The 115,343-nt window shown below is 71.8% G+C and carries 93 protein-coding genes, 2 tRNA genes, 1 other RNA gene and 2 pseudogenes (2 of these 98 running past the window's edge); 41 read left to right on the top strand and 57 right to left on the bottom strand.

The window, feature by feature from the left end:
• Positions 1-430: the start of an ATP-binding cassette domain-containing protein gene (locus tag CXR04_RS19855; protein WP_101423700.1), read on the bottom strand. Its footprint begins 569 nt before the window's first position; the window shows 430 of its 999 coding nt (coding positions 1-430); the start codon lies at positions 428-430; the stop codon falls past the left edge of the window.
• Positions 431-852: 422 nt separating this feature from the next.
• Here CXR04_RS19855 and CXR04_RS19850 point away from each other — a divergent pair, with 422 nt between their 5' ends.
• Entirely contained in the window at positions 853-1,527 is a 675-nt protein-coding gene (locus tag CXR04_RS19850) for a Crp/Fnr family transcriptional regulator (protein WP_018835840.1), read from the top strand.
• A 180-nt stretch (positions 1,528-1,707) separates the two neighbouring features.
• Here CXR04_RS19850 and CXR04_RS19845 read toward each other — a convergent pair whose 3' ends face one another.
• The 4 genes from CXR04_RS19845 to CXR04_RS34905 form a co-directional block, all read right to left on the bottom strand.
• Positions 1,708-2,541: an MBL fold metallo-hydrolase gene (locus tag CXR04_RS19845; RefSeq protein ID WP_101423699.1), complete on the bottom strand. Its 834-nt coding sequence runs from the start codon at positions 2,539-2,541 to the stop codon at positions 1,708-1,710.
• A 34-nt stretch (positions 2,542-2,575) separates the two neighbouring features.
• Positions 2,576-3,457, bottom strand: coding sequence for an NUDIX hydrolase (locus CXR04_RS19840; RefSeq protein ID WP_101423698.1), 882 nt, complete (start codon positions 3,455-3,457; stop codon positions 2,576-2,578).
• Between the two features lie 169 nt (positions 3,458-3,626).
• Entirely contained in the window at positions 3,627-4,094 is a 468-nt protein-coding gene (locus tag CXR04_RS19835; RefSeq protein ID WP_101423697.1) for a RidA family protein, read from the bottom strand.
• A complete protein-coding gene (locus CXR04_RS34905) occupies positions 4,094-4,249 on the bottom strand; it encodes a DUF4177 domain-containing protein (protein ID WP_123060262.1) in 156 nt (51 codons plus the stop codon). The genes CXR04_RS19835 and CXR04_RS34905 overlap by 1 nt, the downstream gene beginning before the upstream one ends.
• 96 nt (positions 4,250-4,345) lie before the next feature.
• On the opposite strand from CXR04_RS34905, the gene CXR04_RS19830 reads away from it, so the two are divergent.
• Together CXR04_RS19830 and CXR04_RS19825 are read left to right on the top strand one after the other, a co-directional pair.
• Complete coding sequence (locus tag CXR04_RS19830) at positions 4,346-5,329, top strand: ArsA-related P-loop ATPase (RefSeq protein WP_101423696.1); 984 nt, start codon at positions 4,346-4,348, stop codon at positions 5,327-5,329.
• Positions 5,326-6,549 carry an ArsA family ATPase gene (locus tag CXR04_RS19825; RefSeq protein WP_101423695.1) on the top strand — a complete coding sequence of 408 codons (1,224 nt, stop codon included), beginning with the start codon at positions 5,326-5,328 and terminating at the stop codon, positions 6,547-6,549. Before CXR04_RS19830 ends, CXR04_RS19825 begins: the two co-directional genes overlap by 4 nt.
• 184 nt (positions 6,550-6,733) lie before the next feature.
• Here CXR04_RS19825 and CXR04_RS19820 read toward each other — a convergent pair whose 3' ends face one another.
• Positions 6,734-7,090: a WhiB family transcriptional regulator gene (locus tag CXR04_RS19820; RefSeq protein ID WP_018841321.1), complete on the bottom strand. Its 357-nt coding sequence runs from the start codon at positions 7,088-7,090 to the stop codon at positions 6,734-6,736.
• Between the two features lie 386 nt (positions 7,091-7,476).
• Here CXR04_RS19820 and CXR04_RS19810 point away from each other — a divergent pair, with 386 nt between their 5' ends.
• Positions 7,477-9,750, top strand: coding sequence for a transglycosylase domain-containing protein (locus CXR04_RS19810; protein WP_101423694.1), 2,274 nt, complete (start codon positions 7,477-7,479; stop codon positions 9,748-9,750).
• Positions 9,751-9,819: 69 nt separating this feature from the next.
• Here the strand turns inward: CXR04_RS19810 and CXR04_RS19805 are convergent, their stop codons facing one another.
• Positions 9,820-10,287 (bottom strand): GatB/YqeY domain-containing protein, encoded by a 468-nt coding sequence (locus CXR04_RS19805; RefSeq protein ID WP_101423693.1) that lies wholly within the window; start codon positions 10,285-10,287, stop codon positions 9,820-9,822.
• A gap of 94 nt (positions 10,288-10,381) precedes the next feature.
• Between CXR04_RS19805 and CXR04_RS19800 the strand changes: the two genes are divergently transcribed.
• Positions 10,382-11,353 (top strand): metallophosphoesterase, encoded by a 972-nt coding sequence (locus tag CXR04_RS19800; RefSeq protein ID WP_101423692.1) that lies wholly within the window; start codon positions 10,382-10,384, stop codon positions 11,351-11,353.
• Positions 11,354-11,365: 12 nt separating this feature from the next.
• A tRNA-Pro gene (locus tag CXR04_RS19795) sits at positions 11,366-11,439 on the top strand.
• Positions 11,440-11,927: 488 nt separating this feature from the next.
• On the opposite strand, the pseudogene CXR04_RS36925 reads toward CXR04_RS19795, so the two are convergent.
• Positions 11,928-14,517: pseudogene (locus tag CXR04_RS36925) on the bottom strand (GmrSD restriction endonuclease domain-containing protein).
• A 411-nt stretch (positions 14,518-14,928) separates the two neighbouring features.
• On the opposite strand from CXR04_RS36925, the gene CXR04_RS19785 reads away from it, so the two are divergent.
• The 6 genes from CXR04_RS19785 (at position 14,929) to CXR04_RS19760 (ending at position 24,960) form a co-directional block, all read left to right on the top strand.
• Positions 14,929-18,300, top strand: coding sequence for an AAA domain-containing protein (locus CXR04_RS19785; protein WP_159072355.1), 3,372 nt, complete (start codon positions 14,929-14,931; stop codon positions 18,298-18,300).
• 446 nt (positions 18,301-18,746) lie between these two features.
• Positions 18,747-19,145 carry a hypothetical protein gene (locus CXR04_RS34900; protein ID WP_159072354.1) on the top strand — a complete coding sequence of 133 codons (399 nt, stop codon included), beginning with the start codon at positions 18,747-18,749 and terminating at the stop codon, positions 19,143-19,145.
• A 143-nt stretch (positions 19,146-19,288) separates the two neighbouring features.
• A complete protein-coding gene (locus CXR04_RS19775) occupies positions 19,289-20,128 on the top strand; it encodes a vWA domain-containing protein (protein ID WP_101423689.1) in 840 nt (279 codons plus the stop codon).
• A gap of 32 nt (positions 20,129-20,160) precedes the next feature.
• Positions 20,161-20,952, top strand: coding sequence for a hypothetical protein (locus CXR04_RS19770; protein ID WP_234380340.1), 792 nt, complete (start codon positions 20,161-20,163; stop codon positions 20,950-20,952).
• A 69-nt stretch (positions 20,953-21,021) separates the two neighbouring features.
• On the top strand, positions 21,022-23,145 hold the full coding sequence (locus CXR04_RS19765) for an AarF/UbiB family protein (RefSeq protein WP_101423687.1): 2,124 nt from the start codon (positions 21,022-21,024) through the stop codon (positions 23,143-23,145).
• A 156-nt stretch (positions 23,146-23,301) separates the two neighbouring features.
• Entirely contained in the window at positions 23,302-24,960 is a 1,659-nt protein-coding gene (locus tag CXR04_RS19760; RefSeq protein ID WP_101423686.1) for an N-6 DNA methylase, read from the top strand.
• Here CXR04_RS19760 and CXR04_RS19755 read toward each other — a convergent pair.
• The 5 genes from CXR04_RS19755 to CXR04_RS19735 all read right to left on the bottom strand — a co-directional run bounded on the left by CXR04_RS19755 (position 24,920) and on the right by CXR04_RS19735 (position 32,077).
• Complete coding sequence (locus tag CXR04_RS19755; protein ID WP_101423685.1) at positions 24,920-26,188, bottom strand: McrC family protein; 1,269 nt, start codon at positions 26,186-26,188, stop codon at positions 24,920-24,922. The two genes, CXR04_RS19760 and CXR04_RS19755, sit on opposite strands and share 41 nt — an antisense overlap.
• Complete coding sequence (locus CXR04_RS19750; RefSeq protein ID WP_101423684.1) at positions 26,185-28,053, bottom strand: DUF4357 domain-containing protein; 1,869 nt, start codon at positions 28,051-28,053, stop codon at positions 26,185-26,187. Before CXR04_RS19750 ends, CXR04_RS19755 begins: the two co-directional genes overlap by 4 nt.
• A gap of 157 nt (positions 28,054-28,210) precedes the next feature.
• Positions 28,211-28,738, bottom strand: a complete 528-nt coding sequence (locus tag CXR04_RS19745) for a hypothetical protein (RefSeq protein ID WP_101423683.1) — start codon at positions 28,736-28,738, stop codon at positions 28,211-28,213.
• On the bottom strand, positions 28,735-31,179 hold the full coding sequence (locus tag CXR04_RS19740; protein WP_101423682.1) for an ATP-binding protein: 2,445 nt from the start codon (positions 31,177-31,179) through the stop codon (positions 28,735-28,737). Before CXR04_RS19740 ends, CXR04_RS19745 begins: the two co-directional genes overlap by 4 nt.
• Positions 31,180-31,384: 205 nt before the next feature.
• Positions 31,385-32,077 (bottom strand): ATP-binding protein, encoded by a 693-nt coding sequence (locus tag CXR04_RS19735; protein ID WP_234380339.1) that lies wholly within the window; start codon positions 32,075-32,077, stop codon positions 31,385-31,387.
• A 338-nt stretch (positions 32,078-32,415) separates the two neighbouring features.
• Here CXR04_RS19735 and CXR04_RS19730 point away from each other — a divergent pair, with 338 nt between their 5' ends.
• Together CXR04_RS19730 and CXR04_RS19725 are read left to right on the top strand one after the other, a co-directional pair.
• The gene (locus tag CXR04_RS19730; RefSeq protein WP_101423680.1) at positions 32,416-33,267 is read left to right on the top strand and encodes a helix-turn-helix domain-containing protein; all 852 of its coding nucleotides are present in this window, start codon (positions 32,416-32,418) and stop codon (positions 33,265-33,267) included.
• Positions 33,268-33,277: 10 nt separating this feature from the next.
• Positions 33,278-33,469, top strand: coding sequence for a hypothetical protein (locus tag CXR04_RS19725; RefSeq protein ID WP_101423679.1), 192 nt, complete (start codon positions 33,278-33,280; stop codon positions 33,467-33,469).
• A 50-nt stretch (positions 33,470-33,519) separates the two neighbouring features.
• Here the strand turns inward: CXR04_RS19725 and CXR04_RS19720 are convergent, their stop codons facing one another.
• From CXR04_RS19720 to CXR04_RS19710, 3 genes are all read right to left on the bottom strand, one after another.
• Positions 33,520-37,707: an Eco57I restriction-modification methylase domain-containing protein gene (locus CXR04_RS19720; protein WP_101423678.1), complete on the bottom strand. Its 4,188-nt coding sequence runs from the start codon at positions 37,705-37,707 to the stop codon at positions 33,520-33,522.
• Entirely contained in the window at positions 37,707-40,628 is a 2,922-nt protein-coding gene (locus CXR04_RS19715) for a DEAD/DEAH box helicase (protein WP_101423677.1), read from the bottom strand. The genes CXR04_RS19720 and CXR04_RS19715 overlap by 1 nt, the downstream gene beginning before the upstream one ends.
• Positions 40,629-40,695: 67 nt before the next feature.
• Complete coding sequence (locus tag CXR04_RS19710; protein WP_101423676.1) at positions 40,696-47,019, bottom strand: protein kinase domain-containing protein; 6,324 nt, start codon at positions 47,017-47,019, stop codon at positions 40,696-40,698.
• 538 nt (positions 47,020-47,557) lie between these two features.
• Between CXR04_RS19710 and CXR04_RS19705 the strand changes: the two genes are divergently transcribed.
• From CXR04_RS19705 to CXR04_RS19695, 3 genes are all read left to right on the top strand, one after another.
• Positions 47,558-48,544, top strand: coding sequence for a phosphotransferase family protein (locus tag CXR04_RS19705; RefSeq protein ID WP_101423675.1), 987 nt, complete (start codon positions 47,558-47,560; stop codon positions 48,542-48,544).
• A 94-nt stretch (positions 48,545-48,638) separates the two neighbouring features.
• The gene (locus CXR04_RS19700; RefSeq protein WP_101423674.1) at positions 48,639-50,057 is read left to right on the top strand and encodes a TIR domain-containing protein; all 1,419 of its coding nucleotides are present in this window, start codon (positions 48,639-48,641) and stop codon (positions 50,055-50,057) included.
• Positions 50,054-51,994, top strand: coding sequence for an SPFH domain-containing protein (locus CXR04_RS19695; protein WP_234380337.1), 1,941 nt, complete (start codon positions 50,054-50,056; stop codon positions 51,992-51,994). Before CXR04_RS19700 ends, CXR04_RS19695 begins: the two co-directional genes overlap by 4 nt.
• Here the strand turns inward: CXR04_RS19695 and CXR04_RS19690 are convergent.
• A complete protein-coding gene (locus CXR04_RS19690; RefSeq protein ID WP_101423673.1) occupies positions 51,980-52,543 on the bottom strand; it encodes a toll/interleukin-1 receptor domain-containing protein in 564 nt (187 codons plus the stop codon). The two genes, CXR04_RS19695 and CXR04_RS19690, sit on opposite strands and share 15 nt — an antisense overlap.
• 93 nt (positions 52,544-52,636) lie before the next feature.
• Here CXR04_RS19690 and CXR04_RS19685 point away from each other — a divergent pair, with 93 nt between their 5' ends.
• Positions 52,637-54,409, top strand: a complete 1,773-nt coding sequence (locus tag CXR04_RS19685) for a hypothetical protein (protein WP_234380336.1) — start codon at positions 52,637-52,639, stop codon at positions 54,407-54,409.
• On the opposite strand, the gene CXR04_RS19680 is transcribed toward CXR04_RS19685, so the two are convergent.
• From CXR04_RS19680 to CXR04_RS19660, 5 genes are all read right to left on the bottom strand, one after another.
• Positions 54,399-56,531, bottom strand: coding sequence for a tetratricopeptide repeat protein (locus tag CXR04_RS19680; RefSeq protein ID WP_101423671.1), 2,133 nt, complete (start codon positions 56,529-56,531; stop codon positions 54,399-54,401). The genes CXR04_RS19685 and CXR04_RS19680 overlap by 11 nt on opposite strands.
• 165 nt (positions 56,532-56,696) lie before the next feature.
• The gene (locus CXR04_RS19675; RefSeq protein WP_101423670.1) at positions 56,697-57,443 is read right to left on the bottom strand and encodes a L,D-transpeptidase family protein; all 747 of its coding nucleotides are present in this window, start codon (positions 57,441-57,443) and stop codon (positions 56,697-56,699) included.
• Positions 57,443-58,240 carry a hypothetical protein gene (locus CXR04_RS19670; RefSeq protein ID WP_101423669.1) on the bottom strand — a complete coding sequence of 266 codons (798 nt, stop codon included), beginning with the start codon at positions 58,238-58,240 and terminating at the stop codon, positions 57,443-57,445. The genes CXR04_RS19675 and CXR04_RS19670 overlap by 1 nt, the downstream gene beginning before the upstream one ends.
• Positions 58,221-58,760 (bottom strand): SigE family RNA polymerase sigma factor, encoded by a 540-nt coding sequence (locus CXR04_RS19665; protein WP_101423668.1) that lies wholly within the window; start codon positions 58,758-58,760, stop codon positions 58,221-58,223. Before CXR04_RS19665 ends, CXR04_RS19670 begins: the two co-directional genes overlap by 20 nt.
• 108 nt (positions 58,761-58,868) lie before the next feature.
• Entirely contained in the window at positions 58,869-59,432 is a 564-nt protein-coding gene (locus tag CXR04_RS19660; protein ID WP_101423667.1) for a DinB family protein, read from the bottom strand.
• Between the two features lie 90 nt (positions 59,433-59,522).
• On the opposite strand from CXR04_RS19660, the gene CXR04_RS34895 reads away from it, so the two are divergent.
• Positions 59,523-59,687: a hypothetical protein gene (locus CXR04_RS34895; RefSeq protein ID WP_159072352.1), complete on the top strand. Its 165-nt coding sequence runs from the start codon at positions 59,523-59,525 to the stop codon at positions 59,685-59,687.
• Between the two features lie 40 nt (positions 59,688-59,727).
• Here CXR04_RS34895 and CXR04_RS19655 read toward each other — a convergent pair whose 3' ends face one another.
• Positions 59,728-60,375, bottom strand: a complete 648-nt coding sequence (locus tag CXR04_RS19655; protein ID WP_101423666.1) for a class I SAM-dependent methyltransferase — start codon at positions 60,373-60,375, stop codon at positions 59,728-59,730.
• A gap of 89 nt (positions 60,376-60,464) precedes the next feature.
• On the opposite strand from CXR04_RS19655, the gene CXR04_RS19650 reads away from it, so the two are divergent.
• Complete coding sequence (locus CXR04_RS19650) at positions 60,465-60,755, top strand: hypothetical protein (protein WP_234380335.1); 291 nt, start codon at positions 60,465-60,467, stop codon at positions 60,753-60,755.
• Between the two features lie 181 nt (positions 60,756-60,936).
• Complete coding sequence (locus CXR04_RS19645) at positions 60,937-62,448, top strand: phosphoesterase (protein WP_101423665.1); 1,512 nt, start codon at positions 60,937-60,939, stop codon at positions 62,446-62,448.
• 52 nt (positions 62,449-62,500) lie between these two features.
• Here the strand turns inward: CXR04_RS19645 and CXR04_RS19640 are convergent, their stop codons facing one another.
• The 3 genes from CXR04_RS19640 to CXR04_RS36485 all read right to left on the bottom strand — a co-directional run bounded on the left by CXR04_RS19640 (position 62,501) and on the right by CXR04_RS36485 (position 65,584).
• Positions 62,501-63,778: an MFS transporter gene (locus CXR04_RS19640; protein ID WP_101426481.1), complete on the bottom strand. Its 1,278-nt coding sequence runs from the start codon at positions 63,776-63,778 to the stop codon at positions 62,501-62,503.
• Positions 63,775-64,911: a PLP-dependent cysteine synthase family protein gene (locus tag CXR04_RS19635; protein ID WP_101423664.1), complete on the bottom strand. Its 1,137-nt coding sequence runs from the start codon at positions 64,909-64,911 to the stop codon at positions 63,775-63,777. Before CXR04_RS19635 ends, CXR04_RS19640 begins: the two co-directional genes overlap by 4 nt.
• Positions 64,912-65,002: 91 nt before the next feature.
• On the bottom strand, positions 65,003-65,584 hold the full coding sequence (locus CXR04_RS36485) for a hypothetical protein (protein ID WP_101423663.1): 582 nt from the start codon (positions 65,582-65,584) through the stop codon (positions 65,003-65,005).
• A gap of 533 nt (positions 65,585-66,117) precedes the next feature.
• Between CXR04_RS36485 and CXR04_RS19620 the strand changes: the two genes are divergently transcribed.
• A complete protein-coding gene (locus CXR04_RS19620) occupies positions 66,118-66,459 on the top strand; it encodes a VOC family protein (RefSeq protein ID WP_101426480.1) in 342 nt (113 codons plus the stop codon).
• Positions 66,460-66,592: 133 nt separating this feature from the next.
• Here the strand turns inward: CXR04_RS19620 and CXR04_RS19615 are convergent, their stop codons facing one another.
• Positions 66,593-67,138: a hypothetical protein gene (locus CXR04_RS19615; RefSeq protein WP_234380334.1), complete on the bottom strand. Its 546-nt coding sequence runs from the start codon at positions 67,136-67,138 to the stop codon at positions 66,593-66,595.
• Positions 67,139-67,244: 106 nt separating this feature from the next.
• A complete protein-coding gene (locus CXR04_RS19610) occupies positions 67,245-69,809 on the bottom strand; it encodes a polysaccharide lyase family 8 super-sandwich domain-containing protein (RefSeq protein ID WP_101423661.1) in 2,565 nt (854 codons plus the stop codon).
• A 306-nt stretch (positions 69,810-70,115) separates the two neighbouring features.
• On the opposite strand from CXR04_RS19610, the gene CXR04_RS19605 reads away from it, so the two are divergent.
• The 3 genes from CXR04_RS19605 (at position 70,116) to CXR04_RS19595 (ending at position 74,438) form a co-directional block, all read left to right on the top strand.
• Entirely contained in the window at positions 70,116-70,721 is a 606-nt protein-coding gene (locus tag CXR04_RS19605; RefSeq protein WP_101423660.1) for a superoxide dismutase, read from the top strand.
• A gap of 218 nt (positions 70,722-70,939) precedes the next feature.
• Positions 70,940-72,220: a DNA methyltransferase gene (locus CXR04_RS19600; protein WP_101423659.1), complete on the top strand. Its 1,281-nt coding sequence runs from the start codon at positions 70,940-70,942 to the stop codon at positions 72,218-72,220.
• A gap of 148 nt (positions 72,221-72,368) precedes the next feature.
• The gene (locus CXR04_RS19595) at positions 72,369-74,438 is read left to right on the top strand and encodes a S9 family peptidase (RefSeq protein ID WP_101423658.1); all 2,070 of its coding nucleotides are present in this window, start codon (positions 72,369-72,371) and stop codon (positions 74,436-74,438) included.
• A gap of 85 nt (positions 74,439-74,523) precedes the next feature.
• Here CXR04_RS19595 and CXR04_RS19590 read toward each other — a convergent pair.
• The 9 genes and pseudogenes from CXR04_RS19590 to ffs form a co-directional block, all read right to left on the bottom strand.
• Positions 74,524-75,231, bottom strand: a pseudogene (locus CXR04_RS19590) (SURF1 family protein); the annotation flags it as partial.
• 60 nt (positions 75,232-75,291) lie between these two features.
• Positions 75,292-76,692 (bottom strand): hypothetical protein, encoded by a 1,401-nt coding sequence (locus CXR04_RS19585; protein WP_234380332.1) that lies wholly within the window; start codon positions 76,690-76,692, stop codon positions 75,292-75,294.
• A 122-nt stretch (positions 76,693-76,814) separates the two neighbouring features.
• Positions 76,815-77,378 carry a SigE family RNA polymerase sigma factor gene (locus CXR04_RS19580; RefSeq protein ID WP_101423656.1) on the bottom strand — a complete coding sequence of 188 codons (564 nt, stop codon included), beginning with the start codon at positions 77,376-77,378 and terminating at the stop codon, positions 76,815-76,817.
• A 321-nt stretch (positions 77,379-77,699) separates the two neighbouring features.
• Entirely contained in the window at positions 77,700-78,971 is a 1,272-nt protein-coding gene (locus tag CXR04_RS19575; RefSeq protein WP_101423655.1) for an aspartate kinase, read from the bottom strand.
• Between the two features lie 303 nt (positions 78,972-79,274).
• Positions 79,275-79,937: a DUF5063 domain-containing protein gene (locus tag CXR04_RS19570; RefSeq protein ID WP_101423654.1), complete on the bottom strand. Its 663-nt coding sequence runs from the start codon at positions 79,935-79,937 to the stop codon at positions 79,275-79,277.
• A 110-nt stretch (positions 79,938-80,047) separates the two neighbouring features.
• Complete coding sequence (gene recR / locus CXR04_RS19565) at positions 80,048-80,647, bottom strand: recombination mediator RecR (protein ID WP_101423653.1); 600 nt, start codon at positions 80,645-80,647, stop codon at positions 80,048-80,050.
• Between the two features lie 146 nt (positions 80,648-80,793).
• Positions 80,794-81,129 carry a YbaB/EbfC family nucleoid-associated protein gene (locus tag CXR04_RS19560; protein WP_101423652.1) on the bottom strand — a complete coding sequence of 112 codons (336 nt, stop codon included), beginning with the start codon at positions 81,127-81,129 and terminating at the stop codon, positions 80,794-80,796.
• A gap of 257 nt (positions 81,130-81,386) precedes the next feature.
• Positions 81,387-83,666 carry a DNA polymerase III subunit gamma and tau gene (locus CXR04_RS19555; protein WP_101423651.1) on the bottom strand — a complete coding sequence of 760 codons (2,280 nt, stop codon included), beginning with the start codon at positions 83,664-83,666 and terminating at the stop codon, positions 81,387-81,389.
• A 79-nt stretch (positions 83,667-83,745) separates the two neighbouring features.
• An RNA gene (ffs, locus tag CXR04_RS19550) (signal recognition particle sRNA small type) lies at positions 83,746-83,840 on the bottom strand.
• A gap of 72 nt (positions 83,841-83,912) precedes the next feature.
• On the opposite strand from ffs, the gene CXR04_RS19545 reads away from it, so the two are divergent.
• From CXR04_RS19545 to CXR04_RS36025, 4 genes are all read left to right on the top strand, one after another.
• Positions 83,913-83,997 (top strand) — tRNA-Ser (locus CXR04_RS19545).
• Between the two features lie 253 nt (positions 83,998-84,250).
• Positions 84,251-86,677, top strand: coding sequence for a helicase C-terminal domain-containing protein (locus CXR04_RS19540; protein ID WP_101423650.1), 2,427 nt, complete (start codon positions 84,251-84,253; stop codon positions 86,675-86,677).
• 706 nt (positions 86,678-87,383) lie between these two features.
• Positions 87,384-88,202 (top strand): hypothetical protein, encoded by an 819-nt coding sequence (locus tag CXR04_RS19535; protein ID WP_101423649.1) that lies wholly within the window; start codon positions 87,384-87,386, stop codon positions 88,200-88,202.
• A 139-nt stretch (positions 88,203-88,341) separates the two neighbouring features.
• The gene (locus tag CXR04_RS36025; protein ID WP_159072351.1) at positions 88,342-88,908 is read left to right on the top strand and encodes a M56 family metallopeptidase; all 567 of its coding nucleotides are present in this window, start codon (positions 88,342-88,344) and stop codon (positions 88,906-88,908) included.
• Positions 88,909-88,912: 4 nt separating this feature from the next.
• Here the strand turns inward: CXR04_RS36025 and CXR04_RS19525 are convergent, their stop codons facing one another.
• From CXR04_RS19525 to CXR04_RS19495, 7 genes are all read right to left on the bottom strand, one after another.
• Positions 88,913-89,557, bottom strand: coding sequence for a TetR/AcrR family transcriptional regulator (locus CXR04_RS19525; protein ID WP_101423647.1), 645 nt, complete (start codon positions 89,555-89,557; stop codon positions 88,913-88,915).
• Entirely contained in the window at positions 89,547-90,275 is a 729-nt protein-coding gene (locus CXR04_RS19520; protein ID WP_101423646.1) for an ABC transporter permease subunit, read from the bottom strand. The genes CXR04_RS19525 and CXR04_RS19520 overlap by 11 nt, the downstream gene beginning before the upstream one ends.
• 14 nt (positions 90,276-90,289) lie before the next feature.
• The gene (locus CXR04_RS19515; protein ID WP_101423645.1) at positions 90,290-91,219 is read right to left on the bottom strand and encodes an ABC transporter ATP-binding protein; all 930 of its coding nucleotides are present in this window, start codon (positions 91,217-91,219) and stop codon (positions 90,290-90,292) included.
• 111 nt (positions 91,220-91,330) lie between these two features.
• Positions 91,331-91,513 carry an MMPL family transporter gene (locus CXR04_RS19510; protein ID WP_101423644.1) on the bottom strand — a complete coding sequence of 61 codons (183 nt, stop codon included), beginning with the start codon at positions 91,511-91,513 and terminating at the stop codon, positions 91,331-91,333.
• A gap of 195 nt (positions 91,514-91,708) precedes the next feature.
• Positions 91,709-92,182, bottom strand: coding sequence for an SRPBCC family protein (locus CXR04_RS19505; RefSeq protein WP_101423643.1), 474 nt, complete (start codon positions 92,180-92,182; stop codon positions 91,709-91,711).
• Positions 92,179-92,523 (bottom strand): ArsR/SmtB family transcription factor, encoded by a 345-nt coding sequence (locus tag CXR04_RS19500; RefSeq protein WP_234380331.1) that lies wholly within the window; start codon positions 92,521-92,523, stop codon positions 92,179-92,181. Before CXR04_RS19500 ends, CXR04_RS19505 begins: the two co-directional genes overlap by 4 nt.
• A gap of 279 nt (positions 92,524-92,802) precedes the next feature.
• Positions 92,803-93,900: an MFS transporter gene (locus tag CXR04_RS19495; RefSeq protein ID WP_442802466.1), complete on the bottom strand. Its 1,098-nt coding sequence runs from the start codon at positions 93,898-93,900 to the stop codon at positions 92,803-92,805.
• A gap of 358 nt (positions 93,901-94,258) precedes the next feature.
• Here CXR04_RS19495 and CXR04_RS19490 point away from each other — a divergent pair, with 358 nt between their 5' ends.
• The 7 genes from CXR04_RS19490 (at position 94,259) to CXR04_RS19460 (ending at position 100,541) form a co-directional block, all read left to right on the top strand.
• Positions 94,259-95,704, top strand: coding sequence for a short-chain fatty acyl-CoA regulator family protein (locus CXR04_RS19490; RefSeq protein WP_101423640.1), 1,446 nt, complete (start codon positions 94,259-94,261; stop codon positions 95,702-95,704).
• Positions 95,705-95,735: 31 nt separating this feature from the next.
• Entirely contained in the window at positions 95,736-96,374 is a 639-nt protein-coding gene (locus CXR04_RS19485; protein WP_234380329.1) for a class I SAM-dependent methyltransferase, read from the top strand.
• A 319-nt stretch (positions 96,375-96,693) separates the two neighbouring features.
• A complete protein-coding gene (locus CXR04_RS19480; RefSeq protein WP_101423639.1) occupies positions 96,694-97,122 on the top strand; it encodes a cupin domain-containing protein in 429 nt (142 codons plus the stop codon).
• Position 97,123: 1 nt separating this feature from the next.
• A complete protein-coding gene (locus tag CXR04_RS19475) occupies positions 97,124-98,410 on the top strand; it encodes a beta-ketoacyl-[acyl-carrier-protein] synthase family protein (protein ID WP_159072350.1) in 1,287 nt (428 codons plus the stop codon).
• The gene (locus tag CXR04_RS19470; RefSeq protein ID WP_442802389.1) at positions 98,407-99,759 is read left to right on the top strand and encodes a beta-ketoacyl synthase N-terminal-like domain-containing protein; all 1,353 of its coding nucleotides are present in this window, start codon (positions 98,407-98,409) and stop codon (positions 99,757-99,759) included. The genes CXR04_RS19475 and CXR04_RS19470 overlap by 4 nt, the downstream gene beginning before the upstream one ends.
• A gap of 52 nt (positions 99,760-99,811) precedes the next feature.
• A complete protein-coding gene (locus CXR04_RS19465; RefSeq protein WP_234380328.1) occupies positions 99,812-100,063 on the top strand; it encodes an acyl carrier protein in 252 nt (83 codons plus the stop codon).
• Between the two features lies 1 nt (position 100,064).
• Positions 100,065-100,541, top strand: a complete 477-nt coding sequence (locus CXR04_RS19460) for an SRPBCC family protein (RefSeq protein ID WP_101423638.1) — start codon at positions 100,065-100,067, stop codon at positions 100,539-100,541.
• Between the two features lie 23 nt (positions 100,542-100,564).
• On the opposite strand, the gene CXR04_RS19455 is transcribed toward CXR04_RS19460, so the two are convergent.
• From CXR04_RS19455 to CXR04_RS19445, 3 genes are read right to left on the bottom strand one after another with little or no spacing between them, the layout of a single operon-like run.
• Positions 100,565-101,248, bottom strand: coding sequence for a CE1759 family FMN reductase (locus CXR04_RS19455; RefSeq protein WP_101423637.1), 684 nt, complete (start codon positions 101,246-101,248; stop codon positions 100,565-100,567).
• Positions 101,245-101,727, bottom strand: coding sequence for a MarR family winged helix-turn-helix transcriptional regulator (locus CXR04_RS19450; RefSeq protein WP_234380327.1), 483 nt, complete (start codon positions 101,725-101,727; stop codon positions 101,245-101,247). Before CXR04_RS19450 ends, CXR04_RS19455 begins: the two co-directional genes overlap by 4 nt.
• Entirely contained in the window at positions 101,727-102,914 is a 1,188-nt protein-coding gene (locus tag CXR04_RS19445) for a CE1758 family FMN-dependent luciferase-like monooxygenase (RefSeq protein WP_101423635.1), read from the bottom strand. Before CXR04_RS19445 ends, CXR04_RS19450 begins: the two co-directional genes overlap by 1 nt.
• Before the next feature lie 323 nt (positions 102,915-103,237).
• Here CXR04_RS19445 and CXR04_RS19440 point away from each other — a divergent pair, with 323 nt between their 5' ends.
• Positions 103,238-103,459 carry a hypothetical protein gene (locus tag CXR04_RS19440; RefSeq protein WP_101423634.1) on the top strand — a complete coding sequence of 74 codons (222 nt, stop codon included), beginning with the start codon at positions 103,238-103,240 and terminating at the stop codon, positions 103,457-103,459.
• Positions 103,460-103,573: 114 nt separating this feature from the next.
• On the opposite strand, the gene CXR04_RS19435 is transcribed toward CXR04_RS19440, so the two are convergent.
• The 3 genes from CXR04_RS19435 to CXR04_RS19425 form a co-directional block, all read right to left on the bottom strand.
• Complete coding sequence (locus CXR04_RS19435; protein ID WP_047016605.1) at positions 103,574-103,777, bottom strand: cold-shock protein; 204 nt, start codon at positions 103,775-103,777, stop codon at positions 103,574-103,576.
• A 208-nt stretch (positions 103,778-103,985) separates the two neighbouring features.
• Positions 103,986-105,176: an ATP-binding protein gene (locus CXR04_RS19430; RefSeq protein ID WP_101423633.1), complete on the bottom strand. Its 1,191-nt coding sequence runs from the start codon at positions 105,174-105,176 to the stop codon at positions 103,986-103,988.
• Positions 105,167-105,829 carry a response regulator transcription factor gene (locus CXR04_RS19425; protein WP_101423632.1) on the bottom strand — a complete coding sequence of 221 codons (663 nt, stop codon included), beginning with the start codon at positions 105,827-105,829 and terminating at the stop codon, positions 105,167-105,169. The genes CXR04_RS19430 and CXR04_RS19425 overlap by 10 nt, the downstream gene beginning before the upstream one ends.
• Before the next feature lie 577 nt (positions 105,830-106,406).
• Between CXR04_RS19425 and CXR04_RS36020 the strand changes: the two genes are divergently transcribed.
• Both CXR04_RS36020 and CXR04_RS19410 read left to right on the top strand, forming a co-directional pair.
• Positions 106,407-107,243 carry an FtsX-like permease family protein gene (locus tag CXR04_RS36020; RefSeq protein WP_234380326.1) on the top strand — a complete coding sequence of 279 codons (837 nt, stop codon included), beginning with the start codon at positions 106,407-106,409 and terminating at the stop codon, positions 107,241-107,243.
• Positions 107,244-107,249: 6 nt separating this feature from the next.
• On the top strand, positions 107,250-107,969 hold the full coding sequence (locus CXR04_RS19410) for an ABC transporter ATP-binding protein (RefSeq protein WP_101423629.1): 720 nt from the start codon (positions 107,250-107,252) through the stop codon (positions 107,967-107,969).
• A 13-nt stretch (positions 107,970-107,982) separates the two neighbouring features.
• Here the strand turns inward: CXR04_RS19410 and CXR04_RS19405 are convergent, their stop codons facing one another.
• From CXR04_RS19405 to CXR04_RS19380, 6 genes are all read right to left on the bottom strand, one after another.
• A complete protein-coding gene (locus tag CXR04_RS19405; RefSeq protein ID WP_101423628.1) occupies positions 107,983-108,939 on the bottom strand; it encodes a hypothetical protein in 957 nt (318 codons plus the stop codon).
• The gene (locus tag CXR04_RS19400) at positions 108,936-110,036 is read right to left on the bottom strand and encodes a protein phosphatase 2C domain-containing protein (RefSeq protein ID WP_101423627.1); all 1,101 of its coding nucleotides are present in this window, start codon (positions 110,034-110,036) and stop codon (positions 108,936-108,938) included. The genes CXR04_RS19405 and CXR04_RS19400 overlap by 4 nt, the downstream gene beginning before the upstream one ends.
• A 25-nt stretch (positions 110,037-110,061) precedes the next feature.
• Positions 110,062-110,727: a vWA domain-containing protein gene (locus tag CXR04_RS19395; protein WP_101423626.1), complete on the bottom strand. Its 666-nt coding sequence runs from the start codon at positions 110,725-110,727 to the stop codon at positions 110,062-110,064.
• A 39-nt stretch (positions 110,728-110,766) separates the two neighbouring features.
• Positions 110,767-111,261 (bottom strand): hypothetical protein, encoded by a 495-nt coding sequence (locus CXR04_RS19390; protein WP_101423625.1) that lies wholly within the window; start codon positions 111,259-111,261, stop codon positions 110,767-110,769.
• Positions 111,258-112,544, bottom strand: coding sequence for a methyl-accepting chemotaxis protein (locus CXR04_RS19385; RefSeq protein WP_234380325.1), 1,287 nt, complete (start codon positions 112,542-112,544; stop codon positions 111,258-111,260). The genes CXR04_RS19390 and CXR04_RS19385 overlap by 4 nt, the downstream gene beginning before the upstream one ends.
• Before the next feature lie 190 nt (positions 112,545-112,734).
• Positions 112,735-113,010, bottom strand: a complete 276-nt coding sequence (locus CXR04_RS19380; RefSeq protein ID WP_234380324.1) for a hypothetical protein — start codon at positions 113,008-113,010, stop codon at positions 112,735-112,737.
• A gap of 139 nt (positions 113,011-113,149) precedes the next feature.
• On the opposite strand from CXR04_RS19380, the gene CXR04_RS19375 reads away from it, so the two are divergent.
• A complete protein-coding gene (locus CXR04_RS19375) occupies positions 113,150-114,193 on the top strand; it encodes a DUF5685 family protein (RefSeq protein ID WP_101423624.1) in 1,044 nt (347 codons plus the stop codon).
• A 23-nt stretch (positions 114,194-114,216) separates the two neighbouring features.
• Positions 114,217-114,702: a hypothetical protein gene (locus tag CXR04_RS19370; RefSeq protein WP_101423623.1), complete on the top strand. Its 486-nt coding sequence runs from the start codon at positions 114,217-114,219 to the stop codon at positions 114,700-114,702.
• Between the two features lie 36 nt (positions 114,703-114,738).
• Here CXR04_RS19370 and CXR04_RS19365 read toward each other — a convergent pair whose 3' ends face one another.
• A protein-coding gene (locus CXR04_RS19365) for a DUF305 domain-containing protein (protein WP_101423622.1) crosses the window boundary here: on the bottom strand, positions 114,739-115,343 show its 3' portion. The gene runs 19 nt beyond the window's last position; 605 of the gene's 624 nt are visible here — the last part of the coding sequence; its start codon lies off the right edge, out of view; it ends in the stop codon at positions 114,739-114,741.

The raw sequence follows: 115,343 nt of genomic DNA, 5'->3' as shown, positions 1-115,343 counted from the left end.
GGCGGCGGCGCATGCCGCCGGAGTACGTCCGCACGGGGCGGCCGGCGGCCCCGGCCAGCTCGAAGTGCGCCAGCAGCTCGCGGGCGCGGGCCCGGGCGGCGGCGGTGCGCATGTCGAGGAGCCGCCCGATGAGCACGAGGTTCTCGGTGCCGGTCAGGTCCTCGTCCACGGAGGCGTACTGGCCGGTCAGCCCGATGAGCCGGCGCACCTCGCCGGCGTCGCGGACGACGTCGAGGCCGCCGACGGCCGCCGTGCCCTCGTCGGGGCGGAGGAGGGTGGCAAGGATGCGTACGGCGGTGGTCTTGCCGGCGCCGTTGGGGCCGAGGACGCCGAGGACGGTGCCCTGCCGGGCCGCCAGGTCGATGCCGGCCAGCGCGGTGGTCGCGCCGAACCGTTTGACCAGGCCCTCGGCCCTGAATGCGTAGGTCATGCGGGTGTCTCCTTCTCGGTCTGCGGGAAGGAGCGTGCCGAGGACCGCTGGCACGGCGCGCACAGGACACTGTCATGGCGGCGCTATGTCCGGTTTATCGGATTGCAGGAGGTGCGTTCGCTGAGAGCGGAATAGGGCCGTACGGGTCAACCCACGCGTCACGCACGACGGCGCCCCGACCGGCTCGTTGAGCGCCCGCCCGGGCCTCCGCACGCAACCACGCGCCCCCGCGCAACCCCCCGAGCGCCCGCTTCTGAGCACCGGAAAAGTGCCGCCAATCGGACCCCTGGGCTACGGTTCACGCTGCGGTACGTCAAACTTGTGACTGATCGCACTGTTTTACTGTCCGGCATCATGGAAAGCGACGGGCCGACCGAGCAACGGCCCGCGGTCGCCCGGGCACCCCGACAAGGAGAGAACTCGTGGACGACGTTCTGCGGCGCGCGCCCCTCTTCGCCGCGCTCGACGACGAGCAGGCTGCGGAGCTGCGTGCCTCCATGACCGAGGCGACGCTGTCGCGCGGTGACGCGCTCTTCCACGAGGGCGAGCCCGGCGACCGGCTGTACGTCGTCACCGAGGGCAAGGTGAAGCTCCACCGCACCTCCCCCGACGGTCGCGAGAACATGCTGGCCGTGCTCGGCCCCGGCGAGCTGATCGGCGAGCTGTCCCTGTTCGACCCGGGTCCGCGCACGGCCACCGCCTCCGCGCTGACCGAGGTCAAGCTGCTCGGCCTCGGCCACGGCGATCTCCAGCCCTGGCTGAACGCCCGCCCCGAGGTCGCCTCCGCGCTGCTGCGGGCGGTCGCCCGCCGGCTGCGGCGCACCAACGACCAGATGTCCGACCTGGTCTTCTCCGACGTCCCTGGCCGCGTCGCCCGCGCCCTGCTGGACCTCTCGCGGCGCTTCGGCGTACCGGGGGACGAGGGCATCCACGTCGTGCACGACCTGACGCAGGAGGAGCTGGCCCAGCTCGTCGGCGCCTCCCGGGAGACGGTCAACAAGGCGCTGGCGGACTTCGCCAGCCGCGGCTGGCTGCGCCTGGAGGCGCGGGCCGTGATCCTGCTGGACGTGGAGCGCCTGGCGAAGCGCTCGCGCTGACCCCGAACCGGCGCCGCTTCACGGACCTCGCCGCGCCCCGGAAGGGCGGCACGGACCTGGCCACAGCACGGCCGCCGCCCTCCCCACGGTCGCCACCACGGCACGGCCGCCACGGCTTCACGGCGCCGCCACGGCACCGACGTGACTTCGCCACGCACATGACCGGGCCGGTGGGCCCGGCTACGTGATCAGGCCGTGCTCCTTCAGATACTCGAGCTGGGCCCGCACCGACAGCTCCGCCGCGGGCCACAGCGTCCGGTCCACGTCCGCGTACACGTGCGCCACCACGTCCGCCGCCGTGCGGTGCCCGTTCTCGACCGCCGTCTCGACCTGCGCCAGCCGCGTCGCGCGGTGGGCCAGGTAGTACTCCACCGCGCCCTGGGCGTCCTCCAGCACCGGCCCGTGGCCCGGCAGCACCGTCGAGACGCCGTCGTCCACGGTCAGGGACTGCAGCCGGCGCAGCGAGTCGAGATAGTCGCCGAGCCGGCCGTCCGGATGGGCGACCATCGTCGTGCCGCGGCCGAGGATCGTGTCGCCGGTGAGCACGGCGTCGTCGGCCGGCAGGTGGAAGCAGAGCGAGTCCGCCGTGTGCCCCGGCGTGGGCACGACCCGCAGCTCCAGCCCGCCGACGGATATCACGTTCCCCGCCGCCAGCCCCTCGTCGCCGAGGCGCAGCGCCGGGTCCAGGGCCCGCACCCTTGTCCCGGTCAGCTCCGCGAAGCGGGCCGCGCCCGCGGCGTGGTCCGCGTGCCCATGGGTGAGCAGCGTGAGCGCCACCCGCAGGCCCGCCCGGTCCGCGGTGTCCACGACGGCCGCCAGATGGTCCTCGTCCAGCGGCCCGGGGTCGATCACCACGGCCCGCGCGGAGTCCGGCTCGGCGACGATCCACGTGTTCGTACCGTCGAGGGTCATGGGCGAGGCGTTGGGCGCCAGCACGCACGTCGCACGGGCGGTGGCCGGCCCGCTGAGCACCCCGCCCCGCGGCTGCCCCGGCAGCGCCCCCGCGTCCGTCACACGACCACCCCCGCCGTCCCCGGCGCCGCCGCCCTCATGACGGCAGCCTCCGCGTGAACTCTTCGTGCCCCGGGGCGCTCAGCACGACGTCGTCCCCCTCCATCCGGGCCTTCACCAGCACCGCCGACAGATCCCGCTCCCCGGCCGCGCCCAGCGCCTCGGCCGCCGACCCGTACTCCCGCAGCCCGCGCAGCATCGAGATCGTCGGCGGCAGCATCACCAGCTCGCCCCGCTCGTACCCCTCGGCCGCCTCGGCGGGCCTGACCCACTCCGCGCGGTCGGCCTCCGTCGAGGCGTTCCGTGTGCGCTGGCCCTCCGGGAGGGCGGCGACGAAGAACCACGTGTCATACCGCCGGGTCTCGAACTCGGGGGTTATCCAGCGCGCCCAGGCGCCGAGCAGATCGGTCCGTACGACCAGTCCGCGGCGGGCCAGGAAGTCGGCGAAGCCCAGCTCGCGGGCGACCAGCGCCGCGCGGTCCGCCTCCCAGTCCGCCCCCGTGGTGTCCGCCACGACCTCCGCCGCCGAGGCCCCGGCCAGCAGCACCCCGGCCTCCTCGAACGTCTCCCGCACCGCCGCGCAGACCACCGCCTGCGCCTCCGGCTCGGCCACCCCCAGCCGGGCCGCCCACTGCGCCGGAGACGGCCCGGCCCAGGCCGCCGCGTCCAGCGGGCGCTCGTCGCGCGGATCGACGCCGCCGCCCGGATAGGCGTACGCACCCGCGGCGAAGGGCATGGAGGTCTTTCTCCGCAGCATGTACACCCACGGGCCTTCGGGGGCCGTACCGCGGAGCAGCAGCACCGTCGCGGCGCGGCGCGGCGTGACGGGCGTCAGCTCGCCGCGGGCGAGCGCGCGGATGCGCTCGGCGGGCGGTATCCACCGGGGCTGCGCTCCGGTCGCGGCGTTCGCGGCGTTCATTTCGGACATGACCGGGAGCCTACGGGCTGCCGCGGCCATGTTCGAGTGGGCAACCCCAGCCTGTGGACAACTGCCGGTATGTGGATAACTCCGGCCCGCCGGCCCCCGTACCCGCCCGGAAGAGCGCCCCGGAAGAGCGCCCCGGACGAGCGCCCGGGGCGACAGCCCCCTACCCGGCCAGCTCCGCCTGGAACTCGATCTCCACCGGTGCGTCCAGCGGCAGCACCGCCACCCCCACCGCGCTCCGCGCGTGCACTCCGGCCTCGCCCAGCACCTCGCCCAGCAGTTCGCTCGCCCCGTTGATCACACCCGGCTGCGCCGTGAAGTCCGGCGCCGACGCGACGAAGCCGACGACCTTCACCACCCGTACGACCCGGTCGAGGTCACCGGCGACCGACTTGATCGCCGCGAGCCCGTTCAGCGCACACCGCGCGGCCAGCTCCCTGGCCTCCTCCGGCGTGACCTCGGCCCCGACCTTCCCGGTCAGCGGCAGCGTGCCGTCGACCATCGGGAGCTGCCCGGCCGTGAACACGTACGGCCCGCTGCGCACCGCGGGCACGTACGACGCCAGCGGCGGCACCACCTCGGGCAGGCTGAGCCCCAGCTCCGCGAGCTTCCCCTCGACCCGCCCCGCCATCAGCTCTTTTCCCGCTTCAGATACGCCACGAGCTGCTCGGAGTTCGGCCCGGGCACGACCTGGACCAGCTCCCAGCCGTCCTCGCCCCACTGGTCCAGGATCTGCTTGGTGGCGTGTACGAGCAGCGGCACGGTCGCGTATTCCCACTTCGTCATGGGCCAGACTTTAGCCCGCCCCGACTGGCCCCCGCTTGGGGCCGTCGGGCGGAGGCGGTCTGCTGAGTCGCGCGCCGAGGAATTAGGCTCGCGGACATGAGCGGGCTCCAGAGGCTGCACGTGGTGACCGGCAAGGGCGGGACCGGCAAGACGACCGTGGCCGCCGCCCTGGCGCTGGCACTGGCCGCCGACGGCAGGCGCACCCTGCTCGTCGAGGTGGAGGGGCGGCAGGGCATCGCCCAGCTCTTCGAGACCGAGCCGCTGCCGTACGGCGAGCGGCGCATCGCCTCGGCGCCGGGCGGCGGCGACGTGTACGCGCTCGCCATCGACGCCGAGCAGGCCCTGCTGGACTACCTGCAGATGTTCTACCGGATGGGCAGCGCGGGACGGGCGCTCCGCCGGCTCGGCGCCATCGACTTCGTCACCACCATCGCCCCGGGCCTGCGCGACGTCCTGCTCACCGGCAAGGCGTGCGAGGCGGCCCGCCGGCAGGACAAGGACGGCCGGCACGTGTACGACGCGGTGGTCATGGACGCCCCGCCGACCGGCCGCATCACGCGCTTCCTGGGCGTCAACGCCGAGGTCGCCGGGCTGGCGAAGGCCGGGCCCATCTACAACCACGCCCGGTCCGTGATGCGGGTCCTGACCTCGGCCCGTACCGCCGTGCACCTGGTCACCCTCCTTGAGGACATGCCCGTGCAGGAGACCGTCGACGGCGTCGCCGAGCTGCGCGAGGCGGGGCTCCAGGTCGGCGCCGCGGTGATCAACATGGTGCGCCCCGCGCTCATGGACGACGCGGACCTGGAACGGGCCGCCGCCGACCCCGCCGCCCTCGCCGCTGCGCTGTCCGCCGCCGGGCTGGGCGGTGCGAGCCGGGGCGCGCGGGCGGAGCGCCTGGTCGCGCCGCTGCTGGGGCAGGCGCGCGAGCACACGGAGCGACTGGCCCTGGAACGTACGCAACGGGCCGCGCTGGCGCGGCTGGAGCTGCCGCAGTACGAACTGCCGCTGCTCACCGAGGGAGTGGATCTGGCCGGCCTCTACCGGCTGTCCGGCGAGCTGGGAAAGCAGTGGCCCCTATGAGCCTCGACACCGCGCCCCGGCTGGACGCCGACGCGCTCCTCGACGACCCGCAGACCCGCATCGTCGTCTGCTGCGGCGCCGGCGGCGTCGGCAAGACGACGACGGCCGCCGCCCTCGGCGTACGGGCCGCGGAGCGCGGCCGCCGCGTCGTGGTGCTCACCATCGACCCGGCGAAGCGGCTGGCGCAGTCCATGGGCATCGACGCCCTGGACAACAGCCCGCGGCGGGTCGACGGCGTGGAGGGACCCGGCGAGCTGTACGCCATGATGCTCGACATGAAGCGCACCTTCGACGAGATCGTCGAGGCGCACGCGGACGGGGACCGGGCCCGCGCCATCCTGGAGAACCCCTTCTACCAGTCGTTGTCGGCCGGCTTCGCCGGCACGCAGGAGTACATGGCGATGGAGAAGCTGGGCCAGTTGCGGGCCCGGGACTCCTGGGACCTGATCATCGTGGACACCCCGCCGAGCCGCTCCGCGCTGGACTTCCTGGACGCGCCGAAGCGGCTGGGCTCGTTCCTCGACGGGCGCTTCATCAGACTGCTGACCGCGCCGGCGAAGGCGGGCGGCCGGGCGGGGATGAAGTTCCTCAACGTCGGGATGTCGATGATGACGGGGACGCTCGGCAAGCTGCTGGGCGCCTCCCTGCTGCGCGACGTGCAGACGTTCGTCGCGGCGATGGACACCCTCTTCGGCGGCTTCCGCACGCGCGCGGAGGCGACGTACCGGCTGCTGCAGGCGCCGGGCACGGCCTTCCTGGTGGTGGCGACGCCGGAGCGGGACGCGCTGCGGGAGGCGGCCTATTTTGTCGAACGCCTCGAAGCGGACCGGATGCCGCTGGCCGGGCTGGTGCTCAACAGGGTGCACGAGAGCGGCGCGGCGCAACTGAGCGCGGAGCGGGCGCTGGCGGCGGCCGAGGCGCTGGACGAGCGGGGCGTGGACGACGCGGGCTCCGGCGCGAAGGGCGCGGGGACGGCGGACACAAGCGACGATGCCGGCACGGGCACAGAGGGCGCGGCGGATGCCGCGGCGCTGCTGCGGCTGCATGCCGAGCGGATGCAGGTGCTGGCGCACGAGCGCCGTACGCGGGACCGGTTCGCGGCGCTGCACCCGGAGGTTCCGGTGACTCAGGTCACCGCGCTGCCGGGGGACGTGCACGACCTTGCGGGGCTACGGGACGTGGCGGAGCTGCTGACGGCGCAGGAGGCGCCGGGCACGTAGGCCGGAGCACGCGTGGGGGGGGCGTAGCGGGGCGTACGGCGTGCGGGCCGCGCCCGGCCCGTAGCAACGGGCACAAGAACAACGGGCGCAAAGGCTCAGGACGGGCTCACAGCGGGGCTTGCGGCGGACTCACGACGGGGCACACAGCAGGCTCACCGCGGGGCTGGGAGCCCCGGAGCCCGGGTCAGCCCGCGGCGACCGGCAGCTCCTCCGCGGCGCGCAGCGCGTCCTCGTGTAGGGCGCCTTCGTGCAGCGGCGTGCCCGCGCTCTCGTACTCCTCACGTGCCGTCTCCAGCAGTCTGCGCCACGACGTGACCGTCGGCCGGCGGCGCAGCAGCGCCCGCCGCTCGCGCTCCGTCATGCCGCCCCATACGCCGAACTCGACGCGGTTGTCGAGCGCGTCGGCGAGGCACTCCGTGCGCACCGGGCATCCGGTGCAGACCGCCTTGGCTCTGTTCTGTGCCGCGCCTTGCACGAACAGTTCGTCCGGATCGGCAGTGCGGCAGGCTGCCTGTGCGCTCCAGTCCGTAACCCAGCTCATGCTGGCGCCGTCCTCTCCCGAATTGAGGCTCCCCCACGGCGGCAAACGGCATATGCACCGTTGCCAGTTGAGGACGTTACGGAAGGAGTGCGGCAACGCAACACCCCCGTCCGGCCCAAAGTTGAATGGCCCGAACGGACTATGCGTACGCGGCAGATCACCCACCGGAGTGAGCCCTCCGGCCAAGGGCGATCCGGGCAAAGCGGGCAGTTCGCCGACTTGCAATCGGATCCAGGGCGTCACATGTCGTCAATTCGGTCAAGCCTCATCACCCACAGGAGTGATACCAATGAGCGAGGTAGACCGTGGCCGGTGGTGATGGCCGAAAACAGAGTAGGCGAACAGACGGGCGGCTGTCCGGGGAATCAGAAGTTAGGGTGGGCCCCATGGCCTACAAGCGCCCGGGTGGCGGACTCACCGCCGCGCAGCAAGCCGCGAAGTTCCTCGGCGTCAGCGTCCTCGCGGGCTCCGTGCTCGCGGGCCTCGCGCTGCCCGCCGCCGGTCTGCTGGGCCTGACGGCCAAGGGCACGGTCGCGGAGTTCGACGACATCCCCGCGGACCTCAAGCGCCCGCCGCTCAGCCAGAAGACCACCATCCTCGACCGCGAGGGCGGCCACCTGGCCGACGTCTATTCGCGCAACCGCACGGTGGTCAAGTTCGACGACATCGCGCCGGTGATGCGGCAGGCGATCGTCGCGATCGAGGACGAGCGGTTCTACGAGCACGGGGCCGTCGACCTCCAGGGCATCCTGCGCGCACTGAACAGCAACGCGCAGTCCGGCACGGTCTCCGAAGGCGCCTCCACGCTCACCCAGCAGTACGTGAAGAACCTCTTCGTCGAAGAAGCGGGCAACGACGCCCGGAAGGTCGCCGAGGCCACCCGGCAGACGGTGGGGCGCAAGATCCAGGAGCTGAAGTACGCGATCCAGGTCGAGAAGGAGCTGACCAAGGACGAGATCCTGGAGAACTACCTGAACATCGCCTTCTTCGGCCAGCAGGCGTACGGCATCGAGGCCGCCGCCGAGCGCTACTTCAGCAAGTCCGCCGACAAGCTGACCCTCGCCGAGTCCGCGATGCTCGCCGGCATCGTGCAGTCCCCGAGCCGGTGGGACCCGATCAACGACCCGGAGGCGGCCGAGAAGCGCCGCAACGCCGTGCTGCGGCGCATGGTCAGCAACGACAACGTCACCCGGGCCGAGGCCGACAAGGCCATGAAGGAACCGCTGGGCCTCAAGATCAGCGAGCCGCGCAACGGGTGCATCACCGCGGTCAGCGGCGCCGCGTTCTTCTGCGACTACGTACGCGAAGTGCTGCTCGACGACAAGAGCTTCGGGAAGACGCCCGAGCAGCGGTCCAAGCGCTGGAACCGCGGCGGTCTGACCATCCGCACCACGCTCGACCCGGTGGCGCAGAAGTCCGCCAGCGAGTCGATCAAGAGCCACGTCTACCAGGACGACGCCGTCGCCACCGCCGTGACCATGGTGGAGCCCGGCACGGGCAAGATCCGCGCGATGGGGCAGTCCAGGCCGTACGGCTCGCGCAAGAACGAGTTGATGATCAACCTGTCCGTGGAGAAGTCCATGAACGGGTCCAACTTCGGCTTCCAGGTCGGCTCCACCTTCAAGCCGTTCACGGCCGCGGCGGCGCTGGAGAAGGGCGTGCCGAACACGAAGGTGTACCCGTCGCCGAACGAGATGCCGTATCCGAGCCCGGTGGACACCTGCGAGTCCGGCGCGCCGTACGTCAACTCCAGCGGCGAGGACGTCGCGAACGAGACGGAGGAGGAGGTCGGCCCGTACAGCATGCGCGAGGCGACCGCCAAGTCCATCAACACCTACTTCGTCGACCTCATCTCGGACATCGGCATCTGCCCGGTCAAGGAGCTGGCGCAGAGCATGGGCGTCCACCGGGGCGACGGCAAGGAGCTGGAGGAGTCCCCCTCGCTCACGCTCGGCGGCCAGACCATCGCGCCGCTGGCGATGGCCAACGCGTACGCGACCTTCGCCAACCGCGGCGAGTACTGCAGCCCGGTCGCCATCGAGTCGATCAAGGACGCGAAGGGCAGGAAGGTCCCGGTGCCGAAGACGCAGTGCAAGCGCGTCATGTCGGAGAAGACGGCCGGGACGATAAACACCCTGCTGTCGGGCGTCGTCGAGGACGGCACCGGCCAGGAGGCGGGGCTGACCGGGCGGGACAACGCGGGCAAGACCGGTACGACGGACGAGCGAAAGGCCGCCTGGTTCGTCGGCTACACCTCGGACCTCGCCGGCGCGGTGTGGGTCGGCGGGCCCCTGGATGACGTCTCCATGGAGAACATCCAGATCGGCCCCACGTACCACGACCGCGTCTTCGGTGGCGCGGTCCCCGGCCCGATCTGGCGCGACGCCATGGACGGCGCCCTGGCGGGCAAGACATCACCCGAGCTGTACAAGGTCCCGGTGCCGGTGGACCGCCCCGACAAGGGCAAGGGCGACGATGACGACGAGGACGACGACGACAAGCCGGACGACCCGCTGGGCGGCCTCCTCGGAGGCAACAACGGCAACGGCGGCGGGAACGGCGGCAATGGCGGTGGCAACGGGGGCGGCACGCTCGACGGGGGCGCGCTGGACGGCGGCTGGTCGGACGGCGGGAACGGCGGCTGGCCGGACGGCAGGTGACGGGGGACCCCGGCCGCGACGGCCGGAGAGCCCCCGTACCCCGGCCTCACCTTGAGTGGCCGGAGACGGTCACCCCTGACCGAGAGAGCGCTTGACCGCGGCGGCCACGCGCCCGCCCTCGGCCCGCCCGGCCACCTTGGGGTTCACGATCTTCATCACCGCGCCCATGGCCCGCGGGCCCTCGGCCCCGCCGGCCTTCGCCTCGGCGACGGCCTCGTCGACCAGCGCGGCCAGCTCCTCGTCACCGAGCTGCTTCGGCAGGTAGTCCGCGAGCACCTCGCCCTCGGCGCGCTCCCGCTCGGCGGACTCCGTACGGCCGCCATGCGCGAAGGCATCCGCGGCCTCACGCCGCTTCTTGGCCTCGCGGGTGATCACCTTCAGCACCTCGTCGTCGGAGAGCACGCGCGCCTCCTTGCCCGCGACCTCCTCCTTCGTGATCGCGCTGAGCGTCATACGGAGGGTGGCGGCGCGCAGCTCGTCCCGGCCCTTGATGGCGGCCGTGAGGTCGTCCTGCAGCTTCGACTTGAGCGTGGTCATGCCCGGAGTCTCCCATGCCGCGCCGACAGCGCGCCGACGCCGCGGGATCCGGCCCCTGGCCACCTCCACCCCGCGCCTCTGCGACGATAGGAGAATGCGCGCGCGATACGGAGTGCCCCTGGGTCTGGCCGCTCTCTCGGCCGGCAGCGTCGCCTACGCGGCCGTGGTCGAACCCCGCGCCTTCCGGGTCCGCCGGATCACCGTCCCCGTGCTGCCGGCAGGCATGCACCCGCTGCGCATCCTGCAGATCTCGGACATCCACATGGTCTCGGGCCAGCAGGCGAAGCGCCGCTGGCTGCAGTCGCTGGCGGGCCTGCGGCCCGACCTGGTGGTGAACACGGGCGACAACCTGTCGGACCCCGACGCGGTGCCGGAGCTGCTGGACGCGCTGGGCCCGCTGATGGAATTCCCGGGGACGTACGTCTTCGGCTCGAACGACTACTACGCGCCGACCTTCCGGAACCCCGGCCGCTACCTGATCGAGAAGGCCCGCGGCATACACGGCCTCAACGGCCGCCACCGCCTCCGCCACAACGTCCCCCGCAACCCCTGGGAGGGCATGCGCGACGCCTTCGACGCGGCGGGCTGGGTCGGCCTGGACAACAGCCGCGGCCGGCTGAAGCTGGACAGCGGCGCGGTGCTGGGCCTGACGGGCCTGGACGACCCGCACATCAAGCACGACCGCTACACGGCGGTCGCCGGCGGCCCCGACCCGGACGCGGACTTCTCCCTGGCCCTGGTCCACGCCCCGTACCTACGCGTCCTCGACGCCTTCACCGCCGACGGCTACCCCCTGATCCTCGCCGGCCACACCCACGGCGGCCAGCTCTGCATCCCCTTCTACGGCGCCCTGGTGACCAACTGCGACCTCGACACCAACCGCGTCAAGGGCCTCTCCACCCACACCGCCGGCTCCCGCCGCTCCGCCCTCCACGTCTCCGCCGGCTGCGGCGCCAACCGCTACACCCCCTTCCGCTTCGCCTGCCCCCCGGAAGCCACCCTCCTCACCCTGACCCCCACCCCCGGAAACGAATTTCACCCGACCCGCTCGGGTGGGCTACAGTAGTGCTCGCAGTCACGGGGTGTGGCGCAGCTTGGCAGCGCGCTTCGTTCGGGACGAAGAGGTCGTGGGTTCAAATCCCGCCACCCCGACAGGTGAACATGCAGGTGAGGGGTGGTCTTCCGACGCGGAAGACCACCCCTCACCGCGTTCCGCGGAACCCTTGGGAGAAGATCTTGGTCCAGGGCGCTTGTCTGCCACTCCCTCACCTGGTCTTTCGCCTCCTTTCAGAAGCGCGTCAAGCGCCGTGACGGGCGAGCTGCGGCTCATCTCGCGGCGGGCTTCGAGTGCCTCCACCCACTGCTCCGTGAGCGCATCCATGAGCCGGTCGCGTCAAGCGGGGGTGACGTGGCGGTCGAGAACGGCATGGCGGCAGCGCTCTCCTGTACCGCGGTAATCACAGTCGACGCCGACATCCGCAACGTCCTCGCGAAGGTGACTTCCGTTGCGCATTTGATGGCTCGGTAGGCCAAGCCCTTTCCTGGCACCGTTCACCGGATAGAACGAGTGACCGCGGGTGTGCCGCGGCACGGGGGGACCTGGAGAAGCCGCCTGCCGCGCGTGCCCATAGAGATAAGGGTCAGAGGGAATCCGTGTCGTCCCCGGCCATGTGACGGCCGCCAGCCCGAGCGACCATATGCGCGAACCACTCCAGCACCGCGCAGAGTTCATCGCTGTGTTCGGCGAAGACCTCCAGCGGGAAGGACGGGCGCAAGTCCAGTTTGGCTTCGGCCAGGCCGATACCGTCGACGGCGTTGAGGCGGTTGAGCAGCTCGCGCCGCAGCGGTTCGTCGTCGAATGGCGGTCGGCGCTTCAGGTATTGGAAGACGACCTCGACGGTTCCGGACACCGGGTAGATCCCCAACGGCCACGTCGCGCGAATGCCCGGGATCCCAGCGAGTCGCGCTGTGAGAAAGCAACTCGTCTCGCTGGCACGGCCGTAGGCGACATGGCCACCCTGCCGCTCCCAGCGGCGAAGGGCCCGCAGGACTCCGTTGACAGTCTGCTCGGTCTGGTTGCCGCGCAGTTGTGCCTCGAACCGGGCGGCCGCCGACGCCTGGCCGGTGTCGTCGGCCGAGGCGAGCGGCGCGGTCTCCTCATCAAGGTCCCGTCCCAGCAGAGCCGCCAGGTCGGACATCGTCAACCGGTGAGAGCGTCGGGCTCGGCCGGCTTCGTCGAAGGGAACGCCCTCTGCTTCCAGGCGGCTCTGCGCGTCTCCGGAGTCCTCACCGTCCGGCCATCGGAAGCCCGCCGAGACACGACCGTCCGCCGTCAGCACCCGGTAAGCCCCGTGCAGCCCCACCTTAGTGGCCAGGTGCTGGCCGACCGGGACGGCGTGGGTACCGATGAGGGACGCGACATCGCCGTACGTCGTCCACGTGCCGGCCGGCATGACGAGGAGCGCCGCACGCAACTCCTTCCAGCCGGACCACTCGTCGTCTGCCGGAATCGTCCCGGCAATCGGACCCGGCCACAGCCGCACCGCCCGCCCGGCGAGCTCATCGGCGCGGGCCAGCACCTCGGCTCGGCCCCACCGTTCCTGTCCGGCAATGGCCTGGTTCATGCGCAAGGCGCTGGAGTCGAGGATCTCCTGCTTGCGGCGGAAGGGATGGTTGGACAACTTCGCGTTGTCCGCCGACAGCGTCAGGTTGCCCAGTGTGTGAACGAGTGAGGCGTGGAGATCCTCGGGCGTCTGCCCGTCCTCGGTTTCCTCGGCGAGCAGGTCCAGCCACTGATCCGCGGGGTTCTGCGGGAGGACGTGCTCCACCGTGAGGTGGGCCTTGGCGTAGTCGACGGGCTCGCTGCTCTCGTAGCTCTCTTCCAGCCTGCGCAGCACGTGGAAGCGCTGGTTCCCGCGGCCCGCCTTGTAGAAGGGCCGGGTGCGGATGGCGTCGCGGACGGCGCCGTCGTCGGGCCAGACACGAGCGCCTACCTGGTTCTTGGACAAGAAACGGCGCACCGCCTCCGCGGGGTCTTCTTCCTTCTCCAACTCTTTGGGGATCTCCATGAACACGCGGTTGCTACCCATGGTGGAGTACCCGGTCAGCAGCCGTCGCACCATGTAGCTCTCGGCATAGGCAAGCGCTTGGGCTGCCCGGCGGCCCGTGACTTGGCCGGCATCCACCCGATCGAGGAGCATCAGCGCCAACGGATAGTGCGTCTGGCCTCCCCAACGGGACATCCGCTCCAGGACTTCCCGGAGGTCGGGGTCCGACTCCCGCTCCGGCTGCAGGATGCGCACAAGGCGTTCGGCACGCCGCGCGAGAGCCGCGATCTCGTCCTCCCTCCAGCGCGGCCTCGTCGGTGCTGATCGCTTCCAGGCGCCGCTTCTGATCACGGTAGATCTCGCTTTGCTTGGCTCTGTTATTGCCGGCCACGACCAGGTCGAGCCACACCAGGAGTTCGAGGTTCGCGGGGCCGAGAAGCTCCTGCATCGGCAGCCAGTGGGTACGGTAGACCTGCTCCCCCCGGTTCGGCAGGCACATGAAGAGGAAGTTGCGCAGCAGGTCGCTCTGGCTCAGGCCGACACCGGTGTTGTTGATCGACTCGAAGATCCGATAGACGTTGTCGCCCTCGGCCGCGGTGATCTCGACGATCGACAACAGACCGCTCAAGACGGACTCCACCGTGTCCGTCCACGCCTCTCCCCCGATCTCCTCTCCCTCGGTCAGCACCGACAGGAAGAACCGGTAGGCGGCACCCACGTTGCCGGAGCCTCCCGCTTTGGGCGATGTCTCGATGCAGGCGGTGAACGCGTCACGGTCTGCCTGCGTCGGCAGCAGCCGATAGTGGTCGTCACCGCTGTGGTACTTGTTGACGAGCACCAGGTCGTGGATACGGTCGGCCTTCTGCTCCGCTCCCCGTGCACGATGACGGTCGCGCAGCGCGCTGAAGGCGAGCATCAGAGTGGTCAGGCGCTGCTGCCCGTCGACAACGAGCCAGCGCTGCATGCCGCCTGCGGTGACCCTGCCCGGTGCCAGCACGACGGAACCGAGGAAGTGCGCCGCAGGTGACCGGCCCTCCGCCTGCTCCTCTACCAACTCCACGACGTCGCCCCAGAGTTGTTGCAGCTGCTCACGCTCCCAGCTGTATGTGCGCTGGTAAAGGGGCACCTGGAACTGCTTCTCGCCCTGAACGAGGTTCTTGAACGTGGTCTCCTGAGCGTGCACGCGCGCCTCTCCCTGAGGTATGTCGATCGGTGCCCATCGTTCCACTGTCAGCCGGCGGCACGGAACCCGATCGAGTCACCTGACCCAGGAGACGAGGTCATCCCTGGGCCTTTGATCGTCCGCACGCGCCGGCGGTCCTTCTCCACGACCTCACCGATCCGGAACTCCAAGGGCCCGGGCAGCTTGAACGTCAGCCGGTACGCCTCAGGATTACCTCCGGTGTCAGCATCCACTCGGCCCCGTCGGCTTCCCCCTGCGTCGGAACCGTCTTTCTCGTCGAGAGACACACCGCACCTGGAAGCATCACTTTGTTATGCGAGGCGGCACACACCCGGACCACCGTTGTCACATTGAGTATCCGCACGACCGCGATATCGTTGCCTACAGGTGTCGACCATGTTAGGGAGCTTCATGCCGCGCTGGCTCGACGAGATGACAGAGGCCGTCTCCCGGCTCGTACGACCTGGAGCAACGCAGGGACGTGGTCGCCAGGCCGCCCTGGGAGCAGTCGCCTATATCGAGCCGGGGTGGTACGCCCTGCCGACGACCAATCGAACCGTGGACCCGGACAACCTGACAGATCTGCGGCTCGCCGCGTCGCCTGACGAAGCCGCCAACGGCACCGCGTACCAGGTGATCGACTGTGTCGCCGAGGCGGAGCGCCTGCGCATACGGGTCGGTGCGCACGCGCCGCGCAGCGGACTGAGCCTGTTCGCGACGCAGCGCCCCGCCGGGTACCTGGACCAAAGCCTTCTCGACGCGTTGCGCACACTGGGAGAACCCGGTCTGGCCTCCCGGTTCATCGAGAACCGCTTGCACCCCGTCGACACGACCGGCGCCGACCAGGGTCCCTTCCAAGGCGCGCAGGCGGACGCGTTCCGCGCCTGTACACGGCCGGGTACCGCACTTGTCTGGGGTCCCCCAGGCACCGGTAAGACCACGGTGCTGGCTCGTGTCATCGACCATCACGTGACCCGCGGCGCGCGTGTGCTGCTCGTCTCGGGCACCAACGTGGCGGTCGACAACGCCTTGCAGGGAGCAGTCTCTCTGCGGAATCCACCCCCCGGAGAACTGCTGCGCGTGGGCACACCGCACTTGGCGTCCGTCGCCAACAACCCCCGGGTCTCGCTGTCACTACTAGTAAGAGCGAAGCTGGAGGATGCGGTCCAGGAGCGCGAGGAGACGGAGACCGATCTCCTCGAACTGATAGCCCACCCGGTGCTGCGAGGTCTCGCAGAGTTGGAGGAGCGCCTCAGCGGATTCGACGAGGCGGCCTACCAGCAGGCCCTGGAACGCCTGGCCAACGAGACGGCCGTCCGGCAGGCCGATGACCGGATCGCGGAGTGGCAGGAGCGGAACCGCCGTGGCACAGCCGCCCTTACCGCTGCGGAGCGTGCACTGGATCAGGCACTGACAGACCACAAGAGGGTCGCCGCACAGCGCGAAGCGCTGCATGCCGCGGCCGCTCTCGCCGCGGAACTCGATGACCTCGATCTCGTGATACAGCGGGCTCGTGCCCAGCAGCACGGCCTGGAAGATCGCCTCTCCGCTGCCGCGGCCGAACGGGACGCCCTGCGGAACGATTCGGGCCGCATACGCCGGCGCGACAAGAAGGAGTACGCGCGCCTCGACGATCGCGTCACCGCACTCGAACACGCATTGAACGCTGAACTCCGCCGACGGCAAGACCTCGAGAGCGACCGGAATGCCTTCGCAGCCAGCGCGAAGCCCCGAATCGCCGGCCTTCGGCAAACCGCGTACCCCGTCGACGACGCCGAGCTACAGCGCTTGGACCATGAGGTCGCCCTACGCCGGACCCAGGCGGAGGACGCGGACCGGCATCTGGGTTCGGTCCGGGCCGCGGAAGAAGGTGCCGTGAGCCGGCGCGCGGCCGCTGTGGCACTGCCCGGCCCGACGGAAGAAGAACGTACGCTCGTTGCCTCCGCCGAACGACACCAGCTGCCCCGGATTTCGCGTCAGATGAAAGCACTGCGCACCGAAGCGGAACCGCTGGTCAAGCAGCGCGAGGAACTGGAGAATCGACACGAAGCTCTCCTGAAACGCCTGGCGCGCCTCCAGTCCGAAGCCGAGCCGGAACTGATCCGCGGGGCGAAACTCGTCGCCACCACGCTGGCCCGACTGCGACTGAACAAGTCCGTCGCTGAGGGCAGCTACGACGTGGTGCTCATCGACGAGGCAGCCGCCGCTCGCCTTCCCGAGCTGGTCGTGGCCCTGTCCAAAGCCAGGGAGACGGCGGTACTGCTGGGGGACTTCTGCCAGCTCGGCCCCATCCCACCTCTGGACGGACCAGGGCAGGGGCACCTCCGGCGCTGGCTTACGACCGACTGCTTCGCGCAGGTCGGCATCCAGACACCGGACAGCGCCCTGGCGCACCCTGCCTGCGCCGCGCTCCTGACCACGCATCGCTTCGGCCCGCACATCGTGGAGTTGGTGAACCGCATCGCATATGGCGGCCATCTGCGAATCTCTCCTGGTCGGGTGCACAGTGGGGACGCCGAGATCGTCCTGGTGACCACCGACGAGCTGGCCGACGACGACGGGCTAGGGCTGGTCCGCAAGCCGAAGTCCGGTAGCGGCCGTTGGTGGACGGGAGGAAGCGTCGTCTCCGCCGCGCTCGCCGAACACCACCGCGGGCAGGGGGAGAGCGTGGGCGTCATCACGCCGTATCGCGCGCAGGTGGACGCCACCCGGGACTACCTCGACGACCAGGACAGCACCCGTCACCCGGCCTCTGTCGACGTCGGCACCGCACACAGGTTCCAGGGCCGCGAGTTCGACATCGTGATCATGGACCTGGTGGAGGACGGCATCCAGCCCGGATGGGCTATGAGCGGCAAACTGGACAGCGACAAACCGTTCGCCCGAGACGGCGCCCGCTTGCTGAACGTCGGGGTGAGCCGTGCCCGGCGCCGCGTCTACGTCGTCACCAGTTGGCGATCACTGCGGCAGGCCAAGCCCGGGACGGTGCTCACCGCCCTGCACGACCTCGCCGTCGAAGGCCGCGACCCGCTGGTCAAGGGCCTGCGTGCGGCCCAGTACCTCGGTCTCGAACCCGATGAACTGCCACCGGATACGAGGGAATTGCATCAAGAGGTCTGGGAGGCTTTTCAGGGCCATCTCAAGTGGGAGGCCGTCTACGACGAGCACTCGTACTTCCCCGCGGCCCTCCAGGCGATCGCCGAAGCCCGCCATTCCATCTGGCTGTGGTCGCCCTGGTACGGGAAACGACAGAGAACGTTGCTTCCCTATCTTCGCGATGCGACATCCAGAGGCGTCCGGACAACGGTGTTCGTGGTCGGCAACCGGGACTCGCTCGTTCGCAATAGCCTCAACCACAAGGACCCGCAGAAGGCAGCCGACTTCGCCATGATACTGCCGGCGCTCAAGGCAGCGGTGCAGCAGGTCGTCCACGTCCACGACATGCATCAGAAGATCATGATCGTTGACGAGCGAACCGTCTTCCTGGGAAGTCTGAACACTCTCTCGCACCAGACCCGCCGCGAGATCATGACCCGTCACAGCAGCGCGCGCTACGCCCGAAGCCTACTGGAACACGAGAACGCCGAAGTCTTCAGCCGCCCACCTGTATGCGGCACGTGCGCGATTCCGACAGAGCTACGGCGTTCGCTTTCCGACAAAAAGGACCACTACTGGTACTGGGCATGCCCGACGAAGGGATGCACCACCCGAAAGGCCGTCTTCGCCGAGCAGGCACGCCACATCGCAGGCCGCGGCGCCGCTCGGTTGCGCCGGACCAGATGACGCACCGCCCAGTCCGGGAACGGCACCTGTCGAGAACGGCACCTCCCGGCGCCATGCGGACGTCGGATCGCTGGTTCCGCTCCTGCGACCCGGCGGCGTTGCCGTATGGCGGGCGAGGCATCGACACAACGCCGGTCGAGAGACCAGCACGACGACGCGCACCCAGTCCTCCGGCCTCGGAGGACACGCCAGCTCGCCGATGTCCATATACCTATTGAGGCAAGTCTGTTGGCACCGTCACCGGCCACTCGCGGAAGCCGTGGCTGAGGAGACCAGGCGCAGAGGTCCCGTCTGCATCAAGTCAAGCGTGGTCACCGTGTTGAGGCGAGACACCAAGCCGACTGACCACTGCGAGTCATCACTTGCTCCCCAGGGGCGAGAGAGCGCACGTTATGCTCCGATTGACGCCTTGTGCAGGGGAATTGGCAGCTATACTATTCTCGATCATGGTGAAGAAAATCCTTCCCTACTGGGGCCTGATCGCGTTAGTCCTGGCGATTACCGGCTGGTTGACCTCCGATTTCGGCCCTGGTGGAATTGCAGCCCTCTCGGCACTCAGCCTGCTGTGGTTTCTCTTTCAGGCCCCCAACCCATGCGGTGCCGCGATTCGTGCCGGAGGCAGGCCCTGCCGCAACAATGCAAGAGGCGTCATGCGCGGCTGCCACCTACAGCAGCACAAGTGGCAGCGCACACGGACGTTCTTCGTGCACCCCAGGCTTCGAAGCTGCATGGCGCAGCTCTTCGCCAGCCCAGTGACCGGCCTTGCCAGCCTCGGCGGCATCGTCATGCTGATCTCCACACTGGTCAGTACGACCCTTGCCCTGACCGGGAAGGGTGGATCGTGAGCTCGGCCGCGTCCGCGGAGGAACCCTTCTCCACGGATGCGAAACGTGCCCCCGCCGAGGTGTCCAGCCGTCTCCCGGTGCCAGTCGATCGTCGTTCCCCCTCGCCGCCCGTGACCACGTCACGCAGTCCACGGAGCTCTGCCATGCCCTACACCGCCGAAATCAGTCGCGCCAACCCCACTGCGATCGTCTTCCTCGTGGACCAGTCCACCTCCATGACCGACCCGATCGGTGATGGGAGTGCCACCCACCGCAAGGCCGACGTCGTGGCCGACGCCATCAACCGACTGCTGACCGAGCTATCCGTGAAGTGCGCGAAGGAAGAGGGCGTGCGGGACTACTTCCATGTGGCCGTGATCGGGTACGGCTCCACGGTCGGCTCCGCTTTCGTAGGCGAACTCGCGGGCCGCGACCTGGTACCGCTCAGCCAGGTTGCGGACTACCCGGCCCGCATGGAGGAGCGGATCAAGAAAGTACCGGACGGTGCCGGAGGGCTCGTGGAGACCCACGTGAAGTTTCCCGTCTGGATGGATCCGGTGGCGCACGGCGGGACTCCCATGAACCGCGCTCTGCGCTATACGGCGCAGTTGGTACGAGACTGGGTACACCGCTACCCGGGCTGCTTCCCTCCCATCGTCCTCAACCTCACGGACGGCGAGGCCAACGACGGTGACCCCACCGAGGGTTCTGACGAAGTCACCTCCCACGCCACCGCTGACGGCGGTGTCCTCCTCTTCAACCTGCATGTGTCCGACTCCGGAGGCGAGCCGACGGCCTTCCCCGACTCTGAGGCAGGACTGCCCGACGCCTACGCGCGCCAGCTCTTCGCGATGTCCAGCACGCTGCCGAGCCATATGCGCTCCTACGCGGCATCGCAAGGACACGCGGTCAGCGAGTACACGCGAGGATTTGTGTACAACGCCGACATCACTTCGGTCGTGCAGTTCCTGGACATCGGCACCCGTGCCACCGAACTGCGGTGAGCCGCAAAGGTCTGTACGTCACTCGTTTCGTCATGCCCAAAGCCGGGATCACCCGCGAGGAGTGTGAGGACGCCGTCTCCGTCCTTCCTCACGAGCCGTACGACACCTTGCTCGAAGGATGCGTCACAGCAGCAGTATGCGATGGTGCGACCGAGAGCCTGCTGTCCGGTGAATGGGCGCGGATTCTGGCCGGCCAGGCAGTCCACTCAGCCGCTCGACCGGACGGCCTGTTCGCCTCGTCGGCACGGTTCGAAGCCTTCGCTGCTGACGTGGTGGAGGAGTGGGCCGGATGGCTGAAGGAGTACACCGACCGGCGATCGGACCGCGGACATCCGATGCAGTGGTACGAGGAGGCGAAGCTGAGTGCCGGTGCCCACGCGACGCTCCTGATCGCCGCCTTCACTCCTACTCCGGATACGGCGCAGTGGTCATGGCAGGCCGCTGCGCTGGGCGACTCCTGCCTGTTCCATGTCCGCGACGGATGCCTCCTCACCGCGCATCCCGTGGCTACCGCCGCCGACTTCGGAAACCGGCCGGAGCTGTTCGGGAGCAACAACCGCGACACCGGACTCCTCGCCGACCGAACCCGGCTCCTGGACGGAACCTGCATCAGCGGCGACATTCTGCTGTTGGCGACAGACGCGTTGGCCGCCTGGATCCTCACTCAGCCCCAGCCGGGTAAGGCGGTTGACGTGCTCACTCAGCACGCACGCAACCCCGGTCAGGGGGAGGAGTTCGAGGGATGGGTACAAGATCAGAGAGACAGAGGTGCCCTGCGGAACGACGACGTGGCGATGGTTCACATCGAGGCCGAGGGACGGTGATGCTCGGTGCCCACGCCTCCGCCCGGCGCCATCCGGAAATTCCCCACCGGCTCCGAATACGCAGCAGCCTTGCAGAACACCTCCCTCTGTTTCCGGGATCCGGACCTGCACGGCGCCGCGCCGGAACTCACCCGTCTCGGCCTTCCCAAGGCGATCTCAGGTAATTTCGCAAGCGTCTTCTCTCTCACGGCATCCGGTAGTGGCGACCGTTACGCCGTCAAGTGCTTCACACGGTATGTGTCCGACCAGAACGACCGTTACCAGACGATCAGCCGCCATCTGACGGGTCTTCCGGCGGCACGCCTGTCACAACCCTGGAACATGGGGTTCGACTACCTCGCCGACGAGATCCTGGTGGGCGGCGAACGCTACCCGGTCCTCAAGATGGAGTGGATCCAGGGCCAGAGCCTGGCCTCCTGGCTCGACCTCCACCACCGTGAAAGCGCTCAAGTAGGAAAGCTCGCTGGGCGCTTCGAAGCACTGATCGAAGATCTGCACACCCACGGCATCGCCCACGGCGACCTTCAACACGGCAACCTCCTCGTCGCCCCGGATCTCACCTTCCACCTCGTGGATTACGACGGCATGTACGTCCCCGCACTGGCCGGATTACCGGGCACGGAAGACGGACACCGCAACTACCAGTCACCTCTTCGCGGCGCTGGAGATTTCGGCCCGGACATGGACCGCTTCTCCGGCTGGGTCATCTCCGCCGCGCTTAGGGCTGTCGCGGCAGACCCGGGTCTCTGGGCCGACCTTCATGAGCCCTCCGGCGAATACCTCCTGCTGTCCGAGGACGACTACAAGGCCCCCGCGGTATCGCCTCGCTTCGCCCGGCTCCTCAGCCACCCGGACTCCGATGTCGCTCAGTCAGCCCGCCAGATCGCGGACCTCAGCGCCGCACCGATGAGCGCCATCCCTCGTTTCTCGACCCGCGCGAACGCCAAAAGCGCGGGGCCACAGCCGACGATGGCGGGGGCCACGCGCGGGGCCGGTCTGCCGGACTGGCTGCGCGATCGCGTTCCGGCGCCAGAGTCCTCCCCCGCCACCTCTGCTCACCGCCTGGACCAGGGATTTCACCATCGGCGCAGGGTCCGCGACCTCCTGCTCCTGCCAGTCTTGTCTGCTTCCTTGGCTGTCCCCCTGCTGGCTGTCCTGGGAATCCTCTCCGTCGGCATCGTCGCGGCTGGCGCATCGGTCGCGACGGGGACGGTCTTCCTCTACGGCACACGACGCTCCCGGGTGGAATACCAAGAGGTGAGGCAACTGGTGCGTGAGCTGAAAGAACAGAAGTGGGCGGCAGAGCACCCGGCCGCCGCAGACGAGCGGCTCGCGCGGGAGCGCGACTCCTTCGAGGTGGCCGAACATAAACGGGCGGCACAAGCCGACCAGGAGGGCCAGCGGATCACCCGCGAACACCAGCGTAGGCTGGCCAAAGTCGAGAGCGACAGGCAGAAGCAGGAGCAGACCCTGCGTACCCGGATGACCCGCCTTGACGGCGAACTCGCCGCCGATCTCGACAAGCGCCTTCAACGCCATCAGCAGCAGTATGTCGAAGACCACTTGCGACGCTCGCTCATCGAGAAGGCCAAGATTCCCGGGATCGGTCGGGCGCTGAAGGACGCATTGGCCGCAGTCGGCGTACGCACCGCCGCGGACTTCCACGGCATCACGCTCATCCGCACAGGAGGCAGGTACAACAACGTCACCGCCTACGTGGATCTGGCTTACGGCGGGCGGGTCGATGTCAAAGGCATCGGTCCTGCGAAGGCCGACGCCCTGGAGAAGTGGCGAAACCAGCAGATCGCGGCTGCTCGATCCCGCTGCCCTGCGGCGCTACCCGCGACGGAGCAACGGGCAGCCCAGGTGCAGTTCCAACAACGCAAGGCAGACCTACAGGCCCGCATTCGCGACATCGGCTCCGAGGCAACAAGGGCGAGGCAGCGAGCCGAGCAGGACCTGCAGCAAGCCCGCGAACGCCTCCACGCGGAGGCTGATCGTGCGCGAAACACGGCGTGCGCTCGGCGCGAGGCGTTCGCTCGGCGGGCGCTGCAGATCCAGCAGACAGCCACCGAGATCCCCGGGCTGGAGGCTGCCCTCGGCACGGCCCTCCAGAGTCGTCGCCGACTGTCGGCCTTCGCCTACCTGAGGTTCCTCGTGAGCGGCCGGCCTGGTTCATCCTCTCGTTCTTGAACCTGTTCTGCAGTCTCCGGCAGCAGTCACGGCCCTCGCGTGTCCGAAGCGGGCATACCGCCGCCATAGTGATGAGGCGCAGTCGCCTTCGAGTTTGTTGACAATGCCAACGTGCGTGCCATCGCACTCAAACTCACCTTCGTGTACGGTGGAGCAATGAAGGAATCGACTCCCGCTGCTTCCGAGTCTCTGCTCACCGGGGCAGAAATCGCCAGGCTGGCGGGGGTGACGCGGGCCGCTGTGTCCAATTGGCGGCGGCGGTACAGCGACTTTCCCGCTCCCGCAGACGGCGGCGCGAACACGCCCCTGTTCGCGCTCACAGAGGTCCGTTCCTGGCTGGCCAAACAGCAGAAGGGCATCGACCTTTCGGATGACGTGCGGCTGTGGCAGGCACTTCGGAGCGCCTTCGGTGACGACATCGTCGCGGGGATCGCGGGCGTCGCCCTTTTCCTGGCTCACGACGACGCCTCGACGCTGGACGAGGACCTGGCCGAGCTGGCCACCCGCGTGGCCGCGAAAGAGTCGGCGGCCCGTGTCGTCGATCAGCTTGTCGAGCGCTTCCTGGACTCCTCCCGTCGCACCGGCTCCGACCAGATCACCTCGCCACGCCTCGTCAGGGCTGTGAGCCATTTCGCCGGACCGATGTCCGCTGGCTCTCTCATCCTCGATCCGGCGTGCGGAATCGGATCACTGCTCCTCTCCGTCGGGCCTGCGAACGGGCCGGAACGTCGAGGCCAGGAGATCAATCCGGCAGCCGCAGAGCTGACGCAGGCGCGAGCAGATCTCGCCGGAAACCGGGATACCGCCGTCGAAGCCGGAGACTCTCTCCGCCAGGACCGCTGGCCCGAGCTGCGTGCCGACCTCGTCCTGTGTGACCCCCCGGCCGCCGGGCCCGACTGGGGCCGGGAGGAACTGCTCCTCGACGCCCGCTGGGAGCTGGGCGTTCCTTCCAAGGCGGAAGGCGATCTCGCCTGGCTCCAGCACTGCTACTCCCACACCGCACCCGGCGGCCGGGTAGTCGCCGTCATGCCGGCTTCCGTGGCCTACCGCAAGGCAGGCAGACGCATCCGGGCCGAGGTCGTCCGCAGAGGCATCCTCACGGATATGGTTGCGCTGCCTCCGGGCATGGTGGCTTCGCACGCTCAGCCCGTGCATCTGTGGATACTGCGCCGCCCCGTCGGCACGTCCGCCAGTTCCTCTTCGGTCCGGATGGTGGATCTCACCACCAACGACCCCGACGCCCCCATGGAACCGGCAGCCAAGCAGGCCGTCGACGTACCACTGGTCGATCTCCTCAACGACTCCGTCGACCTCACCCCGAGCACCTACGTGGACGCCTCGCGCGGGGACCTTCCCACCGAATACCGCGCCCTCCAGGGGGACATCGAGGAGCGACTCAGGCGGCTGACCGCCCTGTTGCCCACCCTCTCCGCGGGCGAAGGACCGGGAATGCTGGACGGTGCGACCATCAGCCTGGCCGACCTCTCCCGCGCCGGACTCGTCGACATCACCGATGCCGAGCCCCACTCCACAAGCGACCAACTGGACACCGAATACCTCCGGGGCTTCCTGCGGAGCGTGCCCAACAGGCGTCGCTCGACGAGCAGCAGCGGCACCTACCGCCTCGATGTCAAAGGGGCGCGCATCCCGCAGATGGCGGTGGAGGAGCAACGCCGCTACGGCGCCGCCTTCCGTGCTCTCCGGGAGTTCGAAGAGCACGTCGGAGAGATGGCCCGACTTGCGGAGCAGGTGAGCGCTCTCGCCCGTGAAGGTCTCACCAACGGAGCCCTCCTGCCCCCCGAAGATGCTGCCTGACGGATAGCTCGCTCGCCTCTGCCGTGGCCGTGTCCGCCACCATCGAACGGGCGATGGTGCCGATCGCGTCCAGCAGTTCGCCCGGTGGGCGGTCCACGGCCAGGGCGTGCTGGTTGATGCGGATTCCGGCGTGCCGCACCCGGTGGGTCACGCTCGGCTCGTAGCCCCTCGCGTACACGAGGTGTCCGGCCGGCAGGCCGAGCGCCGTGCAGTAGGCGAGCATCTGGTAGAGGTCGGCGTCCGGGAAGCCTTCGGGTTTCTCCGCTTTGTACTTCGCGTCCGCGACGGCTCGAGGGTTGCCGCCGTCTCCATACCAGACAAGATCCGGGCGCATGCGCACGCTCTCGTCCTCATCCAGGTGCACGCCACGGGCCTGGAGCGCACTGCGTCCGCCGTGTTCCGCCAGCGCCTCGCGCAGCGCGACGCAGACGAAGTCCTCGAAGACCTTGTGCGTGTGGATGAGGTATCCGTCAATGGAGATCCGGCCCGCTCCGTGTTCCACCGAAGATCCGCGCAGAATCGTCTCGGCAAGCCGTAGCGCGGGCTGGTAGCGCAGGTTGAGCCGACTGGCCCGCCAAGGCGGCAGTTCACGCACCCCCCGTGTCAAGGGCTCGGCGTCAAGCAGCCGGCCACGGTGATGGCGCAGCCCACGCCGTACACCGTCGGGCACCCGCGGCAGGCTGAGCAGCCGCTCCGTGGCGGCGCGCAGAATGCGGTTCTCCGCAATGTCGGTCCCGTAGTCGTCGTACGCCACCTCGACCGGGAAGGCCCGCCCATAGTGCCGTTTGACCTGATCCGCCTCCCTGATACGGCCGCGGATGACGAGCGCGGTCTCCTCCGTGTGCCGGTAGTCCTGGAGAACGCCTTGCCGCAGGGCCCGTTCGAGAGACCTCTCGAACCCCTCAGCCAGCGCTGGAAGCACCTCGTCGTGTTCGGCCACCCCCACCTCGCCATCCCGGTAAATGCGAGGATCGGCGGCGTAGCCGATGAGGAAGAACAGCCGTGCCACCGGCACCTTGGGAGCTATCCGGAGGGTGACGGCATCGTGTCCGGGGACCTTCAGGGACACCGCTCCGACCTTGCCGCCGGCGCGCAGCCGCCAGGCACCGGGAAGGTACAGGTCAGGTGTGGCCTCGACGATTCCGGAGGCGCTGAGCGCACGGCCCGCCTCGGCGGGGAGCGGGACAGTGACGGCCGCGCCGTACTCGTCCAGCTCGACGGTCGTCACGAAGCCGCCGCGTCCGGTCCGCTGTCCCCGAGGGAGCGGGAGAGAGCGTCGAGTCCGTAGCGCTTCTCGATGTCGAAGGACTCCCCGTAGTGGTGTTCCTCCAGCAACGGGAGAATCCTCGTTCGCCAGGTCCGCTCCAGTCCGCCCTTCCGGTGCGCGCTCGGCTTCATCAGGTAGGAAGGGCCGATGTGGAAGTCAGTTTCCTCGATACGCGAGTTGAGGGCTTCCAGAAGGTCCGCCGCCCGGCTGCCGAATCCTTCGCGGTCGAGCCAGCGCCGCAGCAGGCCGCTGGTGGGCTCGGTACGGGGGGACAGCTCGACGAAGGCGAAGCGCCTGCGCATCGCCGCGTCGACCAGCGCGATCGACCGGTCGGCGGTGTTCATCGTGCCGATGACGAAGAGGTTGGGCGGGAGGGCGAAGTCGTCACCGGAGTAGGTGAGCCGCACGGACTTGTTGCGGTATTCCAGGAGGAAGTACAGCTCGCCGAAGACCTTCGCCAGATTGGCCCGGTTGATCTCGTCGATGACCAGGAAATGGGGGACGTGGCGATTTCCCTCGCGAGACGCCAGGTCGGCGAGCCCGCGGAGCGGGCCCGCGGTGAGGCGGAAGGCGACGTCCCCCGTGTCCGGGTCCTCGCGGGGGCGGAACCCCTCGAAGAAGTCCTCGTAGGCGTAAGAGGGGTGGAACTGCACCAGCTTCACCCTCTCGGCTCCACCCGCCAGGTACTCGGCAAGCTTGAGGGCGGTATACGTCTTTCCGGTTCCCGGCGGCCCGTAGAGGATGATCTGCCGCTCGTCCCACAGCAGATCGCGGATTCCGTGCAGCCAGTCCAGCTCGTGCACGAGCAGGGCGTCGGCGAGGGACTGCTCCGGTACGGGCAGTTCCAGCTCTCGACGGGCGGCGAGCGCAGGCGTCGTGCCGCCGGGGTCGCGCTCTGCCACCACGGCCTCGTCGACCAGTTCCTCGTCGGACAGGCCGAGTCCGTCGATGTGCGCCTGGACCGCGGTGAGGTCCATCACGTCGTACTGGGCGTTGAGGCGCTGCTGGATCTCCTCGGGGAGCACGTCATACGGATGGCCGGTGCTCTGCCACTCGACGGGCCGCCGCAGGTTGGACAGGCCGCTGTCGGAGGCGGTCTGCTCGGCCGCGCCGGAGATCTGACCGACGTAGAACCGCCCGCCGGAGAGGGTGCACACCGTGTCTCCGGGCTTCATGCGGGACAAGAACGCGTGCAGTTCCTCCACGAGTTCGAGTTTCTGGTTGTACGTGGCGGTGGTGCCCCAGTCCTCCTCGACGACCGTACGCAGACGCTCCTTGCTGACTCCCTGACCGATCCCCTGCCGCATGCGCGGGGCGGCGAGAGAGACGCGACCCTCGGGAAGCCACATCCTCTGGACGAGATCCGTTCCGGACACGTTGTTGCCGCGTACGAGCCAGGCCCTCGCGGGGCCGGCCCAGACGCCCTCCATGAAGTCGGAGAGCGGCACGCCGGCTTCGGTCTTCCAGTCAGTCCATCCGTTGCGTGATGATCCGACCAGTAGAGAGGCCGCTTGGGACGGCGAGTCGCATTCGAGGTCGTCCGTCGTCTCCAGCCATCCCGGCCAGCGGGTGGACGGACGCAGCACACCCACCTCCTTCGCCATCGCACGCACGGCGGCGGGGCGGGGCTGGTGCTGGGAGAAGGCGGGCGTTTCGGCGTCCCGGGCGGGCGAGCCGGCCAGGATGCGGAACTTCCGGCTTCCGTTGGTCCCGACCTTGTCCATCAGTACACCGCGGGCCCGGTCGACCTCACCCCCGTTGGGCAGGCGCAGCAGGAACTCGGGCATCTCGTCGGGGCTGCGGGGCCCGTCCCCGGTCTCGCTCATGCCTGCTCTCCGTGTGGTCAAAGCCGTGATCCCCGGCCGGGGGAAGCACGGCGTGGCGCCCTCTCGGTGGAGGGACGTGGTCTCACGACCGTCATGGATCAGTTCATTCTGCGACGGGACGGCACGGTGCCGAAGGGATACGGGCGACTCGGTACGTTCACGGGCCGCCGGCGCCCGGCGGGGTGGGCCGCGGAACGGGGCTGCGCCCCTGCCGGGCCCCCGGCAGGGGCGTGGGAGTGCCAGGGGGAGCAACCGGCCGGCCGCTTCCGGGCCCAGGAGGCGGAACAGCCTCGGCGGCAGTGGTCGCGGAGCCCGTGCCTCCGCGGAGCGCGTCCAGCAGGCCGTCGACCTCCAGGAGGCGGCCCTGGATCTCCACGGGGCTGGGCGGCAGTTCGTGTGCACGGTGGTGACAGGCCGTGCTGAGCGCGTTCCAGGTGAGATACCAGCGCCGGGCGGTCCCCCGGTCGGTGTACGCCTCCAGGCACAGGATGCGGTGCTTGCCGTTGCGCGTCATGCCGGGGGCGACACCGCACCAGAAGTCGTCCAGGCTCCGGTCGAGAGCAAGGCGCAGCAGCATGGCGGCGGCTCGCGCCCGGACCCCGGGCCCGAGTGCTTCCGCCGTGCCCGCCGGCGGGCGCAGCAGGGTCTGGGCGGCGGACACGAGTGCGCGCGCGTCGCCGGTCATCGGGCACCGCCCTGCGCCGCCGTGGTCGCCGTCCCCCGCCGGATCGCGTCGGCCAGCCGCTCCGTACGCCTCACGAGCTGCTTCCGGGAGTCCACGGTCGGCAGCCCGGGATGCGCGCCCGCGTTGAGGTCGTTGATCAGCCCCCATCCTCCGGTGGGCAGGCTCTCCACCGCCGTCTGCGCGGGCGCCGAGGCGTCACCGCAGACGGCGAGGGCCACGTACTCCTTCGTCCGCACCAGCCCGGAGACCCGCTTCTCGAACTCCGTCAGCCCCAGGAAGTGTCCGTGTTCGTCCCGCAGGGTGCGGCGGGCGGCTTCCACACACGCGGCCTCCAGGGCGGCGCGGCACATCGTCGGGACGACCCGGTCGGCCACGGACTGCGGCAGCGACGGATCGAGGGAGACCGCCCTGGCCTCGTCGAGTGCCTGCGCGACGGGATCGCTCCGCTCCTCGATGGTCACCTGCGAGTTCTCCTCGCGGGAGATGTGGCGGATCGTCGCCTCAATGCCGAGGTGCGTGAGGGCCTGTTCCAGCCGGGCGTCGTGGGTGAAGACGACCACCTGGCGGTGGCGGGCGCACTCGCTCAGGACGGCGGCCAGCCCTTCCACCTTCCGCGTGTCCATCGACTGCACCGGGTCGTCGATGACGAGGAAGCCGAACGGGCTGCCCTCGTGGGTGGCGCGCGGGATGAACAACGACAGTGCCAGCGAGTGCAGTTCTCCCTGGCTCATCACGCTGTACGCGGGCGCCTCCTGGTCATCGACGGAGACGTCGAGCTGCACGCTTCCCCGCTGGGCCGTGCCCTTCAGGTCGACGCGGCCGAGCGACACGCTGCTGCTCTCGCAGAGCTTCGTCCAGACACCCTGAGCGTGGTCGCCGAAGCGGCTCATCCGCTCGTTCCGCAGCTCGTCCGTCAGCTTCCTGAACCACGTCCGGGCCGCGTGGGCCACCTTGCGCCGGCCGGTCGCCTCCTGCGCCTCCTCCGCCGCCGTCACCCACTCCGCGAGCCGCACGGCCGCGGGCCGCCAGGTGGCGTCGCGGTCGGCGAGCCTGCGAGCGGCTTCGGCTCCGACCTGCCGGCAAGCTGCGCTCAGCGTCGGCGCGAGGTGCCCGACGCGGTCCGCCAGTTCGGCGGGGTCGGTGAGGCTCCGGCAGAGCGCCCACTCGCGCCACAGCCTCGCCAGGTCCGATTCCTCGGAGCGGAGCAGTTCGGGCACCGGCTGGACCAGGTCGTGGACAGCGCGCCGCGCACCGATGAGGACCCGGCGTGCGTCTTCGGCCCCGGCCGCCTCCCCCTGGAGCCGCTCGATCTCGTCCCGCGTCGCCTCGGCCCACTCCTCGTCCAGGCGGCCCGCGGTGCCGCAGACCGGGCAGTCGGCGCCCTGGCTTTCGGAACGACGGCGGTGTTCGAGCGCGCTCTCCAGCAGTGCGGCCAGCCGGCGCGCGTCCTCGGCGTCGGAGTGCCGTACGTCCTCGACAGCGGCAGCCGCCTCCCGCAGCCGGGCCAGGGCCCCCCGGACCTCCGCTTCGTCGGGACCGGACAGGGCGGCGAGGACCCGGAGGCGCTCGTTCTCACCCTTGTCCGGAACCGCGTCCCGGTCGAGCAGGTCCCGTACGGCGGCGACATCCGGGCTACGCCCGTCGAGCGCCCGCCTGGCCGCGTCGGCACGCGGGTCGTCGAGACCCGTCAGCGCCTCGACGGCCGCGGTCCGCAGCGGACCGGGCAGCGCCTCGGCGTCCTTGTGCTCCTTGAGCAGGGCCGCGAGCCGGGCGTCCATCTCACCGAGCCGGCCGAGCCCGATGAACGCGGAGATCTTCCGGTGGAGCTCGCTCAGCGGCATGTCCACCATCGAGCCCAGTTCGCTGTACGGCAGGAACGGGCGGTAGAGGTCGAGCATCGAGGGTGCGAAGCACTCCTCAAGCTTCATCTCCGTGCCGTCCGCCCGCACCACCGTCGTGCGCGCGTCCTTCACCTCCTCCCCGTACCAGGTCCGGTGGACCGTGACCGGGGCGGGAGTGCCGCCCAGGGTGACGGTCACGGAGACCCGCGGAGCCGCGGACTCGTGCAGGTTGCGCCACCCCTGCCGCCACACCACCGGGCGGGCCTTGCCGCCGTGAGGGCCGTCCCAACGGGCGTTGCGGCCCGTGAGCGCCATCTCGGCGGCCTCCGCGAAGCTCGACTTCCCGGTGCCGTTACGCCCCGCGATCACCGTCAGCCCGGGGCCGGGCGGGAGGTCGAGCGTGACCTCGGCGCCCACACCCCGCCAGCCGGCCGCGGTGACGGAGCGCAGGTACACGGGCCCTGCGTGCCCGGCCTGCTCCGGAACGGGCTCCGGAAGCACGTCACGCAGCAGCGCGGCGGCATCCGGGGGCAGTCCGGACCCTTCGGCGGCATTGATGCGCGCAGCGATCAGGCTGCGCAGCGGAGTCTCTTCGGTCATGGCGTGGTCCTCGCAAAGGGCGGGCCGGGGGCGCGGCAGAAGGCCGAGCCGTTCACAACGACATCATGACGCAAGTATGTTGGCGACGTCAACAGACTTCCTGAAGCTGCCAATCCAACCGTGTGTACTAATCTCCGCCTATCGTTCGACACGGCGCCGCGCCCCCACCCGGGCGTCAACTGACCAGAGTTCGCCTCGCGTCCGGTCAGGCGACCTCGCCATGCGCGGCGCCCGCCGCGCCCGACGCACCCGACGCGTCCTGTACGCCGTGCGCGATCGTCGCCCAGGTGCACACGCCCGCGGCGGGCGGATGCGAGGCGGCGAACCCCCACTCCCCGCCGCCGGCTTCCGTGAGTTCACGAACGGTGGCGAGAGAGACCCGGCGGCGTTCCGCGCACTGACCGGCAAGGCGGGAGTTGAGGTGCGGGGTGTGCGTGTCGTACGCCACCACCTGGAGCGCACCCCCGTCGGAGCGGCGGAGTACGAGGTGCACCATCTCCCCGGCACCGGTGAAGCGGCAGGCGTGCACGGCGAGTTCGTGGACGAGGCTGAGCGCCGGGTCGATCAATTCGTCCTCGACACCGTGCACGTCGAGAACGGCCCCCGCCGAGTCGTGTGCGATCACCGGTGTCCCGGTGGCCGAGGGAAGCGTCAGCCCGTAGGCGAAGTGGGAGGCGGAGGGCCCCCCGAGGTCCGGGGGAGGCGGCGGGCAGCGAGTGATCGCCGGCGCCGACTGGAGCGCGTACGGCGAGCCGAGGGTGTACACGGGCAGCCTGGACCGCACCCCGTTCGCGGCCAGTTGGCGACCAGGACGACCTGCGGGAGCGCGGCGGGGGGTCGGTGCTGCGGTGGGGGCGGGTTCGGGCGTTGCGGGGATCAGCGGTGCGTTTTCGGGCATGACGACTCCGTTCGGCGGCGTGAACACTGGGAGTAGGCCGTGCCGTTGACAGCACGGGGTGAGTTGTCGGGGCAGGGCCGGGTGTGGCGCGAGACCTGCTCGGCGACGCGGCAAGGCAGTGGCTTGTCTCCCTGGCGCGGGCACGCCCCTCCCAGGGCAGGAGGATGCGGGCAGGCTCGCGCGATGCTCTTCTCATGCACCTTGCGTGAGTGTCGCGTGACTTACAGTAGGGGGATCGGGGGTGCACGTGCCACCCTTTGGACAGAACTTAACCCCCAATGGATTAGGTTGACCGCACCCGGCAGACTGGTTCACGCCCCTGAAGAGGAAGGCGACCGATGGCGCCACGCACCACACCTACGCAGCGACAACGCAGACTTGGCGCGGAGATCAAGAAGATGCGCACGGAGGCGGGCCTCACCGCCGAGTACGTCGCGGGACTACTGGGTGTCGACCGGGGCAAGATCTCGAACATCGAGTCGGGCATCCGCAACATCAGTCCGGACCGTCTGCGCACGCTGGCGACGCACTGCGCATGTGCAGACGAGCGGTACCTGTCCGCACTCACGGACATGATCCAGCCTTCCCCGGACCGCTGGTGGGACGAGTACAGGGGAAGGATCTCGCCCGGCCTTCTGGACATCGTCGAGCTGGAGTGGCACGCAGCCCGTATCCAAACGATCCAGACCGTCCACGTGCCTGGATTGCTCCAGACTGAGGACTACGCGCGGAGTGTCTTCGCGGCAGTCCTCCCCGCCCTGTCACGCCTCGAAGTTGAGTTGCGCGTCGCTCATCGCACGGACCGACAGCGCGTTCTGGACCGCGACGAACCGGTGCCCTACGTGGGGTATGTGCATGAGGCCGCACTGCGCATGCTGTTCGGAGGACGGGACACAAGCAGGGGCCAGCTCAACGCGCTGCTCGAATGGAGCGAACGACGAAACGTCGTCGTGCGTGTCGTTCCCGTTGAGCTGGGGAGTTTCCCCGGAGCCGGACACGCCCTGCTGTACGCGGAGGGGCCGGTACCGCAACTCGACACGGCACAACTCGACTCAGCCCACAGCCCCGAGTTCATGCATGCGGACCTGCAACTCTCGAAGTACCGGGCCCACTTGGAATGGATGGACCAGATGAGCCTTCCGGCCGATACGTCGCGAGACTTCATCCACGCCATCCTCAACGACCTGTAAGGACTCGACCGTGACAGACATCACGTGGGAAGCTCCCTTCTGCGGAGAGGGAAACAACTGCTTCCGCATCGGGACCGACTCTGACGGCAACGCCTACATAGCCGTAGCGGGCCGCGAGGAAACCTACCTCACAGACACCCACGAAGCACTGCGCACGCTCATCCAGGACATCAAAGCAGGCAAGGCCGACCACCTGCTGTAGTCCCCCAGGGACAGGCTCGTGTATCGCGTGCCTGCCCTGAATCATCTCCCTCAGGAAGTCTCCGGTTCGGCGGGGTGGCGCGGGCCGTGGCCGGGAGGCGGGTAGAGCGAGGAGGTGTACTTCTCGCCGTCTACGAGGGGGGTGGTGAGGCTTACGCCGGCGGCGGCCATGCGGTCGTACTCGGCGAGGACGAGGGTCTTGGTGCGGTAGTGACCGTACTTGGCGATCTCGTTGTTCTTTAGACCGCCCGTCTCGGTCTGGAACGACTCCAGGATGTAGTCCGCGCCGTCGTGGCTGATTCCGTAGAGGTGGAAGAAGTAGGCGTCGAGTTCGGCACGGATCTGGGCACGGCGGATCTCGTCCCAGCAGAAGGGTGTGCCGATTTCACCGAGATCGCAGGCGAGAGAAGCCATGTCGAAGGCGGTGTACACAAGCTCCAGAATCCGCGGAGTAATGAAGAGCGCATGCGGTTCCATGAGACGCGGAGTGGGCACAGGAAGCTGTTTCCACACAAACAGCTTCAGATGAGAGTTACTGGTCTTTTGGCGACTCACATAGTCGAAGACGAGGGAACTCTGCGCGGCGATCAGAGTACCAACAAGAATTGGTTCCACCCGCGGCAGCATCAGAGGGTAAGTTTCCACAACGGCGGTTCGCGGAATAAACGCTGGGACGGCGGTGCGCTCGTTGGTGGATGCTGTTACATCACACCATCCACACAGCCAGGATCGCTCCCAGTTCAACTCTCGAAGACGCAAGGAAACGCCGGGGATATCAACATCACGCCCCCTCCTTCGCGTTGCAATAAATCCATCTTCGGAAATCCAATTGAGCGGCACTGCAAGACGTCGACCATCCCTCAACTCCCCTTCAGAGAGATATCTCGGCTGGTTCTGTCGACTCACCGCTGTAACACTCTTTACCACATCGGCGGCGCGATGATTGAAGAAATCCACCATCTTCGCCTCATACAATGGAAGCATGCGTTTCCCGTCCTTCAGGAAAACGTTTCCATACAACTTCCACCCTTCTTTTTCTAGGGTCTCCTGATTCCTGAATAGGTCAGAATCATCGGTAGTATGGAAGAACGTCGCTTTGAAGTCCATCTTCCACGGATTACCATCCACCCGCGCTTCGTTCAGAAGGACCGGGATGCGTCGATATATCGCGAGCGTAAGATCCGCGTCTCGCCGCGTTCGGAAGATCGGTAGCGTTCCCGTGTTCGGGTTGATACGGGCGATTTCCTCCGGACTCAGTGCGAACACGCGCTCTGCGTCATCCAGATTCGCCGGGTCTTCCAAGAAGAAGGCGAATCGAGCCGCAGGCTCCCTCAGCTCTCGGCCAGCCAGTGACAGCAGGCAGAATTTGTAGCTGGCGTGCACCCCCACGAAGAGCGGCTTCCGGTTCTCGAAGTCGTACAGCGCCGCCACCGCACCGCGCTGCGTGAAGTCGTTGAACAGGTGCTGCGCACCCGCGCCAGTGGCAATGGCCGTCGGAATAATGCACCCGAAGCGGCTCCTGGGCGCGGCGATCGCCGCGAACCTCTCCGCGAAGAGCTGGTCGTATTGGAGCATGGTGACGCCCTTGACAGTCAATCCCTTCGCGCACAGTGGGAACACCCCCGAACCGCTCGCGAATAGAAACGTCGACTTCACCATCCGTCGCGCCTGCCGGTACCGCTTCCCCGCCTCCGGGTTCCCGGCCCTCTCGTTCTCGGCCTCCCACTCCGCGATCCGCGTCCGCCGGGCCGTGCCCGCGATCGCCGCGATCGACGGTTCGACCACGCTGAAGTACTTCTTGTCCTCGAAGTCGACCTTGTCCCACGGCGGGTTGCCCACCACACACGAGAACCCGCCCGACCACCCCGTAGCCGGGTCCACCCCCGCACCAGCCCCAGCACCCGTCCCCGCGCCCTCCGGGACCGTGAACACCTCCGGGAACTCCAGTTGCCAGTGGAAGAACCGGTACAGGTCCCGCAGCCGGTCGATCTCCTCGTGCGTCGCAGCCGAGGCCGAGTTGCCCTCCGGGTCACCAAGCGCCCGGAACACCTCGTGGGTCACCGGCGGCGGGGCGTCCTTCGCCTTCCGCCACATGAACGCGGCGCACCAGGCGTCCGCAAGGTGCCGGGCGTGGACGTACTCCGTCTGCTGCCGCCAGTCCTCGTACGCCGCCTGCTGAGCGTGTACCTCACGCAGCTTCTCGGACGGGGCCTCGGTGATCCGGCGCAGGCCCGACCCGAAGACGGTGTTCGAGACCTTCGGCTCCGCGACCACCTCGAACAGCACACTCTGGCCCCGGCGTTCGCCGTCGTTCTGCTTTTCCAGGGCCTTCGCGTGCTTCGCGTCGTCGCCCTCGACCGCCTTGAACGCCTTGTTCGGGATGCCATCCAGCATCAACGCCGGCGTCGCGCCGACCAGCCCGTTCCCGTGCTTGATGTGCGCGTCCAGGAAGCCCAGCGCCTTGCCCGGCTCCAGCGCCTCCAGCCACAGCGAGACCTTCGCCAGTTCCACCGCCATCGGGTTGAGGTCCACCCCGTACACGCACCGGGCGACGACCTCGTGCAGCGCACTGCGTACGGCGACCGGCGTCGGCTCGGGGTTGCTCTCCCGGACCGCCGCCACACGCTTGGCGATCCGGCGGGCTGCCGCCACCAGGAAGTGGCCCGAGCCGCAGGCCGGGTCGCAGACCGTCAGCGACAGCAGCTCACCGACGACCGCCTCCGACGCGTCGGGGTCTCCCGCCGCCGCGGCGGCCTGCTCGCCGCGCTTCTGGGCGTCGTCGATGACCGGGTCGAGGGTGGAGTCGAGCAGGGTCTCGATGAGGGAGGCCGGGGTGTAGTAGGAGCCGGTCTTCTTGCGGTCGTTCCCCAGCCGGTTGACGAGTTCAAAAGTGCGCTCGGTGGCGCTGTGCTTGGGGACGAGTTCGAGCAGGGACTCGTAGATGGAGCCGAGTTCCTCCGAGCCCATGTTGCGGTAGTCCACCGGCCGCCAGCGCGCCGTCTTCTCGTCCCGTACGCGCGAGAGGTGGCGCACCGCCTCCAGCAGGGAGGCGTTGGACAGCGCGCAGTCGCGTAAGGGGGCGTCGGCGGCGGTGTCGTCGAAGAGGCCGCCGAGGCCGGGCAGGCCCAGCTCGGGCCGGCCGTCCTCGCGGCCCAGGGCGTCAAGGACGATGCGCAGCGCGGCGTACTGGTCGGCGTGTGCGGTGCCCTGACGTCGCAGGGCGAGGCGGCGCAGCCGGCCGGAGCTGAAGTAGGTGGCGTACCGCTTGCGGGTCTCCTCGCTCGCGCCGGGGTCGAGCAGAGCGTCGCGGTCCTCGGCGACGAAGAGGAAGATCATCCGGTAGGCGAGGCGCAGCAAAGCCGCGTGGAAGCGGTCGACGTCGAGGTTCTCGCGGAGTGCCGTGTTACCGGGGTGGCGCAGGAAGCCGGTGCCGAGGGTGGTGAGGGCCCGCTGGACGCCGTCGCGGTGGTGGTCGAGCGCCCGGGTGCCGGAGGCGATCGCCTCCGTACGCCACTTCTCCAGCCAGCACGCGGACCGCGCCCCCGCCTCTCCGGTCTCGAAGCGGGAGACGTGCAGCAGCCGGTAGAGCAGGACGAACTCGCTGAAGAGTTCGCCGTCGAAGATCGCTTCGAGGTCGAACTCGACGTAGGAGGCGGTGGCCAGGGCGTTGGAGTCGCGCAGCAGGCGCAACTGCCGGCCGTTGGTGAGCACGCCCCACAGGTGGGCTTCGCGCCGGTTCAGGCACTCCTGGACGAGGGAGTGCGGGGGTACGGTGCCGACGCCGCCGGGCCGCTTGTCGAGCACCGCGTTCCAGGCGGCCATGTGGACGGGCACGTGGTGCCAGCGGTGGCTGAGGGGGAAGACGCGGTCGGGGTCGCCGTCGGCCCGGTACTCGCCCGGCGCGACCGTCGTGAGGCGGCCGAAGCCTAATTCGTTGAAGAGCGGTTCGAGCCACTGGCCGATCGCGTGTCCGGTCGGGTCCGCGGGCAGGTCGGCCTCGGCGCTGACGGGCAGCTTCTCGCGGAGTTCGCGCCAGACCCCCTTGAGGTAGTCCCAGTGGCGCTCGGCCTCGTCCCGTACGGAACGGCGTGGGCCGATGACGTGGTAGTCAGCAGGACCGGTGCCCGGGACGTCCTTGCCCTCCTTGCTCTCCGAGATACGGACGAGCATGTCCGCGGGGAGCAGGCCGCCGACGGTGTGGACGGCGGAGAAGACCTGGTTGCGTGTGGTGACGGACATCAGGCGGTCCCTCCGTTCTCGGAGATCGGGGGCAGGTAGACGTAGACGCCGAGGACGTCGGCGGGCTGCTGGGCGGTCACCTTCAGGCCCTGCACGATCTCGTCGGACGCGCGCCGGACCCGGCGGTGCGACTCGTGGAGTTCTCCGGCGAGCAGGTCGCCGTAGTCCGCCATGTGGTTCTGGACGGCGCCCAATTGCCCGAGTGTGCGGCTCATGGTCCGGGTCTGGAAGTAGTCGTCGGTGCTTTCGGCGGCCTCCGCGGTCAGGAGGGCGAGCGCGCTGGCCTCGGGGAGCCAGACAGGGTTCTTCACCGATCCCTCCCAGGCGAGGAGGCGGGCGTCCTCGGCGACGATCCTGCGCGTGCCCTGCCGTGAGGGGAGCGTGAGGTGGAAGCGGTAACGGACCAGGAGGAGGGTGGTGCGGACGGACACGGCGGCCGTGGAGACCACGCCGCAGCGGCGGGCCGGGCGGCGGCCGGGCGCTTCCGTGTCCAGGGCCGTGTTGAGGACGTGGGCCGCGAGGGCGCCGACCACGGGGTCCGTACGGACCAGGGCGGCTTCGCCGCGGGCCACGGCCGCTGTCGTACGGAACGGGATGGGGCGCCCGGACTCGACGGCTGCGGCGCCCGCCACGGGGGCGAGGGCGTCGCGAAGTCCGGCGGGGACGCCGCTGACCTCGGCGGTGAAGTCTCCCGTACCGTCGCCCGCCTCGACGACGTGTGCTTCGAGCGCCGCCAGCGCATGGCGCACGAAGCCGTCGACCTCGTCCGCGCGGCCCAGCGTGTCGCGGATGGCGGCGACTTCGCGGGCGACTTCCTCGGGGTGGATGGCGCGCTGGGCGAAGCGGGAACGGGAGGCCGTTTCGCGTTCGGCGGCCGAGTTCCACCGGCTCTCCAGCTCGGCGGCCCTCGCGTCCACGGTCCTCAGCGCCTCGGCGCCGAACAGGCCCTCCTGCTCGGGTTCGCGGCCGCGCATGAGGAGCCATTCGACGATCGCGTCGGTGACGCCGGAGGACGCCTCGTCGGGGACGGAGACGGAGATGCCGAGGTCCTTGCGGATCTGGCGGTGTTTGGCGATGAGGACTTCGAGGACTTTGCCGTCGATGCCGTTGTCGATGCCGTAGAGCGTGATGACGCGGACCTTGTCGCGCTTCTGCCCGTACCGGTCCACGCGGCCCTCGCGCTGGTCGTGGCGGGTCGGGTTCCAGGCCAGGTCGTAGTGGACGACGGCGTCGAAGTGGTGCTGGAGGTTCACGCCCTCGGAGAGGCAGTCGGTGGCGACGAGGACCCGGCGGGCGGCGGGGTCCTCTCCGGCGAGCGCGGCCAGTTCCTCGATACGGCCAAGACGCTGCTGCGGGGAGAGGGTGCCGGTGACGGACTTGACCACCGTCCTGGAACCGAGCTTCTTCTCCAGGTGCGCGGCCACGTACTCGGCGGTCGGGATGTACCGGCAGAAGACGATCGGGTGGTAGCCGTCCTTGAGGAGCGCCTTGAGGTGCCGGAGGAGGGCGGCGAGCTTGAGGTCCGTCTCCGGACCCTCCAGGGCGGCGGCCCGTTCGGCGAGGTCGGCCAGCCGGGCTCCGGCGTCTTCTGTCTCAGCGCCGGGCGCGGCGTCGAGCCCCTCCAGGGCGTCGCTGTCGGCGGAGTCGCGGGTCATCGGGGCGGCGAGCCGGTCGGCTTCCTCGGCGCTGGCGGCGACGGCCGCGGCCGACCGGGTCGAGAGGGTCTGGGCGGCGGCCCGGGGCGAGGAGACCAGGGAGCGCAGGAGGGCGATCGCGGACCACCAGGCGATACGGGCCTCGCGCCGGCTCTGCTCACCGGCCGCCTGGACGCGCTCGCTGGCGTACGCGATGGCGTCGTCGAGCAGTGCCCGGTAGCCGGGTGACAGCTTGTACTTCTCGTCCTTGGACTCGCGGTCGGAGGGGAATGCGGTCTTCTCGGCGAGGTTGTCGTCAGCCAGCCCGCTCTCTTTGGTCAGGTACTGGCGTACGTCGGCGCGCTTGCGCTGCACGAAGTGCCGGGCGAGGAGCCGCCGGCCACGGTCCGTCTCCAGATCGACGTCGGCGAGTTCGGGCAGGACCAGACCGAGGAGGTTGCGGAAACCGGACTCCTTGCCGCTGTGCGGGGTCGCGGTGACCAGCAGCAGGTGCCGCTGCGTGTCCTCCGCGATGCGCCGCAGCAGCTCGTAGCGGAGCTGGTTCTGCGTGGAGACGCTGTCGTCGGCGGCCACGCAGGTGTGAGCCTCGTCGACGATGACGAAGTCGGGACAGCGGCGTACGAAGTCGTCGCGGTGCCGGGTGGACTTGATGTAGTCGGTGGAGACGATGACGTGCGGGTACCGGTCGAAGAGGGACTGGCCGAGGTCCAGGCCGCGTTCCAGGCGCGACACCGTGGAGGCGAGGACGAGTTCGGCGTCGATGCCGAACTTGGTGCGCAGCTCCTCCTGCCACTGCTCGGCCAGCGCGGGCGAACAGAGCACGGCCAGCCCTCTGGCCTCGCCCTGGGACAGGAACTCCTTCGCGATCAGGCCCGCCTCGACGGTCTTGCCGATGCCGACGTCGTCGGAGATCAGCATGCGTACGGTCTGCTGGCGCAACGCCATCAGCAGGGGCACCAGTTGGTACGCGCGCGGTTCGACCGCGATGCCCGCGAGGGAGCGGAAGGGGCCGGCGCCGGAGCGGAAGCCGATCCGCAGGGCGGAGCGCAGCAGTCCGGCCGCCCGCTGATCGCCCAGGTCGGCGGGCGACGGGGGTGCGAACTGGGCGTCCCGCACGTGCTCGAACGCGGGAAAGACGGCGGAGATGTCGTCGTCGGAACCGCCCAGGGGACGCAGCACGAGCAGGTCGGGCTCGCTGTCGGGGAGAACGACCCACTCCCGGCCGCGGGCCGTGACCAGGGAGCCGGGGGTGTAGGTGCGCGTCATCGGGACTTCCTCGTAGCCGTGTCGGCCGGTTCGGTGACCGGGCGGGGTAAGCGGTACGGGCGGGCCGTCATCGGGACGGGCCGAGGCCGAAGTAGTGGGCGTGTTCGGCGGCGATGGCTTCCCAGTCGCCGCCCCTGGGGAAGCGGATGACGTCCCAGCCGGCGACGTCCAGCCGGTCCTCGGCGTCCTCGTCCCGCCCCGGCCCGTCCTCGCCGCCTACGAAGACCGCGAGGTTGACGCCCGGCATCCGGTAGACGAAGTCGGGGCGGGCATCGGCCCCGGAGACAGTGATCCCCGCCTCATCGGGCAGGCGGAGGCCATGATCCCTGAGCCAGTCAAGGAACTCCGCCTCGGTCGGTGCGGCGGCTTCGGCCGGACCGCTTTCGGCGGCCGGGGCTGAAGCGGTGGCGGTGGCCGTGGCAGTCATGAGCCTGAGGTGCTGTTCCGTGCTGGTCTCACCGCGCTTCTCACTCGTGGCCACAGCCGACGCGAGCCGCAGCAACAGGTCGGTGACGTCGTGACGGTTGATCGCGCCGTGGTGGAGCTGGTTGCCGTACGTGAGCAGGCAGTCGTAACAGCCACGGGCGCAGGGGCGGTCGGACTGCGGCCCCGCGTCGTCCTCGCCGTGCTCGTCGAAGTGGCAGACGGCCAGCGCCTGCCGGGCGGCCCTGGCGAGGGCTCCCGGTTCTGCCTGGATGCGGCGCAGGACGCCCGCGCCCCCCTCCGCGGCCTCGGTGAACAGCAGCCGGTCGCACGGTCCGTCGGCCGGTGGCAGCAACTCGCTGGTCAGCTCGGAGTCCTCCAGCTCGAATGCGGTCTCGATGCCGCGCTCCAAGGCGTACATGAGCGTCAGGGCGACCGGTTCCGGCAGTGGCTCGTCGAGAGTGACGACGAGGATGTTGCGGCGGTCCTCGACGAACGGGATGACCCGCTTCTTACGGCGCTTCTCCTTGCCGTCCGCGTCGACGACGGGCATCTCGCTGGAGTCGCCGGAAGCGTCGGAGGCATCCCGCTCGTTCATCCAGCGCCCGTCGGCCGGATCGAGCCAGTAGCCGGGCGGCTCGTTGTCCTTGGCACGCAGTCTGCCGACGTTGGTGATACGGACCGTGGCGGAGTCTCCGTAGGTGAGCGTGGCGAGGGCGCCGGCGGAGTCCGCGAGGCGGGCGTCCTGGCGTCCGCGGCGCGTGCCGTGGTACCGGAAGCGGTACGACGTCTCCAACCGGTAGCCGGCCCTGCGGCGCTCTTCCTCGTCGGAGGAGATGCGCTCACGGTGCCGCGTGTAGACGGTGTGCAGGTGCAGGAGGCCGTAGGTGGGCGCGCCCAGCGGCTTCTGGCACATCTCGCACGTGTCCCGGCGCTGCTCGGGTTCGTCGAGGTACCCGCAGTGGGCGCAGCGCCGGGCCTCGCCGGTGGAGATGTCGCCGGTGGAGTCCGGTGGAAGCTGAATGCGGGTGACCTGGTAGCGGGCGCCCTCGTGGTAGATGAGCGCGCCGGGCCCGAACTCGCGGATGGCGAGGAAGCGGGGCCGCTGGAGGTAGTCGCCGTCGCCCTGACGGCCGCCGCGAGTGGGGATGTAGGCGGCAAGCGGCAGCCGGGGGAAGGAGTAGCCGGGCAGGAAGCCCTCGGACGCCAGGTAGCGGTACGGATTGAAGTCGGAGAGGACGGACCGGTTGTCCGCGCTCTCGTTCTTGAGCAGGTTGAGCTGGGTCTCCGCCTGCGTACGGCGGCGGAAGGCGTCACGCCGGCTCTTCTCGGTCAGCGTGTGGTCGAGGACTCTCTTGTTCTGCACGTACTGATCGACCAGGGCCGTGCGGTAGAGGTCGCGCCAGCGGTCGAAGGCCCGGTCGAAGTCGCGCGGGGCCCTGCCCACCGCATCCTCGATCCACCTCTCGTCCCACCAGGTCGTTTCTCCGAACCGGGGCAGCAGTGGGCCCAGGACGCGCCGGGCGGCGGCGACTGTGCGAGCCTGCGCGCCTGGGTCGTGGGAGGCGGTCCGGATGTCGTCGAGGAGGTCGAGTCCGGGGGCTGGGCGGCCCGACGACTCGTGGTGGGCGATGTCGAGGACCTGAGGTATTGCTCGGCCCAGCGCGAGCCCGGCCTCGGCGAGCCAGATGGCCTGGAGGTGGGAGCGGACCAGGTCCTCGTTGGCCAGGTCCAGGCGGGGCGGGGCGACGGCGCCGGCGACCATCCGGTGCGAACGGCGGAAGTAGTACTGGTCGTGGCTGTTGCCGGTGGCGCAGTACGTGGTGACGAGCGCGGGCTGGCCGCTTCGCCCCGCACGGCCGCTGCGCTGGGCGTAGTTGGCCGGGGTGGGAGGGACGTTGCGCATCATGACGGCGTTGAGCGAGGAAATGTCGACGCCCAGCTCCATCGTCGGGGAACAGTAGAGCAGCTTGAGATCTGCCTTGCCGAAGTCCTCCTCCCGCTGCTGCCGGTCGGCGGGGGCGACCTGGGCGGTGTGTTCGCGGGCGAGCAGGCCGGAGAGGCCGTCTGCCGCCTCGCGGTAGAGCTGGCGGAAGAAGGCGTTGACGCGCGGCCCGTCCCCGCTGGCATACGTACGGGTGAGAGGGTCGTGGGCCCCGGTCTCGCTGGTGCCGGCCCGCCAGATGATGGCGGCGGCGGACACCCGGTAGCCGGTGGCGGTCGCCGGCGGCCTGCGGACGTACCGGGCCCGCTGAGGTGCCACGGACACCTCGGTCACGAGTCCGGCGTTCCTGAGGACCTTGAGCAGATCCTCGATGACGGTCTGGAGTTCGGTCTGGTCCAGGCCGTCGCGGAACCCCCGGTGCGTACGGCGGAGGTACTTCCCGTACTTGCCGCGCGCGGAGAGGAACAGGCCCGTGCGGTCCATGCCGGGCTTGGAGGACCTGGGGTAGGCGGTGGCGACCTTGGGGCTGTCGCTCTTGGATAGCCGCCACGGGTCGACGAGCCGTTCCTCGCTTGCGCTCTGCAGCGAGTCGAAGTCGTCGCGGAAATACTGGACGTCGATGGCGAGGGATCGGCGCATCTCGTCGAGCAGCACCTTCATGATCTCCGCCCGCAGCGAGGTATCGGCCTCGCGCAGCGACGGATGGGCCTTCGCCCAGCGGTCCTCCCGCTCGGCGACCCAGGGAAGGTCGGCGTAGTCGATCTCCAGGAGTCCCGTCTGCTCCAGGTTCGGCATGGTGACGCGCCAGCCGCGTTCCAGGTCGAGATAGAGCCGGAAGGCGATCACATCCCGCAGGGTCCTGGCCGCGGCAGCCGCCAGGCGCGGTGGCAGATCGCTCTCGCCGGTGTAGACGGAGGGGTCGAGGGCGAGGGCGTTGGCGACCCGGGACGTCAGTTCCTCGTGCTGGATGCCGTCCTGCCCCGCGTCGACGACGGCCCGGTACAGCGCCCCGCGTAACTCGGTGACCTGGACGAAGTCGTTGAAGTGACCGGCCTGGAGGGAGGCGTCCTGACGGTTGTCGACGAACGTGAGGAGTTTGCGGGCCTCCTTGGGGAGCGCCGCTTCCGGCACGCTGTCCAGGGAACGCACCACGGACGCGGATATCAGCGAGGTCGCCGAGGAGCGGCCTTCCTGGTCCAGGGTGGCCAGCTTGGCGAAGTCCTTGCCACGAGTCTGCTCGTAGGCGACCGAGCAGTGCAGGCAGAACAGGAACGGAGCGGGGATGAACGCCGCGTGCAGCTCGCCCTTGGACTCGTTGCCGTACGGATCGACGGTGACGGCTCGCGGCAGCCGGTCGCGGTAGGACTTCTTGACGACCTCCTGGCCCTTGTCGTCGATCTCCAGCCAGGACTCGGGCAGCCGCCGGTCGGCGATGGCCTCGTCCGAAGTGTGGGGCCAGGGGGCGGTGTCCGGGTAGCGGTCGGTATCGATGTAGAGGTACCCGTCGCCTGCCCGGCCCCCGGTGGCAGCGGTGTCGCGGCGCGGTTCGTAGCGGATCTCTCCGTCTCTCTCCGTACGCCACACGGTGAGGTACTCCTGACCGCACTCGCGGCAGAAGGCAAGCGGCATCAGGACATGCCCGTCGGTGCCGGGCCGCACCCGCTGGTAGTCACGGGTGGCGTGGCGGCCGGCCTTGCTCTCCAGGGTGACGTAGACCGTGTCGCCCTTGGACAGGAACTGGTGGAGCCGGAAAGCGAACAGAGGGCGTTCCGTGACGGGGTGGTACGCCTGCGAGCCCGCTTCCAGCGTTTCCCGCAAGGCGTCCGCGCACCGCTCTTCCCCGACGCCGCTCTGCCGTGCCAGCTCGGCGGCTGCGTCCTCGATCCTCCCGGGCTTCTGCCGTACGAGTTGCCCTGTGGCGTCGTCGGTCCCAAGGCCGAAGTACGTCTCGATCCAACGCGCGAGGGGATCGGTCACGAGGTCGGCGTAGGCGCTTGGTGCGGCAGCTCCTGCCAGGCGCTTGGCCGGCACGGCGGACGGGGGCTCGCCGGTGGCCCGGACGAGGGTCTCACCGATGACGTGGTCGGGGCTGACCTTCGTACCGAAGAGCTTGGTGGCCATATCGGCCACCACCTTCTGCTGGTCCTCCAAGCTGCCTTCGGTGGACATCGTGGCGGAGGTGCCGATGCACTGCACGTCGTCGGCGCGGCAGGCGTCGCGCACCCGGCGGATGAGGAGGGCCACGTCCGCGCCCTGCCGGCCGCGGTAGGTGTGCAGTTCGTCGAAGACGAGAAACTGGAGCCCCTCAGCCATGGCCACGAGGCTGTCGCGGTCGTCGGGCCGGGTGAGCATCAATTCCAGCATCACGTAGTTGGTGAGCAGGATGTCCGGCGGGTCCCGGCGAATCCGGCGGCGGGTCTCGTCGTCCTCCTGGCCGGTGTAGCGGGCGAAGGTGATGGGCTCGTTGCCCTCGCCGTAACCGTTGCGCAGGTACTTCTCCAGCTCCTTGAGCTGGCTGTTGGCGAGGGCGTTCATCGGGTAGACAATGATCGCCCGCACCCGCCCGGGTGCGTCAGGTCCGGCTTCCTGCCGTTCCCTGAGCACCCGGTCGACGATCGGGACCATGTAGGCGAGGGACTTTCCGGAACCGGTGCCCGTGGTGAGGACGTAGGAGACGCCGGCCGCAGCCGCGTCGATCGCCGCACGCTGGTGGCGGTGCAGAGTGAGCGGGCGGCCGTCGCACACGGTGGAGTTCTCGGCCTTCCCCGCCTGGAAGATCTTCGCGCACTCGCTGTGCAGGACGTTCTGGGCGGCCAGTTCGGCAACGGTTCCGGACGAGGCGAAGAAGGGGTTGAGCGACAGCCAGGGGTTGGGCCATTGCGACTTGGCGTCGAGGTCCCTTTTCACGAAGTCCCTGACGCGTTCGTCGCGGATCACCGTGCCGCCCTCGGTGAAGGAGCGGTAGTCGTCGATGAGTTTCGTGTGCACACCGAAGACGTCCATGGCGGAACCTGACAGAGGTCGCTTCGCCGGCTCGGGGACCGTCGGGCCCGAGGACTTCTGTGTGGCGGCCCTGACGGCGTCCCTGGCCGGCCGCAGGATCCACTTCACCGGGTCGAAGTCCTGCCAGACGGGGAGCGGGACGCCCTGCGTCACGAAGGGCAGCAACGCCTCCCGTACGGCGACGGCGTCGGCCGGGCGGTCAGCGGGGTTCTTCGCGAGGAGGAGGTCCACCAGCCGGGCCAGCGCCTCCGGCACGTCCCGGCGAAGCAGCCGCACCGGAGTCGGCTCCTGGTGGAGATGCTTGTCCCGGATGTCGAAGTCACTGTTGCCGACGAAGGGCGGGTTCCCCAGAAGCATCTCGTGGAGCACGCACCCGAGTGCGTACAGATCGGCGGCCTGGGTGACGAGGCTGGCCTCGAACTGTTCCGGCGCCATGTAGCGAGCCGTGCCGACCGTCGCTCCCGTGCTGGTCAGCCTGGTTCCGTCCGGGTCGTCGACGATGCGGCCGATCCCGAAGTCCAGGACCTTCACCGCGCCCCCGCGGGTGAGCATCACGTTGCGGGGCTTGAGGTCCCGGTGGACTACCTCGGAGGCATGGGCGGCTGCCAGGGCATCGGCTATCTGTGCCCCTACGGCGGCGACCCAGGAGACCGGTAACTGGCCCTCCTCCGCTATCAGGTCGGCGAGCGGGTATCCGTCCAGGAACTCCATGGCGAGGTAGGGCAGATCACCGTTGGCCTCATCCACTCCCCCGTCGATGGTCCGAGGCAGGTTGGGGTGGCTCAGCAGACGCATGATGCGCACTTCGCGCGCAAACCTTGCCGCCGCATGCGGATCGGCCTGCGTCTGCACCAGGGTGCCTGAGCGGCGACGGCGGATGAGCTTGAGTGCGACGACGCGTGCGGGCGAGTCCTCGGGCGCGTCCAGGTCCTCGGCGCGGTGAACCTCACCCATGTTCCCCGAGTCCAGGTGGTCCAGCAGCCGGAACCGCCCCGCAACCGTCCCGGAATCCCCACTCATGCCGTTACCTCCCCTTACAGCCCCGTCGAGGGCCTGCTACTTCCCTATTTGACGGGCGTGCTCATCGTGACAGACAGGAAAGCCCACAAGCGTGAACGTACACGAAACGCACAGTGTGTACAACTTCAAATTTGTTAACGCGGTCAACAGAACTCAGAGTGCCTATGCCCTCCGCCCACAGGAAACGCGGGGCACTCACCAGAGCTCGTGGCGGCAGCCGCCAAGGTCTGCACGCCCGGGAGGTCTCAGACCGGCAGGGGGGAGGCCGCTGACTGAAAGTGCGATGTGCAGCCAGCGTTCGCCCTCAGTGCTCGCGCAGCCAGATCATGACAGCCGGAACGGTGGACGGCATGGGCCATCTGGCCCAATTGGTGGCAAAGCCGGAGAGGCGAGGCAGTCCGCGAGCTGCAGAAAGCTCGTGGAGCGGCCCGACACGAGACCCGCCGGTTGCAGGGAAGAGATTGAGGGGATCCGTACGGAAGGCCTCCTGTTCTCGACGATTAACACTGCCGAGGCGTCTTCGAGGAAGGGACCGGGTGTGGAGAGCATCACCAAGAACAGGCAGTCCCCCGACGCTCTGCGTGCCATGGTCGGGCGTGCGTACGGGGCCGACCGCGTGCCCGTGGGGGACGGGTGGGCCGCCGAGTTGGGGCACGGGTGGTTCAACGTCGCGTATCGCATCCGGTTGCGTGACGGGGCCGAGGTCGTGGTGAAGATCGCGCCGCCGCCGGAGGTGGAGGTCATGACGTACGAGCGCGGCGCCATGTCCGTCGAGCTGCGCATGCTGGATCTCCTCCGTACGCACACCTCCGTGCCGGTCCCCGCCGTCGACTTCGCCGATCTCAGCCGCGAGGTGTGCGACGCGGAGTACTTCTTCATGCCGTACATCGACGGCGACAACCTCGGTGTCATCGCCAAGGAACTTTCCGCCGCCGCACGGGACTCGCTCATGGAGCAGGTCGGCGCGGCCAACCGGGAGATCAACTCGCTGCGCGGGGACGCCTTCGGGCCGCTCGCCGGGCCCGGGGGGCCGAGTTGGCGGGCGGTGTTCAGCGGCATGGTCGAGGACGTCCTCGCCGACGGTGAGCGCCGGGGCGTCGACCTCGGCTGGGACTACGGCGCCGTCCGTGCCGTCTTCGGCGCCCACGCCGGCAGCCTCGACGAGGTGACCGAGCCGCGCCTCGTCGAGTGGGACCTGTGGGCCGGCAACGTCATGGTGCGCGACGGCAAGATCGTCGGGGTCATCGACCACGAGCGCGCCTTCTACGGCGACCCGTTGATCGAGTCCGGCTTCGCGGGCACCCAGATGGCGGCCTTCGGCCACCCGGTGCCGTTCATGCGCGGCTACGGCCGCCCGGAGCTGACTGCGACGCAGCAGGTGCGCCGCCGGCTGTACTGCCTCCATCTGATGCTGATCATGGTCATCGAGACGGTCTACCGCGGCCACACCGACAGCAAGCAGTACGACTGGGCCCGCATCCGGCTCGACGAGGCCATGGCCCTGTTCGGCCACACCCGCCGCTGACGGCCGGGACACCGTCGCACCACGGCTCACACGCCGCTCCTGCCCGTATGCTGGACATGCGGAGCGATGGCGCGTCTCGGCGAGGGGGAACGGCGTGGCGGACGTCTTCATCTCCTACGCGGCCGAAGACCGCGCGTGGGCGGGGGAACTGGCGGCGGGGCTCCGGCGCAACGGGGTGCGGGTCTTTTTCGACGAGTGCAGTCTGCTGCCCGGCGATGTCGTCGTTCATCAGCTCGAAGCGGCCATACGCCGCTCCACGCACGGAATTCAGGTACTCAGCCCGGTGGCCGTGCACAAGCCCTGGGTGCTCCAGGAGTACGCCGCGCTGCTGACCGCCTCGACGCAGCGCGGGCTGCGGTTCATCCCCGTACTCCACAGCGGGATGGATATCGGTGCGCTGCCCTTTGCGGCCACCCGATTATGGGTCGATTTCCGGGACGTCACCGGGCGGGATTTCGACGACAAGGTGACCGAGCTGGCCCGGGTGATCCTCGGCGAAGAGCCCGGCACGAACGGCGAGTCGGAGGCGATGGATCTCCGCGATACGGCCGCCCGCCCTCTCGACGTACCGGCCGAGCCGTCTTTCGTCGTCTGCTACGCGCGCCAGGAACGGGACTACGCCCGCCGGCTGCTGCCCGCGCTGTCCAGGGCCGGTCTTCCCGTCTGGTCCATCAGCCATCTGACGTGGGGCGACGACGTTCTGTGGACGATCCGCGCGCAGATCCGGCACGCGCTGGGGATCATCGTCCTGATGTCCCCGGACGCCGAGAACTCCGAGGACGTCACCAGGGAAATCCTGGAGGGGCAGCGGCACAGCCGCCCCTTCTTTCCCATTCTGGTCCGGGGCGACCGGCACTTCCTGCTGGCGAGCACCTGGCATTTCGACGCCCGTACGGGCTCGCTCCCCGGGCACGTGGAACTCGACCTGCTGCGCCGCCTCCAGAATGCGGGTGTGCCCTCCCCCGCGGCCGGTGAAATGGCGCCGGCGCGTGCGGTATCGCCTGCCCCGTCGCCGGCCTCTTCGGCTCCGGTGGCGCTCCCCGACGCGCCCGCCGGGGTGCGGCTCGGTGCGCTGCTCGCGGAGGAGGAGTGGGAGCACGCCGACCTGCTGACCACCGCCCTGCTGCTACGGGCCGTCGACCGGCTGGAGAGCGGCTGGCTGCGGCGCGGCGACGGGCGGCGGCTGCCCGGCGGGCTGCTGCGCGAAGTGGACGCGGCCTGGGCGGAGTTCTCGGGCGGCAGGTACGGATTTCGGACACAGCGGGAAAGGGCGCGTCCCGCGAGTGCGCGTCACCGCGATTTCCTGGCACTCTCGTTGGCGTACGGCTGGCGCGGCTCGGTGGAGGACGCCGTTTCGGAATACCGTGCGTTCGCCGGCCAGGACAGACCCCCCGGGTTCTTTCCCACGCTCCGTAACCCGCAGAACGAGCGCTACCCGGACTGGTACGACCAGTGGACGGAAACCGTACTTGCCGTGCACCTGCGTATGCGAGCGAAGGGCGGAGCGGAATGATCACCTTTTTACTCGTGGCGCTTCTCGTCGTGGGCGTCGTTTTCGTCGTGCTGGTCGCCCTGGCCCGGCCCGATCGGCAGCCCGCCGCCGGGACCCCGTCCCGGTCGGGTACTCCGGCGCCGCCCCGGCCACCGCGCAGTGGTGGACCGCGGTTCAGTTTCGGCCTGCACGTGGTGCCCGCGGGCAAAGTGGGGATCGTCACCCGCCGGTTCGGCCGCGGCGACCCCGAAGGGCGTTACAGATACGTCACGCCGCACAAAGAGGGCCGCGGCATCCAGGCCCGCGTGCTGGTACCGGGCCGGACGTACTGGCTCCCGCCCCTGCTGTACCGGGTCAAGCTCGCACCGCGGACGTACGTGCCCGCGGACAAGGTCGGGCTCGTGACCGCGCGCGAGGGCGCCAGGCGGCCGGCGCAGCGGACGCTGGGCCGGCAGGTGGAATGCGACTGCTTCCAGGACGGCGAGGCTTTTCTCCGGAACGGCGGTGAGCAGGGCCGGCAGATCGCGATTCTGCCCGGCGACTCCTCGTACGACATCAACCGCGCGCTATTCGATGTCGAACTGGCGCCGCGTACGTACGTGGAGCCGGGGACCGTGGCTCTCGTCATCGCGAAGGACGGCAAAGTGCGGCCCCCCGACCGGCCGTTCGGCCGCTATGTGGAATGCGACAACTTCCAGGACGGTGAGGCGTTCCTGCGTGAGGGCGGCGAGCAGGGCAGGCAACTGGCCATCCTCACCGGCGGGTCGTACTACAACATCAATCCGGACCTCTTCGAGGTGATCACCACCGGCACGGTGGGGAACACCCGCCAGGACGGACTCACCGCGGATCACCTCAAGGAAATCGCCATCCAGATCGGTGAGACCGGTGTCGTGGTGACCCTGGACGGCGCCGAGGCGAGGAAGGACGAACGGCCCATCGGGCCGATTATTCCCGGCCACAGCAATTTCCGGCTGCCCTGGGAATTCCTCGCCAGAGGCGGACAGCGGGGGGTGCAGGAAGAGACGCTGGGCGAGGGCTCCGTATACGCCCTGAACCCCTGGTTCGTACGGGTCGTGCTCATTCCCACGCGTACGCTCGTCATCGAGTGGACGAAGAAGGAACGCTCCCCGAGTAACTACGACGCGGCGCTCCGGCCCATCCTCGTGAACGTCATGGGCCACCGGCTGCAGGTCGACATCTCGCAGACCCTGGAGATCCCGGAGCCGGCCGCTCCCACCCTGGTCAGCAGGTTCGGCGGCGCGCACACCTCCCGCCTCGGCGGGCTGGTGGACGATCCGCTTCCGGTGCAGCGGTTCGTGGAGCGGGTGCTGGGGGGAATGGTCGAGACGTATTTCAACGCCATCGCCTCGGCCTCCACGGTGGAGGAATTCCTCAGCATGTACGCGAGTACGCGGACGGACCTCTCCTCCCAGGTACGCAACGCGCTCGCCGCCTGGGGAATCGAGGCGCGGGGCACGACGCTGGGCGAATTCGAGTCCTCCGACCCCGAACTCGACCGGGCCCGGCGGCGGCTCGCAGACAAGCAGATGGAAACCCGCGAACTGGAGGCGGAGGAGAACAACTCGGTCATCCGGGAACGTATCCGCGACCGCGAACGGCGCGGCGAGCGGAAGGACCGGATGCTGGAGACGGTGGTGCTGGAGCGGAAGATCGAGCTGCTCGGCGGCGACACCATCGCCAAGGAGATGTTCCTGCGCCAACTGAAGGGCATGGGCGTGCCGGAGGTCGTGAGCGGGAACGCGGACGAGCTGCTGCGCCATCTCCCGCTGCAGCGCGCCCTCGCGCTGATCGAGAGCGCGCAGCGGCACGCCAGGATGGCGGCGCTGCCGAAGGGTGCCGAGGGCGCGAAGAGCATCGAGGCCGGTGCGGAGGCCGAGGGGGCCATGGACGCCGTGGACATCGAGGAGGACGAGGACGGGTCAGCGGTTCTGTAACGCGCGGACTATCTGCTCCAGTGTGCGCGCGTACGTGTCGTCGTCCGCGTCGCGGAAGTCCGCGCTGAAGCGCGTACGCGCGAATTCGGGCAGGACGGCGTCGCCGACCAGAACGGGGATGAACAGCCTGCCGGACTCGATCGAACGCTCCATCAGGGCCGCGTACTCCTGGAGCACCCACCCGTCGTCCGTCGACTGCGGGCTGAAGACCAGGAGTCCGTGGGCAGAGTCGCGGATGGCCTGCTCGACGGCGTGGAGGCGGACGCCGCCGGGGGTGCGGACCACCTCGTCGTCGGCCACGCGCAGGCCGCTCGCGCGGAGCCGGGCGGCGAAGGTGCGCGCCCAGGGGGCGTCGGCGGGGCTGTGGGACACATAGACGTCGTACGCCGGGGGGTTCGCGGCGGGGGACGGGTCCGGGGCGGTGGTCCCGGCGGGGGGCGGCGGGCGGCGGCGGGCGGTGCGGCCGCGTACGGAGGCGTAGGCGAAGTAGGTGCCGACGACCCCCGCCAGGGTGCCCACCGCGGTGAGGACGAACTCCGCCATGCCCATCCCCGCAGGCTAGCCGTCGTCTGCCGGTGCCGCACCGCACCGTCTAGGGTGGCGGGTTCACGCCGGGGTGGCGGTGAGGCCGTGGGGGGCTGGATGACGGAGGCGCGGGCGGGCTGGGTACGGGTTCCGGTGGGGGAAGGGGCTCGGCGGTGGGCTTCGCGGGGGCGCTGCCGGCGGGTGCTGTTCGTCGTGCACAACGTGACGTCGGCCACCCGGCTGCTGGACGTGATGCCGCTCTTCGACGACGATCTGCGGGTGCAGATGCTGGCGACGTGCACGGGTTCTTCGCCGTTTCAGGGCGGCGTCGGCGAGCTGCTGGCGGCGGTGGGGGTGCCGGTGCTGCCGTGGGAGCAGGCGGTGCGTACGCCCGTCGACCTGGCCGTCTCCGCAAGCCTGGGTGGTCAAATAGCTGCATTGCACGGCAAATTGGCAGTTCTGTCGCATGGCGTTGGATATACTAAGAGGCTCAGGTCGCCGGTCGCCGGTCGCCGGTCGCCGGACGCCGGACGCCGGGCTCCCGTCTTCGGGCTGGCGCCGGAGTGGCTGCTGGAGGACGGGCGGCCCGTGGCCGACGCGTTCGTGCTCTCGCACCCCGAGCAGGCGGAACGCCTGCGGGAGTCGTGCCCCGAGGCGGCCGGGGCCGCGGTGCTCGCCGGGGATCCGTGCTTCGACCGGATGCTCGCCGCCCGCGGGCACCGGGACCGGTTCCGGCGGGCGCTGGGCGTACGCGACGGGCAGCGGCTCGTCGTGCTGTCCGCCACGTGGAACCCCGAGGGCCTCTTCGGCGACGGCGGCGCGGGTGATGTGCTGCCGGCCCTGCTGCCGCGGCTGACGGGCGAGTTGGCCGCCGACGAGTACCGGGTGGCGGCCGTCCTGCACCCCAACATCTGGCAGGGCCACGGCCCCGGGCAGGTGCGGGCCTGGCTCGACGGGGCCAGGCGCAGCGGGCTCGCGCTCGTCGATCCGCTGGGCGGCTGGCGGCAGGCGCTGCTCGCGGCGGACGCGGTGATCGGCGACCACGGGGCCGTCACGTACTACGCCGCGGCCCTCGGCGTGCCCGTGGCGCTGGCGGCGGCTCCGCTCGCACACGTCGACCCGCGGGCGCCGCTGGCCGGCTTCCTCGCGGACTCGCCGCGGCTGGACCCGTTCGCGCCGCTGCCCGCGCAGCTCGACGCGCTGATCGCCGGCCACCGGCCGCAGCCGGGTCCGGCACGGTTCACCTCGTCGGTGCCCGGGGAGTCGGCGGGCCGGCTGCGGGAGTTGTTCTACGGGCTGATGGAACTGCCCGAGCCCGAGCGGCCGGCGCTGCTGGAACCGCTGCCGCTGCCCGCGTACGAACCGGTCCGCCGCAGCTCCCCGATGCGGGTGCTGACCCGGCTGCCCGCCGGGGCGGGCCCGGGCGCGGTCGTGCTGCGCCGCTGGGCCGATCCGGCGTACGAGCCCGGTGGCGACGCCGCCGTGCCCACCGCCGTGCACACCTCCGCGCACACCGCCGTGCCCGAGGACACCCGCGACCCCGGCCGCCTCGACCTGGCCGACGTGATCCTCCGCCACGGCGCCCCCGACGACCCGCGCTTCGGCGCACCCGCCGACTGGTGCGCGGAGATCCTGCGGCGGTACGCGCACTGCGCCCTCGCCGCGTACGTCACGGGACCCGGCGACTGCACGGTCCGCACCCGCGGCGGCGACGCGCTCGCGCTCACCGCCGTCCCGGGCGCGGCCGACGCCGACCCCGCGGCGTACGCCTCCGCCCTGCACGCCTGGCTGGCGGCGGGCCGGAGCGCGGCCGCCCTCGCCGAGCACGGCCTGCTGGTCCGTACCGGCGCGCGCGAGCACCGCGTGACCGTCGCCCCGCTCAGGGCGTGACGCAACGCGCCCGTACGGACCGCGCGTAGGCCAGCGGGTGCTCGGCCTGCTGCGCGTCGAGCAGGGCGATGGCCTCGTCGATCAGCGGCAGGGCCGCGGCGGGCGCGGCGGCGAGCACGTGGGTCTCGGCAAGGTCCGTGAGGGCGCGGGCGCGGTTGTAGTCGTCGCCGATCTCCTCGAAGGACCCGACGGCCGTACGCAGCAGGGCTATCGCCTCCTCGAAACGGCCGTCGACGCGCAGCGCGCGCCCGCGGTGGCGCACGAGGAGCGGCCGGGCACGGCGCAGGTCGGCGTGGCCTTCCTCGCCGGGGGCAATGGTCCCGTACAGCGTGTCCGCCCGGTCGAAGAGGGCCAGCGCCCCGGGACCCGCCCACTGCCGCAGCCGCAGCAGGCCCAGCGCCTCGACCGCGGAGGCGTGCCCGCGTATGTGGCCCGCCGTCCGCTCGTCCTCGGCGGCGGCCCGGAACTCGGCCTCGGCCTCGGCGTGTTCGCCCAGCTCCGTCAGGCTCATGGCCAGTTGGACGCGGAGGGCCGCGCGGTCGCGGAGGCCGGTGGCGCGCTCGCTCTCCGGTGACGGGAGGCGCAGCGCCGTGCGGAGCGCGGGGACGGCCTCCGCGTGCCGGCCGGCCTTGAGCTGCAGCGGCCAGAGGGCGCGCGCGAGGCGTACGGCCGCGGTCCGGTCGCCGGCGTCCGCGGCGGCCTGGACTGCCTCGAAGACGTTCGCCGCCTCCCGCACCAGGGTGCCGAGGGCCCCGGCCCTGCCCAGCGGCGGACCGGGCCTCGACGGCTGCGGTACGCGCCAGCTCTCCGGCAGCGCCTGGTGGGCGGCGTCCTCGGCGAGGTCGGCGTAGCCGCGGACGACACGGGCGACCGACTCGGCGCAGGCGTGCAGGCCGTCCTCGTGCCGGGCGAGCAGCTCGGCGTGGCGGCGTACGGCGGGACGGAAGCGGTAGCGCTCGGTGCCGGCGGGCTCCAGCAGACCGCGGTCGGCGAGGAGGCCGAGGAGGGCCGCGCAGGGAGCCGGGTCGGGGTCCGGGGCCTGCTGCGTCGCCCAGGCGGCGGTCCTGGCGTCGACGTGGGGCCAGTCCCGTAGGGCCAGCAGCCGGTACAGCCGGGCGGCGTCGGCGTCGAGCGCGCGGTAGGCGGACTCGGTCAGCGCGGCGACGGGCCCGGCCGCATCCGCGGCACCCCGCCCCGTATCGCCGTGCACCGACAGCAGCGGCGCCGCCGTACGCAGCGCGTACGGCGACCCCGCGCAGCGCACCAGCAGGTTCTTCGCCATGTCCGGCGCCGCGGCCACGGCTTGCGACCCGGCGAAGTGCGTGAGCAGCCGCCGGGCGTCCTTCGCCGCCAGCGGCCCCAGCGCCACGGGCACCGCGTCCAGTCCCGGCAGCGGATGGCGGGCCGTCACGAGCGTGAACACCCCGGGCGCGGAGGTCAGCAGCGGGCGCACCTGAGCCGCGGAGTACGCGTGGTCGAGGACGACCAGCAGCCGCAGCTCGGCGACGAGCCGCCGCCACAGGTCCAGCCGCCCGTCCGCGCCGTGCGGCGTCTCCTCCGCCGGCAACCCCAGCTCGCGCAGCAGACGGCCGGCGACCACGGCGGGGCCGAGGGCGCTCTGCGACGACCAGCCGTGCAGATCGACGTGCACCTGCCCGTCGGGGAAGTCCTCTGCCCGCCGGCTGCCCCAGTACAGCGCCGTGGCGGTGGTCCCGATGCCCTCGGGGCCGTGCAGCAGCGCCACCCGCGGGCGGCCGTCGAACTTGCGGTCCGCCTCACGGTCGAGCAGCCGTAATGCGGGGCGGCGGTCGGTGAAGTGCCGCGTCGCGGCGGGCAGTCGGGGCGCACCCGCGGAGCCGGGGCCGGAGCCGGCCGGCAGGGTCGAGGCGAACCGCTCCCACATCCGCGCGAGTTCGGGATCGCGCGCGGCCCCCTCCCGCAGCAGCGCGGCCACCCGCTCCACCTCCGCGGCCCGCCCCGGCGCCCGCACCTCGCGCCCGGCGGCCCTGCGCACCAGCGCCCCGGTGGTCTCCCACGCGGACCGGCCCACCTCGTTGGCCATCCCCATGCCGATCGCGCCGAGCACCCCGGAGATCGCGGCCAACGACACCGGATCCGTCATCACACACCCCTCCCCCTGCACACCGTAGCGAGCCCCTGCACACCGTAGCGAGTTGGTACGACTCCGAAGAGTAACGCGGGTCACTGACAGCGGAGTCCGGGACGGCGGCGACGGCGACGGCGGCGGTGGAAAGCACGGCGGCCCGGTCAGGCGGCGGCACCTGCGTCAGCGGGCGAGCCAGTTCTCCGGGCCCATCACCGCCACCGGGTGCTTCCGCGGGTCCAGGCTGCGCAGCAGGGTGCGCATGTGGGGTTTGGCCAGCGATACGCAGCCGCTCGTCGGGCCGCCGTGGTCGACGTGGACCCAGATGCCGCCGCCGCGGCCGTCGCCCAGGGGTCGGGTCCAGTCGAGCGGGGTGGTGCCGGGTTTGCGGTTGTAGTTGATCGCCACGACGTAGTCGAAGGAGCCGGCGAGGGGTTCGCCCTCGTAGCCGCGGCCCGTGGCGGTGAAGGCGGGGCCGTGGTCGTACGGGAGCCTCGTGCCGGGGTCGGGGTCCAGGCCGCCGGCGTCGGTGAGGCCGTAGACGCCGGCCGGGGTGCGGAGATCGCCGGCGGTGTGGTGGTGGGTCCAGCCGCGGAGGGCGTTGTGGGCGGACCAGGCGGGTCCGGCACGCCAGCCGTCGGGGCCGCGTTCGTAGAGTACGGCGCCGGAGTCGGACGAACGGCGGCTGGTGCCGGTGACGACGAGGGCCTGCTGCGCGCCGGCGGGGACCCGGGCGCGGATGCGCGGCCCCAGCCCCGGTATGTCCCGCGGCAGTCGGGCGGGAGCTGCCGTGACAGGCGAGCGGGTCGGCGTCGGCGCGGGGGCGGGCGGCGGCGCGTCGTCCGTACGGGGCGAGGCCGCGTCCGTGCAACCCGCCGCCGCGAGCAGGGGGAGTCCGACCGCGTACAGCATCCGGCGTCGGGGCAGCATCAGCGGTCGGTCCGCTCCGGTTGACGGGGTTGTCCCGCGGGGTCGAAGCGCATCGAGCCGAGGACGGTGCTGGCCTCGGCGACGTCTCCGTTCGCCGGGGTGGCGAGGCAGACCGTGGCCAGGACCTGGACTCCCTCCGCCGCGCCCGCCGGGCTGCGGACGGCCCACAGCTCCTCGGTGCCGCCCGCGACGACGCACGCCTTGCCCACTTCGCGGGTCCGCAGGCCGGGGTCGGGTTCCTTCGGCCCGTAGAGCAGTTGCAGCGTGATCAGCGTGCCGCGGCGGGGCAGTTCGCGCGGCGGGGTGGTGCAGGTGCCGTCCGCGCCGGTGGGGCAGGGCTCGGGGGAGGGGCTGAGGGACAGGCTCGCGACGTAGCCGACGTACTCCCCCTTCGGCGAGTCCGTACGCACCGTGCGGCTGCTCCAGCCCGCGGGCACCTTCAGCGTGAGGTCGGACAGCTCCGCCAGCCGCGTCTCGGCGTCCCGCTGTGCCGGCGTCCCGGCGCCCGCGGCGGGAGACCCGGGGCGGGGCGGCGTGTCGGTGGCGGGGAGCGCTTGGGGCAGGAGTACGCCCACGGCCGCGACCGTCGCCGTCGCACCCCACACCGCGTGCCGCCGGCGGCGGCGCCGCAGCGCCCGTCCCCGTATCCGCTCCATCCGCTCGGCGGGCGCGGCGGGCCGCGGAACGGCGCGCTCCAGCAGTGCGCGCAACGCGCGCTCCTCCTCGGCGGACTCCAGGAGTTCCACCGACGCGGCCGGCTCGCCCGGCCCCGCCGTCTCAGCCGCGTTCCCGGCCACCGGACTCACCGCCCTCCACCAGCTCGGCCTCGGGCAGCAGGCCGCGCAGCGTGCGCAGCGCCTTGGCGGACTGGCTCTTGACGGTGCCCGTCGCGCAGCCGAGGGTCGCCGCGGTGTCCTGGACGCTCAGGTCCTCGAAGTAGCGCAGGACGACCACCGCGCGCTGCCGCGGGGGCAGGCGCCGTATCGCGGCGGCGAGCGACTGCTCCAGGTCCACCTGCGCGAAGGCGTCGGCGGTGGCTGCCGTGTCGGGCAGCTCGCCGTGCGGCACCTCGCCCCACCAGTGGCGGCGCCACCAGGAGATGTTGGTGTGCACCATGGCGGTACGGACGTACGCCTCGGGGCTGCCGTCGGCTATCTGCTCCCACTTCGGCCACACCTTGGCCAGCACGGTCTGCAGCAGGTCCTCGGCGAGCTGGGCGTCCCCGGTGAGCAGCCAGGCCACGCGGAGCAGCCGCGGCCCGCGGGCCGCCACGAACTCCTCGAATCCCGGCGGCTGGGCCGCGCCCCGTCTCAGCATCCTGCGCCTGCCATCCGGTCCCCACTTCACGTCGCACACTCGTCGAACGCGATGAGGTCAGCGCCGGGTTGCCTCGCCTCGGTACGCCCCTTCAGTTACTGTGCGCCGCTACTGCCCCACCCGGCCGTCGACGCACTCGCGCAGCAGGTCCGCGTGGCCGCAGTGCCGCGCGTACTCCTCCACCCGGTGCACCCACAGCTCGCGCACCGACGTGTCGTCCTTGGGCAGCCGGGCGCCCAGGTCGGTGTACGCGGCCAGCACCGCGTCGCACTCCGCCTGCTCGCGGGCGAGGTCGGCGAAGGCCGCGTCGACGAGCGCCTGGTCGGCGGCGGCGCCGTGGAAGTCGGCGTCGCGCTCGCCGTAGATCTTGGGGGCGGGGTTCTCCGGCACGACCCAGTTGCGCCAGTCCCGCTCCACCTCGGCGAGGTGGCGTATGAGCCCGAGCAGCGACATGGTCGACGGCGGCACGGATCGGCGCGCCAACTGCTCGGCGGACAGCCCCTCGCACTTCAACTGCAGCGTGAGCCGGTAGTTGACCAGGAAGTCCTGCAGCGTGGCCAACTCGCCGTCGGGACTGAAGTCGTTGTTGCGGGGGTCCTTGTCGGGGTCTGCCCACATGTCGGGGTAGACGCTGGCCTCGGTCCACCGCTGGGGTGCTTCGTCGTCACTCACCGTACACACGATGCGGCTCTGCGACCGGACACGCAAGCGAATATCGCCGCGCGGGCGCCGGGCCGGTGCCCGGGCGGAAGGGTGGGCCAGGTGGCGGGCGTGCCGGACCAGGAGTTGCCGGCCGGCGGGCAGGCTCCGCTCGTACTCGCGAAGTGCGCGGAGATGCGGGGCTTCTGCGAGCGGTGGGAGCCGGGCGGTCCCGGCGTACGGCAGTGGGAGGAGCGCGCGGCGGCGACGGCGGGGTGGACGGAGTAGGCGGCCGGTCAGGCCGGGGCACCGGGGCACGGGCCGGGCGTCAGGCCGGGGCGTCGTAGACGAGGCTGTAGCGCCAGAACAGGCGGCGGCGTATCCGTGCGCCCGGCAGCTCCGCCGCCGCGGCGGCCCGGATCTGGGCCAGGGTCTCCCCGGGCTCTGCGGTGGGCGCGGTCATGTGGACGGGTACGGCCTCCGCGCGGGCCGGGTGCTTGGCCAGCCCGACGAGCGGGTTCGCGACCGCCGCCGGCAGGGCGGCGACGAGGTCGGCGGCGCCGGCCTCGCGGTAGCACCCGACGACGACGAGCCGCCCGCCCGGCGCGAGGCAGTCGCGCAGCTCGCGCAGCGTGGGCACCAGCGGCATGTGGTGCAGTACGGCGACGAGCGTGACGGCGTCCCAGCGCCGCCCCGGTTCGCGGCCGGCGAAGTCGGTCCGTACGACGGTGACCGCCGGATCGCCGGCGAACCGCCGGGCCGCGACGGCGGCAAGCCCGGCATCGGGTTCCAGCCCGGTCACGGCACCCGCGTGCCGCCGCAGCAGCGCCACCAGATTCCCCGCCCCGCACCCGACGTCCAGCACGTCCCGCGCCCCCGCCCCGGCGACCCGCCGGGCGATCCACGGGCCGTAGTGGTCGTTGTGGCTCCAGGGATGGCGCCGGTTGAAGCGGTCGAGCGCGTCCATGACTCCCATACGGCACACGCTAGCCGGGCGCGGCACAGCGTATTGACTTCGCCGGACGACGGGGTTACAACGTTGCACTCGACTGCTATCTGGCGCTGGTGATGCTGCTCTGGGCGGCCGCGGAGATGCTGCACGGGCCGGCCTCCAACGCGCTCTCCGCGGACGCGGCGCCGGAGGGGGCGCGGGGCACGTATCTGGCGGCGTTCCAGTACTCGTTCGCGACGGCGGACATGGTCACGCCGGGCCTCTTCGGGCTCCTGTACAGCGTGGAGCGGGTGCTGCCGTGGGTGGCGGTCGGCTGCCTGGCACTGGTCGCGAGCGCGGCGATACGGCCGCTGGAGAGGCGGCTGACGGGCGTACGGGCCGGACCGGAGGGGGCGGCGGCCTGAGGCCCCGCGCGGCCCGTACGACGGCGGTAGCGGCGCACCACCCCCACAAGCGCACGCAGCGCCCGGCGCTCCCCGTGTGATCTGTTGTTTTCCGCCCCCGGCACCGCCGTTCACGCCCCGTTCCGTTGCGCCGTCGAAACTCGCTGGTCGCCCCCCACAACGCGAAGGAGAGGCCCGCATCATGAACGACGGACACATCGAAGGCGACGAAGGCCCCGAGCGCGCGGGGATCTCGCGGCGCCGCCTCGTCCGGTACGCCGGCGTGGGGGCGACGCTCGCGGCGGCCAGCCCGCTCGTCGTGAGCGGCGAGGCGGTCGCCGAGGACGCGCAGGGGAACGACCAGGGCGGGCGCGGGAACGACGGGCGGCGCGCCTGGCGGGCCGGCGACCACCACGTGCACTCCGAGTACAGCGGCCGGTTCGACACCTCGACCAACCCGCCCACGTTCCACAAGGGCGCCGACGCGGTGTACCCCATCGTCACCAATGCCATCATGGCCAAGCACTTCGGCCTGTCCTGGGTGATGTGCACCGACCACGGCGGCCCGACCCACTCGAAGGTCAACCTGGAGCTGGCCTACCCCGACCTGCTGCGCTCGCGCGTCCTCGTGCCCGAGGTCCTGCAGTTCTGGGGGATGGAGTTCGACGCGCCCGCGCTGGACCACCACACGCTGATGATCCCGCACCACCGCGACGAGGCACAGCAGTTGTACGAGCTGGAGCGCCGGTTCGCCAAGCTCGACCCCTTCCCCGCGGACCCCGGTCGCGACACCGAGGCCAAGATGATCGAGTTCCTCAAGGCCGCGAACACCATGGACCGCAAGCCGCTGGTGCTCGCCCACCACGCCTCCCGGTCCGCGCCGGGACTCGGCGTCTACGGCCAGGACACCCCGCGCGAGTTCCGCAACGGCAACGACGTCGCCCCGAACGTCTACGTCGGCTTCGAGGGCGCCCCCGGTCACCAGGCGGGCCCCCTCGTCGGCGGCGCCCGCGGCGGCTACGGCAACCACCCCACGTACGGCGGCTTCGACCAGATGACCGCGCGCCTCGGCGGGCTGTGGGACGCGCTGCTGGGCGAGGGCCGGCGCTGGTGGATCACCGCCACGTCGGACTCGCACGTGCACTGGACGCGCGGCGGCTCGGACTTCTGGCCGGGCGAGTACAGCAAGACGTACGTCATGGCGCGGCAGGACTACGCGGACGTCATGGACGGCCTGCGCAACGGCCGCGTCTGGGTGGGCACCGGCGACCTCGTCACGTCCCTCGACCTGACCGCCGGCAACCGCGGCCGCAGTGCCGCCATGGGCGAGACGCTCACCGTCAGCGGCCGGAACGGCACGGACGTGGAGATCGAGATCCGCTTCCGCCCGCTGGAGGGCAAGAACGGCAACGGCGACCGCCCCGAGGTCCGCCGCGTCGACCTCATCACCGGCAGCATCACGGGCCCGAGCGCCGACCGCGACGCCGACACCAACCCGACCACCAAGGTCGTCGCCCGCTTCGGCCCGAACGACTGGCGCCGCCAGGGCGGGGACTACGTCATCCGGCACACCCTGCGGGACGTGGACGGCGACATGTACGCACGCGTACGCGGTACGAGCACGGACGAGGCCGAGCCGGTGGCCGACGGGCTGGAGAGCCCGTGGGAGGACCTGTGGTTCTACTCCAACCCGGTGTTCGTCAGCGTCCGTTAGGGGGCGCCCGCGCGCCGTGCGGCTCACGCCGGCGCCCCCGGCCGGCACCGGGTCAGGCAGACGCCGGCTCCGGCTCCGGCCGCACCGCGCGCAACCGCCCGCCGCGGGCCAGCGCCGCCAGCGCACCCGCGCAGGCCGCGCCCGTCGCGGTCAGCACCAGCCACGGCAGCCGCGGGTACCTCTCCGCGGCGTCCCACAGCGCGCCCGTCGCCAGGTTGCCCAGCGTGATGCCGAGGCCGGACACCGTGTTGTAGAGGCCGTAGTGCGTGGCGACGAGGCGGCCTCCTGAGAGGGACACCACGGTGTCCATCTCGAAGGGGTACGCAAGGGCCGTACCCAGCGCCAGCAGGGCGGCGGCGAGCAGCAGCGGGGTCAGTGCCGCCGCGGCCGCCGCCGCCCCGCCGCCGCCCGGCGGGGAGCCGGTGAGCAGGAGCGGCAGAAAGGCGACGCCCATCAGGGCGATGCCGTACACCAGGGCCCGCTGCGCCGCCCAGCGCTTCTTCGCCCAGCCCGTGACGCGCAGTTGGCCCGCCGCCGCCACGCCCGCCGAGACGGCGAAGAGCGCAGTGGTCACCCCGTCACCCGCGGCCGGGAAGGCCCGGTGTGCCTGGAGGGGGAGCGCCAGATACACCTGGAAGGACAGGACGTACGAGCCGATCATGGCGGCGGAGAAGAGCATGAACGGGCGGTTGGCGACGACCGTGCGCCAGTCGGCCAGCACTCCGCGCGCCCCCGGGCGCTCGGCCCGTACCGTGTCCCCCTCGGGCAGCGCCAGCACCTGTACCACGGTCAGCCCCAGGAAAAGCAGCGCCGCGACCGTGCACACCAGCCGGAAGTCGGCGGCCAGCAGGGCCAGTCCGACGAGCGGTCCGACGAACATCCCCGTCTGATAGAAGACGTTGAACAGCGCGAATGCTTCCACGCGCCGCTTCTCGCCCACGGCCTGCGCGAGGTACGTCCGCACCGCCGGGTTGAACAGCGCCCCGGCGAACCCCGTCAGCGCCGACGCCACGACCAGCGCCGGCAGCGACTGCACGAAGCCCAGCAGCCCGAACCCCGCCGTCCGCAGCACGCACCCCGCGACGATCATGCGCTTGCAGCCCAGCCGGTCCGCCAGCGTGCCGCCGACCAGGAACATGCCCTGCTGGGAGAAGTTCCGTACGCCCAGGACCAGGCCCACGGCCCAGGCCGCCATGCCCAGCCCGTCGGCGAGATGCGCGGCAAGGTAGGGCATCAGCATGTAGAAGGCGGTGTTGATGGTGAACTGCTGCACCATCAGCAGCCGCACCCCGCCGCCGTACGAGCGGAACTCGCGCACCAGGTCCCTCATCGGGCCTGCACCCCCGCCGGCACCGCCGTGACACTGGCGCAGCGCGTCCACCGCTCGACGGTCCGCTCCCCCGGGTGCCCGATCTCGTCGGGGTCCGCGGCCGGCGGGCGGTCGAGCAGGTCGTGCGCGCGGCAGTGGTCGTCGCTGAAGACGGTGTTCCAGTAGCGCTGCACGCCGTCGGGGAAGACGGCCGCGATACGGACCGAGGGCCCCTCCGTACGCGCCAGCCACCCCGCGACCAGCGCCACCGCGCCGACGCTCCAGCCGCCCCCCGCGTAGTGGTGCCGCACCAGCCGCCGGGCCGCCCACACCGCCTCGTGCGCCGCGACCCAGTGGCACTCGTCGAACGCCGCGTGGTCGACGTTGCGCGGGTGGATGCTGCTGCCGAGCCCCCGCATCAGCCGCTCGCCCGCCGGCTGCCCGAAGACCGTGGAGCGCACCGAGTCCACCCCGACGAGGCGCATCCCCGGCGAGAACGCCCGCAGCGCGCGGGCGACGCCCGCCGAGTGGCCGCCGGTGCCGACCGCGGTGACGAGGACGTCGACGCGGCCGAGCTGGACGGCGAGTTCGAGGGCGAGGGCGTCGTACGAGGCGGGGTTGTCGGGGTTGTGGTACTGGTCAGGGCACCAGGCGCCGGGCTGCGCGGCCAGCAGTTCCGCGACCCGGTCGCGGCGGGCCTGCTGCCAGCCGCCGGTGGGATGCGGGGCGCGTACGACCTCGACGCGCGCCCCGTACGCGGCCAGTTGGTGCCGCATCAGCGGCTCCAGACCCGGGTCGGTCACGAGGGTCACCGGGTGGCCGAAGGTGATCCCGGCGAGCGCGAGGCCGAGGCCCAGGGTGCCGCTGGTCGACTCGACGACGGGCGCGCCGGGCGCCAGCTCGCCGCGGCGGCGGGCGGCGGCGACCATGTGCAGCGCGGAACGGTCCTTGAGCCCGCCGGGGTTGGCGCCCTCCAGCTTGGCCCAGAAGCCGTGTCCGGCGGGGCTGAAGGGCTCGCCGATCCACAGGACGGGGGTGTTGCCGACGAGTCCCGCCGGGGTGCTGCGGGCGCCGTCGGCGGGGGCGGGGAGGCGGTGGTCGGCGGCGAAGCCGCGGAGGTCGCCGGGGGAGACGGTGCGCAGAGTGGAGTGCATGGGTGGTCCTTCCGCGGCCGCGAGGGTACGGGCCGGGTGTTCGCGTACGTACGTGGGGGGGGTGCCGGGCGCGCGCGGATGCGCGGGGCCGTCACGTACGGCTGACGCAGACCAGGCGGAGGAGGGCGGCGCCGGGGCGGGGCGCGGGGAGAGCGGCGGCTGCCGGCGGCGCGGCGCGGGCCTCGCCGGCTTCCCGGAGCGCGCCGGGGACGGGGGCGGGGACGGCCGGGGCGGGGTGGGCGGCGGAGCCGGCGGGATCGTCCCGTACGACGGCGTGCGGGAGAGCGGCGGAGGGCTCGCAGCACGGCTCGCTGCAGTCGGCGTGGCTGGCGTGGTCGTCGAGGTGGTCCTCGACGTGGCGGGCGAGGACACCGGCGGCGGCGCTCTGGGCGCGCCCGTCCGCACGGTCGTCGTCCACACGGCTGCCCGCCGTACGGTCGGCCCGCTCGCCGCCGTGGCGGGCCGCGTGCGCCCGCGTCACCTCCGCGTACGCCACCGGCGCCAGCGCCACCGCGAGCGTGCTCCCCCGCAGGCTCTCGCCGCCCTCGTGATGCGGCGTACCGGCGTCCACGCACGCGAACACCGGGGCCAGCACGACGATCGCCAGCCCCGCGAGAAGAGCGATCACGGCGCGGCAGAGTCGCGGCAGCGAGGCCGCGTGAGTACCCGGCACGCGACTGAGCGTAGCCACTTCTGCCCCACCCGCACTTTATTCGCCTCTTTCAGGTGAAAAACAAGGAGACGAGTTGACTAGCTCTCGCGGCCGATCCGGGCCAGGGAGCGGTCGGTGAGGCTGACGAGGAGGTTCAGCACGGCCACGCCGGTCATCAGCCAGGCCAGGTCGTGCAGCCCCGCCGTCGAGCATGGAGGAGTTGATCGGGTCGAGGATCGAGCCGAGGACCATCGGCGGCACCAGCCGGCGGTCGAACCCGGCGGGCCCGCCGGCCGGAGCGGGACGCGCGGCAGACGGGGGTGTCACGGGCGGTCCGCGCGGCCGGACGGGCCCGCGGCGCTCACCGCCCGCACCACGGCCGCTCCCGGCCGCCCCCGTCCGGTTCCCGGGCTCCCGCGGTGCCGTCCGGGCCCGCGGAGTCGCTCATCCCGCCGGCGTAGGAAGCCCGCCCGGGCCGGGCAACCACTGCGCCGGCGGCCGCCCGGGGCCGGACGGCCGTGGAGGTGTCAGTGGTGGTCCCTACGATGGCCGGCATGAGCGTCGATCTTTTCGCCTGCATCTCCGTACGGGACTTCCCGGCCGCGCTGAGCTGGTACGAGCGCCTGCTCGGGACGCCGCCGACCTTCGTGGCGTCCCCGGAGGAGGTGGTGTGGGAGCTGGCGGAGCACCGCTGCCTGGCCGTCGAGCACCGCCCGGAGCACGCGGGGCACGGACTGACCACCGTCTTCGTCGGCGACTTCGACGAGCGGGTGGCCGCGATAGCCGCGCGCGGGCTGGAGCCGGTGCAGCGGGAGACGTACGGCAACGGCGTGCGCAAGGCGGTGTACCGCGACCCGGACGGCAACGAGATCGGCTTCGGCGGCGCCCCGGAGTAGCGCCGGGAGCCGTCACAGGCCCACGTCGCGGCGGCGGTAGTCCTCCAGCATCTCGCGGCGGACCAGCAGCCGCGGCACGTCTCATGGCACCGGCGCCGGCCGCATCCGCGTGCCCTGGGCCCCGCCCCAAGTGTCAGCCCGGCGGGCGGCGGTGCGTCCAGAGGTCCAGCGGCGGCGTCGGCGGCACCGGGTGGAGGCTGCCCGTTCTGGTCCAGCCCCAGGTCTGGTACGCCGCGCCCGCCGCCGCGTTGTCCTGCGGCAGCAGCGCCACCGCGGGGGACGGCGCCCAGCGGGCCAGCAGGTGCTGCTGCAGCCGCGTGGCGATGTGCCGGCGCCGCTGGTCCGGCACCACCATCAGCTCCGCCACCACGAACGCCCGCGGCGACGAGGTGACTTCCGCCAGCGCCAGCGGCGGCCCCTCGGGGAAGTCCGGCCACCACGCGCCCGAGCGGTCCGCCCGGAACCCGTACGCGCAGCCCACCGGGCGGTCGCCCCCGGCAAGCACCATCTCGAACCCCGGCCGCTGCACGTGGTCTTCGAGCCGGCGCAGGAAGCCCTCCCGCTCCGGCGCCGACCCGCCGACCGCGCCGTTGTACGACGCGACGTAGACGTCCGCCACGGCCTCGCGCTGCGTGTCCGCCTGCCACCGGCTCAGGCCACGTAAGAACAACTCGGACACTCGTCCTCCCCCGGTCCGGCCGGCCGCGACCGGCCCGAGCCCCTGTGACCACAGAGTAGACCCGCCGACCGTCGTGCACATGACCCCGAACCGGACGACCTGCCGCCTACTCCTCCAGGCTCACCGTCAGGCTCCTGCCGTACGCGTGATGCGTGTCCACCACCAGCTTCGTCCCGCCGGCCACCCGGCTGACCCGGACCCCGTCGTCGCCCGCGGCCTTCCGCAGCGGCCGCCCGCGCAGCACCACGGTGACCGTGCCGCGGTCCATCGTCGGGTCCGCCACCGCCACCTCCACGCGCCCGTCGTCCCCGGTCCGTACGAGCACCGAGGCCGGCCCGTCGATGCTCAGTCCCGCGGTGTCGTGGCGGCCCGCGGTGAAGGCGTTGGCGGCGGTCAGGCGGAGGCCGGAGTGGCGGACCGCCTGGAGGCGCGGGGAGTTGGCGGTCACGGTGAGCGGGCCGCCGCGGCGGTACGTGTCCAACTGCGCGGCGGAGGCGTGCGGCACCAGCGCGTACGCCAGGCGCGCGAGCCCGTACCGCGGCTCGTGGTCGACGGTGGCGCTGAACACGGTGCGCGTCACCGCCGTGTCCGGGTTGCCGGTGCGTACGACGCGGCGGCTGCGCGTGACGTCCTCCAGCCCGACCCGTACGCGGGGCGCGTCCAGGAAGACGTACCCGACGGCGGTGCCCTCCGCGGCGTCCGCGTAGCGCAGCCAGCTCAGTTCGGCCGTGCCGGGGCCCTCCCAGGCGCGGCCGTCAGGGCGCGCGCCGGCGACGGTGACGGTGGCGGAGGGGTCCGCGGTGCGGGCGTCGACGGTGGTGGTCACCGTGCGCCCGGCGGGGTCGCCGACGCCGGCGGCGAGGACGACGATCTCGTCGTCGAGCATGAACCACGACTTGGTGGCGGTCGCGTTGCGGTAGACGACGAAGTCGCCGGGGAGGCGTTCGCGTTCGGCGTACGCGACGTCGTCGGACTGCACCATCGCGGACGTGCCGTACGCGCCGAGGACGGCGCCGCCGGAGTGGCGGTTGGTGCCGCGCGGGAAGTAGACGTAGGTGTTCTGCGACTCGGAGGACGAGGTGAAGTTCAGCGGGTGGCCGGGGTTGTCGTACCAGAGCTTGCCGTCGTACAGCTCCGGTACGGTGCCGCGCCGCTCGACGGGCGCGGTGGCGCCGGCGAGGCCGTAGGGCGAGACGACCGTGTAGTAGTCGACGCCGTACGCACGCGTCTGGTCCTGCCCGGAGAGGTACAGGTAGTACGCGCCGTCGCCCTGGAACCAGGGCATCAGGTTCTCGCCGCTCATGTACTCGTACTTGCTGATGCGGTCCGAGCTGCGCGCGAGCGCGAACGCGAAGCCGGGGCGGCGGTGGACGTGCTTGTCCATGGCGTTGTAAGCGACGCTGCGCGCGGCGGGGTTGAGGTCGGCGGGCGGGAGGGACTCGTCGCCGGCGATGTCGGCGTAGCGCACCACGCTGACGGGGGAGACGAAACCGGCTGGGTCGAGGGCGGCGCGCGAGGTGGCGCGGATGTGCTTGACGTAGCTCTTGAGCGCGGCGGCCTCGGCTCCGGCCGCGTAGTCGGCGAGGTCGACGACGGCCTCGACGACGGCGGCGACGTCGGTGTAGCCGGAGGTCGTGCGGACGACGGCGCGGCCCTTGACTATCTCCATCATCCAGCCCTCGAAGATCAGCGGCGCGAAGCCGTCGCGCACCCAGCGCTGCACGACGGGCACGAGCGCGCCGGTGTTGGCGAAGCCGGTGCCGTCGAGGATCTTGAGCGTCTGGACGACGCGCGTGAGCAGCCCCTTCCCGTACGAGCCGGTGTACGCGACGGAGTGGTGCTGGATGAACGAGCCGTCGGCGTAGTAGCCGTCGGTGTTGCCGTGGCGGATGTCGTACGGGTCGATGGTGGCGAAGACGGTGAGCTGGTCTTCGAGCGCCTTGGCGATGCGCGCCTCGCCGCCGGGCTCCCGGGCGGCGGCGAGCAGGGCGCCCTGGATGATGCGGTTGGTGGTGATGTCGGCGAGGTTGGCGCCTGTGTGGAAGCGGGAGTCGAGATCGACGTCCCCGTCCTTGCCGTTGCGGAGGTACGCGTCCATGGATGCGACGTACGTCGTGAGCAGCCCGGCGGGGACGGCGCCCGGGGCGTCGGCGAGGAGCGCGAAGGTCTTGCCGACGTGGGTGGAGATCGCGATCTCCCAGTTGTGCCAGTTGCCGTAGTAACCCCGGGCCTGGTCGCCGTAGTAGCGCTCGTGCAGCCACACCAGCCCTTCGACGGCGCGGCGCTGGGCGGCGGTGTCGCCGTGGAGGTCGCCGCCGGGGGCACGGGTGGCGAGGGCGATCTCGTAGAGCATGCGGTACGAGGTGGCGAGGTTGACGTCGCTCGTGCCGAGGGGGACGCCGGCGAACAACTCGCCGGTGGCGGTGCCCGTGTCGGCCATCGCGGCGAGGTTGGCGCGGGCGGTGCCGTGGAGGGCGGCGACCTTGCCGGCGGCCTCGGGGCGGGCGTTGGTCTCGGTGGCGCCGGCGAAGACGGCGCGGGTGTTCGCGAGGAGGAGGGCGGGGTCCGCGGCTGCGGCGGTCCCGGCGGCGAAGCCCGTACGGGCCGGGAGGACCGCCAGCAGGCCGGCGGCGGGCAGGGTGGACAGCAGGCGTCTGCGGGTGAACTCCATGGGGTCCTCCCCCGGTGCGTTGGGGCACTGGCAGCCGGAGTCAAGCAGATGGGGGAGGTGCCGACAAGCGCTTGCGTGCCCCGTACCGGAAGATCGCGCCCGGAGATCGCACCGGAAGGGAACGGGCACGTGACGGGCGGGGCCCGGCGCACAGGTAGCCGGAGCGCACCGGCGGGAAGACGATCGCCTACCGCCGGACCCCGCCCGACGGAACCAGCTTGATGCACGCAAGAAGTTGTTGCAAGTACTGTGCAATAAGCGCGTAGGGTGATCGGGACGGATGTCCCACGAAAGGAGCAGCGCCTGATGAGCACGTACGCGCTACCTGATCTGCCCTACGACTACGCGGCGTTGGAGCCGGCGATCACCGGGCAGATCCTCGAACTGCACCACGCCAAGCACCACGCGGCCTACGTCAAGGGCGCCAACGACACGCTGGAGCAGCTCGCCGAGGCGCGCGACAAGGAGCAGTTCGGCAACCTGGTCGGGCTGGAGAAGACCTACGCCTTCAACCTCTCCGGGCACGTACTGCACACGATCTTCTGGGAGAACCTCTCCCCGGACGGCGGCGACCGCCCCGACGGCGCCCTCGGCGAGGCCATCGAGGAGCACCTGGGCGGCTTCGAGGCGTTCCGGAAGCAACTGAGCGCGGCCACCGCCTCGGTGCAGGGCTCGGGCTGGGGCGTGCTGGCGTGGGAGCCGCTGGGCAAGCGCCTGATCATCGAACAGGTCTACGACCACCACGGCAACGTCGGCCAGGGCAGCACCCCGCTGCTGGTCTTCGACGCCTGGGAGCACGCGTACTACCTGCAGTACAAGAACGTCCGCCCCGACTACGTCCAGAAGCTGTGGGACCTCGTGAACTGGGACGACGTCTCGGCGCGGTACGCGAAGGCGACCGCCCACGGCTGACAATCGGACTTTTCGGCCGAGGTTTCACGGGAAACATTGCCGGAAGACGACCGGCCGCCCTCTCCGGTACGCGAGGGGGCGGCCGTCGCGTACGGCGCGCGTCGCACGGCAGTGCGTTTTCGTTCCGTACGACCAGACTTGCCGGTTCCTGCCGGGTGACGGGCCGCGGGCCACTACGATCCACGCTACCCCCCACCCCCATCGGCGAGAGCGAGAGCATGCGGTCGGACACGCGTCAGAACGCACACCTCACCTACCGCGCCAACGCGGGCGCCGGCCGCCACGGCTGGCTCCGGCTGACCCCCGCCTACTCCGTGAGCCTCGTGCGCCGCTACGCCGCCGAGATGCCGCCCGGCTCCGTCGTCACCGACCCCTTCTCCGGCACCGGCACCACGCCGCTCGCCGCCGCCGAGCACGGGTTGACAGGACAGTCCCTGGACGTGAACCCCTTCCTGATCTGGCTGGGGAAGATGAAGACGGCCGCGTACGAGCCGGATCATCTGCGCGAGACCCGGCGGGCGCTCGCGCCGCTGGTGCACCGCGCCGAGGAGTTATTGCCGGAGGCCGGCGAGCTGTGGCAGCCGGAGCTGCACAACATCGGGCGCTGGTGGGCGCGGAGCGCGCTGGACGCGCTGAAGGCGATACGCCGGGCGCTGGACGTCGCGGCGGGCGCGCTGCCGCCTGGCGGACGGGACCTGCTGGACGTGGCGTTCTGCCGGACGCTGATCGCGTCGAGCAACGCGGCGTTCAACCACCAGAGCATGTCCTTCAAGGAAGAACAGGCGGGCGGCGACAGCACCCTCCAGGTACTCGACCCCGACGCCGCGCGGGCCGTGCTGGAGACGTTCCGCCGCGAGGCCGGCACCACGCTCGCCAACGCCGCGACCCCGCTGCCCGGCACGGCGCGGGTCCTGTACGGCGACTCCCGCGACATGCAGCCCGCCGCCGGCCGGCTCACACCCTGCGACCTGCTGCTGACCTCGCCGCCGTACGTGAACCGCATGTCGTACATCCGCGAACTGCGCCCGTACATGTACTGGATGCGGCACCTGCGGCGGGCGGAGGACGCGGGCCGGCTGGACTGGCAGGCGATCGGCGGCACCTGGGGCGCGGCCACCTCGCGCGTACGGGCCTGGCGCCCGCCGGGCCCCGACGCCGAGGGGGTGCCGGAGCCGGTCGCGGGCGAGCTGGCTCGGACGCAGGCGGCGATCCGCCGGGACGGCGGGCGGAACGGGCCGCTGCTGGCGAACTACGTCGGCAAGTACGTGCACGACATGTGGGGGCACTTCCGCGCGGCGTACAAGAACGTGCGCGGCGGCGGGCGGGTGGTCTATGTGATCGGCAACTCGACCTTCTACGGGAACCAGGTCCCGGCGCAGGAGTGGTACGCGGCGCTGCTGCGCGAAGTGGGCTTCGCGGGGGTCGAGGTGGAGGTCATCCGCAAACGGAACAGCAACAAGGCGCTGTTCGAGTACGCGGTGTCGGGCGGGCGGGCGTAGGGTTCGCCGCTGCCGGGGCGGGCGTGGCCGGTCCGCGGGCGGCGGGCGGGCGGTCCGCGGCGGCGGGGGTTTATCCACAACTGGGGAGTAATCCACAGATTGGCGCTGCGGGCGCCGACGGGCCGGGCCGAGGACGCAGAATGTCGGCATGAGCGAGATCGACGGGGGCAAGGCGGGACGTGCCGGTGACGACGCGAGCGTCGGCGGCGAGGGCTACGGAGACGGCGGGGTCGGGGGGATCGGCGGGGGCCGGGGAAGCGATGAGACCCGGGGAAGAAGCGGGGACGGGACAGGCGGCGAAGCGGGCGGCGGCGGGGCAGGTGCCGGCTCGGGCGGTCCCGCGGACGCTGCTCCGGCGTGGGAGCGGCGGTTCCGGGCGCCGAGGATCAGCCTGCCCGGCTGGGCGGAGGACGCGCCGGATCGCGCGCTCTACGTGTCGAACGTGACGGGCACCTTCGAGCTGTACGCCTGGGACCGCCGCACGGGCGGCGTCCGCCAGGTCACCGACCGGCCGAACGGCACGACGGACGGTGCGCTGACGCCGGACGGCGAGTGGGTGTGGTGGTTCTGCGACACCGACGGGGACGAGTTCGGGGTGTGGCGGCGGCAGCCCTTCGCGGGCGCCGCCCCGGGGCAGGACCGGGCGGCGGCGCCGGGGCTGCCGGCGGCGTACTCGGCGGGCCTCGCGCTCGGCCGGGACGGCACGGCGGTGGTCGGCCGGTCCACGGAGGAGACGGGGACGACGATCCACCTCGTCCGGCCCGGCGGCGAGCCCAGCGAGATCTACCGGCACCGGGAGTCCGCCGGCGTCGGCGACCTCTCGCACGACGGCAGGCTGCTCGCCATCGAGCACACCGAGCACGGCGACGCGATGCACGCAGCCCTGCGGGTGCTGCGGCTCGGCGGCGCCCCCGGCGGTGACCCGCTGCTCGCCGAGCTGGACGACACCAAGGGCGGCCTGGAGGAGCTGGGTCTGGAGGTGCTGGGCTTCGCCCCGGTGGCGGGCGACGCGCGGCTGCTCGTCGGGCACCAGCGGCGCGGCCGCTGGGAGCCGATGATCTGGGACCCGGTCACGGGTCAGAGCCGGGAGCTGGAGCTCGACCTGCCGGGGGACGTGTCGGCGGAGTGGTATCCGGACGGCAGCGCGCTGCTCGTCCTGCATACGTACCAGGCCCGCAGCGAGCTGTGGCGGTACGGGCTGGAGGGTCCCGACTCCGGCGCCATGACCCGGATCGAGACCCCGCCGGGGACGATCTCGGGGGCGACGGCCCGGCCGGACAGCACCGTGGAGTTCCACTGGTCGTCGGGCGCGGAGCCGCCGCAGGTGCGGTCCGCGCAGGGCGCCGTGGTGCTGCAGCCGCCGGGCCCTGCCGCCCCGCTCTCGGTGCCGGTGGAGGACGCCTGGGTCGACGGGCCGGGCGGGCGGATCCACGCGCTGGTGCAGCGGCCGCCGGGCGAGGGCCCGTTCCCCTGCCTCTTCGACGTGCACGGCGGTCCTACGTGGCAGGACAGCGACGCCTTCGCGGCCGGCCCGGCGGCCTGGGTCGATCACGGCTTCGCCGTCGTCCGCGTCAACTACCGCGGGTCCACCGGCTACGGCCGGGAGTGGACCGACGCGCTCAAGCACCGGGTGGGCCTCATCGAGCTGGAGGACATCGCGGCGGTGCGGGAGTGGGCCGTCGCCTCCGGCCTCGCGGACCCGGAGCGGCTGGTCGTCGGCGGCGGCTCGTGGGGCGGTTATCTGGCGCTGCTCGCCCTCGGCACGCAGCCGGACGTCTGGGCGCTGGGCCTGTCGGCGGTGCCCGTCGCGGACTACGTCGCGGCGTACGAGGACGAAATGGAGGCCCTGAAGGCCATGGACCGCACGCTGATGGGCGGCTCACCGGAGGACGTCCCCGAGCGCTACGCCGCATCGTCACCCCTGACGTACGTGGACGAGGTGCGGGCGCCGGTCTTCATCTCCGCGGGGGTCAACGATCCGCGCTGCCCGATCCGGCAGGTGGAGAACTACGTCGGGCGGCTGTCGGAGCGCGGGCACCCGCACGAGGTGTACCGGTACGACGCGGGGCACGGCTCGCTGGTCGTGGACGAGCGGATCAAGCAGTTGGGGCTGGAGCTCGACTTCGTTCGCCGTCATCTGCTTCCGGACCTGGCTCCGCGGCCGCAGCAGCCGGCTCCGGAGCCGCGGGACCGCCCTCGCCAGGATCGGGAGAGGTGAGGCCGAGGGCCGTGTCGCGCGCGACCTCCGCCTCGCGGCGGAAGAGCCGGTACCACATGAAGATCACGAAGCCGGCGAAGACGAACCACTGGGCCGTGTAGCCGAGGTTCTGGAACGCCTTGAGGTCGAGCCCGCTGCCCTGCGGGACCTCGGCGGGGACGGGCTGCATCCCGCCGTCGGCCTCGAAGAGGGTGATCCAGGCCGTGGAGACCTGCTCGTCCACGACGTTGACCAGCGCCGCGGCGCTGATCATGCCGACCTGGCCGCGGGGCAGCCCGCCCTCGGTGTGCACGCCGGGGGAGCCCTGGTGCTCGGACGCCTGGAGGGCGCCGGTGACGGTGACCTCGCCGGCGGGCGGCTCGGGGGCCTTCGCCGGGTCGGCCTCGCCGGGCAGCCAGCCGCGCAGGACGGGAACGGAGGTGGTACGGGTTCCGGCGTCGCCGTCGCCGCCGTCGTCGCCCACGGGGGCGTCGGTGCGCAGGAGGGTCAGGACGTAGAAGCCGGTAGAGCCGTCGAGAGTGCGGTCCGGGACGAGGAGTTGGGGGCCGTAGCGCCCGGTGACGGTGGCCGCGTCGCCGGTGGTCTCCTGGGTCACGGGCAGCAGCTCGGCCATCGGCCGGCCGTCGATGCCGTCGGCGGCGCGGTCCTGCTGCTCCTGCTGTTCCTGGTGGGTGTCCACGCGCGTCTCGAAGCGGCTCATCTGCCAGCTACCCATGACCAGGCAGACCGGGATGGCGAGTGCGGCGAGGACGTTGACGACCCACCACCGGGGCGTCAGCAGGAACCGGTACACGCCTCCACGGTACGGCCTCCCCCGCGGCCGCCCCGCCCAGGGGGCGGGATCCGGGCCGGGTCAGACGCCCGGGAGCGGCTCGGTGTAGTAGACGGTGCCGGCGCAGGCGTTCTGGACCGTGACGCTGGCCACGGCGGAGGAGTCGGCTTCCGGCGAGTGGGTCAGGGTGACGGAGCCGTCCGTCGTGCCGTCGCCTTCGCCCGGCTCACCGGTGCCGCCGGTGTCGCCGCCGGTCTCGGTCCCCTGGTCGGTCTCGGACTGCGTCTCGTCCGGCGACGACTGCGTGTCGTCGGTGGGGTCCGGGGTCGGCGTGGTGGCCGTGGTGGTGCAGCCGCCGTCGGTGCTGGTCTCCGGCACCCAGGCGAACTCCACCACGTACGACTCGTTGGGCGCGAGCACCAGCGCGCCGGTCGCCTCCGGCGGCGGCAGCAGGTCCGTGGCGGCGTCGCCGACGGTGTGCGTACGGGTGTCGACCGCGCTGGCGCTCGCCGCGCCGAAGGTACCGCCCACCTGGACGCCTTCGGAGGACTCGACCACGCAGGCGGTGGTGGAGACGTTGGTGACGGTGAAGGAACCGGTGACCCGGCCCGCCTCGTCCGGCGTGCCGCTCGCCGCGACCGGCTCGCTGATCTGCGCCGGCGCGCACGGCTCCGCGGCGGCCGTACCCTCGGAGCCGCCGGTCGGGGCGGCGGTGTTCTCGTCGTGCCCGGGGCTCTCGGTCTTCTCTTCCTTGTCGCTCGGCTCCTTGCTGCCGGCGGTGGCGTCCGAGTCGTTGCCCTCGACGGCGCCGCCCCCGCCCTGCTGCCCGGCGCCGGGCAGCTGGCTGTTGGCGATGTCCTGGCGCGGGTTCTTCTCGCTGGTCGAGCCGGCGACATTCATGAGCGCCGGCACCGAGACCGCCAGCGCGACCACCGCGACCGCGGCGACGGCGACCAACTGGCGGCGGCGCGTACGCCGCGCGGGCACCGCCCGCTGGAGGTACTGCAGCGTGCCGGGCGCCGGCTCCAGACCGTCGACGGCGGAGTGCAGCAGCAGCCGCAGCTCGTCCTCGCCGCCCGCGTCGTCGCCGCCGTCCCCGTCGCCGTGGCCACCGGGCCACCGCGGGATCCCGGCCCCGCCGGGACCGCCCGCACCACCCGGGCCGGCCGCACTGCCCGCGCCGTCCGAGCCACTCTGACCGCCCGGCTCACGACGGCCGTCCGGACCACCGGGGCCGTCCAGCCCCTCCGCGCCGCCGGAGGCGGCGGCACCACCGGAGCCGGCAGCACCGCCCGGCTCGTCCGGGCCGGCGCCGGTCCCCTTCGACGTACCCGCCGCGCCCTGCACCTTCGCCCCGTCATCCGGCCCCGCGGCCCCAGGCCCCGAAGCCTCCGGCAGCGAAGCCTCGGGCACCGCCACCGTCACCTCGTCCGAACCCGCCGGCACGGCCGGCTCCTCCGGCAGCTCCGCCGTCTCCGCCACATCCACTGCCCCACGTCCGCGCCCAGACCCGGCCCCGGATCCGGACGACCCGCCGGACCCCGACCCGCCGGATCCCTCGGCGCCCCGCTCCCACGGCGGCCCCGATCCGTAGAAACGCTCGCTCATGCCCGCGCTCCCATGGCTGTTCGCAGTGCGGCGATGCCCCGGGAGCCGTACGCCTTGACGGAGCCGAGCGAGATGCCCAGCGCCTCGGCCACCTGAGCCTCGGTCATGTCCGCGAAGTAACGCAGCACGAGCACCTCGCGCTGCCGGCGCTGCAGCCCTCGCATCGCCTGGATCAATTGGTCGCGCTCCAACTGTTCGTACGCACCCTCTTCCGCGCTGGCCATGTCGGGCATGGGCTTGGAGAGCAGCTTCAGCCCGGTGATGCGCCGACGTAGCGCGGAACGTGACAGGTTGACGACCGTCTGCCGCAGATAGGCGAGGGTCTTGTCCGGGTCCTTGACCCGCTTGCGCGCCGAGTGCACGCGGATGAATGCCTCCTGCACCACGTCCTCGCAGGAGGCGAGGTCGTCGAGCAGCAGCGCGGCGAGACCGAGCAGCGACCGGTAGTGGGTCTGGTACGTCTCGGTGAGGTGGTCGACGCTGGTGCCCTCCGCCATGGCGTCGTCAGCGTCCGCCGCGGACTTCTTCTCGGCAGGCCGCGCCGACCACGGCGCGATCACCGGCAGTCCCCGGGACGCCGCGGAGGAACCGGGGCGCAGCGCGGGGCCGGCCGGAAGGGTCGCAATGCTGAGTGCCTCTGCCACGCTTGTTTGACACACCGACCCCCGTCAAGGTTGTACGCGCACGGCGGCAACGCCGGTCGTGTTACCGCGCGTACTGCCATGCCCACTCCCTCGCTACCCGTGCGGCCGGCCAATGCGGGGCAGGGACAGAGACGCTTCGCGGCGCCGCCGCGGTTGCAGACGGCGCGAACCGAAATCGTCGGATGGCAAGGGTGTTCGGCGCAAGCGGTATGGACCAACGGATCGATTACGACTGGCTCAACGGCCGGTGCCGCCGTAGACGACCGCCTCGTCGCTCTCGCTGTCGAGACCGAACGCCGTGTGCACGGCCCGTACCGCGTCCTTGACCACGTCCTCGCGGGTCACCACCGAGATGCGGATCTCCGAGGTGGAGATCAGCTCGATGTTGACGCCGGCGTTGGACAGCGCCTCGAAGAACGTGGCCGTGACGCCGGGGTGCGAGCGCATGCCGGCGCCGACGAGGGAGATCTTGCCGACCTGGTCGTCGTAGCGCAGCGACTCGAAGCCGATCGACGGCTGCGCCTTGGTCAGCAGCTCCATCGCGCGGTGGCCGTCGGTCTTGGGCAGGGTGAAGGAGATGTCGGTCAGGCCGGTGGCGGCGGCCGAGACGTTCTGCACCACCATGTCGATGTTGATCTCGGCGTCCGCAATCGCCCGGAAGATGGCGGCGGCCTCGCCCGGCTTGTCCGGGACCCCGACCACCGTGATCTTCGCCTCGGAGACGTCGTGCGCGACTCCGGAGATGATCGCGTGCTCCATGCCTTCTGCTCCCTCGGAGATATTGCCTACCCAGGTGCCCGCATGCCCCGAGAACGAGGAGCGGACATGAATGGGCATGTTGTACCGGCGGGCGTACTCGACGCAGCGGTGCAGCAGGACCTTCGACCCGCTGGTGGCCAGTTCGAGCATGTCCTCGTACGGGATCCGGTCGATCTTACGGGCCTTCTTCACCACCCGCGGATCGGCGGTGAACACGCCGTCCACGTCGGTGTAGATCTCGCAGACCTCCGCCTCGAGCGCCACCGCGAGCGCCACCGCCGTGGTGTCCGAGCCGCCGCGGCCGAGCGTCGTGATGTCCTTGCTGTCCTGCGAAACACCCTGGAACCCGGCGACGATCGCGATGGCGCCCTTGTCCACCGCCTCCTGGATCCGGCCGGGCGTGACGTCGATGATCCGCGCCCTGTTGTGCACGGCGTCGGTGATCACACCCGCCTGGCTGCCGGTGAACGACAGCGCCTCGTGACCGAGCTTCTTGATCGCCATCGCCAGCAGGGCCATGGAGATCCGCTCACCCGAGGTGAGCAGCATGTCGAGTTCGCGGCCGGTCGGGATCGGCGAGACCTGCTCGGCGAGATCGATCAGCTCGTCCGTCGTGTCGCCCATCGCCGACACCACGACGACGACCTGGTGGCCGGCCTTCTTGGTCTCGACGATCCGCTTGGCGACGCGCTTGATGCCCTCGGCGTCGGCGACGGAAGAGCCGCCGTACTTCTGCACGACAAGGCCCACGTGCGCTCCTCGCAATGGTGTTTCAGTCGGCTCAGTCTACCGAGCCGGCGGGTACGCACAGGGCGGGCCGGCTCGGAGACGTACCTGCCCGGGAGCACCGCGGGCACACGGAAACGTAAGGCAGCTCACATCCGGAGCCCGAAAATCCGGGCGCGAAGGCGGCGCGCGAACTCGGGGCGGGGGATCGGCACTCGGCACGTGCGCACGGCGTACGCACCGCTGCGCGCGCCCCGGCCCGTACGCCGCGCCCCTGGCTCAGGTGCGCCGCGCCCCCTCCGGCGTCAGGTACGCCGCAGCCCCGGCTCAGGTACGCCGCAGACCCAGCGGCTCCGCGATCTCCGCCACCATCACACGGCCCGCCTCCTCCTCCAGCCGCCCGTCGTCCACCGCGGCGTCGCTGTCGGTGTCGAGCCCGTCCAGCTCCCCCAGGGGCGTGTCCAGCCGCACATGGGCCACCAGCGACTGCAGCGCGCGCAGGCAGGCGCTCGCGGTCGGCCCCCAGTTGGACAGGTACGAGAACTGCCACCACCACAGCGCCTCGTTGACCCGTCCCGCCGCGTAGTGCGCGCGGCCGTGCCGCAGGTCGGTGATCACGTCGGCCAGGTCGTCGGAGATCCGGCTGGCGACGGGGGTGCTGCGCGGCACGTACGGGTCGAAGACCTCGGAGTAGACGTCCACCGGGTCCAGCAGCTCGGCGAACCGCTCGCGCAGCTCGTCCACGTCCGGCTCGGGGCCGGTGTCCGGCTCGTACCGCTCGTCCGGCACGAAGTCCTCGTGCGCCCCCAGCCGGCCGCCGGCCAGCAGCAACTGCGAGACCTCCAGCAGCAGGAAGGGCACGGCGCTGTTCGGCTCGTCGCCCTTGGCGACCTCGGTGACGGCGACGATGAAGCTCTCGATCGAGTCGGCGATCTGGACCGCGAAGCTGTCCGGGTCCTGCGTCGCCTGGTGCGTGGTGGCGTCAGACATCGAGCAGACCTCCTCTGTCGGCGCCCCGCGCACCGGCAGGCCGCGTGCGGCGGCCTGCCGGGCTGCTGGGCGCTGCGCCGGGATCCAGCCGGCGGGCACGTGGTTCCGTTTCAGACATCGAGCAACCGCCTGCCTTCGAAGGCGCGGCCGAGGGTGACCTCGTCCGCGTACTCCAGATCGCCGCCGACGGGCAGACCGCTGGCCAGCCGGGTCACCTTCAGACCCATGGGCTTGACCATGCGGGCCAGATACGTGGCCGTGGCCTCGCCTTCGAGGTTGGGGTCGGTGGCGAGGATCAGTTCGGTGACGGCGCCGTCCGCGAGCCGGGCGAGCAGCTCCCGTATCCGCAGGTCGTCAGGGCCGACGCCCTCGATGGGGCTGATCGCGCCGCCGAGCACGTGGTACCGCCCGCGGAACTCACGGGTCCGCTCGATGGCCACGACGTCCTTGGGCTCCTCGACCACGCACAGCACGGCGGGGTCGCGCCGCGGGTCGGCGCAGATCCGGCAGTGCTCCTCCTGCGCGACGTTCCCGCAGACCGCGCAGAACCGGACCTTCTCCTTCACCTCGCTCAGCGCGTGCGCCAGCCGGCGGACGTCGGCCGGCTCGGCCTGCAGGATGTGGAAGGCGATGCGCTGCGCGCTCTTGGGACCGACGCCGGGCAGCCTGCCCAATTCGTCGATCAGATCCTGGACCACGCCTTCGTACACGCAACGCCTCTCTCGTGTCCGCTCTCCTGCACCAAGCTAGCCGCTACCGCCGGGTTCAACCCGCTTCGGGGGTGGCCTCCGGTTCCGGAACCCGGCAGATCCGGACGGCAGCGAACGGCCCCGCGGGACGACTGCGGAAGGAGGGGTCAGAAGGGCAGCCCCGGCATCCCGCCGAGCCCTTGCGCGAGCGGGCCGAGCCGCTCCTGCTGAAGCTGCTGCGCGGCGCTGTTCGCGTCCCGTACGGCGGCCACGACGAGGTCGGCCAGCGTCTCGGTGTCCTCGGCGTCGACGGCGCGCGGGTCGATCACCAGCCCGGTCAGCTCGCCGGAGCCGGTCACCGTGGCCTTCACCAGCCCGCCGCCCGCGGTCCCCTCGACCGGCGTCTCGGCCAGCTCCTGCTGGACGGAGGCGAGCTCCTGCTGCATCTTCTGGGCCTGCTGCAGCAACTGCTGCATGTCGGGCTGGCCACCACCAGGCATCACGTCGCTCGCTCCTTGTCGCGCTACTGCAGTTCTCTGCTGACTGGGTCTGCGTCTACGTCTGCTGCTTCTGCGTGTGTCTGCTTCTGGGTCGAGATCGCCGGCCGGGTGCCAGGCCGGTCGTCCAGGCGAGCCTACGGTCTCAGCCGCCGCGCTGCCGTCCATCGCAGGGAGGACGCGCGCCACTTGGGTTGCCCCGCGGGGAGTCGCCGTACCTCCGCCGTCGTCATCCTCCAGGAGTACGCGGACGGGCGGGCCGCCTAGTCGTGGCGGATCTCCTCTATGACGGTGGCGCCCAGCTCGCGGACGATGAGGTCGTGGCCGGACAGGGCGGTGTCGACGAGGTCGGGATCGTCGTCGTCGGGGATGTCGTCCTCCAGCGGCGGCGGGGGCCCTGGATCGGGAGGCGGCCCGGGGTCGGGCGGGGGCTGGCCGCCGGCACCGGCCGATGCGGGCCGGGGCCGCTGGGGAGGAGCGGGCGCCGGTACAGAGGGCGCGGGCGAGGTCGTCTGTACGGACTGCCGCAACCCGGCGCCGCCACCCCCACCACCGCCGCCGAACCCGCCGCCGCCTCCGGGACCGGGACCGGGGCCGCCCGGTCCCGGTCCCCCGCCGCCACCGGGCCCCGCCGCGGGCCCGCCACCGGCACCGCCGGTCGGGTCCACGATGGCCTCGACCTTCCACTGCACGTCGAACCGCTCCGCCAGCACCTCGCGCAGCACCTCGTCGCTGCCGCCGTTGACGAAGCTGTCCCGTGCGCCGGCATTACCGAAGCCGAGCTGGAGGGTCCCGCCGTCGAACCCCGTGACCTGGGCGTTCTGGCTCAGCAGAATCCAGGTGAAGCGCCGCCGGTGTTTGACGGCCTCAAGGATGTCGGGCCACATCTGCCGCACGGAAGCGGCGCCGGCGACCCCGCCCCCTTGCTGCGCGGGCACGCCCTGAGCCGTAGCAGCGGGGGCCTGCGCCGCCACGGGCGCGGGCGCGGGTGCCGCCGCGGGTACGGGTGCCGCCGCGGGTGCCGGAGCCGGAGCAGGCGGCGGCGCGGATGCCGCGCCCCCGGACGCGGCCGGGGCCCCGCTCCCGGGCCAGGCCCCGGGCCGCCGGGCCTGCGGGTCACCGCCGGTGGAAGCGGGCGGCCCGGAGGGCACACCCCCGCCGGCATCGCCCACAGGAGCACCGGAAGCAGGCGCAGGCGCAGACGAAGCCCGGGAACCACCAGTACCGGCACCAGGAGCCGGACCAGCCCGCTCGGCAAGAGCGGCACGGGCACCGGCACCACCGCTACCGGCGCCACCGCCGGGAGCATCCCCGCCCCCACTCCCGCCAGGAGGCTGGTGGGCATCCGGCCCGGGCACGTAGCCCATGGTCGGCGGACCGGTCGGGGCGTTGCGCTCCAGGCGGTCCAGCCGGGCCATCACCGAGCGCTCGTCCCCGTACGCCCCGGGGAGCAGCACGCGGGCGCAGATCAGCTCGAGCTGCAGCCGGGGCGCGGTGGCGCCGCGCATCTCGGTCAGCCCCTCGTTCACGAGGTCGGCCGCGCGGCTCAACTCGGCCGCACCGAAGGTGTCGGCCTGGCGCCGCATCCGCTCCAGCACGTCCGCCGGAACGTCGATCAGCCCCTTGTCGCCGGCGTCCGGCACGGCGGCGAGGATCAGGAGGTCCCGCAGCCGCTCCAGCAGGTCGGTGACGAACCGCCGCGGGTCGTGCCCGCCCTCGATCACCTGCTCCACCACGGAGAACGCACCCGCCCCGTCACCCGCCGCGAAGGCGTCGACGACGGAGTCGAGCAGGGCGTCGTCGGTATACCCGAGGAGGGCGGTGGCCATGGCGTACGTCACACCCTGCTCGCCGGCGCCGGCGAGCAGTTGGTCCATGACGGACATCGAGTCCCGCACGGAGCCGGCCCCGGCCCGTACGACCAGGGGCAGCACCGCGTCCTCGACGGGGATGGCCTCGACGCGGCAGACGTCGGCGAGATAGTCGCGCAGGGTGCCGGGCGGGACGAGACGGAAGGGGTAGTGGTGGGTCCGGGACCGGATGGTCCCGATGACCTTCTCCGGCTCGGTCGTGGCGAAGATGAACTTCAGATGCTCGGGCGGCTCCTCGACCACCTTCAGCAGGGCGTTGAACCCCGCGGGGGTGACCATGTGCGCCTCGTCGACGATATAGATCTTGTACCGGCTGGCGGCGGGCCCGAAGAACGCCTTCTCGCGCAGCTCACGCGCATCGTCCACACCGCCGTGCGACGCGGCGTCGATCTCGATGACGTCGATCGACCCCGGCCCGTTCCGCGCGAGGTCCTGGCACGACCGGCACTCCCCGCACGGCTCCGGCGTCGGCCCGCGCTCACAGTTGAGACACCGGGCGAGGATGCGCGCGCTGGTCGTCTTCCCGCAGCCGCGCGGCCCGCTGAACAGATACGCGTGATTGACCCGCCCGTTCCGCAGCGCCTGCTGCAGCGGGCCGGTCACATGGTCCTGCCCGATGACCTCGCCGAAGGTCTCGGGTCGGTAGCGGCGGTAAAGAGCGAGCTGCGACACGACTACGACGATATCGGTGACCGCCGACAACGGCGCCCACCCACGAAAACCCCCGCGCCCGCCACCCGACCCCGGACAGCAAGGTGCCCCCCACGCACCCGCCAGAGCCCACCTACCCTTGCTGCCTTCCGGCCCTGGGGGAGTTCAGCGAGATAGCGCCGCGTGAGGGGCGACTCCACCTTAACCGATCCCACCCCCAACGAACGAGTTCGCGACCACCCCACCCCGTCTTGTACTGTTGCCCGCGGAGGATTCGCCTAGAGGCCTAGGGCGCACGCTTGGAAAGCGTGTTGGGTTCACACCCTCACGAGTTCGAATCTCGTATCCTCCGCACCCCGCCTGACCAGGCAAAACGAAGAGCCGAGCCGTGATTACGGCTCGGCTCTTCGTCATGCGCTGGTCTCATTCTTGGTCTCGTTTATTTCCGACAATTCTTGCATTTCACCTCGGGCGTCGCAGCCGTGAGCCGAGTGAATCCTTCGGTGGGACGCACAAGGTGCCGGCGATTGCACCATGCTTCGAGCATGTGTGAGACCGGTCTCCGGTCCAGCACAGCGGTACGAGTCCAGAGCGAGGTGTCCCGCATGAGCAAGTCCGGTGGATCAGCACTGGCCGCCTGGCTGCGCGGCCCCGGCGCCGCCCGCCTTGGGCGGATCCTCACCCTGCGGGCGGATGCCGCAGCACCGCCGGAGCCTCGGTCGGTCGGCGAACTCGCGGACCGCCTCCAGCGCCCCGGCTCGGTGGCACACGTACTGCCCCGACTCGCCCTGCCACACCTGCAAGTCGCCGAGGCGCTCGCGGCACTGGGGGCCGTGGAGCACGATGCGCTGGCAGAATTGCTCGGCGCCACGGACGGGGAACTCGCCCGCGGCCTTGACGCGGCCCTGGAGGCGCTGGCCGACCACGCCCTGGTCTGGCCGGACGGCAAGGGGCTGCTACGCATGGCGGCACCGTTGCGGCAGGTGTGGGACTCGCCCCTGGGTCTCGACTCGCCGCTGGCCACACTGCTTGAGGGCACGACCTCCGACGAACTGCGCCGGATACTGGCAGCGCTGGGGATCAAGCCCGGCGGTACGAAGCATCAGCGGGTGGCGGCCCTGCTGGATCACCACCGCGATCCGGAGCGGATCACCGCGCTGGTGGCACAGGCACCCGCGGCGGCCCGGAAGCTGCTTGAGCGCCGGGCGAACACCGCTGCGGAGCAGCCCGAGTTCGTGGTGTTCGGAGTTCCGCGGGACGATTCACAGCCGGGCGCGCGGTGGGCGCTGGAGCGAGGACTCCTCGTCCAGGACCGACGTCGATACGGGACCGCCTGTATGCCGGCCGAGGTGGCTCTCGCGCTGCGCGGGGCCGACTGGCACGCCCCGTTCGAGCCCTCCCCGCCCGTCCCGCGTTCGGTGCCCGTCACCACGGCGGAGGTGGACCGGGAGGCCGCGGCCGCGGCCATGGCGTTCACCGCTCACGCCGCCTCGGTCCTGGCGGTGTGTGCCACCTCTCCGCTGACGCGGCTGAAGGCCGGCGGCGTCGGGGCACGGGAGCTGTCCCGGGTCAGCAAGTCCGCACAGTGCGACGACATCGTCGTACGCATCGCCCTGGAGACGGCGTACGAGGCCGGTCTGCTGGCCCGCGACGGCGCCGAGATCGCGGCCACGAAAGCCTACGACGCCTGGGCGGCCCAGGAACCGGCTGAGCAACTCGCCCTGCTTCTCCAGGTATGGCGGACCCTCGGGCTCACCCCCGCCCAGACCCGCGACGAGGACGGCAAGGCGCTCCCCGCGCTCGCCGGAGCACCGCCCTGCGGCGGCTGCCTCCGGGCCAGGGAAGGGCTTCTCACCGCCATGGCGCGATTCCCGGCGGAGCAAGGAGCGGAGAACACCGCCGAACTCGGACCGTTGACCGCCTGGCACCGCCCGCTCGCCGATCAGCTCCCCCAGGACGCCACGCCGTTCGCCACCTTGATCCGCGAAGCGGAACTGCTCGGCGTACTCGCCCGCGGTGCCCTCTCCCCGGTCGGGGCCGCCCTTCTCGACGACGACACCGAGGGGCTGGCCTTCGTGTGCCGGCGGCTGCTGCCCGCTGCCACGGGAGTCGCCCGCTTCGGTGCCGACCTCACGGCCGTCGTCACCGGAACGCCGACCGCACACCTCGCCTCGCTCCTCGATTCCGTCGCCGACCGGGAAGCCGGCGGCACGGCGTCGGTGTGGCGATTCGGTCCTGCCACCATCCGCCGTGCCCTCGATGCCGGCCGTACCCCCGGCGCCCTCACGTCCGACCTGGCTGCCGTCGCCGTCGAGCCGCTGCCCCAGCCGCTGTCGTACCTGATCCAGGACGCCGCGCGCGGCCACGGCCGGGTACGCGTCGCCCCCGCGACCTGCGTGATCCACGGCGAGGAGCCCGCCCTCCTCACCGAACTGGTCGCCCGCCGTGGGCTCGCGGGGCTCGGTCTGCGGCAACTGGCACCGACGGTGCTCGTGAGCCGCGCCCCGCTCGACGAGAGCCTCGCGGCGCTCCGGGCCGCCGGATACGCCCCGGTCGCCGAGGCCGCTGACGGGACGGTCCGTATCGAGCGATCCGGGCGCCACCGCGCTGCCGTCACCGTGCCCGGCCCGCGCCCGCCCCGGGGCGCCGCCCGCAGCCGGAGCGCGGCCTCCCGCACGACGCAGGCTCCGGCGCCGGTCGACCCGAGCGCCCTGGCCGCCCGGCTGCTGACCGCCCCGCCCACCGGTCCGCAGCCCGACCCGGTCGACGGCGTCCCTTTCGAGAGCGACACCGAGGAGATCATCGGGGGGCACGCGCGTCAGCTATCCCTCACCGACATCCGTCAACTGGCCCATGCTGTCGATGAGGGCCGCGCGGTCACCATCGAATACGTCGCCGCCTCGGGCAACCGCACCGTACGCACCGTCAGCGAGCTCGAAGTCGACGCGCCCTACCTCTACGCCTGGTGCCAACTGCGTGACGATGAGCGCATGTTCACCCTCTCCCGGATTCACGGAGTCATGCCCGCATAGCCCGCCCGCACGCGCTACTGCAGTCACGCCTCTCGGGGCACCGACCTTTAAGTTCTTCCTGCTAGCGTGCACCAGCGCCGGACATGCGGCCTCCTCACCGATGCGGCCGGGCGGGCACGGGGCTGGGCATGGCGGGTGCGCCGCACGGCCTCCATCCCGCAAAATTCCATGAGGAATACGCCCTGCTTCACTACCGCCGCTTTGCCCTCCCGAACAGCCTTCCAGCGTCCTCTTCGCCGCACTGAGCGCGAAGCTGCCCTTCGGACTCGGGATGGCCACACCCCGGGGGTTCGCGTCACCGACACCAACGCCGTTGGACGCGACCCGCAAGCGGCGTCGGAGAGGTCAGCCTAACCAGAGGCGACAGGAGCAGACTTGGTCTCAGTTCTGGTCTCATTCGCTACTGTCCGGCACGGTCCGCCGAACGCGCGCCGCCGCTTTCAGTCGCAGGTCAGAACGCCGCCGTCCCGGCGCGGACAGCAACACGGCGAATTGGAAAGCGTGTTGGGTTCACACCCTCACGAGTTCGAATCTCGTATCCTCCGCACCCCGCCCGACCAGGCAAAACGAGAGCCCCTCCGGCATGCCGGAGGGGCTCTCGTCGTACCCCTCGGCCCATGGCGGAGACCGCTGTACCGATACTGTCCACGGACCCGACGGCTGCGGGCGGCGGGACGGGAACCGCGATCGATGTGGGGGTAGGGACATGGCGCACACGGAGTCGGTGCGGGTCGTGTTCGTGGACGCCGGGACGGAGGAGGAGTTCGCGAGGACCGAACTCGCTCCCGGTCAGCTTCCCGACTCGTTCGAGCATGAGACGCGCCTTGACCTCGGAGGAGAGCCGTGGGCCGTCGTTCGGGCCGAGCCGCCGACCGCCGCGCAGTTCCGCCGGAGCGGCAGCCTGGTGCTGACCCTGCGGCGGATCCAGTCGATGGACCCGCAGGAGATGGCGTACTCCCTGCCGACGGTCTTCGACCCGCTGCCGGCGACTGAGGAGTCGACCGGTCCTGGGGAGCACCTCGTGATCCACGAGGACGACTGGCGGCAGGCCGAGATGGTGTCCCGTCGGCTCGCGGGGCAGGTCGAGGCCGAGATGCGCGCGATCCATGAGGTCCTCCAGCAGCATGCGCGGGTGATCGGCGAGGGTGCGTCGCCGGTGCGCGTCTTCGACAGGATTCACCTCCGCCGGACTCCGACCGCCCCCCTCTCCACCGAGGTTTCGCTGCGGCGGCTGTCGGAGCTGCTGCCCGCCGGGGGCAGGCCGTACGCGGGCGTCCGTTTCCGTGACGACCCGGGCCGCGTGGTCGGCTCGTTCGCGCTCGCCTCCGATCCGCTCACCGTGTACGGCCAGGCACAGGGGGACCTGGTCACGACGCTGTGCCTCGTGCCCTCGCCCGATGCCGCGGCGGAGTCGGCGGCCGGCCTCGAACAGGCGATGCGCGAGTTCGATCTGCTGCTGGCCGACTGGTGCACCGGCCGGCTGTTGGACGCCTCGGCGATCGGCGCCTTCGTGAATCCGGCGTAGCCGCCCGGGGCGCCAGGCTCGCCCGTCTTGGACTGGCGCGAAGCGCACCGCGAGGCTCAGGCAGTCGAGCAGGAACGGGGTAAAGCCGGTGGGCCGCACCCCGTTCGCGGCCTGCCAACAGAGCGTCTACGCAGCCGAGATGGCCGTGACATGCGGGGGGACGGGCCGCGTCGTCCGTTTTCGTGCACGGCGGCCACCTACGCGAGCAGCGCTCGACCACCCCGTCCCGGCCGCGTACTGCCTGCCCGGCCGCCCCGGGCTCGTCGTGCTCAGCACCGGCGCGCTGCGTCTCCTCGGCCCGCGGCACCTCGCCGCCGTCGTCGCCGACGAACGCGCCCACCTGCGCCAGCGCCACGACCTCGTCCTGCTCCCGCTGCCGGCCTGGCGGCGGCTGCTGCCGCACAGTGCGCTGCTGCTCGAATCCGTCGCGGCGGTACGGCTGTTGCTGGAGATGTGCGCGGACGACGCCTGCTGCCGCCGCCTGCCGCGCCGCGACCCGACCGACGCCCTGGCCCGGTTCACCGCCGCGGGTGGCACCGTCCCGCCCCCCGCCGGCGGCTTCGCCGCCGCGGACGCCTCCGTCACCGCCCGGACCGCCAGGCTGCTGGCGCCGCGGCAGGCCACGGCTGTCGCCCGTACCGCGGTCCTGGTCCTCGCCGCGGTCGCGCTGTCCACTCCGGTGAGCCTGTTCGCCCTCCCGCTGTGAGGATTCAGCGCTCCGGTACGGGGGCGATGCCGCGGAGCACCGTGGTGACCAAGTCGCCCGTGAATCCCGGGCGGACGGCCGGCGGCTCCTGCGGGCCGGGGGCGAAGACCCGGGGGAGGATCAGCTCGTGGCAGGCGCCCATGACCATGGTGGCCGCCGCCTCCGGGCTGGCGTCCGCGGCGATACGGCCCAGCTCCTGCTCGGTGCGGAGGTAACCGGCCAGCACGGCGCGGAGCGCGCCGCCGCCGTCGGGGTGGAAGCCGGAACCGTGGAAGAGCACGAGCACCTTCGGCTGGCCGAGGAGCCCGGCGAAGGCCGGCAGCAGACGGGCGAGTACGGCGAGCCCGCGGTCGATGAAGACGCGCAGGTTCTCCTCGACCGTGCCCTCCCCCGGCGCCGGCGGCTCGCCGGCGGCGGCCATCACCTCGTGGACGTGGGCGTGCAGGGCCATCGCGAGCAACTCCTCCTTGCCCGCGAAGTGGTTGTAGAGCACCCCGTCCGCCACCCCGGCCTCGCGCGCGATGTCGCGCACGGTCAGGCCGGCGGTGCCGCGCTCGGAGATGAGCCGGGCGGCGGTGGTGACCAGGTGCTCGCGCAGCGTCTGGTCGCCACCGCCGTCGCGCAGGATCGCGGCTCGCCTAGGTGACATCACGCCTGAGCGTAGTCCAGCCGGCGAGCACGGCGATCAGCGCCGCGTACCCCGCCAGCAGCGCTCCGGCGCTTGCCTGCGGCAGCCCGCCGCTGCCCAGGCCGGCCAGTGCGCGCCCACTGGCCAGCGGCAGCCAGCGCGCGAGGTCGTCGCCGACGAGCACCGCGACGACGCCCTCGATCACGGCGATCCAGGCCAGCGCTGCGGCGACGGCCCCGGCCAGGTTGCGCACCAGGGCACCGACGCCGACACCCATCGCGGCGAAGGCGGCGTTCCAGGCGGCGCTGCCCGTCAGGGTGCTCCACAGCTCACCGTCGGCGGCGTCGAAGGCACCGCCCTTGGCGCGTACGGCGACGGCCGTGGTGACGAACGCCGTGGCCGCGGCGGCGACACCGAACAACAGACCCGCGGCGGTGTAGACGACGAGCTTGGCCCCGACGACACGGCCGCGCATCGGGACGGCCAGATAGGTCTCGGTGATCGTCTTGTGCCGGTGCTCGCCGGCCACCGCGAAGATGCCGAGGACCAGCGCGAACATGGCGGCCAGCCCGGCGTGCGAGGCGGCCCGGCTCCAGGTTCCGGAGTGGTCCACGTCGTCGCCGGAGACGATCGGCCCGAGCGCACCGGCGAGCGTGAAGAGCTGCGCGGCCAGGAGCAGCAGCCATGTGCTGCGTACGGTACGGAGCTTCAGCAACTCCGCGCTGAACAGGGCGGCCATGGGGGTGGTCTCCTTCATCGGGCGGCGGCGACCACGCGGCCGGCCGGGGTCCCGGGTTCGGACTCGGGCTCGGGCTCGGTCAGTTTCAGGAACGCCTCCTCCAACGACGCCCCACCCTCGCTCAGTCCGGACAGGACCACGCCCGCCTCGGCCGCGATCCGGCCGATGTCCTCGGCGCTCGTGCCGCGGACGTCGAGCCTCGCTTCGCCGACGGCGACCGCCTCGTACCCCTGCGCGCCGAGCAGGTCGCGCAGCCGTGCCGCGTGCGGTGTGCGTACGGACACCGAGCGACTGCCCAACTCCTCCAGCGCACCGTCAAAGCGGGTGCGGCCCCGGCTGATGATCACCACGTGGTCGACCGTCTGCGCGACCTCGCTGAGCACGTGGCTGGAGACGAGCACCGTGCGGCCGTCGGCGGCCAGCGACCGCAGCAGCGCGCGCAGCCACGCCATGCCCGCCGGATCCAGGCCGTTGGCCGGCTCGTCGAGCACCAGGACCCCGGGGTCACCGATCATGGCCGCGGCCAGCCCCAGTCGCTGACGCATGCCCAGCGAGTAGCCACCGGCCCGGCGGCCGGCGGCGTCGCCCAGCTCCACCAGTTCCAGCACCTCGTTGACGCGCGTCTCGCCCACCCCGCAGATGCGGGCAAGGATGCGCAGATGGGCCCGCCCACTGCGGCCGGAGTGAAAACCGGTGGCCTCCAGCAACGCGCCGACCGACCGGCGCGGGTGGACCAGTTCCCGGTAAGGGAGCCCGCCGATGAACGCCTCGCCCGCGGTGGGGTGCACGAGCCCGAGCGCCATGCGCAGGGTCGTCGTCTTGCCCGCCCCGTTGGGGCCGAGGAAGCCGGTGACCCGGCCCGACGGCGCGGTGAAGGACACCTCGTCCACGGCGCGCCGGTCGCCGTAGACCTTGGTGAGCCCGCGGACTTCGACCTCCGTCATGGCACCTCCCAGAATGAACAGTCGTTCATGAACATGCGTTCATCGTAGCGGACGCCGGCGTGGCCGGCTCCGGCGGTACGGTCACGCGGGCGTCCGGGGGGGGCGACGCGCCTACGTCCTGGTCGGCTCGCCGGCCCGGTCGGCGGCTTCCGCCGCGGCCCGGTGGCCGGGGCGCCGGGCCGTGCGCGGCCACGCGCGGTCGCCGAGGTACGTGAGCAGCGCGGGGGTGACGACCAGTACGGCCGCCGCGGCGACCAGGACGCCGCCGGCGAGGCCGGGTCCGAACTGCTTCATGATGCGGTCGGGAGAGCGCGAAACCGGCGAAGACCGCGGCCGTGATCAGCGCGGCGAAACGAGGCCCCGCAGCGGCGTGCCGCTGCGGGGCCTCGTCGTTGCCGGTCGCCCGGTACGGGCCCGGTCTCGTCGGGGGATCGAGGGGGCGGTGGGCGGTTCGGCGTTCGGGGGGCTGCTGTGGGGTTGTCGGGGGTGTCAGCCGAAGAGGGCGGTGTAGCGCTCCAGGTACAGGGGCCAGCCCTGGTCGGCGCCTACGCCGTCGAGGACGGACGGCCAGCCGGGGCCGTGGCGGTCGATGCCGCGGTGTTCCAGTTCGACACGGGTGCGGTCCGGGGTTTCCGCGATGAAGCGGACCTCCACCTCGCTGGCGTTCTCCGGGTCGGTCTCCAACTTCCAGGTGGGGCCGATGTCCCAACTGAACACCACCCGCACCGGCGGCTCGTACACCAGCACGCGGGCCCAGCGGCACTCGCTGCCGTCCTCGGCGCGGTCGTAGATGTGGCCGCCCACCCGCCGCTCGAAAACGGTCTCGGCGATGGGCGCGCCGAGGAGGTTGTGCTCCCGCGGCTTGAATTCGCCGAAGCGCTCGGTGAAGACGTCGAATGCCTTCTCGAGGGGTGCCGCCACGACAGTCTGCCGCCGCACCAGAGGGGTTGCTGCCTCAGTCATGCCTTCTCCTCGCCGTGTGCTTCCTTGCCGTTGTCGTGGCTTTCCGCGGCTTCCTGGTACCCGGCCAGGGCCCGGCTCCAGAACGTCTCGAGCTGATCCCGGAGCGCGGCCACTCCCGCCGGGTTGAGCCGGTAGATCCGCCTCGTGCCCGCGGTGCGCTCGGTGACCAGTCCCGCGTTCCTGAGCACCTTCAAGTGCTGGGAGACGGCCGGCCTGCTGATCGGCAGCTCGTCCGCGAGCTCCCCGACCGCGCGCTCCCGCTCAGCCAGGCAGGTCATGATCGCCCGCCTGGTGGGATCGCCTACCGCGCTCCACCCGTCGCCCGTTCCGTAAGTTGCCACGAACGGTAAGCATAGACTTACCAACACCTCGACGCAAGGCATCCAAAGGCAGGCAGGATGGGACGAATTGACGCTCGACCGCCGGCGGGCATGCCGCGTTGCGGCGACCGGACGGTCTGAGTCGGCGGCTGCGGTGCTACGCCTCCCAGCCCGCCGCGACCGCGGGTTCATCAAGCAGGCCGCCCGCGGCTGCCCTCGACCGGATCGCGGTCCGCGCGGCCAGGACCGCCCGCGGCATCGTCCTGAACAGCCCCGGACCCGCGCATGACTGACGCCGCATCAGCCGGCGTTGCTCAGCTCGGGGCCGCGGGATCTGCGGGGGATGGTGAGGGTGAGGAGGGCGGCTGTGGCGGAGCAGGCGGCCAGGAGGAGGAAGACCCGGGGGTAGCCGCCCAGGGGGGTGGTCAGGGCGGTGACGGCGACCGGGGCCAGTGCGGAGGCGGTGATCGCCGGGGCCGTGAGGAGGGCGGTGAGGCGGGCGTAGTGGGTGGTGCCCCAGCGGTCGGTGACGGCAGTGGCCTGGAGCAGGGTGACGTTGCCGCGGACCATGCCGGCCGCGACGGAGAGCGCCACGAGCAGCGCGTACGGGCCGGGGACCAGCGCCAGCGCGGCCGTCGTGGCGCCGCCCGCGGCCATCAGGAGGAACGTGCGGACGGTGGTGCCGGTGCGGCGGGCGAGCGTGGCGTACAGGGTACGGCCGAGGGTCTGGCCGGCGCCGCCGAGGCCGAGCGCCCAGGCCGCGGCGGTGGGGCCGGCGCCGCGTTCGGTGAGGAGCGGCACCAGGGCGATGACGACGGCGTACATCGCGAAGCCGTTCAGCATCAGGGCGGCGGCCAGCGTGACGAAGGGGCGGGTACGGGCCACGGACCTGCCGCCGCCGGCGGGCCGCGGGGGCGGCGGGGGTGCGGGTGGCCAGGGGGCGCGGAGCGCGAGGGCGTGGGCGGGGAGGGTGACGAGGGCGAGCACCGCGGCCAGCACGGCGTACGTGACCCGCCAGGAGAAGTGCGACGCCAGCGCGGCCGTCAGCGGGGCGAAGACGGTGGACGCCAGGCCGCCGGCCAGCGTGACGATCGTCAGCGCGCGCACCCGGTCCTCGCCCCACCAGCGGGTGACGGCCGCGAAGGCGGGCTGGTAGAACGTCGCGGCCATGGCGATCCCGGCGAGCAGCCAAGCGGCCGTGAAGGCCGCCAGGTTGGGAGCCGCGGCGAGGGCGGCGACGGCGGTGACGCCCAGCGCGGACCCGGCGGTCATCACGGCGCGGGGGCCGCGGCGGTCGAGGACGCGGCCGAGAGGGATCCCGGCGAGGGCGGAGACCAGCAGGGCGGCGGAGAAGGCCGCCGTGGTGGCGGTCGGCGACCAGCCGGTGCCGGCGGTGATGGCCGGGTTGAGGACGGGGAACGCGTAGTAGACGATGCCCCAGCTCGTGATCTGGGTGGCGCACAGGGCGGGGAGCACGGCGCGCGGCCGCGACCGGTTCGCGGTGCCGGCCGCGGGCGGAGGGCAGCAGCCGTGCGCCCGCGGCCGGGCGTCCGCACCCGAGTGGTCCTGTACGTGCTGCTCGCTCACGGCACTCCTCGCAGTGGCCCGGCGCACGGTGCTGACGTGGCCGATCCTGCCCGTGCCGCGCCCGCGGGGACATCGCCGGAAGCTGCGGAATCCGTACGATCCGGCGGGGCGAACCTGCGAAACTTGCGGATCGCACGGAAGTGAACCGCGCCACAGAGGGGATGCGGACATGCCCGGTCGCCCCGCCACCGGCAAGGTCTACGCGCACGCCAAGCTGCGCCGCCTGCGCCGCGAGCGCGGCATGAACCAGGTCGACATGGCCCGCGCGCTCGGCATCTCCACCAGCTACGCCAACCAGATCGAGCAGGGCACACGCCCGCTGACCGTGCCCGTGCTGCTGCGGATCGCCGAGGTCTTCGGCGTCGACGCGGAGTTCTTCTCCCAGGCCGACGAGGACCGCCTCGCCGCCGACCTGCGCGCCGCCCTCGCCGACGAGGCGTGCGGGGTGCCGCTGCCCGCGGCCGAGGAGATCACCGAGGCCGCCCGCGGCCACCCCGAGGTGGCCCGCGCCCTGGTCGCCCTGCACCGCCGCTACCGCGACGCCGCGGAGCAGGCCGCCGCGCTCGCCGCGCCGGGCCCGGACGGCGGCGCCGTACTCCCGCCCGGCGAACCGCACGACGAGGTCCGGGACTTCTTCTACGCCCACCACAACCACTTCGAGGCCCTGGACACCGAGGCAGAACACACCGCCGCCGCCGCGCAGTCCGGTCCTGGCGGGGCGGCGGAACCCCTCGCCGCCCGCCTCGCCGGGCGCCACGGCGTCAGGGTCGTCCCCGCCGCCCCCGGCCGGGCCGCCGACGCCCGCCGTTTCGACGCCGCGAACGGGCTGCTCTTCCTCTCCCCCTGGCTCAGCGACGGCCAGCGCGCCTTCCAACTCGCCACCCAGCTCGCCCTGCTGGAACACGGCCCGCTGCTCGACGCACTCACCGGCGGCGCCGCGGAGCTGACCTCCGCCGAGTCGGTGGCGCTGGCCCGTATCGGCCTGGCGAACTACTTCGCCGGCGCGCTGCTCATGCCGTACGCCGCCTTCCTCGCCGCCGCCGAGGAGGGTCGCTACGACATCGAGCTGCTCTCCGCCCGCTTCGGCGTCGGCTTCGAGACCGTCTGCCACCGGCTGAGCACCCTGCAGCGCACCGGCCACCGCGGGGTGCCGTTCTCCTTCCTGCGGGCCGACCGGGCCGGCAACATCTCCAAGCGGCAGTCCGCGACCGGCTTCCACTTCTCCCGGCTGGGCGGCACCTGCCCGCTGTGGACGGTGTACGAGGCGTTCTCCGCGCGCGGACGCATCCTGACCCAGGTGGCGGAGATGCCCGACGGCAAGCGCTACTTCTGGATCGCGCGCACGGTCACCCGCGGCGGCTACGGCCACCACGCGCCCCGCGCGGAGTTCGCCGTCGCGCTCGGCTGCGGGATACGCCACGCCCACAAGCTCGTCTACGCCGAGGGCGTGGCCCTGGACGATCCGCGCGCCGCCACCCCGATCGGTCTGGGCTGCCGCATCTGCGAGCGCCGCGACTGCGCCCAGCGCGCCCGGCCACCGGCGGGGAGCCGGCTGGCGATCGACCCCGACCGGCGTACGCACGTGCCGTATCCGGTGGAGCGCAGGACCCCGTGACCGAAGCCCGACCGCCCCAGAGGGAGCACCCGTGAGCCAGCCGTCAGACCTCCAGCACCCCCGATTCGCCCGCCAGTACCTGAAGATGGCCCCCGTCGCCGACCGCCGCGGCGGGGCCGAGCACCGGCGCCGGCTGCTCGCGGGGCTGACCGGCCGGGTGATGGAGGTCGGCGCCGGGCAGGCGCGCAACCTGCCGCACTATCCCGGCACCGTCACGGAGGTCGTCGCCGTCGAGCCGGACGACACCCTGCGCGCCGCCGCCGAGCGGGCCGCCGCCGCCGCGCCCGTACCGGTGCGGGTGGCCGCCGGGCACGCCGGGGAACTGCCGGCCGCCGACGGGGAGTTCGACGCCGTGGTCTTCTCGCTGGTGCTGTGCTCGGTGCCCGACGTGCCGGCGGCGCTCGCCGAGGCCACCCGCGTGCTGCGGCCGGGCGGCGAACTGCGGTTCTACGAGCATGTGCGCTCCCGGCGCCGCCTGTTCGCCGCGCTGGAGGACATCGGCACCCCGCTGTGGCGCCGGGCCGCCGGCGGCTGCCGCCCCAACCGCGACACCGAAGCCGCCGTCCGCGCCGCCGGGTTCGCCCTCGGCGACGTCGACCGCTTCGGCTTCGCCTTCTCCGCCCTGGCCCCCCGCGTCGCCCACGTCATCGGCACCGCCACCCGCCCCTGAACCGCTGAGCCCGGAACCCCGGCCCCGGCCCCGGCCCCGGACGAACGGCCGGCGCCGCCCGCGGGAGCCGACGAGGAGTGCACGGCGGCGGTATGCGCCCTCCGCGCCCCCCGCACTCCGTCCCCGCCTGCGATATTCGCGTCGGCCGCTGGTCGGACTGATCGTAAAACTACACCCACTTGAGTGGCCGGAAGTGCGTCGTCGTTTTCGCCCGGACGCGCTGGAGAAATCACCTGGCGTGGCGGGGATATCTGCTCATCTCCGCTGCTACCGGGCCGAGTTCGGCTTTTCCTTCAGTTCGCAAAGGCAGGACAAAGTCGTGGCAAAGAATAAGGCATTGGCCGCCAGGGTCGCCCTGGAAGACGTGGCGCCGAACCGCCGGCAGGGAGGCGCCATACGGGCGCTGCTCACCCCCGCCTCCGTCGGCGCGACCTCCGGATTCCTGGGGCATCTCGAATTGGCCCCTGGTGAATTCGTCGCGGAGCACTACCACCCGTTCTCCGACAAGTTCCTGTACGTGACCGAGGGTTCCGCCGTCGTCCGGGTCAACGGCGAAGAAGTCCCGCTGGAATCGGATCAGGCACTGCTCATCACCCGCGGGCAGCGCAATCGCATCGAGAACCGCGGAGCCGGCGTGCTGATTGCCGTATTCCAGATCGCCCCGCTCGCACCCCGGCCGGAACTCGGCCACGTGGACACCGAACCCGTGCCCCATCCCGGGTGCGTACCGCCGCGCGTGGGCGGCTGACATGGACGAGCACGCGGAGAAACGCGCGGTGATCACCGGCATCGGCGTACGGGCCCCGGGCGGTGTGGGGACGGAGGCGTTCTGGGACCTGCTGGTCTCCGGGCGCACCGCGACGCGCACGATGACCCTGATCGATCCCGCCCCGTTCCGGTCCCGCGTCGCCGCGGAGATCGACTTCGACCCGGCGGCGGAGGGCCTTTCGCCCGCGGAGGCGGAGACGTACGACAGGGCGACGCAGCTCGCCCTCGCGGCGACCCGGGAGGCGGTGCGCGGCAGCGGGCTGGACACCGCCGCGACGGACCCCGGGCGGATCGGCGTCAGCATCGGCACCGCCGTGGGCTGCACCACCAGCCTCGACCTGGACTACCAGCGCGTCAGCGACAACGGCGCCCACTGGCTGGTCGACCACACACGGTCGGCGGAGCAGGTCTTCGACTACTTCATCCCGTCCTCCATCGGCCGCGACGTCGCCTGGGAGACGGGCGCGGAGGGCCCGGTCACCGTGATCTCCACGGGCTGCACCTCGGGCCTCGACGCCGTGGGGTACGGGGCCGGCCTCATCCGCAGCGGGCGGGCGGACGTGGTCGTCTGCGGCGCGACCGACGCCCCCATCTCCCCCATCACCGTGGCCTGCTTCGACGCGATCAAGGCGACCTCGGCGAACAACGACGACCCGGCGCACGCGTCCCGGCCCTTCGACCGGCAGCGCGACGGCTTCGTCCTGGGCGAGGGGGCGGCGGTGTTCGTCATGGAGGAGCTGACGGCCGCGCACCGCCGCGGGGCCCGCGTGTACGCCGAGGTCCGCGGCTTCGCGACGCGTTCGAACGCGTACCACATGACGGGTCTGACCCGGGACGGCCGGGAGATGGCCGAGGCGATCCGGGCCGCCATGCGGCAGGCGCGCTGCACCGGCGACGACCTCGGCTACATCAACGCCCACGGCTCCGGCACGCGGCAGAACGACCGGCACGAGACGGCTGCGTTCAAGCGGAGCCTGGGCATGCGCGCGTACGAGGTGCCGGTCAGCTCCATCAAGTCGATGATCGGGCACTCGCTCGGCGCGATCGGCTCGCTGGAGCTGGCGGCCTGCGCGCTGGCCATCGAGTACGGCGTGATCCCGCCCACCGCGAACTACGCGAATCCCGACCCCGAGTGCGATCTGGACTACGTGCCCAACGTGGCGCGGGAGCAGCGGGTGGACACCGTGCTCAGCGTCGGCAGCGGCTTCGGCGGCTTCCAGAGCGCGGCGGTGCTCGCCCGGCCGCCGGCGAGGGCGGCGGCGCCGTGACGGTGGCGGCCGGCGCGGCGACGGCCGCGGCCCGGGGGACCACCGCCGGGGGCACCGGCACCGCGCCGACCGGCGCCGTCGTGACCGGAGTCGGCGTCGTCGCGCCCAACGGCATCGGCACCGCCGAGTACTGGGCGGCGACCCTCGCCGGCGCGAGCGGCATCGGCGTCATCCAGCGCTTCGACGCGCGCGCCTACCCCGTGCGGGTCGGCGGGGAGGTGCTCGACTTCGACGCCGACGCCCTGCTGTCGCAGCGCATGCTGCCGCAGACCGACCGCATGACGCGCTACGCGCTGGCCGCCGCCGACTGGGCGCTGGCGGACGCCGGGCTGGTGCCGGGGAACTTGAGCACCGGCGCCCCCGGCGCATCCGGCCCCGGCCCCGGCCCCGGCCCCGGCGCCGGCGGTCTCGGGGAGTACGACCTGGGCGTGCTGACGGCCGGCGCGTGCGGCGGCTTCGAGTTCGGCCAGCGGGAGTTGCAGAAGCTCTGGGGAACAGGACCCGAACGGGTCAGCACCTACCAGTCGTTCGCCTGGTTCTATGCGGTCAACACCGGCCAGGTCTCCATCCGCCACGGTCTGCGGGGCCACAGCTCGGTCTTCGTCTCCGAGCAGGCCGGCGCCCTCGACGCCGCGGCCCACACCGCGCACCTGCTGCGTACGGGCACCCTCGGCGCCGCGCTGACCGGCGGCTTCGACGCCCCGCTCTGCCCGTGGGGCCTGGCCGTCCAGCTCCCCACCGGACTGCTCAGCACCTCCCCCGACCCGGAGCGCGCCTATCTGCCCTTCGACACCGACGCGGCGGGCTACGCGGCCGGCGAGGGCGGGGCGCTCCTGGTGGTCGAGCGGGAGGACACGGCGCTGCGCCGGAAGGCCGCCGGGATCTACGGGCGGATCGCCGGGCACGCCTCGACATTCGACCCCCGGCCCGGCTCCGGCCGGCCCCCGGCGCTGGCGGCGGCGATCACAGGGGCGCTGCGCGAGGCGCGGCTGGACCCGGCGGACGTCGACGTGGTCTTCGCCGACGCCCTCGGCGTACCGGCCGCCGACCGGGCGGAAGCGGAGGCGCTGGTACGGGTCTTCGGCCCGGAGGCCGTCCCCGTCACCGCGCCGAAGACGCTGACCGGCCGGCTCTACGCGGGCGGCGCGGCCCTGGACGTGGCGACGGCCCTGCTGTCCATACGCGACTCGGTCATCCCGCCGACCGCCGGCACCCGCTCCCCCGCCCCCGGCCTCGGCATCGACCTGGTGCTGGGCGGGCCCCGCGAGACGCCGGTGCGCCACGCGCTGGTCGTCGCCCGCGGGGCCGGCGGCTTCAACTCGGCGCTGGTCCTCAGCCGTTACGGCTGACCGCGGCCCCCGCCCGTACCGGACACACCACACCACCCCAAGGAGGTCACCCGTGTCCGAATTCACCCTCTCGCACCTCGTCGCACTGATCAGAGACTGCGCGGGAGAGTCCGACGTGACCGATCTGAACGGCGACATCGCCGACATGGCCTTCGACGAACTCGGCTACGACTCGCTCGCCCTGCTGGAACTCTCCGCCCGCATCAAGCAGACCCTCGGCGTCGACGTCGCGGAAAGCGACATGCGCACCCCCGGGGGCACGCTCCGGCTCATCAACGAAGCAGTCTCCGGAAGGGAAGCCTGACATGGGAGCGCGCACCGAACACGCCATCGTGATCGACGCCCCGGTCGACCTCGTGTGGACCATGACCAACGACGTCGAGACCTGGCCCGCCCTCTTCGCCGGCTACGCCGAGACGGAAATCCTCCGGACCACGGACGACGGCATCGACTTCCGGATCAAGACGTGCCCGGACGCGAACGGGCGGGTGTGGGAATGGGTGTCCCACCGCGCCCCCGACCGGGAATCCCTCACGGTCGAGGCGTACCGGATCGAGACGGGCCCCTTCGTCTACATGAAGCTGCACTGGACCTACAGCGTGACCGGCGTGGGCACCGAGATGCGCTGGGTGCAGGAATTCGACATGAAGGAAGGCGCCCCGTACGACAACGCCCAGATGACCGCGCATCTCAACGAGATGTCGCAGATCAACATGGGCCGCATCAAGGAGATCGTCGAAACGGAACACCGCACCCGCCAGGAGGGCGCCCCCGCCGGCTGAGCCGGCGGGGCCGGGGCGGCGGGTCAGGGGGAGGACGAGCCACCGGTGGCCAGGCGCATCAGGTCGGTGGTGAAGTCGACGTCCGCCACGCTCTGGTCGGAGCGGGTGGCCTGGCCGGCGAACCGGTGCTGGTAGCCGGTCCAGTTGTCGTCGGCGATCTGGCGGGGCGCGTCCGTACGCAGCAGGACGGCCAGTTCGCCCACCGCCCGGCCGATCCGCTTGCCCAGCTCCGGAGAGCCCCAGTCCTCCGGGGCCGCGTACAGCGACGTGGGGACCGGCAGGGCACGGAGGAAGGCGAAGAGGGGGCGGAGCTGGTCGTCGGTGACCATCGCGTGCCTGGCGGTGCCGCCGGTGGCCGCGAGGATCACCGGCACGGCGATGAGCAGGTCGTTGTCGATCAGGTCGGCGAACGACTTGAACAGGCCGCTGATCCCTGCCTTGTAGACCGGCGTGGCCGCGATCACCGCGTCGGCCTCCGCCAGCCGCGAGATCGCGTCGCTCACCGCCTCGGTGGGGAAGCCGGAGACGAGGGAGCGCGCGATCCCGGTGGCCAGCGGCCCGAGGTCGAGCATCGTGACGGTGGCCGGGATGCCGGCCTCGCCCAGGGTGTCGATGCTCTGCTGCGCGATCCGGCCGGCCAGCCGGCGGGTCGACGACTCCTCGCTGACACCGGCGTTGACGACGACGATCTTCCGCTCCGTGCTCATGCCGGCCTCCTTCGCTGTGATCGGGCGGGTTGGGAAGCGGGGCGGGGGCTGGCGGCGATCAGGGCGTCCGTCAGCTCCCGCAGGGTTTCCATGGCCTGCGGGTCCAGGGCGCGCGTCATCACCTCGCGGACCTGCCGCGCGTGGGCGCGGCCCAGGCTGCGGTACGTCTCGCGGCCCTGGGCCGTGAGCGCGACGCGGCAGGCGCGGGCGTCGTCGGGGTCGTCGCGGCGTTCGACGTACCCCCGGGTCTCCAGCCGGGCGACCAGGCGCGAGACGCCGGCCTGGGTCAGCAGCGCGTCCTCCATCAGCTCGGTGATCCGGCGCCCGTCGTCCGAGCCGGACAGGGCGTGCAGGACGGCGTACTCGCGCGGGAGCACGTCGCCCCAGTCGCCGGTGTACTCGAACTCGCGGGCGATCGTGGCCTGGGCCCGTAGCAGCGACTCCCAGGCCGCGACCGCGATCTGCGTGGTGTTCGCCATCACTGCACCACGGGGAACTTCGCCCGCACCTTCGGGTCGCCGTCCTGGTACGGCATGGTGCCGGACAGGTTGTCGCCGCGGTTGGGGTTCGGCCGCGGCCGGCGCGGTTCGGCGTCCCCGTACTTGGCGGTGACGAGCGACTCGTGCGTCGGCGCGTCCGGCACGCCCTCCGCCCGGCGCGACTCCAGCTCCTTGCGCAGGACCGGCACGACCTCGGTGCCCAGCAGTTCCACCTGCTCCAGCGCCGTCTCGACCGGCAGCGCGAGGCCGTCGAGCGCGAACAACTGCCGCTGGTAGTCGCCGAAGCCCTCCTGGAAGGTGAGGACCTTGTCGATGACCTCCTGCGGGCTGCCCACGGTCAGCGGGGTGGCGGCCATGTGGTCTTCGAGCCGGGACCCGCGGAACATCGCGTAGTTCTCGAAGTACGGGCGGAAGCGCTCCACCGCGTCCTGCGACCGCGCGGCGATGAAGGACATCCCGCCCAGGCCGACGATGGCCTGCTCGGGCGTGCCGTGCTCGTAGTGTGCGTACCGCTGCCGGTAGAGGTCGACCAGCCGCTTGAAGTGGAAGTTCGGCGCCAGGATGTGGTTGGCGAAGAACCCGTTCCCGTAGTACGCGGCCTGCTCGGCGATCTCCGGCGAGCGGATGGAGCCGTGCCAGACGAACGGCGGTACGTCGTCCAGCGGCCGCGGCGTGGCGGTGAAGCCCTGCAGCGGGGTGCGGTACTGGCCCTCCCAGTCGACGACGTCCTCGCGCCACAGCCGGTGCAGCAGGTTGTAGTTCTCCAGCGCGAGACCGACGCCCTCGCGGATGTCCTTCCCGAACCACGGATAGACCGGCACGGTGTTGCCGCGCCCCACCATCAGGTCCAGCCGCCCCTTCGCGACGTGCTGGAGCATGGCGTAGTCCTCGGCGATCTTCACCGGGTCGTTCGTGGTCATCAGCGTGACCGAGGTGCTGAGCATGATGCGCTGCGTCTGCGCGGCGATGTACCCCAGGAGGGTCGGCGGGGACGACGGGATGAAGGGGGGGTTGTGGTGCTCGCCCAGCGCGAACACGTCGAGCCCCACCTCGTCGGCCCGCTTCGCGACCCGGACGATGTTGTCGATCCGCTCGGCCTCGCTGTAGGTGCGGCCGGTCAGCGGGTCGGGTGCGATGTCGCCGACGCTGAAGATCCCGAACTGCATGATCCTCTCCTCTTCGCTCTGCGCGTCCGCCTGGGCGCGTACACCCTCAACAACATGACTGGTCATGTATTCCCGGGGGCGGAAGGGGGCGGGCAGCCCGCGGCGGGTCGGGAGCCCGAGGTGTCGAGCTGCCGCGAGGGATCGCCGAGGCTCGTCGTACGTCCCGGAGGGACGGTCAACGGCGGATGACGGGACGACCACCGGGTTCGTCGCTCAGAACCCTCGTCCGAGCGCCGTGCGGGCGTCCGCCGCACGGCGCGGATGCAGACGGATCACGTACGGACGGGACGCGGGTGGCCTCGGCAGCCCATACTGGGCTTCCGATGAAAAAAGCATCCGCGCCTCGGCGCCACCTGCCCACCAGCCCCTTCGACGCGCCCGTCGCCCCCGCGGTCAAGGACTTCGCACCGGGCGACAAGGTCTCACACGACCGGTACGGCCTGGGCACGATCGTCGCCGCCGAGAACGGCGTCGCGATGCTCGTCGACTTCGGCTCGTGCCAAGTCCGGGTCACCGCTCCGTACGATCACATGGAAAAACTCTGACTGCACGCAGTTGAGCGGGCCGGGGACCCCGTACCGGGACCGCGTACCGCACAGCAAGGGGCCGTGCCCTGCGGCACGGCCCCTTGTGCTGCGGCTTGCGCCGCGTCATCCGGATCAGACGATGCGGATGTTCTCCGCCTGGAGGCCCTTCTGGCCCTGAACGACGTCGAACTCCACCTGCTGGCCCTCGACCAGCTCACGGAAGCCCTGCGCGTCGATGTTGGAGTGGTGGGCGAAGACGTCGGCGCCGCCGCCGTCCTGGGCGATGAATCCGAAGCCCTTTTCGCTGTTGAACCACTTCACGGTTCCGTTTGCCATGGCTTGTGTCTCCTTCTTGGGGGCATACCGGGGACATACGTGTGCATGATCCCGCGTCGCCGCGATGAATTCCCGATCCGGAGCAAGCACCGAAAAACAAAAATGCGCCCGAGGTCAAAGCCGGCAGGCGCACGCACAATGCATGGGAACCACAACTGCAACTTATCCAGAATAACACAGGCCGTCCGGACGGCCGCAGCCGTCCGGATCAGGGCGGCGGAGGGAGGCGGAGGGTGACCGTCAGGCCACCCGACGGGGCCGGGGCGGCGGTCAGGTCGGCGGCGTGGGCCTCGGCGATGGAGGCGGCGATGGCCAGGCCCAGGCCGTGGCCCGGGGTGGGGGCCGTGCGGTCGGGGGTGAGGCGGCGGAAGGGCTCGAAGAGCGCCGGGATCTTGCCGGCGGGGACGGGCGGGCCGGTGTTGGCCACCGTCACGGTGCGGTCCTCGATGCGTACGCGGACGTGCCCGCCCGCGTGGTTGTACTGGACCGCGTTGCGGACGACGTTGGTCAGCAGGTGCCGCAGCAGGACGCGGTCCCCCCGTACGAGCGCGGCGTCCGCCGCCTCGACGGTGAGGTCGACCCGCCGCTCCCCGGCCGCGGCGGCGAGGTCCGCGGCGACCAGGCGGGTCGTGGCGGTGAGGTCCACCCGTTCGGTCTCGTCCAGGCCACGGTCGCTGCGGGCGAGCAGCAGCAGGGCGTCGACCAGTCGCTCCGCCTCGCGGTTGGTGGCGAGCAGGTCGGCGCGTACCTCCGCGAGGGGCTCCGGCAGCGGGTCGGCGAGGCCGACCTGGAGGCTGGTGCGCTGGGCGGCGAGGGGCGTCTTGAGTTCGTGGGAGGCGTTGGCGACGAAGCGCCGCTGGCTCTCGAAGGCGCGCTCCAGGCCGTCGAGCATGGCGTCGAAGGTGTCGGCGAGGCGGTGCAGCTCGTCGTCGGGACCGGTCAGGGCCAGCCGCTGGTGCAGGTTCTGCTCGCTGATGCGGCGCGCGGCCGCCGTCATGGACGCGACGGGACGCAGCGCCCGGCCCGCCAGCCACCAGCCGAGGAACCCGGCCAGCAGCGCCAGGACCAGGACGCCGACCGCGGACCAGACGACCATCTGCCGCAGCGCGGTGTCCTGGACGGCCTGGACGGTCTCCTCCATCTTCCTGATCTCAAGGGAGTCGCCGGGTGCCCCCCGCCCGGAGGCGTACGTGGGGAGTGCGCCCGTGATCGGCCGGTCCGCGGTCGGGTGGTACGAGATGTCCAGGCCGTCGACCTTCTCGGCCGTCCCGTGCCGGGCGAGGACCACGACGAAGGCCAGCAGGCCGGTGCCGGTGAGCAGGAAGAGGCCGGTGATCGCCGCGGTGAGACGGGCCCGGAACGGCAGCCGGCGCAGCAGCGCGCGGGGGTTCAGCCGCACAGCCGGTAGCCCTCCCCGGTGTCGGCGGCGATCATGCCGCCCCCGCCGAGCTTGCCGCGCAGCCGGCTGACGGTGGCGCGGACGGCGCTGGTGCGCGGGTCGAGGTGCTCGTCCCAGACGGTACGGACGAGGGTGGCGTGCGGCACCGGTGCGCCCCCGGCCCGTAGCAGGAGGTGCAGCACCGCGAACTCCCGGGGCGTCAGGTCCACGGGCCGGCCGTGCGCGTGGACGCGGTGCCGGACCGGGTCCAGGACGATGCCCGCGAACTCCAGCGTGCCGGGCGCCGGCTTGTGCGCCCTGCGGCTCAGGGTGCGTACCCGCGCGACGAGTTCGGCGAAGTCGAAGGGCTTGGCGAGGTAGTCGTCGGCGCCGAGCGCGGTCAGCCCGTAGACCTTGTCGGTGACCTCGCCCGCGGCCGTCAGCATCAGGATCCGCGGCGGGTCCTCGGCCGCGCGCAGCCGCCGGCACACCTCGTCGCCGCTCAGGCCCGGCAGGTCGCGGTCGAGGATCAGCACGTCGTACTCGGTGAGCAGGCACATCGCTTCGGCCTCGTCGCCGGCGTGGGCGACGTCCACCGCCATGGCCTGCCGGCGCAGGCCGGTGGCGAGGGTGCGGGCCAGGATGCGGTGGTCCTCCGCTACCAGGACTCTCATCGCCCCATCGAACCAGGACGGCGATTGCAGCCGCGTAAGTGCGCTTATGCCGCTGTCACGCACTTATCCGGCTGCAAGCACCCGGCTGCTTTCGTCTCCCCCATGAACTTCGTCAAGCGGGCCGGGATGTCGCTGGCGGCCCGGAAGTCCAGGACCGCGGTGCTGCTGGGGATCTTCGCCGTCATCTGCACGCTGCTGCTCGGCGGCTTCCTGCTCCGGTCCGCCGCCGACCGCCGGGAGGCGGACGCGCAGCGGGACATCGGCGTGGACGTGACGGTGCTGAAGGAGGGCCTGCACGTGGCCCGCGCGGACCGGCTCGGCGCGGCGGACGTCGTACACCGCCACAACCTCCAGGTGCCGGTACGGGCCGGGGCGGACGGCTTCGCCCCGCTGGCGCCGGGCGAGCCGGGCGGGGGCACCGGCGGACTCCCGCTGGCGGTCACCGGGATACACGACTCGGGGCTGCTGCTCCCCTTCTCGTACGGCTCCGTCCGGATCACCTCGGGGCGGGGGATCACGCCCGATCGAGGAGCGGCTGGCCCGTACGAACGACCTCAAGGCCGGCGACGAGATCGAGGTGACCGGCAACGACGAGAAGACCACCGCCGTCTTCACCGTCGCCGGCGTCTTCCGCGACCCCCGCCCCACCGACGAGCCGGAACCGGAGCACCTGATCAGCCCGGCGAACATGGTCTACGGGACCGTCGGCGGCATCGGCTCCCTCGGCGCCGGCGGCGGGCGCCCGCAGGTCACCAAGGCGACGTTCCTCCTGGACGGCGCCGAGGAGCAGGCCGCGTTCACCAGCGGGGCGAAGCGCGTCGCGGGCGCCGCGCTCGACGGCTTCCGGCTGGACGCCAACGACCAGGCCGTCCGGCAGATGACCGGCCCGCTGGGGAGCATCCGCACCACCGCCACCGTCGCGATGTGGCTCATCGGCCTCGCCGGTGTCGCCGTGCTCGCCCTGCTGGTCAACCTGGCCGTCAGGCAGCGCCGTACGGAGTACGGCGTGCTGCTGGGCATCGGCGAGAAGAAGTGGAAGCTCGTCGCCCAGCAGTCCCTGGAGATCGCCGCCGTCGCGCTCGTCGCCGTCGGCCTGGGCGCACTGCTCGCGCCGGGCCTGACCCAGAGCGCCGGGCAGAGCCTGCTGGGCAGGGAAGCCGCGTCCGCCCAGCGGGAGATCGACGCCTGGGAGCCCCCGGCCCCCGGCAGCACCGGGATCGACGAGGGCGCGAGCCCCGGCGACCGGCCCGTGGACGGCGCCGAGCCCATCGACCGGATTGCCGTGGCGCTCGACCCGGCGGACCTCGCCGTCGTCGGCGGCGCCGGGCTCGGCATCGCGCTGCTGGCCACCGCGATCCCCGCCGCGTCCGTGCTGAGCCTCAGCCCCCGCACCATCCTCACGAAAGGCAAGTGACCCGCCATGACCGCCCGTACGGCACCCGCCGGCGACCCCGCCCCGCTGCTCCGCCTCGCGGGCGTCTCCCACACCTACTCGGGCCAGCGGCGCAGGACCACGGTCCTCAGGAACGTCGACTACACGTTCCACCGCGGCACGTTCTACGCCATCCTCGGCCCCTCGGGCAGCGGCAAGACCACCCTGCTCAGCCTCGCCAGCGGCCTCGACGCCCCCACCGCGGGCACCGTCAGCTTCGCCGGCCGGGACCTCGCCGACATCGGCCTCGGCCGCTACCGCAACAAGCACGCCGCCACCGTCTTCCAGCAGTTCAACCTGCTCACCTACATGACCGCGCTGCAGAACGTCACCACGGCCATGGAGATCACCGGAGCCAGGCCCGCCCACGGCAGCCGCCGGGCCCACGCCCTGGACCTGCTCGCCCACCTCGGCCTGGACGCGGACACGGCGACCCGCAACGTGCTCCGCCTCTCCGGCGGCCAGCAGCAGCGCGTGGCCATCGCCCGCGCCCTCGCCTGCGACGTCGACATCCTCTTCGCCGACGAGCCCACCGGGAACCTCGACGAGGACACCGCCCGGGGCATCGTCGGCACCTTCGCCGACCTGGCGCACACGCGCGGCACCTGCGTCGTGGTCGTCACGCACTCCGCGCAGCTCGCGGCCCGCGCCGACCACGTCCTGACGCTGCGCAAGGGCAGGCTGACGGAACAGCAGCACACACCCTGAGGAGGGTGGCCGCTCAGTCCCGCGGCGGCCGCAGCGGGATCGTGCCGCGGTCCCGGACGCCGTCCAGCATCGCGAGGTTCACCGGCGGCCGGGGGGCGGGGGTGGCGGCGGTGAGGCGGATGACGTCGCGGCCGACGAGGGCGGTGCGCCACTCGGCGAGGGTGGGGCGGGTGCCGTACGCGCCGGCGGCCTGGGCGTAGCGGTCGCGTACGGCCGCTTCCTGGCGCTCGTCCAGCTCGCCTGCGACCAGGGGGAGTTTCCGCCCGGGGGCGGTGTACGCGTCCCGGGCGAGGATGCGGCCCGCGGCGAGCGCGGCCTTGTAGCGGTCGCTGTCCACGGTGGCGGAGCCGACCGGGGCCAGCGGGTCGCCCCAGTCGGGGGTGTCGGCCTGGGCGAGGACGGGGGCGCGTCCCGCGACCCGGAAGCCGTCGCAGTCCAGCAGGTAGACGGCGGGCCCGGGGCGTACGGTCCACAGGATGTTGGCCTGCGAGACGTCGCCGAGCACCAGCCCCCACCCGTGCAGCCGCTCGACCAGCTCGACCAGCGCCAGCGCGAGTTCCCGGCGCTGGCCTGCCGCGGGCTGGGCGATGCTCTGCCAGGATGGCTTCGGCTCGCGCAGCAGGAACTGCAACTCGGTGAGCTTCGCCGCGCCGTTGGGAGCCTGCCACGTCATCGTCGCCGGGGCCCGGTGCATCAGGAAGCCGACCGCGCGCCCGCCGTCCACCACCCGGCACAGCGGCCACGCGGCGCGCGCGTCCAGATGCGCGCGCTCCTCCGGCGGCAGTGCGCGGTGTACGCCGACGAGCGCGGCCAGCGCCTTGCCGTCGGCCTCGTGCGGCGCGCGGTAGCTCTTGTAGAGCAGGCCGGGGAGGTCCCGTAGCGCGTGCACCTCGCCCTGGCCGCCGTCGCCGATCTTGCCGTCGGAGGCCAGGGAGGCCAGCGGCACGTCCGTACCGTCGTCGGCGGTCACCCGATGCCCTCCCAGAGACAGATGAGCGTGCGGTCGTCGTCGTAGGACTTCAGCCGGGTCTGCGCGTGCCAGAGGAAGTCCGAGGGCTGCGGTACGGCGGCGGTGTGCCCCCACTGCTCCGCCACGTGCTCGCGGAACTCCTTCTCGCCGGCGAGCGGTCCGGAGAACCCGTCCGTGCACAGCACCAGCACGTCCCCGGGCTCGGACGGCTCCAGGAGGCGGGCGCTGACCTGCTGGTACGCGTCCGGGAGGGCGGCGGTGCCGGTGTCGATGACGCCGCCGGGGCCGGTGGTGGCCGCAGGGCGGTCCAGGTCCCACCAACTGCGGTCGCGCAGCCGGAACAGGCCGCCGTCGCCGACCCCGAGGAAGCCGCGTACCCGGACGGCGGGGTCGAGCGGGACGACCAGGGCGCGGAACGTGGTGGCGTACGCGGCCGGGGGCGCGTCGATCGACGCCCGCAGCTCCGCCGCGGCCGCGGCGACCGCCCGCTCCGCCAGGGCGACGAACCCCGTGCCGTCCCCGGCGCGCAGCGCATCGGCCAACGCCGCGGCGGCCCCGTCGAGTTGCCGGGCGACACAGCCGACGGCGGCGTGCGCGCCGCGGTGGGACAGCGGCGCGGAGCCGACCCCGTCGGCGACCGCGAGCAGCAGCAGCCCGTCGCTGCCGGCGAAGTCCTGCAGCCCGGCCCCGCCCCCGTCGCCCGCCGGGCCGAGCCGGGTCACGCCGAGCGCGTCCTGCCGGCACTCCGCCCGCCACCGGTGGGAGTCGCCCCGTACGGACGCGGCCCGGACGGTCAGCGGCCCCAACTCGGCGCCGTCGACGACGCTGTCGGGCACCACGGCGGCGAGCAGGTCACCGTCGCGTACGGCGGGCAGGCCCAGGGGCCGCGGCGGGTAACTCGGCGGCCGCCCGGCGTGCTCGGGCACGCCGCGGTCGGCCTCTGGCGGGGGCGCCTGGTGACGGGGCTGGATGATGGCGCGCCTGATCTCGGGCGGGAGCCCTTCGAGCAGTCCGTCGCTGCCTGTGTCGCTGCCTCCGTCGCTGCGCGTGCCGTGGGTGAGCGGCGTACCGCCCTCCGGCGGTGTCTGACGGTCCATGGTGACGGTCCGAACCTCCCCCGCGTCAGAGCTTGTCCAGCGCGACCGTCTGGAACCCGGGCACCGTGTCGTCCACGGCGAGCGTGAAGTCGCCGCGGCCGTCCGCGGAGATGCTGCTCGCCGAGCGCACGATGGACCGGGTCAGGCTCGCCGCGAACTCACGCAGCGCGGCGGCGGGCGAGATGGCGGAGTCCTGCTGCATGAACGCGCGGAAGTTGGCGACCCGGCTGATCGTGGCGGTGTCCGCCTCGCCGATGCCGAACGCGATGATCTTGGGGCAGTAGCGCGACTCGGTCAGCTCCCGCAGCGTCTCCTCCCACCCGTCGTCGGTGGGCACCCCGTCGGAGAGGAAGAACGCCACCGGCCGGTAGACCTCGTGGCCCTCGGCCTTCAGGTCGGTCACGTCCGTCTCGATGCACGCCTGGAGGACCCGGAACGCCTGCCCGTACGACGTGACTCCCCCGGCGGCGAGCGCGGGCAGGTCGCTCAGCTCGCTGAGGTCCACCAGCGGCTGGAGCACCTTGGCGTCGTCGGAGAAGCCGATGAGGGCGAAGCGCGTCTTGTCGGCCACCGTGGGGTTGGTGCTGATCTCCTGGTGCAGGTCGGGCAGCGCGTTGTTGATGGCCTCGATGGGCGCGCCGCTCATCGAGCCCGACTCGTCGCACACCAGGTAGAAGGGCAGGATCTGCACGGGCGTTTCCTCTGGTTCAGCGTGGCCGTGGGGTCGGCGTCAGTAGGTGTAGAAGTAGATCTCCAGGTCCGCGCGCCCGCCGCCGCCCCTGAGCAGCACGAAGTCGCGGGTGGTCGCGCCGCGGAACATCCGCGGGCGGGCCTCGCCGAGCAGGGAGTTGATACGGCCCGCGTAGGCGACGCCGGCCCCGGCGTCCTGGTGGTGGCCGAAGGTGAGCACGATGGCGGCCTGGCGGCCCTCGTACTTCGCGGTGGCCTTGCGGAGCTGCTGGACGATGCGCGTACGGTCCGAGGAGTCGGCCTCCAGCGCGATCTTCACCGGCTTGCGCTCCACGGCCCGCGGCCCCGACGGGCTGGGCGACGGCTTCGGCGATTCGGCGCCGGGGGACGAGGCGCCGGGCGCGGGCTGCCGGGCGGCGGCGGGATCGCCCTGGTCGCCCATGGCGATGAGGGCAAGCACCAGCAGCACGTCGGCGAAGAGCCAGCCGGCGAGGTGTAACGGGTGCAGCCGCCCGGACCGGCGCCCGGACCTCACGGCGCGCCCCCGCCCGCCGGGTCGGCGGCCTTCGGCCGGTCGGCGGGCTCGTCGTCGTGAACGCCGGGCCACCCCGGCGCCGAGGGCACGAGATCCGCTACGGGCGCGGGCGCGGCCCGTACCGCCGAGTCCCGTACCTCCGTGGCCCGTACCGAAGTCGCCAGTTCGGTGACGCTCTCCGCCATCGCGTGCAGCGCGTCCGTCTGCTCGGCGATCCGGCGGGCCGTGTCCTGCGCCGCGGTGACCGCCAGCGCCGACTGCTCCGCGACCTCCCCGAGCCGCGTCAGGGTCTGCGCGGTGACGTCCGCCGCCACCTCGGTGCTGGTCGTGAACGACCGCTGGGACGCGGCCAGGACGGTGACCGCGTCCTCGACCCGCTCGCCGGCCCGGTCGAGCCGGTCGCGGATCTCGCCGTTGACCTCGCGTACGTCGCCGAGCGCGCCGTTCATCCGCGCCCCGCTGTCGAGCACCGCCTTCGCGACGCCCGCGGCGGCCTGCTCCAGCGGCGCCACCGCGGCGTCGACGCCGGCGAGCCGGCGTTCCGCACCGCGTACGGCCGCGCCGACCTGCTCGGACGCCTTCGTCAGCCGCTCCTGCGTCGAAACGGCCTTGCTGGTCAGCCGGTTGAGGTTGGCGGCGGACTTGCCCAGCTCCGCGGCGAAGCGCGCCGGGGAGCCCAGCCGCTCCTCGTTGAGCAGGAGCTGGGCGCGGGTGAGCACGGGCAGCAGCCGGGCGAGGAGCTGCTCTCCGTCGTGGCGCGCCTGCTCCTCCGCACGGTCGGCGGCGGCCCGGCCCCAGCCGTGCAGCAGCGCGAGGAGCAGCAGGCAGGCGATGACCGCAGTGGCCGAGGCGACCACATGCCCGAAGGTGAACCAGCCGGTGAGGTGCCCCTCGAAGCCGGTCTGCCAGAGCTGGAGGAAGGGGCGTTCCGCCTGCTTGGGCTCGGCCTGGGTCAGCGCGTCGTACGCGCTGGAGGCCCTGGTCAGACCGAACCAGGTGAGCAGCAGCGGCACGAACACCAGGGCGCCGAGGGCCGCTTCCACCCAGGCGAGGTAGCGCGGCTGCGGTGGCGGGCGCAGCGCCTCGTGCACCGACTCGGGGCGGGCGTACGCCGCGATCAGGTCCAGCTCCGTCCACGGCTCCAGGTCGCTGGTGCCGATGCCCCGCAGCGCGTCGGCGAGGGCGGTGAGTTCGTCACGCCGGGAAGCGAGCCCGGGTTCCGCGGCGAGGTCCGTGAGGTGCGCGGCGACACCGTGACGATCCCCCAGAGCCCCTAACGGCATGCATCAACCCCCCAGTCGACGACAGGGAAGCCTGCCGTCGCCGCGCACTCGCCGCGGCCGGCCCCGGAACTCCCCCCCACCAGCCGCGGAGTCACCCGCGGCACCTGCGGGGATGCTAGCGCAGCGGCCCGTGCCCGGCCGGTCACTCTGGGGGATCCGGTACAGAGCTGCGACACGCGGGCGGACGCGCTCAGGTACCCGGGCCCTCGAAGTGGGCGGCGGTCCCGGCGTCCGCGGGGTGGTACGACTCGATGGCGACCTCGGCCAGCGTGATGTCCACCGGCGTGCCGCACGTGGTGATCGTGGAGAACAGCCGCAGCTCCCGCCCGGCCACGCGGAGGATCACCGGGATCACGACGTCGGACGCGACCGCGGGGCCCGGGGCGGGCGGCGCGTGGTAGAACGCCTCGACCGCCTGGGGATCCGTGCCGATCCGGCGGACCGCCCCAGCCGAGCTGCTGACCATGTGTGATCCCTTCAACCCCTGCCTACATCACGCACTTGGCCGGCGGGCCCCACAGCGTTACCGCGCGTCACCGCGGGCGAACCGTGCCGCGCGTAGCCTCGTCCTCCACTGGACACGTGGACCGTGGGAGGGGAGACGCATGTTCGGCATCATTCGGCCGTGCCGCTGCCGGCTGCCGAAGGGGCTCGCGAAGGAGTGGCTGGGGCACCTCTGCGGGCTGTGCCTGGCGCTGCGCGGCCAGGGCGGGCAGGTCGCGCGGGCGGCCACCAACCACGACGGGCTGCTGATATCGGTGCTGTACGACGCGCAGGCCGCCCCGGCGGAGGGCAAGGCCGGCGGCGGCTGGCGCACCGCGGGCCCGTGCCCGCTGCGCCGGATGCGGCGGGCGGAGGTGGCGCACGGCGAGGGGGCGCAACTGGCGGCGGTGGTGTCGCTCCTGCTGGCCTCGGCGAAGATCCGCGACCACGTCGCCGACGGCGACGGGGCCCTGGCGCGGCCGGTGCTGGCCGCCCCGGCGCGGCGGATGGCCGGGGGCTGGGAGGCGGCCGGGGCCCGGGGCGGCGCCGGGCTGGGGTTCGACACCGGGGTGCTCGTCGAGGCGGTGGAGCGGCAGCGGGAGGTGGAGGCGCTGGCGGGGCCCGGCACGTCCCTGCTGGTGGTGACGGAGCCGACGGAACTGGCGACGGCGGCGGCGTTCGCACACACCGCGACGCTGGCGGGCCGGCCCGGGAACGCGGCGGCGCTGGAAGAGGCCGGCCGCCTCTTCGGCCGGGTCGCACACCTGCTGGACGCCGTACAGGACGCGGACGACGACCGCCGTACGGGCGCGTGGAACCCGATCACGGCGACGGCCACGCCCCCCGCCCGGGTCCGGCAGTTGTGCGACGACGCGACCCGCGGCGTCGCACTCGCCCTGGCGGACGCGGAGTTCACCGACGACCGGCTGGTCCGCGCCCTGCTGGTGGGCGAGCTGGAGCGGGCGGTCCGCCGCACCTTCGCCCACGCGGGCGGCCAGTTCGGCCCCCCGCCACCGGAGTTCGTACCGCTGGGGCAGGGAGCAGAGGGAGAGAAGGAGGAAGAGAAGGAGGAGAAGCACAGCAACTGCGACTGCGGCGGCTGCGACGGCTGTGGCTGCGACGGCGACTGCTGCGACTGCTGCGGTTGCTGCGACTGCAGTTGCTAGACCGGGGGACGGAGGGGTCTCGGGTGATCGATCCGCGCTGGGTGTTCGTCAGTGCCGTGCTCGGGATGGCGGGCAGTGTCCGGTACGCCTTCGCCATCGTGCGCGGCACCGTGCGGCCGAACCTCGTGACGTGGTCGCTGTGGGCTGCGGTGCCGCTGATCGCGTTCTCCGCGCAGCTCGACTCCGGTGTGGGGCTGCCGGCGGTGCAGACGCTGGTGGCGGGGGCCGGGCCGCTGGTGGTCGTGGTGACCGGGGTGTGCACCCGGCGGAACCTGGCGCGGCTCGGGGCCTTCGACCTCGCCTGCGCGGTCGCCGCCGGCGCCGCGCTCGGGGTGTGGCTGGGGCTCGGCGAGGCGGCGCCGGCCGTGGTGTTCGCCGTGGCGGCCGACGCGGCGGCGATCACCTCGTGGTCCCCCGCGGCCTGGGCGTTCGCGGCGTACGTCCTCACGCTGAGCGTCTCGCTCATCGCCATCGTGTCGGGCCGGCGGCGGGCGCTGCGGTACGCGTAGGGCGGGCACGGCGCCCGCCCTGCGCGCACACCGCGGTCAGACCTTGTCGAGCATCGACGTCATCGCGTCGATCTCGGCTTCCTGGGAGCTGATGATCTGCCCGGCCATCTCCTTCGCGGGCGCGTACGAACCGTCCGCCTGCTCGGTCTCGGCCATGGCGACGGCACCCTCGTGGTGCTCGATCATCATCTCCGTGAAGGCGGTGTCGAACGCGGCGCCCTTCGCCTTCTCCAGGGTCTCCATGTCCTCGGCGGACATCATGCCGCCGGCGGAGCCGTGCATGGAGTGGTCCATCCCGCCTTCCGCGGGGACCTCTTCGCCCCAGGAGGTGAGCCAGCCGGAGAGCGTCTCGATCTCCGGGTCCTGGGCCTTCTTGATGTCCGCGGCGAGCTTCTTCACCTCGTCGGACGCGGCCCGGTCGGGCGCGAGGTCGGCCATCTCCACGGCCTGGCGGTGGTGGGGGATCATCCCCTTCGCGAAGGTGACGTCGGCGTCGTTGTGCTCCTCCTGGGAGGCGGCGGGGCCGGACGCGGAAGCGCCGCTCTTGCCGTCGTCTCCCGACTCGTCGTCGTTGCCGCCGCAGGCGGCGAGGAGGAGGGCGACCGCGCCGGCGGTCGCCACCGCGGCGCCGCGGCGGAACA

The organism is Streptomyces sp. CMB-StM0423, assembly GCF_002847285.1.
In the GTDB taxonomy this organism is placed as follows: Bacteria; Actinomycetota; Actinomycetes; order Streptomycetales; family Streptomycetaceae; genus Streptomyces.
This window is presented reverse-complemented; position numbering and strand designations above follow the sequence as displayed.

Excerpts from the sequence above, each read along its gene's own strand:
- CXR04_RS19840 (WP_101423698.1), bottom strand. The coding sequence starts at position 3,457 with ATGAACGCCGCGAACGCCGCGACCGGAGCGCAGCCCCGGTGGATACCG.
- CXR04_RS19835 (WP_101423697.1), bottom strand. The coding sequence starts at position 4,094 with ATGGCGGGGCGGGTCGAGGGGAAGCTCGCGGAGCTGGGGCTCAGCCTG.
- CXR04_RS34905 (WP_123060262.1), bottom strand. The coding sequence starts at position 4,249 with ATGACGAAGTGGGAATACGCGACCGTGCCGCTGCTCGTACACGCCACC.
- CXR04_RS19830 (WP_101423696.1), top strand. The coding sequence starts at position 4,346 with ATGAGCGGGCTCCAGAGGCTGCACGTGGTGACCGGCAAGGGCGGGACC.
- CXR04_RS19825 (WP_101423695.1), top strand. The coding sequence starts at position 5,326 with ATGAGCCTCGACACCGCGCCCCGGCTGGACGCCGACGCGCTCCTCGAC.
- CXR04_RS19820 (WP_018841321.1), bottom strand. The coding sequence starts at position 7,090 with ATGAGCTGGGTTACGGACTGGAGCGCACAGGCAGCCTGCCGCACTGCC.
- CXR04_RS19810 (WP_101423694.1), top strand. The coding sequence starts at position 7,477 with ATGGCCTACAAGCGCCCGGGTGGCGGACTCACCGCCGCGCAGCAAGCC.
- CXR04_RS19805 (WP_101423693.1), bottom strand. The coding sequence starts at position 10,287 with ATGACCACGCTCAAGTCGAAGCTGCAGGACGACCTCACGGCCGCCATC.
- CXR04_RS19800 (WP_101423692.1), top strand. The coding sequence starts at position 10,382 with ATGCGCGCGCGATACGGAGTGCCCCTGGGTCTGGCCGCTCTCTCGGCC.
- CXR04_RS19785 (WP_159072355.1), top strand. The coding sequence starts at position 14,929 with ATGCCGCGCTGGCTCGACGAGATGACAGAGGCCGTCTCCCGGCTCGTA.
- CXR04_RS34900 (WP_159072354.1), top strand. The coding sequence starts at position 18,747 with ATGGTGAAGAAAATCCTTCCCTACTGGGGCCTGATCGCGTTAGTCCTG.
- CXR04_RS19775 (WP_101423689.1), top strand. The coding sequence starts at position 19,289 with ATGCCCTACACCGCCGAAATCAGTCGCGCCAACCCCACTGCGATCGTC.
- CXR04_RS19770 (WP_234380340.1), top strand. The coding sequence starts at position 20,161 with ATGCCCAAAGCCGGGATCACCCGCGAGGAGTGTGAGGACGCCGTCTCC.
- CXR04_RS19760 (WP_101423686.1), top strand. The coding sequence starts at position 23,302 with ATGAAGGAATCGACTCCCGCTGCTTCCGAGTCTCTGCTCACCGGGGCA.
- CXR04_RS19750 (WP_101423684.1), bottom strand. The coding sequence starts at position 28,053 with ATGAGCGAGACCGGGGACGGGCCCCGCAGCCCCGACGAGATGCCCGAG.
- CXR04_RS19745 (WP_101423683.1), bottom strand. The coding sequence starts at position 28,738 with ATGACCGGCGACGCGCGCGCACTCGTGTCCGCCGCCCAGACCCTGCTG.
- CXR04_RS19740 (WP_101423682.1), bottom strand. The coding sequence starts at position 31,179 with ATGACCGAAGAGACTCCGCTGCGCAGCCTGATCGCTGCGCGCATCAAT.
- CXR04_RS19735 (WP_234380339.1), bottom strand. The coding sequence starts at position 32,077 with ATGCCCGAAAACGCACCGCTGATCCCCGCAACGCCCGAACCCGCCCCC.
- CXR04_RS19730 (WP_101423680.1), top strand. The coding sequence starts at position 32,416 with ATGGCGCCACGCACCACACCTACGCAGCGACAACGCAGACTTGGCGCG.
- CXR04_RS19720 (WP_101423678.1), bottom strand. The coding sequence starts at position 37,707 with ATGTCCGTCACCACACGCAACCAGGTCTTCTCCGCCGTCCACACCGTC.
- CXR04_RS19715 (WP_101423677.1), bottom strand. The coding sequence starts at position 40,628 with ATGACGCGCACCTACACCCCCGGCTCCCTGGTCACGGCCCGCGGCCGG.
- CXR04_RS19710 (WP_101423676.1), bottom strand. The coding sequence starts at position 47,019 with ATGAGTGGGGATTCCGGGACGGTTGCGGGGCGGTTCCGGCTGCTGGAC.
- CXR04_RS19695 (WP_234380337.1), top strand. The coding sequence starts at position 50,054 with ATGATCACCTTTTTACTCGTGGCGCTTCTCGTCGTGGGCGTCGTTTTC.
- CXR04_RS19690 (WP_101423673.1), bottom strand. The coding sequence starts at position 52,543 with ATGGGCATGGCGGAGTTCGTCCTCACCGCGGTGGGCACCCTGGCGGGG.
- CXR04_RS19685 (WP_234380336.1), top strand. The coding sequence starts at position 52,637 with ATGACGGAGGCGCGGGCGGGCTGGGTACGGGTTCCGGTGGGGGAAGGG.
- CXR04_RS19680 (WP_101423671.1), bottom strand. The coding sequence starts at position 56,531 with ATGACGGATCCGGTGTCGTTGGCCGCGATCTCCGGGGTGCTCGGCGCG.
- CXR04_RS19675 (WP_101423670.1), bottom strand. The coding sequence starts at position 57,443 with ATGCTGCCCCGACGCCGGATGCTGTACGCGGTCGGACTCCCCCTGCTC.
- CXR04_RS19665 (WP_101423668.1), bottom strand. The coding sequence starts at position 58,760 with ATGCTGAGACGGGGCGCGGCCCAGCCGCCGGGATTCGAGGAGTTCGTG.
- CXR04_RS19655 (WP_101423666.1), bottom strand. The coding sequence starts at position 60,375 with ATGGGAGTCATGGACGCGCTCGACCGCTTCAACCGGCGCCATCCCTGG.
- CXR04_RS19645 (WP_101423665.1), top strand. The coding sequence starts at position 60,937 with ATGAACGACGGACACATCGAAGGCGACGAAGGCCCCGAGCGCGCGGGG.
- CXR04_RS19640 (WP_101426481.1), bottom strand. The coding sequence starts at position 63,778 with ATGAGGGACCTGGTGCGCGAGTTCCGCTCGTACGGCGGCGGGGTGCGG.
- CXR04_RS19635 (WP_101423664.1), bottom strand. The coding sequence starts at position 64,911 with ATGCACTCCACTCTGCGCACCGTCTCCCCCGGCGACCTCCGCGGCTTC.
- CXR04_RS19620 (WP_101426480.1), top strand. The coding sequence starts at position 66,118 with ATGAGCGTCGATCTTTTCGCCTGCATCTCCGTACGGGACTTCCCGGCC.
- CXR04_RS19610 (WP_101423661.1), bottom strand. The coding sequence starts at position 69,809 with ATGGAGTTCACCCGCAGACGCCTGCTGTCCACCCTGCCCGCCGCCGGC.
- CXR04_RS19605 (WP_101423660.1), top strand. The coding sequence starts at position 70,116 with ATGAGCACGTACGCGCTACCTGATCTGCCCTACGACTACGCGGCGTTG.
- CXR04_RS19600 (WP_101423659.1), top strand. The coding sequence starts at position 70,940 with ATGCGGTCGGACACGCGTCAGAACGCACACCTCACCTACCGCGCCAAC.
- CXR04_RS19595 (WP_101423658.1), top strand. The coding sequence starts at position 72,369 with ATGAGCGAGATCGACGGGGGCAAGGCGGGACGTGCCGGTGACGACGCG.
- CXR04_RS19570 (WP_101423654.1), bottom strand. The coding sequence starts at position 79,937 with ATGTCTGACGCCACCACGCACCAGGCGACGCAGGACCCGGACAGCTTC.
- CXR04_RS19540 (WP_101423650.1), top strand. The coding sequence starts at position 84,251 with ATGAGCAAGTCCGGTGGATCAGCACTGGCCGCCTGGCTGCGCGGCCCC.
- CXR04_RS19535 (WP_101423649.1), top strand. The coding sequence starts at position 87,384 with ATGGCGCACACGGAGTCGGTGCGGGTCGTGTTCGTGGACGCCGGGACG.
- CXR04_RS36025 (WP_159072351.1), top strand. The coding sequence starts at position 88,342 with ATGGCCGTGACATGCGGGGGGACGGGCCGCGTCGTCCGTTTTCGTGCA.
- CXR04_RS19525 (WP_101423647.1), bottom strand. The coding sequence starts at position 89,557 with ATGTCACCTAGGCGAGCCGCGATCCTGCGCGACGGCGGTGGCGACCAG.
- CXR04_RS19520 (WP_101423646.1), bottom strand. The coding sequence starts at position 90,275 with ATGGCCGCCCTGTTCAGCGCGGAGTTGCTGAAGCTCCGTACCGTACGC.
- CXR04_RS19515 (WP_101423645.1), bottom strand. The coding sequence starts at position 91,219 with ATGACGGAGGTCGAAGTCCGCGGGCTCACCAAGGTCTACGGCGACCGG.
- CXR04_RS19510 (WP_101423644.1), bottom strand. The coding sequence starts at position 91,513 with ATGAAGCAGTTCGGACCCGGCCTCGCCGGCGGCGTCCTGGTCGCCGCG.
- CXR04_RS19505 (WP_101423643.1), bottom strand. The coding sequence starts at position 92,182 with ATGACTGAGGCAGCAACCCCTCTGGTGCGGCGGCAGACTGTCGTGGCG.
- CXR04_RS19490 (WP_101423640.1), top strand. The coding sequence starts at position 94,259 with ATGCCCGGTCGCCCCGCCACCGGCAAGGTCTACGCGCACGCCAAGCTG.
- CXR04_RS19475 (WP_159072350.1), top strand. The coding sequence starts at position 97,124 with ATGGACGAGCACGCGGAGAAACGCGCGGTGATCACCGGCATCGGCGTA.
- CXR04_RS19460 (WP_101423638.1), top strand. The coding sequence starts at position 100,065 with ATGGGAGCGCGCACCGAACACGCCATCGTGATCGACGCCCCGGTCGAC.
- CXR04_RS19455 (WP_101423637.1), bottom strand. The coding sequence starts at position 101,248 with ATGAGCACGGAGCGGAAGATCGTCGTCGTCAACGCCGGTGTCAGCGAG.
- CXR04_RS19450 (WP_234380327.1), bottom strand. The coding sequence starts at position 101,727 with ATGGCGAACACCACGCAGATCGCGGTCGCGGCCTGGGAGTCGCTGCTA.
- CXR04_RS19445 (WP_101423635.1), bottom strand. The coding sequence starts at position 102,914 with ATGCAGTTCGGGATCTTCAGCGTCGGCGACATCGCACCCGACCCGCTG.
- CXR04_RS19440 (WP_101423634.1), top strand. The coding sequence starts at position 103,238 with ATGAAAAAAGCATCCGCGCCTCGGCGCCACCTGCCCACCAGCCCCTTC.
- CXR04_RS19435 (WP_047016605.1), bottom strand. The coding sequence starts at position 103,777 with ATGGCAAACGGAACCGTGAAGTGGTTCAACAGCGAAAAGGGCTTCGGA.
- CXR04_RS19425 (WP_101423632.1), bottom strand. The coding sequence starts at position 105,829 with ATGAGAGTCCTGGTAGCGGAGGACCACCGCATCCTGGCCCGCACCCTC.
- CXR04_RS19410 (WP_101423629.1), top strand. The coding sequence starts at position 107,250 with ATGACCGCCCGTACGGCACCCGCCGGCGACCCCGCCCCGCTGCTCCGC.
- CXR04_RS19400 (WP_101423627.1), bottom strand. The coding sequence starts at position 110,036 with ATGGACCGTCAGACACCGCCGGAGGGCGGTACGCCGCTCACCCACGGC.
- CXR04_RS19385 (WP_234380325.1), bottom strand. The coding sequence starts at position 112,544 with ATGCCGTTAGGGGCTCTGGGGGATCGTCACGGTGTCGCCGCGCACCTC.
- CXR04_RS19380 (WP_234380324.1), bottom strand. The coding sequence starts at position 113,010 with ATGGTCAGCAGCTCGGCTGGGGCGGTCCGCCGGATCGGCACGGATCCC.
- CXR04_RS19375 (WP_101423624.1), top strand. The coding sequence starts at position 113,150 with ATGTTCGGCATCATTCGGCCGTGCCGCTGCCGGCTGCCGAAGGGGCTC.